The 98,375-nt window shown below is 66.4% G+C and carries 101 protein-coding genes, 1 tRNA gene and 1 pseudogene; 59 read left to right on the top strand and 44 right to left on the bottom strand.

Annotated features, from left to right (window positions below):
• Positions 1-109: 109 nt before the first annotated feature.
• A complete protein-coding gene (locus tag Q0627_RS20775) occupies positions 110-838 on the top strand; it encodes an enoyl-CoA hydratase (protein ID WP_291016198.1) in 729 nt (242 codons plus the stop codon).
• A 24-nt stretch (positions 839-862) separates the two neighbouring features.
• Here Q0627_RS20775 and Q0627_RS20770 read toward each other — a convergent pair whose 3' ends face one another.
• From Q0627_RS20770 to Q0627_RS20755, 4 genes are all read right to left on the bottom strand, one after another.
• A complete protein-coding gene (locus Q0627_RS20770; protein WP_298812495.1) occupies positions 863-1,999 on the bottom strand; it encodes an XdhC family protein in 1,137 nt (378 codons plus the stop codon).
• A 147-nt stretch (positions 2,000-2,146) separates the two neighbouring features.
• The gene (locus Q0627_RS20765; RefSeq protein WP_298812493.1) at positions 2,147-3,481 is read right to left on the bottom strand and encodes a D-arabinono-1,4-lactone oxidase; all 1,335 of its coding nucleotides are present in this window, start codon (positions 3,479-3,481) and stop codon (positions 2,147-2,149) included.
• On the bottom strand, positions 3,478-4,734 hold the full coding sequence (locus Q0627_RS20760) for an alanine racemase (RefSeq protein WP_298812491.1): 1,257 nt from the start codon (positions 4,732-4,734) through the stop codon (positions 3,478-3,480). The genes Q0627_RS20765 and Q0627_RS20760 overlap by 4 nt, the downstream gene beginning before the upstream one ends.
• Positions 4,718-5,338 carry a TetR/AcrR family transcriptional regulator gene (locus Q0627_RS20755; RefSeq protein ID WP_291016194.1) on the bottom strand — a complete coding sequence of 207 codons (621 nt, stop codon included), beginning with the start codon at positions 5,336-5,338 and terminating at the stop codon, positions 4,718-4,720. Before Q0627_RS20755 ends, Q0627_RS20760 begins: the two co-directional genes overlap by 17 nt.
• A 153-nt stretch (positions 5,339-5,491) precedes the next feature.
• On the opposite strand from Q0627_RS20755, the gene Q0627_RS20750 reads away from it, so the two are divergent.
• The 7 genes from Q0627_RS20750 to Q0627_RS20720 all read left to right on the top strand — a co-directional run bounded on the left by Q0627_RS20750 (position 5,492) and on the right by Q0627_RS20720 (position 14,115).
• The gene (locus tag Q0627_RS20750; protein ID WP_291016193.1) at positions 5,492-6,682 is read left to right on the top strand and encodes an MBL fold metallo-hydrolase; all 1,191 of its coding nucleotides are present in this window, start codon (positions 5,492-5,494) and stop codon (positions 6,680-6,682) included.
• 51 nt (positions 6,683-6,733) lie between these two features.
• A complete protein-coding gene (locus Q0627_RS20745; RefSeq protein WP_298812488.1) occupies positions 6,734-9,208 on the top strand; it encodes an HAD-IC family P-type ATPase in 2,475 nt (824 codons plus the stop codon).
• Between the two features lie 61 nt (positions 9,209-9,269).
• Positions 9,270-9,455: an antitoxin gene (locus Q0627_RS20740; RefSeq protein ID WP_298812485.1), complete on the top strand. Its 186-nt coding sequence runs from the start codon at positions 9,270-9,272 to the stop codon at positions 9,453-9,455.
• 124 nt (positions 9,456-9,579) lie between these two features.
• Positions 9,580-10,017, top strand: coding sequence for an SRPBCC family protein (locus tag Q0627_RS20735; protein ID WP_291016190.1), 438 nt, complete (start codon positions 9,580-9,582; stop codon positions 10,015-10,017).
• A gap of 130 nt (positions 10,018-10,147) precedes the next feature.
• Positions 10,148-11,857, top strand: a complete 1,710-nt coding sequence (locus Q0627_RS20730) for a substrate-binding domain-containing protein (protein ID WP_298812480.1) — start codon at positions 10,148-10,150, stop codon at positions 11,855-11,857.
• A 40-nt stretch (positions 11,858-11,897) separates the two neighbouring features.
• On the top strand, positions 11,898-13,529 hold the full coding sequence (locus Q0627_RS20725; RefSeq protein ID WP_298812478.1) for a VWA domain-containing protein: 1,632 nt from the start codon (positions 11,898-11,900) through the stop codon (positions 13,527-13,529).
• A gap of 91 nt (positions 13,530-13,620) precedes the next feature.
• Complete coding sequence (locus tag Q0627_RS20720) at positions 13,621-14,115, top strand: calcium-binding protein (RefSeq protein ID WP_298812476.1); 495 nt, start codon at positions 13,621-13,623, stop codon at positions 14,113-14,115.
• Between the two features lie 73 nt (positions 14,116-14,188).
• On the opposite strand, the gene Q0627_RS20715 is transcribed toward Q0627_RS20720, so the two are convergent.
• Entirely contained in the window at positions 14,189-16,360 is a 2,172-nt protein-coding gene (locus Q0627_RS20715) for a glutamine synthetase III (RefSeq protein WP_298812473.1), read from the bottom strand.
• A 231-nt stretch (positions 16,361-16,591) separates the two neighbouring features.
• On the opposite strand from Q0627_RS20715, the gene Q0627_RS20710 reads away from it, so the two are divergent.
• Positions 16,592-17,038 (top strand): SRPBCC family protein, encoded by a 447-nt coding sequence (locus tag Q0627_RS20710; protein WP_291012103.1) that lies wholly within the window; start codon positions 16,592-16,594, stop codon positions 17,036-17,038.
• Positions 17,039-17,078: 40 nt separating this feature from the next.
• On the opposite strand, the gene Q0627_RS20705 is transcribed toward Q0627_RS20710, so the two are convergent.
• The 4 genes from Q0627_RS20705 to Q0627_RS20690 all read right to left on the bottom strand — a co-directional run bounded on the left by Q0627_RS20705 (position 17,079) and on the right by Q0627_RS20690 (position 21,225).
• Positions 17,079-18,197 (bottom strand): alpha/beta hydrolase fold domain-containing protein, encoded by a 1,119-nt coding sequence (locus Q0627_RS20705; protein ID WP_298812469.1) that lies wholly within the window; start codon positions 18,195-18,197, stop codon positions 17,079-17,081.
• A gap of 92 nt (positions 18,198-18,289) precedes the next feature.
• Positions 18,290-19,453, bottom strand: a complete 1,164-nt coding sequence (locus Q0627_RS20700) for an alpha/beta hydrolase fold domain-containing protein (protein ID WP_298812467.1) — start codon at positions 19,451-19,453, stop codon at positions 18,290-18,292.
• Positions 19,454-19,490: 37 nt separating this feature from the next.
• Entirely contained in the window at positions 19,491-20,783 is a 1,293-nt protein-coding gene (locus tag Q0627_RS20695) for an acyltransferase (RefSeq protein ID WP_291012755.1), read from the bottom strand.
• A gap of 82 nt (positions 20,784-20,865) precedes the next feature.
• Positions 20,866-21,225, bottom strand: a complete 360-nt coding sequence (locus tag Q0627_RS20690) for a metal-sensitive transcriptional regulator (protein ID WP_291012758.1) — start codon at positions 21,223-21,225, stop codon at positions 20,866-20,868.
• Positions 21,226-21,390: 165 nt separating this feature from the next.
• Between Q0627_RS20690 and Q0627_RS20685 the strand changes: the two genes are divergently transcribed.
• Genes Q0627_RS20685 through Q0627_RS20675 form a run of 3 tightly spaced genes read left to right on the top strand, consistent with a single transcriptional unit; the run spans position 21,391 to position 24,083 of the window.
• Positions 21,391-21,612, top strand: coding sequence for a heavy-metal-associated domain-containing protein (locus tag Q0627_RS20685; RefSeq protein ID WP_291012761.1), 222 nt, complete (start codon positions 21,391-21,393; stop codon positions 21,610-21,612).
• The gene (locus tag Q0627_RS20680; RefSeq protein WP_298812464.1) at positions 21,609-21,830 is read left to right on the top strand and encodes a hypothetical protein; all 222 of its coding nucleotides are present in this window, start codon (positions 21,609-21,611) and stop codon (positions 21,828-21,830) included. Before Q0627_RS20685 ends, Q0627_RS20680 begins: the two co-directional genes overlap by 4 nt.
• Before the next feature lie 15 nt (positions 21,831-21,845).
• Entirely contained in the window at positions 21,846-24,083 is a 2,238-nt protein-coding gene (locus tag Q0627_RS20675) for a cation-translocating P-type ATPase (RefSeq protein WP_298812461.1), read from the top strand.
• Positions 24,084-24,114: 31 nt separating this feature from the next.
• On the opposite strand, the gene Q0627_RS20670 is transcribed toward Q0627_RS20675, so the two are convergent.
• The 5 genes from Q0627_RS20670 to Q0627_RS20650 all read right to left on the bottom strand — a co-directional run bounded on the left by Q0627_RS20670 (position 24,115) and on the right by Q0627_RS20650 (position 26,557).
• Positions 24,115-24,570 (bottom strand): hypothetical protein, encoded by a 456-nt coding sequence (locus Q0627_RS20670; RefSeq protein ID WP_298812458.1) that lies wholly within the window; start codon positions 24,568-24,570, stop codon positions 24,115-24,117.
• Between the two features lie 416 nt (positions 24,571-24,986).
• A complete protein-coding gene (locus tag Q0627_RS20665) occupies positions 24,987-25,748 on the bottom strand; it encodes a hypothetical protein (RefSeq protein WP_298812455.1) in 762 nt (253 codons plus the stop codon).
• Positions 25,749-25,851: 103 nt separating this feature from the next.
• Positions 25,852-26,082 carry a hypothetical protein gene (locus Q0627_RS20660; RefSeq protein WP_291012773.1) on the bottom strand — a complete coding sequence of 77 codons (231 nt, stop codon included), beginning with the start codon at positions 26,080-26,082 and terminating at the stop codon, positions 25,852-25,854.
• Between the two features lie 5 nt (positions 26,083-26,087).
• Positions 26,088-26,225 (bottom strand): hypothetical protein, encoded by a 138-nt coding sequence (locus Q0627_RS20655; RefSeq protein ID WP_291012776.1) that lies wholly within the window; start codon positions 26,223-26,225, stop codon positions 26,088-26,090.
• Entirely contained in the window at positions 26,225-26,557 is a 333-nt protein-coding gene (locus tag Q0627_RS20650; RefSeq protein ID WP_298812452.1) for a hypothetical protein, read from the bottom strand. Before Q0627_RS20650 ends, Q0627_RS20655 begins: the two co-directional genes overlap by 1 nt.
• A gap of 196 nt (positions 26,558-26,753) precedes the next feature.
• Between Q0627_RS20650 and Q0627_RS20645 the strand changes: the two genes are divergently transcribed.
• From Q0627_RS20645 to cobF, 3 genes are all read left to right on the top strand, one after another.
• Positions 26,754-26,826, top strand: a tRNA-Arg gene (locus Q0627_RS20645).
• 77 nt (positions 26,827-26,903) lie between these two features.
• Positions 26,904-27,722 (top strand): SDR family NAD(P)-dependent oxidoreductase, encoded by an 819-nt coding sequence (locus Q0627_RS20640; protein WP_291012781.1) that lies wholly within the window; start codon positions 26,904-26,906, stop codon positions 27,720-27,722.
• Positions 27,719-28,501: a precorrin-6A synthase (deacetylating) gene (gene cobF, locus Q0627_RS20635; protein ID WP_298812448.1), complete on the top strand. Its 783-nt coding sequence runs from the start codon at positions 27,719-27,721 to the stop codon at positions 28,499-28,501. Before Q0627_RS20640 ends, cobF begins: the two co-directional genes overlap by 4 nt.
• On the opposite strand, the gene Q0627_RS20630 is transcribed toward cobF, so the two are convergent.
• Entirely contained in the window at positions 28,481-29,254 is a 774-nt protein-coding gene (locus Q0627_RS20630) for a 3'(2'),5'-bisphosphate nucleotidase CysQ (RefSeq protein ID WP_291012785.1), read from the bottom strand. The genes cobF and Q0627_RS20630 overlap by 21 nt on opposite strands.
• 26 nt (positions 29,255-29,280) lie before the next feature.
• On the opposite strand from Q0627_RS20630, the gene Q0627_RS20625 reads away from it, so the two are divergent.
• Positions 29,281-30,192, top strand: a complete 912-nt coding sequence (locus tag Q0627_RS20625) for an Fpg/Nei family DNA glycosylase (protein WP_291012788.1) — start codon at positions 29,281-29,283, stop codon at positions 30,190-30,192.
• Between the two features lie 30 nt (positions 30,193-30,222).
• Positions 30,223-30,966 carry an SDR family oxidoreductase gene (locus tag Q0627_RS20620; RefSeq protein ID WP_298812442.1) on the top strand — a complete coding sequence of 248 codons (744 nt, stop codon included), beginning with the start codon at positions 30,223-30,225 and terminating at the stop codon, positions 30,964-30,966.
• Between the two features lie 58 nt (positions 30,967-31,024).
• Here Q0627_RS20620 and pgi read toward each other — a convergent pair whose 3' ends face one another.
• Both pgi and Q0627_RS20610 read right to left on the bottom strand, forming a co-directional pair.
• Complete coding sequence (pgi, locus tag Q0627_RS20615) at positions 31,025-32,707, bottom strand: glucose-6-phosphate isomerase (RefSeq protein WP_291012793.1); 1,683 nt, start codon at positions 32,705-32,707, stop codon at positions 31,025-31,027.
• Between the two features lie 87 nt (positions 32,708-32,794).
• Positions 32,795-33,145, bottom strand: coding sequence for a chorismate mutase (locus tag Q0627_RS20610; RefSeq protein ID WP_298812436.1), 351 nt, complete (start codon positions 33,143-33,145; stop codon positions 32,795-32,797).
• 138 nt (positions 33,146-33,283) lie between these two features.
• Here Q0627_RS20610 and Q0627_RS20605 point away from each other — a divergent pair, with 138 nt between their 5' ends.
• Positions 33,284-35,743, top strand: coding sequence for a UvrD-helicase domain-containing protein (locus Q0627_RS20605; protein WP_298812433.1), 2,460 nt, complete (start codon positions 33,284-33,286; stop codon positions 35,741-35,743).
• A 59-nt stretch (positions 35,744-35,802) separates the two neighbouring features.
• On the opposite strand, the gene Q0627_RS20600 is transcribed toward Q0627_RS20605, so the two are convergent.
• On the bottom strand, positions 35,803-36,771 hold the full coding sequence (locus tag Q0627_RS20600) for a M23 family metallopeptidase (RefSeq protein ID WP_291017774.1): 969 nt from the start codon (positions 36,769-36,771) through the stop codon (positions 35,803-35,805).
• 642 nt (positions 36,772-37,413) lie between these two features.
• Here Q0627_RS20600 and sucC point away from each other — a divergent pair.
• The 15 genes from sucC to Q0627_RS20525 all read left to right on the top strand — a co-directional run bounded on the left by sucC (position 37,414) and on the right by Q0627_RS20525 (position 49,374).
• Complete coding sequence (sucC, locus tag Q0627_RS20595; protein WP_291017767.1) at positions 37,414-38,577, top strand: ADP-forming succinate--CoA ligase subunit beta; 1,164 nt, start codon at positions 37,414-37,416, stop codon at positions 38,575-38,577.
• A gap of 12 nt (positions 38,578-38,589) precedes the next feature.
• A complete protein-coding gene (gene sucD, locus Q0627_RS20590) occupies positions 38,590-39,492 on the top strand; it encodes a succinate--CoA ligase subunit alpha (RefSeq protein WP_291017769.1) in 903 nt (300 codons plus the stop codon).
• A 363-nt stretch (positions 39,493-39,855) separates the two neighbouring features.
• Positions 39,856-40,137: a DUF4417 domain-containing protein gene (locus tag Q0627_RS20585; protein ID WP_298812429.1), complete on the top strand. Its 282-nt coding sequence runs from the start codon at positions 39,856-39,858 to the stop codon at positions 40,135-40,137.
• Positions 40,134-40,511 (top strand): polymorphic toxin type 50 domain-containing protein, encoded by a 378-nt coding sequence (locus tag Q0627_RS20580; RefSeq protein WP_298812426.1) that lies wholly within the window; start codon positions 40,134-40,136, stop codon positions 40,509-40,511. The genes Q0627_RS20585 and Q0627_RS20580 overlap by 4 nt, the downstream gene beginning before the upstream one ends.
• A complete protein-coding gene (locus Q0627_RS20575) occupies positions 40,508-40,855 on the top strand; it encodes a hypothetical protein (protein ID WP_291010827.1) in 348 nt (115 codons plus the stop codon). The genes Q0627_RS20580 and Q0627_RS20575 overlap by 4 nt, the downstream gene beginning before the upstream one ends.
• 71 nt (positions 40,856-40,926) lie before the next feature.
• Positions 40,927-41,565, top strand: a complete 639-nt coding sequence (locus Q0627_RS20570; protein WP_291010825.1) for a nitroreductase family protein — start codon at positions 40,927-40,929, stop codon at positions 41,563-41,565.
• Positions 41,566-41,637: 72 nt separating this feature from the next.
• Complete coding sequence (locus Q0627_RS20565) at positions 41,638-42,411, top strand: hypothetical protein (protein ID WP_298812420.1); 774 nt, start codon at positions 41,638-41,640, stop codon at positions 42,409-42,411.
• Positions 42,404-42,880 (top strand): RDD family protein, encoded by a 477-nt coding sequence (locus tag Q0627_RS20560; RefSeq protein ID WP_291010821.1) that lies wholly within the window; start codon positions 42,404-42,406, stop codon positions 42,878-42,880. Before Q0627_RS20565 ends, Q0627_RS20560 begins: the two co-directional genes overlap by 8 nt.
• 19 nt (positions 42,881-42,899) lie before the next feature.
• Complete coding sequence (locus Q0627_RS20555) at positions 42,900-43,565, top strand: TetR/AcrR family transcriptional regulator (protein ID WP_291010819.1); 666 nt, start codon at positions 42,900-42,902, stop codon at positions 43,563-43,565.
• Between the two features lie 348 nt (positions 43,566-43,913).
• A complete protein-coding gene (locus Q0627_RS20550) occupies positions 43,914-44,810 on the top strand; it encodes a DUF3558 family protein (protein WP_291010817.1) in 897 nt (298 codons plus the stop codon).
• A complete protein-coding gene (locus tag Q0627_RS20545; RefSeq protein ID WP_298812413.1) occupies positions 44,807-45,346 on the top strand; it encodes a DUF3558 domain-containing protein in 540 nt (179 codons plus the stop codon). The genes Q0627_RS20550 and Q0627_RS20545 overlap by 4 nt, the downstream gene beginning before the upstream one ends.
• A 103-nt stretch (positions 45,347-45,449) precedes the next feature.
• Positions 45,450-46,715 carry a glycosyltransferase family 4 protein gene (locus Q0627_RS20540; RefSeq protein WP_298812410.1) on the top strand — a complete coding sequence of 422 codons (1,266 nt, stop codon included), beginning with the start codon at positions 45,450-45,452 and terminating at the stop codon, positions 46,713-46,715.
• Positions 46,709-47,437: a class I SAM-dependent methyltransferase gene (locus Q0627_RS20535; protein WP_291010809.1), complete on the top strand. Its 729-nt coding sequence runs from the start codon at positions 46,709-46,711 to the stop codon at positions 47,435-47,437. The genes Q0627_RS20540 and Q0627_RS20535 overlap by 7 nt, the downstream gene beginning before the upstream one ends.
• Complete coding sequence (locus Q0627_RS20530; RefSeq protein WP_291010807.1) at positions 47,437-48,495, top strand: prenyltransferase; 1,059 nt, start codon at positions 47,437-47,439, stop codon at positions 48,493-48,495. The genes Q0627_RS20535 and Q0627_RS20530 overlap by 1 nt, the downstream gene beginning before the upstream one ends.
• A gap of 21 nt (positions 48,496-48,516) precedes the next feature.
• Positions 48,517-49,374, top strand: coding sequence for an LLM class F420-dependent oxidoreductase (locus Q0627_RS20525; RefSeq protein WP_291010804.1), 858 nt, complete (start codon positions 48,517-48,519; stop codon positions 49,372-49,374).
• 72 nt (positions 49,375-49,446) lie between these two features.
• On the opposite strand, the gene Q0627_RS20520 is transcribed toward Q0627_RS20525, so the two are convergent.
• Together Q0627_RS20520 and Q0627_RS20515 are read right to left on the bottom strand one after the other, a co-directional pair.
• Complete coding sequence (locus Q0627_RS20520; protein WP_291010801.1) at positions 49,447-50,283, bottom strand: DUF559 domain-containing protein; 837 nt, start codon at positions 50,281-50,283, stop codon at positions 49,447-49,449.
• 131 nt (positions 50,284-50,414) lie between these two features.
• Positions 50,415-51,023 (bottom strand): TetR/AcrR family transcriptional regulator, encoded by a 609-nt coding sequence (locus Q0627_RS20515; RefSeq protein WP_298812397.1) that lies wholly within the window; start codon positions 51,021-51,023, stop codon positions 50,415-50,417.
• 108 nt (positions 51,024-51,131) lie between these two features.
• Between Q0627_RS20515 and Q0627_RS20510 the strand changes: the two genes are divergently transcribed.
• From Q0627_RS20510 to Q0627_RS20500, 3 genes are read left to right on the top strand one after another with little or no spacing between them, the layout of a single operon-like run.
• Positions 51,132-52,511 (top strand): NAD(P)/FAD-dependent oxidoreductase, encoded by a 1,380-nt coding sequence (locus Q0627_RS20510; RefSeq protein WP_298812394.1) that lies wholly within the window; start codon positions 51,132-51,134, stop codon positions 52,509-52,511.
• Entirely contained in the window at positions 52,508-53,467 is a 960-nt protein-coding gene (locus Q0627_RS20505; RefSeq protein ID WP_298812391.1) for an alpha/beta hydrolase, read from the top strand. Before Q0627_RS20510 ends, Q0627_RS20505 begins: the two co-directional genes overlap by 4 nt.
• Positions 53,464-54,237: an enoyl-CoA hydratase/isomerase family protein gene (locus Q0627_RS20500; RefSeq protein ID WP_298812388.1), complete on the top strand. Its 774-nt coding sequence runs from the start codon at positions 53,464-53,466 to the stop codon at positions 54,235-54,237. The genes Q0627_RS20505 and Q0627_RS20500 overlap by 4 nt, the downstream gene beginning before the upstream one ends.
• A 48-nt stretch (positions 54,238-54,285) precedes the next feature.
• Here Q0627_RS20500 and Q0627_RS20495 read toward each other — a convergent pair whose 3' ends face one another.
• On the bottom strand, positions 54,286-54,972 hold the full coding sequence (locus Q0627_RS20495) for a class I SAM-dependent methyltransferase (protein WP_298812386.1): 687 nt from the start codon (positions 54,970-54,972) through the stop codon (positions 54,286-54,288).
• 49 nt (positions 54,973-55,021) lie between these two features.
• Here Q0627_RS20495 and Q0627_RS20490 point away from each other — a divergent pair, with 49 nt between their 5' ends.
• The 4 genes from Q0627_RS20490 to Q0627_RS20475 all read left to right on the top strand — a co-directional run bounded on the left by Q0627_RS20490 (position 55,022) and on the right by Q0627_RS20475 (position 59,015).
• Complete coding sequence (locus Q0627_RS20490) at positions 55,022-55,996, top strand: NADPH:quinone oxidoreductase family protein (protein WP_298812384.1); 975 nt, start codon at positions 55,022-55,024, stop codon at positions 55,994-55,996.
• A gap of 28 nt (positions 55,997-56,024) precedes the next feature.
• Positions 56,025-56,291: a DUF2277 domain-containing protein gene (locus tag Q0627_RS20485; RefSeq protein ID WP_298812381.1), complete on the top strand. Its 267-nt coding sequence runs from the start codon at positions 56,025-56,027 to the stop codon at positions 56,289-56,291.
• 154 nt (positions 56,292-56,445) lie between these two features.
• Positions 56,446-58,212, top strand: a complete 1,767-nt coding sequence (locus tag Q0627_RS20480; protein WP_298812501.1) for an ABC transporter substrate-binding protein/permease — start codon at positions 56,446-56,448, stop codon at positions 58,210-58,212.
• Between the two features lie 50 nt (positions 58,213-58,262).
• Entirely contained in the window at positions 58,263-59,015 is a 753-nt protein-coding gene (locus Q0627_RS20475) for an amino acid ABC transporter ATP-binding protein (protein WP_291016975.1), read from the top strand.
• A gap of 4 nt (positions 59,016-59,019) precedes the next feature.
• Here the strand turns inward: Q0627_RS20475 and Q0627_RS20470 are convergent, their stop codons facing one another.
• Together Q0627_RS20470 and Q0627_RS20465 are read right to left on the bottom strand one after the other, a co-directional pair.
• Positions 59,020-59,472: a peroxiredoxin gene (locus tag Q0627_RS20470; protein WP_291016978.1), complete on the bottom strand. Its 453-nt coding sequence runs from the start codon at positions 59,470-59,472 to the stop codon at positions 59,020-59,022.
• A 51-nt stretch (positions 59,473-59,523) separates the two neighbouring features.
• A complete protein-coding gene (locus Q0627_RS20465; protein ID WP_291016980.1) occupies positions 59,524-60,189 on the bottom strand; it encodes a PaaI family thioesterase in 666 nt (221 codons plus the stop codon).
• A 187-nt stretch (positions 60,190-60,376) separates the two neighbouring features.
• Between Q0627_RS20465 and Q0627_RS20460 the strand changes: the two genes are divergently transcribed.
• The 4 genes from Q0627_RS20460 to Q0627_RS20445 all read left to right on the top strand — a co-directional run bounded on the left by Q0627_RS20460 (position 60,377) and on the right by Q0627_RS20445 (position 65,582).
• The gene (locus tag Q0627_RS20460; protein ID WP_298812372.1) at positions 60,377-61,243 is read left to right on the top strand and encodes a lysophospholipid acyltransferase family protein; all 867 of its coding nucleotides are present in this window, start codon (positions 60,377-60,379) and stop codon (positions 61,241-61,243) included.
• 73 nt (positions 61,244-61,316) lie between these two features.
• Positions 61,317-62,996 carry an AMP-binding protein gene (locus Q0627_RS20455; RefSeq protein WP_291016989.1) on the top strand — a complete coding sequence of 560 codons (1,680 nt, stop codon included), beginning with the start codon at positions 61,317-61,319 and terminating at the stop codon, positions 62,994-62,996.
• A 7-nt stretch (positions 62,997-63,003) separates the two neighbouring features.
• Positions 63,004-64,428, top strand: a complete 1,425-nt coding sequence (locus Q0627_RS20450) for a wax ester/triacylglycerol synthase domain-containing protein (RefSeq protein WP_291016985.1) — start codon at positions 63,004-63,006, stop codon at positions 64,426-64,428.
• A complete protein-coding gene (locus tag Q0627_RS20445; protein ID WP_291016987.1) occupies positions 64,425-65,582 on the top strand; it encodes an alpha/beta hydrolase family protein in 1,158 nt (385 codons plus the stop codon). Before Q0627_RS20450 ends, Q0627_RS20445 begins: the two co-directional genes overlap by 4 nt.
• A 115-nt stretch (positions 65,583-65,697) precedes the next feature.
• On the opposite strand, the gene mscL is transcribed toward Q0627_RS20445, so the two are convergent.
• Together mscL and Q0627_RS20435 are read right to left on the bottom strand one after the other, a co-directional pair.
• Entirely contained in the window at positions 65,698-66,444 is a 747-nt protein-coding gene (gene mscL, locus Q0627_RS20440) for a large conductance mechanosensitive channel protein MscL (protein ID WP_291016992.1), read from the bottom strand.
• 297 nt (positions 66,445-66,741) lie between these two features.
• Positions 66,742-67,404 carry an SAF domain-containing protein gene (locus tag Q0627_RS20435; protein WP_298812367.1) on the bottom strand — a complete coding sequence of 221 codons (663 nt, stop codon included), beginning with the start codon at positions 67,402-67,404 and terminating at the stop codon, positions 66,742-66,744.
• Positions 67,405-67,657: 253 nt separating this feature from the next.
• Between Q0627_RS20435 and Q0627_RS20430 the strand changes: the two genes are divergently transcribed.
• Positions 67,658-68,011: an FmdB family zinc ribbon protein gene (locus Q0627_RS20430; RefSeq protein ID WP_291013133.1), complete on the top strand. Its 354-nt coding sequence runs from the start codon at positions 67,658-67,660 to the stop codon at positions 68,009-68,011.
• A 10-nt stretch (positions 68,012-68,021) separates the two neighbouring features.
• Here Q0627_RS20430 and Q0627_RS20425 read toward each other — a convergent pair whose 3' ends face one another.
• The gene (locus Q0627_RS20425) at positions 68,022-68,606 is read right to left on the bottom strand and encodes a 5-formyltetrahydrofolate cyclo-ligase (protein WP_298812360.1); all 585 of its coding nucleotides are present in this window, start codon (positions 68,604-68,606) and stop codon (positions 68,022-68,024) included.
• A gap of 172 nt (positions 68,607-68,778) precedes the next feature.
• On the opposite strand from Q0627_RS20425, the gene Q0627_RS20420 reads away from it, so the two are divergent.
• The 5 genes from Q0627_RS20420 (at position 68,779) to glpR (ending at position 74,238) form a co-directional block, all read left to right on the top strand.
• Positions 68,779-69,726 (top strand): UTP--glucose-1-phosphate uridylyltransferase, encoded by a 948-nt coding sequence (locus Q0627_RS20420; protein ID WP_291013127.1) that lies wholly within the window; start codon positions 68,779-68,781, stop codon positions 69,724-69,726.
• A 120-nt stretch (positions 69,727-69,846) separates the two neighbouring features.
• Positions 69,847-71,151, top strand: coding sequence for a gephyrin-like molybdotransferase Glp (gene glp, locus Q0627_RS20415; protein ID WP_291013125.1), 1,305 nt, complete (start codon positions 69,847-69,849; stop codon positions 71,149-71,151).
• Positions 71,152-71,346: 195 nt separating this feature from the next.
• Positions 71,347-72,096: a S1 family peptidase gene (locus tag Q0627_RS20410; protein ID WP_298812352.1), complete on the top strand. Its 750-nt coding sequence runs from the start codon at positions 71,347-71,349 to the stop codon at positions 72,094-72,096.
• 62 nt (positions 72,097-72,158) lie between these two features.
• A complete protein-coding gene (locus Q0627_RS20405; RefSeq protein WP_291013120.1) occupies positions 72,159-72,809 on the top strand; it encodes a GNAT family protein in 651 nt (216 codons plus the stop codon).
• Positions 72,810-73,008: 199 nt separating this feature from the next.
• Positions 73,009-74,238, top strand: coding sequence for a gephyrin-like molybdotransferase receptor GlpR (gene glpR / locus Q0627_RS20400; protein WP_298812348.1), 1,230 nt, complete (start codon positions 73,009-73,011; stop codon positions 74,236-74,238).
• Positions 74,239-74,395: 157 nt separating this feature from the next.
• On the opposite strand, the gene Q0627_RS20395 is transcribed toward glpR, so the two are convergent.
• From Q0627_RS20395 to Q0627_RS20385, 3 genes are read right to left on the bottom strand one after another with little or no spacing between them, the layout of a single operon-like run.
• On the bottom strand, positions 74,396-75,307 hold the full coding sequence (locus Q0627_RS20395) for a CoA ester lyase (protein WP_298812345.1): 912 nt from the start codon (positions 75,305-75,307) through the stop codon (positions 74,396-74,398).
• Between the two features lie 29 nt (positions 75,308-75,336).
• A complete protein-coding gene (locus Q0627_RS20390) occupies positions 75,337-76,521 on the bottom strand; it encodes a CaiB/BaiF CoA-transferase family protein (protein WP_298812497.1) in 1,185 nt (394 codons plus the stop codon).
• A 28-nt stretch (positions 76,522-76,549) separates the two neighbouring features.
• On the bottom strand, positions 76,550-77,962 hold the full coding sequence (locus Q0627_RS20385) for an LLM class flavin-dependent oxidoreductase (RefSeq protein WP_298812342.1): 1,413 nt from the start codon (positions 77,960-77,962) through the stop codon (positions 76,550-76,552).
• 127 nt (positions 77,963-78,089) lie between these two features.
• On the opposite strand from Q0627_RS20385, the gene Q0627_RS20380 reads away from it, so the two are divergent.
• Positions 78,090-78,776, top strand: coding sequence for a GntR family transcriptional regulator (locus Q0627_RS20380; RefSeq protein WP_291013108.1), 687 nt, complete (start codon positions 78,090-78,092; stop codon positions 78,774-78,776).
• Positions 78,777-78,926: 150 nt separating this feature from the next.
• Here Q0627_RS20380 and Q0627_RS20375 read toward each other — a convergent pair whose 3' ends face one another.
• Positions 78,927-79,472 (bottom strand): flavin reductase family protein, encoded by a 546-nt coding sequence (locus tag Q0627_RS20375; protein WP_298812338.1) that lies wholly within the window; start codon positions 79,470-79,472, stop codon positions 78,927-78,929.
• A gap of 36 nt (positions 79,473-79,508) precedes the next feature.
• Complete coding sequence (locus Q0627_RS20370) at positions 79,509-80,468, bottom strand: CoA ester lyase (protein ID WP_298812336.1); 960 nt, start codon at positions 80,466-80,468, stop codon at positions 79,509-79,511.
• Between the two features lie 161 nt (positions 80,469-80,629).
• Between Q0627_RS20370 and Q0627_RS20365 the strand changes: the two genes are divergently transcribed.
• Positions 80,630-82,210: an FHA domain-containing protein gene (locus Q0627_RS20365; protein WP_298812334.1), complete on the top strand. Its 1,581-nt coding sequence runs from the start codon at positions 80,630-80,632 to the stop codon at positions 82,208-82,210.
• A gap of 4 nt (positions 82,211-82,214) precedes the next feature.
• Here the strand turns inward: Q0627_RS20365 and Q0627_RS20360 are convergent, their stop codons facing one another.
• The 8 genes and pseudogenes from Q0627_RS20360 to Q0627_RS20325 form a co-directional block, all read right to left on the bottom strand.
• A complete protein-coding gene (locus Q0627_RS20360) occupies positions 82,215-82,985 on the bottom strand; it encodes a YggS family pyridoxal phosphate-dependent enzyme (protein WP_298812332.1) in 771 nt (256 codons plus the stop codon).
• Positions 82,986-83,031: 46 nt separating this feature from the next.
• Positions 83,032-83,640, bottom strand: a complete 609-nt coding sequence (locus tag Q0627_RS20355; protein WP_298812329.1) for a response regulator — start codon at positions 83,638-83,640, stop codon at positions 83,032-83,034.
• Positions 83,637-84,746: a sensor histidine kinase gene (locus Q0627_RS20350; protein ID WP_298812326.1), complete on the bottom strand. Its 1,110-nt coding sequence runs from the start codon at positions 84,744-84,746 to the stop codon at positions 83,637-83,639. Before Q0627_RS20350 ends, Q0627_RS20355 begins: the two co-directional genes overlap by 4 nt.
• Positions 84,747-84,765: 19 nt before the next feature.
• Positions 84,766-85,508: pseudogene (locus Q0627_RS20345) on the bottom strand (ABC transporter permease).
• 63 nt (positions 85,509-85,571) lie between these two features.
• Positions 85,572-86,492 (bottom strand): ABC transporter ATP-binding protein, encoded by a 921-nt coding sequence (locus Q0627_RS20340; RefSeq protein WP_291016961.1) that lies wholly within the window; start codon positions 86,490-86,492, stop codon positions 85,572-85,574.
• A gap of 198 nt (positions 86,493-86,690) precedes the next feature.
• Entirely contained in the window at positions 86,691-87,272 is a 582-nt protein-coding gene (locus Q0627_RS20335; protein WP_298812323.1) for a YdhK family protein, read from the bottom strand.
• Positions 87,273-87,385: 113 nt separating this feature from the next.
• A complete protein-coding gene (locus Q0627_RS20330; RefSeq protein ID WP_298812320.1) occupies positions 87,386-88,018 on the bottom strand; it encodes a TetR/AcrR family transcriptional regulator in 633 nt (210 codons plus the stop codon).
• The gene (locus Q0627_RS20325; RefSeq protein WP_291016953.1) at positions 88,015-88,443 is read right to left on the bottom strand and encodes a cupin domain-containing protein; all 429 of its coding nucleotides are present in this window, start codon (positions 88,441-88,443) and stop codon (positions 88,015-88,017) included. Before Q0627_RS20325 ends, Q0627_RS20330 begins: the two co-directional genes overlap by 4 nt.
• Positions 88,444-88,774: 331 nt before the next feature.
• Here Q0627_RS20325 and Q0627_RS20320 point away from each other — a divergent pair, with 331 nt between their 5' ends.
• The 3 genes from Q0627_RS20320 (at position 88,775) to Q0627_RS20310 (ending at position 93,412) form a co-directional block, all read left to right on the top strand.
• Entirely contained in the window at positions 88,775-90,409 is a 1,635-nt protein-coding gene (locus Q0627_RS20320; RefSeq protein ID WP_298812316.1) for an NAD(P)/FAD-dependent oxidoreductase, read from the top strand.
• A gap of 40 nt (positions 90,410-90,449) precedes the next feature.
• Positions 90,450-91,514, top strand: coding sequence for an alpha/beta fold hydrolase (locus Q0627_RS20315; protein ID WP_291014646.1), 1,065 nt, complete (start codon positions 90,450-90,452; stop codon positions 91,512-91,514).
• 116 nt (positions 91,515-91,630) lie between these two features.
• Positions 91,631-93,412: a sigma-54-dependent Fis family transcriptional regulator gene (locus Q0627_RS20310; protein WP_298812310.1), complete on the top strand. Its 1,782-nt coding sequence runs from the start codon at positions 91,631-91,633 to the stop codon at positions 93,410-93,412.
• A gap of 18 nt (positions 93,413-93,430) precedes the next feature.
• Here the strand turns inward: Q0627_RS20310 and Q0627_RS20305 are convergent, their stop codons facing one another.
• The 3 genes from Q0627_RS20305 to Q0627_RS20295 are packed head-to-tail and all read right to left on the bottom strand — an operon-like array spanning position 93,431 to position 95,029.
• Complete coding sequence (locus Q0627_RS20305; RefSeq protein WP_291015262.1) at positions 93,431-94,018, bottom strand: YdeI family protein; 588 nt, start codon at positions 94,016-94,018, stop codon at positions 93,431-93,433.
• 49 nt (positions 94,019-94,067) lie between these two features.
• Positions 94,068-94,700 carry an AraC family transcriptional regulator gene (locus Q0627_RS20300; RefSeq protein ID WP_291015265.1) on the bottom strand — a complete coding sequence of 211 codons (633 nt, stop codon included), beginning with the start codon at positions 94,698-94,700 and terminating at the stop codon, positions 94,068-94,070.
• Positions 94,586-95,029: a cupin domain-containing protein gene (locus tag Q0627_RS20295; RefSeq protein ID WP_291015268.1), complete on the bottom strand. Its 444-nt coding sequence runs from the start codon at positions 95,027-95,029 to the stop codon at positions 94,586-94,588. Before Q0627_RS20295 ends, Q0627_RS20300 begins: the two co-directional genes overlap by 115 nt.
• 164 nt (positions 95,030-95,193) lie before the next feature.
• Here Q0627_RS20295 and Q0627_RS20290 point away from each other — a divergent pair, with 164 nt between their 5' ends.
• From Q0627_RS20290 to Q0627_RS20275, 4 genes are all read left to right on the top strand, one after another.
• Positions 95,194-95,820 carry an SDR family oxidoreductase gene (locus Q0627_RS20290; RefSeq protein ID WP_291015271.1) on the top strand — a complete coding sequence of 209 codons (627 nt, stop codon included), beginning with the start codon at positions 95,194-95,196 and terminating at the stop codon, positions 95,818-95,820.
• Positions 95,821-95,903: 83 nt separating this feature from the next.
• Positions 95,904-96,038 (top strand): hypothetical protein, encoded by a 135-nt coding sequence (locus Q0627_RS20285; RefSeq protein ID WP_291015273.1) that lies wholly within the window; start codon positions 95,904-95,906, stop codon positions 96,036-96,038.
• Between the two features lie 54 nt (positions 96,039-96,092).
• Positions 96,093-96,386: a hypothetical protein gene (locus tag Q0627_RS20280; RefSeq protein ID WP_298812305.1), complete on the top strand. Its 294-nt coding sequence runs from the start codon at positions 96,093-96,095 to the stop codon at positions 96,384-96,386.
• Between the two features lie 13 nt (positions 96,387-96,399).
• Entirely contained in the window at positions 96,400-96,714 is a 315-nt protein-coding gene (locus Q0627_RS20275; RefSeq protein ID WP_291015277.1) for a CopG family transcriptional regulator, read from the top strand.
• 83 nt (positions 96,715-96,797) lie between these two features.
• On the opposite strand, the gene Q0627_RS20270 is transcribed toward Q0627_RS20275, so the two are convergent.
• Together Q0627_RS20270 and Q0627_RS20265 are read right to left on the bottom strand one after the other, a co-directional pair.
• Positions 96,798-97,670, bottom strand: coding sequence for a nucleotidyl transferase AbiEii/AbiGii toxin family protein (locus Q0627_RS20270; RefSeq protein WP_298812302.1), 873 nt, complete (start codon positions 97,668-97,670; stop codon positions 96,798-96,800).
• Positions 97,667-98,245, bottom strand: a complete 579-nt coding sequence (locus Q0627_RS20265) for a hypothetical protein (RefSeq protein ID WP_298812299.1) — start codon at positions 98,243-98,245, stop codon at positions 97,667-97,669. Before Q0627_RS20265 ends, Q0627_RS20270 begins: the two co-directional genes overlap by 4 nt.
• Positions 98,246-98,375 lie beyond the last annotated feature (130 nt).

The following is a 98,375-nucleotide window of genomic DNA, read 5'->3' as shown; positions in this document are numbered from 1 at the left end:
GCACGTCCGGTGGTGTGAGAGGAGGGCCGGGAAACCCGGCCCTCCTACTCGATTGATCGGCCGGTGCGCCGGTCGGCGAAGGCGACGCTCACCTCGGTAGGCTGCGTGCATGATTCGTAGCAGCCGGACAGATGCCGTGGTGACCATCGAGCTCGATCGCGCCGAAAAGCGCAACGCGCTCAACGAGGAGATGCTGTCGGGCCTGTCCGACGCATTCAGTGCGGCGGTCGACGGGGATGCCCGCGCCATCGTGCTCACCGGACGCGGGCCCGTGTTCAGCGCCGGCGCCGACCTGACCGGGCCCGTCTACGATCTCGGCTTCCTCGACGGCGTGATGACGTTGATGGAGAAGATCGAATCGGTGCCGGTACCGGTGATCGCCGCCGTGAGCGGGGGCGCCATCGGCGCCGGGCTGCAACTGGCGATGGCCGCCGATCTGCGGGTGCTCACACCCGGCACCCTGGTGGCCATTCCGGCCGCCAAACTAGGTGTGTCCGTTGATGAATGGACCATCCGCAGGCTGGTCACGCTGGTGGGTGCCGGACAGGCCCGCAACCTCCTGATCGGCTGCGAGACCCTGTCGGCCGAGCGCGGCCTCGAACTCGGCTTCACCAACCGCATCGGCGATCTGGCCGCCGCGCAGGCATGGGCCGCCGAGATCGCCGAACTGGCCCCGCTGACCCTGCAGCACTACAAGATGGTGCTCAACGCCGAGGCCCGCGAGAAGCCGGCCCCCGAGCGGGTGGAGGCCATGGAACGCTGCTGGATCAGCGAGGACATCGAGGAGGGCCGGGCGGCCCGCGCGGCCAAGCGCAAGCCGGTCTTCAAAGGCCGTTGACCCAGATCCCGGCGCCGGGTCGCTTCACACCTGAACCAGCGGGCCGGGCGTCCGGTGAATGGGGCCGGTCAGCGCGTGCAACGGCCGCCCCGTGGCGTGGGTGCGTTCGGCGATGATCTCGGCGGCGATCGAGACCGCTGCCTCGGCGGGGGTATGGCCGCCCAGGTCCAGGCCGACAGGCGAGTGCAGCGTCGCGAGTTCTGAGTCGGACAGGCCCGCTTCGTGCAGGCGGCGCAGGCGGTCGTCGTGAGTACGGCGCGAGCCGAGCGCGCCGACGAAGCCGAGCGGTACCGCCGAACGCAGGGCCACGGTCAGCGCGGGCACGTCGAACTTGGTGTCGTGGGTCATCACGCATACGGCCGTCGAAGCGCCGATGCGTCCGGCACCGATCTCCCGGCGCAGGTAGCGGTCGGGCCAGTCGACGACCACCTCGTCGGCGGCCGGAAATCGGGCTGCTGTGGCGAACACCGGGCGGGCGTCGACGACGCTCACCCGCATCCCCAACTGCTTGCCCAGGACCGCGAGTTCACGGACGAAGTCGTTGGCGCCCACCAGGATCAGCCGGCGCGGCGGGGCGAAGGTCTGTACCAGCGTGCGGGGCCGGCGGCTCTTTCCGTCACGATCATCGCAGTCGGCAAAGCCGACTATACCGGATCGTCCGGCGGCCAGCAGGTCGTCGATGTCGAGGTCCAGGCCCAGCCACGATCGGGACCTGCCCGGTTTTGGGCCGGCCGTCACCAGATGCCCCGACACCAGATGCCACTGCGGTGTGGCCGAGAGCGTCGTGGCCAGGGATGCGGGAACACCGTCCCGAATCGCATCTCGGAGTCTCGTCAGCATCGCCAGCCGCGACGGTTCGACACGCTCGACGAACACCTCGATCGTGCCGCCGCACAGCAGTCCCACGCCGAGCCCGCCGGACTCGTCGACACCGAACTCCTCGGTCAGAGCTTCGCCGGTTGCCAGCACTTGCTGCGCGGTGTCGACGACGGCGGCGTCCACGCAGCCGCCCGACAACGCCCCGCTCACCGCACCCGATGCGTTGACCAGCATCGCGGTGCCGACGGCACCGGGCGCGGAACCGGTGGCCGACACGATCCGGGCCAGGCTGATCGGGCCTGCGGGCAGGTCGGTGATGAGTTGGTCGAGCATATGACGCATCACTCCATTGTCACCGGCAGGTGACGATGATGCAGCGTGAACCTCTCACGGCCGATATGCGATGGAGAGCTGTCACAAACCCCACCAATACGCCTCGGCGAGGAGATTATTGCGATGCCGGGGGCTATTGGTGGGGTTTGTGACGGCCTATCCCAAGACTTTCTTCAGATACGGGTTGGCAAACACCCGATCCGGGTCGTACCGGTCGCGGACGGCAAGAAACTCCTCGAAACCCGGATACGCCTCCCGGAAGTAGGACGCGTCGCGCGTGTGTAGCTTGCCCCAGTGCGGACGGCCGCCGTAGCCCACCATGATGGCCTCGAAACCGGCGAAGTAGGCGGCCGAGTCGGCGGGGTCGTCGCGGTGATACCGATGCACGGCGATATAGCCGCTGTCGCGGCCGGACGCGGTCGACAGCAGCAGGTCGTCGGCGCCGGCGGCCCGCACCTCGATCGGGAAGCTGACCCGGAAACCCTTGCGGTCGATCATGTTCCGCAGATCCCGCAGTGCTTCGGGAACGGCTTCGAGCGGGATCGCGAATTCGGATTCGCCGAATCGTACGTTGCGCGAGGAGGTGAAGACACCCGTGGACACATCGGTGAAGGTGCGGGCCGACAGCGCGCGCGAGGTCAGCTGGTTGATGGGCTTGACCAGGCGGGGCGCCTTGACGCCCACCTCGCACAGCGCCCGGAACATCTTGTTGCTCAGCAGTTCGTCATCGACGTACCGGCGCACCTTGCCCGGACCGTCGGGGTCGGTGCCGGCGGGTAGCCGGGTGTTGGTCTTGGTGAGGGTCTGGCTGGTGTGCGGGAACCAGTAGAACTCGTAATGGTCTTGTGCGGCAACCTCATCGAGGAACGTGCCGAATGCCTCGTCGGCGGTCCTGGGGCGTTCCTCGGCGCGCAGGCAGAAGGCGTCGACGCACTGCACCGTGACCTCGGCGAGCACGCCCAGCGCGCCGAGGCCGAGGGCGACCGCGCGCAGGTCGTCGTCGCCGGCGGAGACCGTGCGGATCTCACCGGTGCCGGTGACCAGCTTGGCGCCGACGATTTGGGTGGCGATACCGCCGAAACCCAGTCCGGTGCCGTGGGTTCCGGTGGAGATGGCCCCGGAGATGGTCTGCCGGTCGATATCTCCCAGGTTTGCCATCGCAAGTCCGTGCGGCGCAAGCAATCCCGGGATCTCGTGCAGGTGTGTGCCGGCGTACAGGGTGACCTGCTTGCGTGTGGTGTCGACCCCGGACAGGCCGCGCATGTTGCGCAGGTCGAGCCGGATGTCGTCAGTGGCGGCGATCGAGGTGAAACTGTGCCCGGCGCCGACCGGTTTCACGGTGGCCCCGGATTCGGCAGCCCCGGTGACGATCCGGGAGATCTGCAGCGCGTCGGACGGGAGCTCGGTGCGGCTCGGCGCGCAACTGACCGTGCGGCCCCAATTATGCCAGCGGGGAGCGGGCGCCTTTCTCCCAGAAAAGTACTTGCTCACAGAAAACACTTCCCTTCACCACGGTAGGTGGGCAGTCTGTCGACGACGCGGGCGCAGCCGCTCGCGTCTCGGGCGACGAGCACCAACTCGCCGACTCGTTCACAGATCTCACCGGATTTGGTGTGCCGGAACCACACCCGATCACCGACGGCCAGTCCGTCGGCATTGCGCAGCGGTGTCTGCACCTCACCGGCGGCCTCGGTTCCGACATACCGCAACCCGGCCGGCCACACCGGAAGCGGCAGCCGGTCGGCGCCGGGTGGGCCCGAGGCGATCCAGCCGCCGCCCGCGCAGGTGGCGATGCCGGGTGCGGGCAGACGCACCACGTCGAGCCCGAAACCGACAGCGGGAGCGGGCCGGAAATGGGCGTACGAATCGAACAGGTGACCACCGAAAAACCCACTACCCGCGGCGATGTCGGTCACCGACGGGTCGGTGGCGGTCACCTCAAGGGAGCCGGTGCCGCCGCCGTTGACGAACTCGAGTTCGCGGACCTCGCTGATCGCCCCGATCGCCGCGACGCGTCGCTCGACGAGTTCGGCCATCGACCGCTGCTGCAACAGCCGCACCGCCGCGTTGGTGAGCGGTTTGCCGGCCGCGCCGTTGCCCATTCCCGCCACCTGCGCCTCGTACGACATCACCCCGACGAGGGTGAAACCGGCGCGCCGCTCGATGCTTTCGGCGAGAGACCGGGCCTGCGCGGGACTGTGCACGGGGGAGCGGCGCACGCCCAGGTGCACCCGGCCACCGCCCAACCGCAGCGACGCGTCGAGGTCGATCGCCACCCGTACGTCGCCACGCCCGGCGGGTGCCACCAGAGCGTCGACCACATCGAGGTGATCGGTGGAGTCTACGAGCAAGGTGACTCGGGAGCGGGCCACGTCGTCGGCGATGAGGGAGCGCAGCGCGTGCGGACGCACCGACGGATAGCCGAGCAGCACGTCGGTGATGCCGGATTCGGTCGCCAGCCAGATCGCCTCGGCCACGTCGTAGGCCAGCACCCCGGCGAAGCCGTCACGCGCGAGGATCTCCGAGATCACCGTTCGCACCCGGATCGATTTGGACGCGACCCGGATCGGGACACCGCCGGCCCGGCGGCGCAGGTCGGCGACGTTGTGCTCGAACGCGGTCAGGTCGAGCACTGCGACGGGACTGTCGCAGCCCTCCTCGCGCACCGCGGCGTCGATGCTCTGCCAGTATCTGTCGGAGTCGGAGCGCCACCACGCGGTCGTCGTGTCAGTTGTCGGCCACATGGGACATCAGCATCTCGAGCGAACCGTCGACGATGTTGTCGACGGCGGCGGTGTCGGCGGTGGCCAGGTAGACGAGCGTGGCGGCACAGGTGGTGCCCACGAGGAACTGCGCCAGTTGACGGGGCGAGGACAGCCAATGGACGCCCATGTTGTCCGCGGCCTCGATGAGCGACCGCTCGGCGATGGTGTACAAGTGCTCGAACATCTCCTTTGCCGCAGCCGCCAGCGGCGGATGGCTCTGTGCGTACAACGCCAGCGACACGCAGGCGCGCATCCGGCCAGGACCGGATTCGAGTACGGAACGGAACATACCCAAATTGGCCCGAAGGTGGTCATCGAGGCCCGCCCGGCCCAGGACCGGGGCGTCGGCGGGGGGAACCATCGTGGCGACCCAACTGTCGATCGCCATCGGCGCGATGGTGAGCATCACGCGCCGGAGCAGGTCGTCACGGCTGTCGAAGGCGTAGTGGAAACTGGCCAGCGGCATCCCGGCGTGCGAACAGATGGTACGGGTGGTGGCGTTCTCCACGCCGTGTTCGGCGATTACATCGAATGCCGCTTCGACCAGCGCCTTCCGGCGGTCCTCTACGGGCATTCGGGGCATGGGTTCACTCTCGGCGCGGTGTTCGCTCACGGGAACAGGGGCATGCTTACAGCCTGAGTGAGCCTACCAGCGGGCCCCGGACCAGGCAGAGCGGCCGGTTCATCCACGGGTCGAAACAGGGGAGCGCCGGTCCGCGGCGCTAATGTTGGCGGGATGAAAGCGAGCCCTGCACCGAACGCCGCGTCGGCGGTGGCTCGGCGTGCCGCGTCGGCGACCCGCGACGCCGCTGACGGCGCCGCAACGAGACTGGCCGGCGCCGGTGTCCCGGTGCTCCGGGCGCTCGGTGCCGGACGCGAGCAGATCCGCCCGCACGTCGAGGGATCGCCACACCTGCGCCACGGACGTTTCGCCAACGCGGAGCAGCCGAGCCCGCCGGTCGAGACCGACGGTTCGGTGCTGCGGGAGATGTTGCGCCGCCCGGGCAAACCCGTGCGCCCGGTCCGCGTGCTCACCCCGGCGTTCACCGCACCGGGATTCGACGACGACCGCGCCGACCTGGCCGCCACCTGGCTCGGCCATGCGACCGTGCTCGTCGAACTCGACGGCGTGCGGATCCTGACCGACCCGGTGCTGAGCAAGCGATGCTCGCCGAGCGAGTTGGTCGGACCGGCACGGCTGCACCCGGCCCCGGCGTCGGTGGCCACGTTGCCGGCAGTCGACATCGTCCTGATCAGTCATGATCACTACGACCACCTCGACTACGAGACCATCACCGCGATCGCCGCGGCCCGGCCCGAGGTGACGTTCGTGGCACCCGTCGGAGTCGGCGCCCACCTGCTCGCGTGGGGGATCGCGGCCGACCGCATCCGGCAGGCCGACTGGGGGCAGGCGGTGACTTCGACGACGGCGCGAGGGGGATCGCTGACCTTCACGTGCTGTCCGGCCCGGCACTTCTCGGGCCGGTTCCTCGATCGCAACCTCACCCAGTGGGCGAGCTGGGCGGTCCGCGGCCCATCGCACAGCTTCTTCTTCTCCGGTGACACCGGATTCACCGAACGCTTCGCCGACACCGGCGCGTCGTCGGGGCCGTTCGACCTGACACTCATTGCCATCGGTGCCTACGATCCGTTGTGGCCCGACATCCACCTCAATCCGGAGGAGGCGATCGCGGTGCACCGGATGCTGTCCGGATCGTCGGTGGGTGACGCGGTGATGATGCCGATTCACTGGGGCACCTTCAATCTGGCCCGGCACACCTGGGCCGATCCGGTGCGGCGGGTACTGGAGTCGGCGCGGGACAACACCGCGACGGTGCTGATCCCGCCGCCGGGCGGCCGGATCGATCTGGTCGGCAGGACCGGCGACGGACTGACCGATCCCGCGTGGTGGGAACGATCGGCGTGAGCGATCGCCGCGGCACGAGCAGATGCAGGCACGAGCAGGGGTGAGGTATCGATGACGCAGCATACGGTTTCACAGGCAGGGGCGTTCCCCGGGCTGTCGGCCGATGAGGTGGCCGAGCGGGTCGCCGCGGGGCAGGTCAACGCGCTGCCCGACAAATCCGGGCGCACCGTCGCCGAGATCGTCCGCGCCAATGTGTTCACCCGGATCAACGCGATCCTCGGCATCCTGTTCGTGATCGTCGCGATCACCGGGTCGTTCAAGAACGGCCTGTTCGCGCTGATCCTGGTGGCCAACAGCGGCATCGGCATCTTCCAGGAGATCCGCGCCAAGAAGACCCTCGACGCGCTCGCCATCGTCGGGCAGACCCGGCCGGTCGTGCGCCGGTCCGGGGTCGCCGCCGAGATCGACCCCGACGAGGTGGTGCTCGACGACATCATCGAGATCGGTTCGGGCGATCAGGTCGTCGTCGACGGCGAGGTGGTGACCGCCGCGGCGCTGGACGTCGACGAATCGCTGCTGACCGGTGAGGCCGATCCGATCCACAAGAAGCCGGGCGACAAGATCCTGTCAGGCAGTTTCGTGGTCGCCGGGTCCGGGGCGTACCGGGCCACGAAGGTGGGCGCCGACGCCTACGCCGCACAGCTGGCCGCCGAGGCATCCAAGTTCACGCTGGTGTCCTCGGAGTTGCGCGGCGGTATCGACAAGATCCTCAAGGTGATCACCTGGCTGCTGATCCCGGCCGGTGTGCTCACCATCGTCAACCAGCTGTTCTTCAGCGACAACGGCCTCAAACGCGCCCTGCTCGGCATGGTCGCGGCCCTGGTGCCGATGGTGCCCGAGGGCCTCGTGCTGATGACCACCATCGCGTTCGCGGTGGGCGTGGTGCGGTTGGGTGCCCGCAAGTGCCTGGTCAACGAGCTGCCCGCGATCGAGGGGCTGGCCCGGGTCAACGTGGTGTGTGCCGACAAGACCGGCACCCTCACCGAGAACGGGATGCGCCTGGGTGAGGTCCGCGTCGTCGATGACAGCGGCGGCGATTTCGCCGATGTTCTCGCAGCGCTCGCCGCACACGATCCGCGACCCAACGCCAGCGTCGTCGCGATCGGGGAGGCCTATCCGGACGCCCCGGACTGGTCGACGACGGCGATAGCGCCGTTCACCTCCGCCAAGAAGTGGAGCGGCATGTCGTTCGCCGATGCCTCCGGTGCGGCGCAGGGCAACTGGCTGCTCGGCGCGCCGGATGTGCTGCTCGACCCGGACACCGACATCGCGCGTACCGCAACCGAGATCGGCGAGACCGGACTGCGGGTGCTGCTGCTGGGTACCACCGACGTTCCGGTGGACACCGCGGTCCCGGCGGGCGGCGACTCGACCGTGCCGGGCACCCTCACCCCGCGGGCGCTGATCGTCCTCGAGCAGCGGGTGCGCCCCGATGCCCGGGAAACCCTCGAATACTTTGCCGACCAGAAGGTTTCGGTGAAGGTGATCTCCGGCGACAACGCCCGCTCGGTGGGTGCGGTCGCGGCATCGCTCGGGCTCGGTTCCGTCGACACCTCGGTCGATGCCCGCACCCTGCCCGACGATCCGGACGAGCTCGCCGGGATCGTGGAGGACGGCGTCACCTTCGGCCGGGTGCGTCCGGACCAGAAACGGGCGATGGTCAAGGCGCTGCAGAGCCGCGGCGACACCGTCGCGATGACCGGCGACGGCGTCAACGACGTGCTGGCACTCAAGGACGCCGACATCGGTGTGGCGATGGGTTCGGGCAGCTCGGCGTCGCGGTCGGTGGCACAGATCGTGTTGCTGGACAACAAGTTCGCCACCCTGCCCTACGTCGTGGGTGAGGGCCGGCGGGTGATCGGCAACATCGAGCGGGTCTCCAACCTGTTCCTCACCAAGACGGTGTACGCGGTGCTGCTGGCGCTGTTCATCGGTATCGGCGGCGTCATCGGCTGGTTGTTCGACATCGACTCGATCAGTTACCCGTTCCAACCGATCCACATGACCATCTCCAACTGGTTCACGATCGGTGTGCCCGCGTTCATCCTGTCGCTGGCACCCAACAACGAGCGCGCCCGCACGGGATTCGTGCGCCGGGTGCTCAGTCAGGCGGTGCCCAACGGCATCATCGTCGGCCTGTGCACGTTCGTGACGTTCGTGATCGTCAACCCGGGTGGCACCGGACCGCAGCTCGGTGCCGAGGATTCGGTCGACCTGACACCCGATCAGACGCAGGCGGCCACGGCCACCCTGCTGACACTGATCGCGGTCGCCTGGTACGTGCTGGTGGTGGTCGCCCGGCCGTACAACTGGTGGAAGATCGTGCTGCTGTCGGTGTCGGCGGGTGCCTATGTGCTGATCTTCCTGGTCCCGTGGTCGCAGGACATGTTCCTGCTCGACGTCTCCGACACGCAGAAGTTGATGGTGGGCGCGATCTCGGCCGCGGTCGGCATCGTGTGCGTGGAGGTCGTGGCGCGGGTGCTCGCTGCCAGGGCAGCGCCCGGACAACTGCCGACCGGCGACTAGGCTGGTGCAGTATCACAACTTTCGGCGTCAGAACGCCGAATGACCACGACAGGAGCAGACGATGGATCTCGGCGGCATCGTGAACAAGGCCAAGCAGGCGATCGAGAAGAACCCGGACCTGATCGAGAAGGGCGGCGACGCCATCGACAAGGCCACCAAGGGTAAGTACGCAGGTCAGGTCGACAAGGCGCAGGAAGCGGTCCGCAAGGCCGCGGGCGCTCCCGCCAAGGAGTCCAAGCCCGAATAGAGTCGTCGGACTCGTCGGATTCTTCATTGTGGCCGGAGCGGTTGTCGCTCCGGCCACAACGTATTCAACGTATTCACCGCCCGGTCGTGAACATCGGGTGAGCCGGGCGCTAGGCTGCTCAGTCATGGCAAAGGCGAGTAGTTCGATCGGTCTGGAGTTGTCGGTTGACGAGGCATGGGCGGCAGCCTCCGATCTGTCCCGCTTCGACGAGTGGCTCCTGCTGCACGACGGCTGGCGAGGCGACGTCCCCGAGGTACTGAGTGAGAAGGCCAAGGTGACGTCGGTCGTGTCGGTCAAGGGTGCCCGGGTCAAGTTCGACTGGGTCATCGACCGGTACCGCCCGCCCGCCGAGATCCGGCTTTCCGGCAGTGGCAAGGGAGGTATCAAGGCCAAGCTCGACGTCGCGATCACGCCGTCGGGCGAGGGTTCGACGATGACGCTCGGCATCGATCTGGGTGGTCTTGCGCTGATCGGCCCGGCCGGTAAGGCGGCGGCCAAGGCGGTCGAGGGGGACCTGTCGGCGTCCCTTCAGAAGTTTCAGAAAGTTTTTACTGCAAAGTAACGACCGATCGGCGGCTGGGGCGCCATAATCGCATCGCGACAAGGGTGCAGACGTCACGACGATACGGGGGATCGTCGGCGCGGGCCGCAGACCGGACTGATCGGTCTGCAAGGGGGGTGAGCAGAACACGATGGGACGACATAGCGACGACGAGAGCGGCACCGGCAGGCTGCCGGCCGCCCGAGCGGGGCGCCGCCATGACGGCTTGGGTGGCAGCGGTCCGGGTGATGACGGCGTGGGTCATGACGGTTTCGGTTTCGGGGCCAACCGCGACCCCCGTCGCCGCCGCCGGACCTGGGGCGTGCTCGCTGTCGTGCTGGTGGCGATGCTGGTCGGTGCTCTCCTCGTGTGGCGATCGGCGGCCGACTCGTGTGGCGACGGCACGGTGACCGTCGCCGCCGACCCGGCGATAGCCGAGGCGATGGCCGAGATAGCGAAGAAGGCCGGCGACGACTCCTGCTACACCTTCGCGGTCGAATCGGTCTCGGGCAAGGACATCCCCGCCCGGCTCACCGGCGGCGACAAGTCTCCGGACCTGTGGGTCGCCGACTCCTCGTATCAGACGAGCCGGGTCGGTACCCAGGTCCGCCGAACCCTCGCCGTGGTGTCCCCGTCCGTCGCGGCCACGCCCGCGGTGATCGTCGGCCGTACCGTCGAGGACTACGACAGCTGGGTCGACGTGATCACCCTGCCTGACTTGCGTATGAGCAGTCCCGTTGACTCGGCCACCGGCAACGCACCGATCATCGGCGCGGTGGCGGGAGCGCAGAAGGGCAAGATCGCTCCCGAGAAGCTGACCGAGGCGATGAGTGCGATGGCGCTCGCGCAGAACAACGTGCGCAAATCCGACGAGACCGACCAGCAACGCCTCGCCCTGGCCAACACCTCCAACGTGCTCGCGGTGACCACCGAACAGCAGTACCTGAAGTTCTTGCGCGGCAACAGCGGATCGCAACTCACGGCCAAGACACCCGCCGACGGCACCGTGATGCTCGAGTACCCGGTGGTCAACAGCGCGGGGCAGACCCGCCGCGGCGATGCGGAGCAGGCGGGCAAGGTGCTGGCCGAGGCCGTGGCCTCGGAGCAGGGCCGCGACGTGCTCGACGGCGCCGGCTTCCGCGCTCCCGACGGCTCCGGTATCGGTGACAAGGTCGCCCAGCTGAAGATCACCGATCCGAAGGGGGTGGACAAGGCCCTGCGTCAGTGGCAGGTGCTGGCGACCCCGATGCGTTCGCTCGTCGTGCTCGACGGCTCCGGATCGATGCAGGCGACCATCGGGGATTCGACCCGCGCGAACGTGCTCATCGACGCCGCCCTCGAAGGTCTGCGCCTGTTCCCCAACAACGCCGAACTCGGCACGTGGCTGTTCGGTATCGACAAGGGCGGGCCCGGTGTCGACTGGGATGAGCTGGCGCCCATCAAACGCCTGGACACCCCGGGCCATCGCGAGAAGCTGGTGGCCACGGCCACCGATGCGCTGACCAACAGGCTGGGCGGCGGCACCGGCCTCTACGACACCGCGCTGGCCGCCTACATCAAGGTGCAGGATTCCTACGATCCGAGCTACTCCAACAGCGTCATCCTGATGACCGACGGCCGCAACGAGGACGAGAACAGCATCAGCCTCGAACAACTGCTGGCCCGACTCACCGAGCGCCAGGACCCGGCCCGGCCGGTGCTGCTGGTCACGATCGGTATCTCCGAGGACGCCGATACGTCCGCGCTCAAGCAGATCGCGGACGCCACCGGCGCGACCACCCACATCGAGCGCAGTGCCGCCGACGTCAAGGGCGTGTTCTACGAGGCGATCGCAGCACGTATTGCGGCGGTGGCCCGCTGACCGCGGGCTATCCTGACCGAATCGAAAGGTGATGCCTGACATGGGATTCTCCGATGACGAGTTCGGATTCGCGGGCGACGGCAGGCGCCGGCGGCGCCGGATACTGCAGGTGGTGCTGGCGGCGGTACTGGTGATCGTCGCCGTCGCGGGGGTGATCCTGTGGCGTGGCAACGCCGACGGCTGCGGTGACCGGACGTCGGTGCGGGTTGCCGCCGACCCGACGGTCGTCGCGACGGTGCGGTCGCTGACCGCGATCGCCGCCGACACCGGCTGCTTCGACTACGACGTCGACGAGGTCACCGGTGCCGACGTACCCGGTCGGCTGACCAGCGGCGACGACAAATCACCGGAGCTGTGGGTGGCCGACTCGCAGACCCAGGCGCGCCGGGTCATCACCCAGGTGCGCAAGTCGCCGGACTACGTCACCGAGTCGCTGGCGTCGTCGCCGACGGTGGTGGCGGGTACCGGTCTGGGATCGCTCAAGACGTGGATCGACGTGATGAAGCTGCCCGACCTGCGGATGGGCAGTCCGATGGAGACATCCACCGGCGACGCGCCGATCATCGCCGCATTGGCCGAAGTGAAGGCGGGGCGCGCGAAGCAGGACGAGCTGACCCAGGCTCTGTCGATTCTGGCGATCCAGCAGAACAACGCGCGCCCGGCCAACGACAGCGAGGCCACGCGCCTGAACCTGGCCAATGTCGAGGGTATCCCGGTGATCACCACCGAACAGCAGTTCTCCCAGTTCCAGCGGCGTCACCCCGAATCGAAGCTGAAGTCGGCGATACCTGCCGACGGCACGGTGATGCTCGACTACCCGCTGCTCAACACCGCGGGCCGCGGCAGCAAGGACGACGCGGCCGCGGCCGGCAAGGAGCTGGTGGCGGCGGCATCCTCGGTTGACGGACGAAAGGTGTTGCACAACTCGTCCTTCCGTGATCCCGGCGGCAGCGGATTCGGCGCCAAGGTGACCGTGCTCGACGGTGGCGATGCGGCGCTGGTGGATAAGACGCTGCGGCAATGGCAGGTGCTCGGTATCCCGATCCGCACCATCTTCATGATCGACACGTCCGGGTCGATGCGCGCACCGGCGGGCGACTCGACGCGGGCGAAACTGTTGATCGGGGCGGCGACGCAGGGGCTCGGGCTGTTCCCCAACAACACGCAGGGCGGGCTGTGGATCTTCGGGATCAACAAGGGCGGTGCGGGACAGGACTGGAAGGAACTGCTCCCCGTCCGCCGGCTCGACGCCGCGTCGTCGCGGGGAACCCATCGCGACGACTTCGCGGCGGAGATCACCCGCGCCATGACCGACGACCTCGGCGGCGGCACGGGCCTGTACGACAGCATTCTGGCGGCGTACAAGCAAGCCCAGGCGGGTTACGACCCGACGTACTCCAACAGCGTCATCGTGATGACCGACGGTCGCAACGAGGACGCGAACAGTATCGGGCTCGACGAGTTGCTCACCACCCTCGAGCAACTCGCTGATCCGGCGCGACCGGTTCTGGTGCTCACCATCGGCATTTCCGGGGATGCCGACGCCGACGCGCTGAGCAAGATCTCCGAGGCGACCGGTGGTAGCAGCTATATCGCCGAGACCGCGGCCGATATCGAGTCGGTGTTCGTCAACGCGATCGCGGCCCGGGTGAAGGCCGCCGGTCAGGGCTGAGCCGGTGGGTATGTCCGTTTTCTGTGGATTTCCTGGCTATCGGTGGTGTGGGCGTGCGCGGTGGCATGGTGGCACGGCACAATCTGTTGGCATGACTTCATCGAAAATGGCTGAGCGCGGGGCCGTGCTGTGCGTATCCGGGTTGGCGGCGACCGTTGCGATCGTCGGACTGGCGGTAGGTGCCTGCGGCGACGACTCGGATAGTTCGGACAGCACCGCGGCCGCAGGCAGCACCGCGGTCACCACTGCCACGGACTCCACCACCGCGGACTCGGGCTCGGGCGGGTCTTACAAGGACGGCACCTACTCGGCGACCGGCAAATACGTCACTCCGGGCGGAGAGCAGTCCATCGGTGTGACCGTGACGCTCGCGTCCAACAAGGTCACCGCCCTCGAACTCGACCGCAGCCAGACTCATGGCACCTCGGCGACCTTCCAGGAGAAGTTCGCCGGCGGCATCGATGAGCTTGTCATCGGCAAGAACCTCGACGATCTCGACGACATCAAGAAGGTCTCCGGTTCCTCGCTCACCTCGGGCGGATTCAAGAAGGCGATCGCACAGATCAAGGAAGAAGCGGCCGAATAGGCCCATACATCGACGGCGACCGCTGCCACCCCGGGGTGGGCGCGGTCGCCGTCTGCGTGGGGAGTGTCCGCGATCAGAGGATCGTGAGCATCTCGTTGTAGGTCGGGAGTGGCCACATGTCGTCGGCCACAATCGATTCGAGTTTGTCGGCGATGGCCCGTACGCCGGCCATCGACGGGATCAGAGTGTCCAGGGCGTACTTCGCCTCGGCCTCGACATCCTCGCCGCCGAACCCGTCGACGGCCTCCTCGATCGATCCGAGGGCACTGTTGAAGTCCTTGACGTACTTGTTGAGCGTGAGCAGCGTCGGGGTCTCGGTCGTGATGCCGGCGGCGGCGAGTGCGGCGGCGGTACCCGCCAGCTCGCCCAGATAGCGGATCGCGGCGGGCAGGATCATCGTCTTGCCCACCTCCAGGGTTTCCTTGGCCTCCACCAGAATGGTCAGGGCGTACTGCTCGAGAACGACATCCTTGCGGGCCAGCAATTCGCGATTGCTGAGAATGCCGTAATCCGACAGCAGATCCTTGATCTCGGGTTTGTCGTACTGGGCGATCGCGTCGACCGTGGTGCGCAGATTCAGCAGACCGCGACCGGCGGCCTCGTCCTGCCATTCCTGCGAATAGCCGTCGCCGTTGAAGATAACCATGCCGTGTTCGACGATGATCTCTTCGAGAACCTTCTGGACGGCGTCGTGGAACTCGGTGCCCGCCTCGATCTCACGCTCGAGGAAACCGGCGATGTAGTCGACGGATTCGGCGAGCATCGCGTTGATGGCGATCATCGGGTCGGCGATCGACTGATTGGATCCGGGGGCGCGGAACTCGAATCGGTTGCCGGTGAACGCGAACGGGCTCGTCCGGTTGCGATCGCCGGCGTCGGCCTTGAGCGGTGGCAGCGTGTCGACGCCCAGTTCGAGCAGTCCTGATTCCTTGCTGGCCTTGGCGCCGCCCTTGGCGATCTGATCGAAGACGTCCATCAGCTGATCACCGAGGAAGATCGAGATGATGGCCGGCGGAGCCTCGTTGGCGCCGAGCCGGTGATCGTTGGAGGCCGAGGCGATCGAGGCACGCAGCAGTCCGCCGTATTTGTGCACGCCCCGGATGATGGCCGCGCAGAACACCAGGAATTGGGCGTTGCTGTGCGGGGTGTCGCCGGGATTGAGCAGATTTCCCTGATTGTTGTTGCCGAGCGAGAAGTTGACGTGTTTGCCCGAACCGTTGACGCCGGCGAACGGCTTCTCGTGCAGGAGGGCGACCATCCCGTAGCGTTCGGCGACCCGCTTCATGGTGGTCATCATGAGCTGCTGATGGTCGTGGGCGAGGTTGGATTTCTCGAAGACCGGGGCGATCTCGAACTGCCCGGGCGCGACCTCGTTGTGCCTCGTCTTGGCGGGGATGCCCTGCTTGAACAGCTCGCGGTCGAATTCGATCATGAATGCCAGCACCCGCTCGGGAATGGCGCCGAAGTAGTGGTCGTCGAACTCCTGGCCCTTGGAAGGCTTGGCGCCGAACAGGGTTCGGTTGGCGACGGTGAGATCGGGCCGGGCGTAGTAGAAGTGGCGGTCGATCAGGAAGTACTCCTGCTCGGCGCCCGCGTACGACACGACGGTGTCGATGTCGTTGTGCCCGAACAACTTCAGCAGTCGCATGGCCTGCTTGCTCATCGCCTGCTGGCTGCGCAGCAGCGGGGTCTTCTTGTCGAGTGCCTCACCGGTCCACGAGATGAAGATGGTGGGGATGCACAGGGTATTGCCGTTGGGGTTCTCCAGAATGTAGGCCGGGCTGGTCACATCCCAGCCGGTGTAGCCCCGCGCCTCGAACGTGCCGCGAAGGCCGCCGTTGGGGAAGCTCGACGCATCGGGCTCACCCTGCAGCAGCGTCTTGCCCTGGAATTCGGCGAGTGAGGCGCCGGCACCGTCGGGTTCGAGGAAGGAATCGTGCTTTTCCGCGGTGAATCCGGTCAGCGGATAGAAGACGTGCGCGTAGTGCGAGGCGCCCTTCTCGATCGCCCAGTCCTTCATCGCCGATGCGACGAAGTCGGCGAGCGTGGGGTCGAGCGGCTCGCCTTTGTCGATGGTGGCGGCGACGGCCTTGTACACGTTCTTGGGCAGTCGGGCCTTCATCACGGGGAGGGAGAAGACGTTGCGGCCGAAGGTGTCGGCGAGTGGTTCGGTGAATCCCGGCGCCGGGACCGAGTAGTTGGTGATGGCCTCGATGGCCTGACGACGAGAGGTGCTGCCACTCATTCCGAGCTCCTGTGGTGCGGTGGGTGATCCGGCTACCGACGCTATGGCCGTGACGTACCCAGGGCATTTCCCGAGTGTGACGCTGGTGAAAACACGTATCGGACCCCGATGTCCCGTGTGGCGTATCAGATGCCTGATTCAGGTTGGTAAAGAGGGTGGTGTCCGGATGCCGTCACTGCCTCGGCTACCATCACAAGCGCTTGCTTGCCCTGGCCGCTGAAGGAGCCCACAATGACGCAGGTACACCATCAGGCGCAGTTACCGTTCGCGCGGGAACGTGTATTCGCCTACGTCAACGACTACCGGTCGGTACCCGACTGGATGTTCGGGTTGAACAAATTCGACCCGCTGACCGAGCAGACCTCAGGCGTTGGGTCGACGTTCGACGCCTCGATGAAGCTGGGCCCCAAAACGCTGCACACCAAGATCAAGTGCACCGAATGGGTGGAGAACGAGCAGATCACGCTCGAGTCGATCGACGGTTTCAGTGTGTCGATGAGCTGGAGTTTCGCGGACGCCGATGCCGGCACCGAACTTTCTGTGGTGTTCGACTACCAACTGCCGGGCGGGCTGGCCGGCCGGGCACTCGGTGCGGTCATCGAACCCGCCATCTCCGGCGTCATCAAGCACACCGAAGCCGAGCTGCTCAAGGGTGTTACCGGCTCCGACGCAGCGTAGCCGCGCATATTCACAGGGCGCGGATCCTCCTGCACGAGGATCACGACGCCGTGTTCAGCAGCTGGCGACGGATCCTCGGCGTTATCGTCGCGCATTCGGCCAGGCTCGCATTCATCGCCCAATTGTGCGTACCGCCCCAGCGCATGTCGAACCAGATGCGCGCACCGGGCGTCTGTGCGGCTTTGCGCGACAGCGCGAAAGCATCGTGATAGAGAAGGTCGGCCGACCCGCTGTACACGTAGATCGGTGGCAGGCCCTCGAGGCTGCCGAACAGCGGGCTGGCCTGAGGGTCACGGGTGTCGAGATCGCCCGCCCACATCCGTCCCGTGATCCGCAAGAGGCTGACATCGAGGATCGGGTCGACATGAGGGGCGGCGTCGGTCATGGTGACATCCAGCCATGGCGATACCAGCACCAACGATGCGGGAACGGGTGCCCCGCGCTTCACGAGCCCCTGTGTTGCCGCGAGAGTGAGCCCCGCGCCGGCGGAGTCGCCGAGCACACTCACGTTCTCTGCCCCATGTTCCCGGATCTGCTCCGAGAAGTAGTCGGCCATGTTCGGCACCACACCGGCGGCATGACCGAGTGGCACTCCGGGATACAGCGGGATGACGATCGTCGCGCCGGTCTCACGGGCCAGGGAAGAGTAGTAAGTCCAGTACTCCGGCACCGGTGGCAGCAGATAACAGCCGCCGTGCACGGCGATGACGATCTTGTTCGTGGTGCGGGAGGCGACCGGGGACTCGGAGGTAGACCCCACATCCGGTGCCAGCTGCCACACATTCCAGCCGCGGTACACGCTCATCGTCATAACGATGCCGTCGACCTGCGTGCTCGCCGGGTGTCCGGGGTCTTGCTGTTCGATGGCCGTATCGTCGGCGTCGCCGCTGCCGCGTCGCCGCTGCGTCAGCAGCGAGATGATCTGCATCGTGCTCACTCGGTACAGGGTGAGCAGTGAAACCCGTCCGGCGAACCCTGGATTGTCCGACGGCGGCCGCATTCCGGTTTCGGGTGCCGGAATCGGCCGGGACGCCGCGTCCGAATGTGCTGCACCGGGGCGCTTGGTGACAACGCCGACCGCGGTACCGGCGTAGCGGCGCACGAGTGACACGGTCCGGCCGGGCAGCGGTCCGCTGCGGCAGAGCTGTTCGTTGGTCACGCTAATGGTTATACAAGGCGATGTTAGACCGTTCGGTCTATTGTCGAGCGTGTCGCGGATCGGTCTGCGTTCGCAGAGCCTCACGCAGCCGATCATCCGAGGAGCTGTCGGCTGATCATCGGTGCCATGGTCGTGCCCTCGGCCAGCATCGGATTGATCGCCCAGTTGTGAGTGCCACCCCACCGCATATCGAACCAGATACGGGCACCCGGGGTCTGGGCGGCCTTCCTCGACAGCGCGAAAGCGTCCTTGTAGAGCAGGTCGACCGATCCGCTGTACACGTATGTCGGCGGTAGGCCCGCGAGGCTGCCGAACAGTGGACTGACCCGTGGATCGCGGGTGCTGAGGTTGCCCGCCCACATCTTGCCCGTCGTGCGCAGGGTGTCGACATTGAGGAACGGGTCGAAATACGGCGCGGGAGCGGTGTCGGTCATCGTGGCATCCAGCCATGGCGAGACCAGCACCAACGACGCGGGAACGGGTTGCCCACGTCGCACGAGCTCCTGGGTTGCCGCGAGCGTGATAGCCGCGCCGGCCGAGTCGCCGAGCACGCTCACGTTCTCGGCGCCATGTTCGCGGATCTGTGCGGAGAAATAGTCCGCCATGTTCGGTATCACACCGGCGGCGTGGGCGATCAGTGCCCCGGGATACAGCGGGATCTCGACGGTGGCACCGGTTTCCCGGACCAGCGACGCGTAGTAGGCCCAGTGCGCCGGCGTAGGCGGCTCCACATACGCCCCGCCATGTACGGCGATGATCGTCTTCCTCGTGGGGCGAGTGGCGATCGGGGGTGCGGACGCAGGCCCATCCTGCGGTGCCATCTGCCATACGTTCCAGCCGCGGTACTTGGACATCGTCATCACGACGCCCTCGGCATTCGTGGTCGGCGGGCGCCCCGGATCGGAGTCCTGCTCGGGTGTCGGAACGTTCGCACCGGTAGGAATGCCGAGCAATCTCGCCACGATCGTCGAGGCCTGCAATACGCCCACCCTGGACTGGGTCATCAGCGAAACCCGTCCGGCGAACTGGGGATCGGTAGACGGCGGCTGCATTCCGGTTTCCGGCGCGGGCTCGGCAGGTACGGTCGGGGCGGGTGCTGACGGGGTCGGTGTCGGCCGGGGAACGGCGTCCGAATGCGGCGCACCGAGGCACATGGCGACGGCACCGACGGTCGCTGCAAGCGCGGTTCCGACGGCGGCGCGCGTCGTGGGATGTGGTGAGCGTGCGCGCCGGCGGAGCTGATCGTCGTCGGTCACCTCATCGGTTATACCAGCCGACGCCGGACCGCTGGATTCAATGATCGGGCGTGACGCGGGTCCGTCTGCGCGCGCGGGCCTCGCGCAGCCGGCGCTCCCCGGGCAGCGGAATCCGGGGCCTGGCCACGAGATGCCTGCTCACGGGCGTGCGCAGCAGGACGTCGACGAGCAGCAGTGACAACGTCAAGACAGTGACGATCAACACGATCGCGCGAGTCACCGGTGACCCGGGAAACCACTCGAACAGGCCGCGGAGGAACCCGGTGCGGCCGAGGATGTCGAGGATGAGCGGGTGTACGGCGAATACCCCGAACGCGCGCATCGTCGCCCAGGACACCAGCCGCGTCGCGCTGCGTCGGCCGGCCCTGCGCCGGTCGTCCCACACCGTGGCACCGAGCCAGAGCAGGCCGAAACCGCAGACCAGCCACGGCAGGTTCACCGGGTTCCACGGGGAGTTCGCAAGCCACGGCACCTCGTCGGGTGTCGTCGCCCGCCAATAGGCGGTGACACTGAGGGCCGCCGAGCCCAGCGCGCAGGCCACGACTATCCCCGCGTGTGTGCGCAGCCACCGTTCTACGGCTTCGTGATGGTAGGCGGCGACGGCCCCGATCACGATGAACAGTGCGTACATCGGCGCGGTCTTCCACAGGTGCTGCAGGATGTTCGACCAGAAGACGGGAAGCGGCCGCGGTGTGTACTGGTATGCCGAGAACATGCCGACCTGGATCACCGCCCCGACGGCGATCACCCGCCAGGGATGGTCCGCGTAGCGTTCGACGATCTTGGTGATCAGCGGGAAGAGTAGATAGATCTGCATCGAGATCAGCAGGAAGTACAGCTGGTACTTGCCGGTACCGCCGATCAGATCCATACCCAGGTCCGAGAACCAGGTGCGGGTGTGCGGGAACGGGTTGCCGGGGATGAGCAGGTGATCGGTGATCGAGTAGATGATCGTCCACAGCAGATACGGCCACAGGACCAGCCCGAACCGGCGCCGCCAGAACTCGGTGGCGGTCATCGTCTTGCCGCGCATACTCAGCACCAGCACGAACAGCGTCACCACCACGAATCCGTAGCGGGTCAGATGCAGCAGGGTGCCGGCCAGATGTGAGGCCCGGGTCACCGGGGGCCCGTAGTTGATGGCGTTGACGCTGTGCGCGATCACCACGCCGGTGAACAGCGCGACCCGGACCAGGTCGGCGGTGTAGGCGCGCCCGGCGCGGACCTTGGCGCCGACACCGGTTCCCTTCTCGGAACGGTCGTCCGGCCCGGCGTCCCGGGCGGGTTCCGGTCCGGAGGGGGTGGGCTGGGTCTGGGGGGTGGATTGCACGAGAACCTTCGCGTTGCTTATCGGTCGCGATGGATCAGTCTACTGTGCGTTTGCCCCCGCATCGGCCCGGGCGGGATCCGGGTCAGGATTTGACGAGCCGGGCGATCGCCGCGGATGCCTCGCGCAGCTTCTCCTCGGCTTCGGGGCCACCCCGTGCGGCCGCGCTGACCACGCAGTGCCGCAGGTGGTCGTCGAGAAGGGCCAGCGCCACACCTTCCAGTGCGCTGGTCAGTGCGGAGATCTGGGTGAGGATGTCGATGCAGTAGACGTCCTCGTCGACCATGCGATGGATGCCGCGGGCCTGTCCCTCGATGCGTTTGAGGCGGGCGAGGTAGCGGGCTTTGTCGGCGATGTAGCCGTGTGCGGCGCCCGAATGGCAGGTACTGGAGTGACATGCCTCCGGCGCGTGATCGGCGCCGGTGTCCGGCGGTGCGTCGGTCATGGTGGGGTCCTCGCTTCGGGCCTTCTGTGATCTGGGCTACGGGCGTGCCGGCAGACAGCCATCGTAGCCCCCGGAATTAGGGGAATGTCGCCGGCCCGCACCTTGTTCCCATACCCTAGGGGGGTATATCGTGGATGGTCTGAGACAGCAGACGAGGAGATGGCGATGAGCGGCGCGACCACGGCCGAGTACAAGGTGACCGGCATGACCTGTGGGCACTGTGAGATGTCCGTGCGCGAAGAAGTCGGTGAGGTCGCCGGCGTCGGCGCCGTCGAAGTCAGCGCGCAGACCGGCCGACTCGTCGTCACCGGCGACGCGGCCATCGATGACGACGCGGTCCTGGCTGCGGTTGATGAGGCGGGGTATTCGGCGGTGCGTATCCGATGAGCACCGGACGGCGGCTCGCCCTGTTTGCCGTCGCGCTCGTCGCGGTGTTCGCGGTCGCCTACGGCGTTGCGGCGGTTGCCGTTCCCGACAGTGTTGTCCACTCGTGGAACCAACGTGCGCACGATTCCCACGGGGGCGCGGCCGGTCACGGGTCCGGTGACGATTGCCCGTCGACTCCGGTACACCCCACCGTGCCGGACACTGAGTTCGATTCGTAGAGAAAGAGTCTCACGATGAGTGCCACTACCACGGAGGTCGGGTCGAGTTATGAACTCGACATCACCGGGATGACCTGTGCCTCATGCGCCAACCGAATCGAACGCAAACTCAACAAGCTCGACGGTGTGCAGGCCTCCGTCAACTATGCGACGGAGAAGGCGAAGGTGATCGCGCCCGTCGAACTCGACCCGGAGGTGCTGATCGGCACCGTCGAGGACGCGGGTTACGGCGCGACACTGCCCGCGCCGGTGTCGTCCGGCTCCGATTCCGGTGATCCGGCGGACCGTGAGCTGGAGTCGTTGCGGCACAGGCTGATCGGCGCGGTCGTGCTGACCGTGCCGGTGATCGCGATGGCGATGGTCCCGGCGTGGCAGTTCACCAACTGGCAGTGGGCATCGCTGACGCTGGCCGCACCGGTGGTGGTCTGGGGTGCGTGGCCGTTCCATCGGGCCGCGGCGATCAACCTGCGGCACGGCGCCGCCACCATGGACACCCTCATCTCGCTGGGCACGCTGGCCGCGTTCGGCTGGTCATTGTACGCGCTGTTCTTCGGCGATGCCGGCGAACCGGGGATGACGCACGGTTTCGAGTTCTCGCTGCAGCCGTCCGACGGCGCTTCCAACATCTATCTGGAGGCCGCCGCCGGGGTGACGATGTTCATCCTCGCCGGCCGCTATTTCGAGAAGCGGTCCAAACGGCAGGCCGGTGCGGCGCTGCGCGCACTGCTCGAACTCGGAGCCAAGGACGTGGCGGTGCTGCGCGGCGGCATTGAGGTGAAGATCGGTGTCGATGAGCTGTCCGTCGGCGATGAGTTCGTGGTGCGGCCGGGGGAGAAGGTGGCCACCGACGGTGTCGTCGTTTCCGGTGAGTCGGCCCTGGACATGTCGATGCTGACCGGCGAGTCGGTGCCGGTGGAGGCCGGCCCCGGCGATCGGGTGGTCGGTGCGACGGTCAATGCCGGTGGGCGGCTGGTGGTCCGGGCCACTCGCGTCGGCGCCGACACCCAGCTCGCGCAGATGGCGAAGCTGGTGGAGGACGCGCAGACCGGCAAGGCGCCCGTGCAGCGGCTGGCCGACCGCATCTCCGGTGTGTTCGTGCCCATCGTCATCGCGATCGCGGTCGGCACCCTCGGTGCGTGGCTGGGCGCGGGTTTCGGGGTGACGGCAGCGTTCACGGCGGCGGTGTCGGTGCTGGTGATCGCGTGCCCGTGCGCACTGGGCCTGGCCACCCCCACGGCGCTGCTGGTGGGGACCGGCCGCGGCGCCCAACTCGGCATCCTGATCAAGGGGCCGGAGGTGCTGGAATCGACAAGGCAGGTCGACACCATCGTCCTCGACAAGACGGGCACCGTCACCACCGGTGCCATGACCCTGGTCGACGTCGTATGCGAGCCGGGAGTCGGGCGCGCCGAACTGCTGCGGCTGGCCGGTGCTTTGGAGAACGCCTCCGAACATCCGATCGCCGCCGCCATCGCCGCGGGTGCCCGCACCGAGGCCGGTGACCTACCGGTCGTCGTGGGATTCGCCAACCTTGCGGGCCGGGGTGTGCAGGGCGTCGTCGACGGCAAGTCGGTGATCGTCGGCCGGGAGGCGTTACTGGCCGACCGGTCACAGGTGCTGAGCGATGAGGTCGCCGCCGCCAAGGTGGCCGCCGAGCACGGTGGCAAGACCGTCGTCGCCGTCGGCTGGGACGGTGCGGCCCGCGGGATCCTGGTGGTCGCCGACACCGTCAAACCGACCAGCGCACAGGCGATCACCCGGTTCACCGAACTCGGCCTGACCCCGGTCCTGTTGACCGGCGACAACAAGGCCGTCGCCCGGCAGATCGCCACCGAAGTCGGCATCGAACACGTGCATGCCGAGGTATTGCCCGCCGACAAGGCCAAGGTGATCGCCGCCCTGCAGGCCGAGGGCAAGACGGTCGCGATGGTCGGCGACGGCGTCAACGACGCCCCCGCCCTGGCCCAGGCCGACCTCGGCCTCGCGATGGGCACCGGCACCGACGTGGCGATCGCCGCCTCCGACATCACCCTGGTCCGCGGCGACCTCCGCAGCGCCGCCGACGCGATCCGGTTGTCCCGCAAGACCCTTCGCACCATCAAGAGCAACCTGTTCTGGGCCTTCGCCTACAACGTGGCAGCCATCCCCGTCGCCGCCCTCGGCATGCTCAACCCCATGCTCGCCGGCGCCGCCATGGCCTTCTCCAGCGTCTTCGTGGTCGCCAACAGCCTCCGGCTACGCACCTTCCACTGATCGCACCGTAGTAGACATCCGTCTGTGGCCGTCAAGGTTCACTCGGACGAAATGGAGGTCGCGGAAAGGTCGGTCGCCGCGCTTTCCTCAGCTCGCTGACGTACTCGGCGGGTGTCACTACGTCCACGAACGTGCCGATCGATGGTGCGCTTTGGCGGAACGACCTGTCCCTTGTCACGATCACCTTGCGTGACATGTGGTCGTCGCCGGCGTCCATCGCGGTTCGGTACACGCAACCGTCTTCGTGATCAAGTGGAGGGTTGCCCATCGGGACGACGATGTCACCGACAGTGCCGCCGCCAGTGTCGTCCAGAACCTGATACAGGAAGTCTTCGACAAGTCCTTCCGCAGTGGCCTGTGTCCAGCGGCGTCCTGCGCGGTCACGGACTACTTCGAGGGCTTTCGAGATGACGAGTCGGTCGATGTGGGCGCTGGTCCACACTTCGAGTCGCTGATTCGCCGAATCGTAGAATCCTGTGCGGCTCATTGCGATTGCACGTAGGCAGTCGTATCTGACATCGGGGTGGGGTGCGGGCAGACTATTGACGCTGCGTGCGATGGCGTCAAACTCATCCCAACTGAAGGGCTGAGTGATCAGTGTCGCGGCATCAAGCCACACATTGACGTCGAAGACGACGATGCACTCGGGTATGGGGGTCGGCACTGTCCCGGCCTACGACCGGCGGCTCCCGAAACGCCGGCGCTGGGTGTGTACCACGCCGTAGTCGAAGTCTGGATTCGGCACTTCATATTGGCCATAACCCACGACAGGTGCCTCGGCTTCGCCTGTGGGCCCCGTAGATCCGAAGTCTTCCCGAGCTCGGAGCAGATACGAGGACGTCAGCTGCCAACCGCCATCCAGATCGTGGCGCGCGGGCGTCGTCCGCGACACGTCCACTGAACTCATCGATCCCCCTTGCTCTGTCCCGATGTGTAGTCGCTGAGTAAGGCTTCGGCGATCTGCGTCGTGGTGTTCTGGAGCGTGTTGACGATTGCCGTCACATCTCCGGCCGAGCCGACGTGCACCGTTGCTTTACGGCGAACCCAGATGTTCGAGTATAGGCCAACCGGAGGCGCGGTCCACCGGGGTGGCGTCAGGTGAAGGGCATCGGCATCCAGTGTGTGCCCATTCAGACGCGACTGCTCCGGGTGCCGCAACCGAGCGAGGAGCTCATCGTCGCGAACGACGCCCCACTCGACCTGCACCCGCAGGTCGGTGCTGGTGAGGTCGACTAGGTTTGAGCCGTCGACCGGCAGAAGACCTGCCGATGCGATCGCAGTAGCTCCGCTGAGCGCCGATCTTGCGGCGAACGAAGCCCGCTCAGCCTCGTAGTCGTCGTGGTCGAGAGAGGAGACACCGGCGGCCGTGAAGCTGTCCAGGATCACGTCCCTAGGAGCCAGGACTTCGAGCACACCGTCAATCGCGGTCGACAACTCGATCAGATCGAGCCCGCCGAGTCCGGAGTCCAGCGTGAACCCCTGTCTCGTGACAGTGATGCGCAGATCAGGAGATAACACGGCGACGCCGACGATCTCGCCGTCGTCAAGGCTGGCAATGGGTTCGAGGTGTGCCTCGAACCATTCGAGCAGATCTCCTCGACGCCGCGAGTAGGTCAGGATCGGCGGCCAGAGAAATCGGCAACTCGTCACCCACCTGCGATACATACCTCCCGAGGCTACCTGTCTGCCGAACAGCGATCGCAACCTCGGTACGACTCGCATCTGGTCCGAGATCGTCAGTGGTATCCGTCACAATGGGCGCGTCCAGCTACCGCCTGACGTGAGGAAGTGGGGGAGCGATTCCTGCCTCGTCGAGGGCTTCGGCGATCAGCTTGATGCGCTGTTCGTCGGTGGATTCGATTTGCTGGTCGTTGTCGAACTCGGTGACGAAGGCGTCGAGGTCGTCGGACTCCGACGACACCCATTCGCTGAGCGCATCGCCCCTGAGTACGTATCCCTTGCCGAGTACGTCCAGGAACACTTCATGTGACTCGATCATCTTCGTCAGCGAGGTATACAGTGCTTGGGACTGGACTCGAGCCGCTTGAGAAGACTGGGCCGCAGCAGGCCGGCGTTGGTGATCTGATACTCCTGCAGATCGTGTTCGACGGTGTACATGCTCGGCAGGTAGCGCGCGAGCATCAGCCGCCTGGGGTCTCGGCTGCGTACTTCCCATGCCCTCGGTGCCGACGGATCGGTGGGATCGTCGAGGGCGCCTGCGGGTCGGGACCGAACAGGTGGACGGTGTCACGATAAGTCACCGCGACCACGAGTTGGATCGACGTCTTGCCCTTCCGGGCGAGGAAGAGTTCGCGGAGTTTGCCGCGTGTTGGCGTGCTTGTTGCCGTAGCGACGGCGACCTGAAAGCCGCCCTGCCCCTGGGGATCGGGACCGATGTACACCTTCTCCGGAGAGATGCCGCTGGGGACGGTTGCTTCTTTCCAAGTCACGACCTTGTCGGCGGTCAGGCGCACAAGTCATCCCCTCAGCTCAGTGCCGTTCGGTACGGCTGCACTGAAACGAACACTAGCAATCGACGAACCGGCGCGCGGAACTCTCGACGGAAAGCATCAGCGGCGTGGCGCCGGGGTGCGCGCTACACACTCCAGGCGTCGCGTACACTCCATGGGACTGAAACGAACGGCGCATCCAAGCCTTCCGCCAGTGCCCGCTCTCGTAGCTCAGGGGATAGAGCACGGCTCTCCTAAAGCCGGTGTCGCAGGTTCGAATCCTGCCGGGAGCACTCTTTCGCGTTCGTGCCGGCATCCGGTCGGCGCGCCACCATAGGCGTCGGGGCGCACTGAGTGGTTCGGAGTGCAGGTGCGCGAAGTTTCATCGCAGATCGTCCTCGTCACGGGCGCGTCCAGTGGGATCGGTGCGGCGGTGGCCCGGGAGTTCGTCGCCAGAGGGCACACCGTGTACGGGACCAGCCGCAACCCCGATACCGTCGCGAATCCCGTGCCGGGTGTCACGTATGTGCGTTTGGACAACGCCGACTACGCGACCGCTGACGCCGCGGTCGAGCAGATCGGGCGGATCGACATTCTCATCAATAACGCCGGTGAATCGCAGGCCGGGGCAATCGAGGACACCCCGATGGCCGACATCGAGGACCTGTTCGCCAAGAACGTGTTCGGGCCGGTGGCACTCACCAAGGCGGTGCTGCCGGGGATGCGTGAACGCGGCCACGGCACCGTCGTCATGGTGGGGTCGATGCTCGCGAGTTTCCCCGTCGCGTTCCGCTCCACGTATTCGGCGGCCAAGGCGGCACTCAAGGCATTCGCGCTGGCCACCCGCCGTGAGGTGGCGCCGTACGGGATCCGGATGATCAGCTTCGAGCCGGGCACCATCGCCACGGGAATCGGCGGCCGGCGCAGCGTCCACATCGGCGAGAACTCACCGTACGCCGATGAATACGCCACCGTCGCGGCAGCCACGGCGCACAACGAGGAGTCGGGGATCACCGCCGAGGCCACGGCGAAAGCGATTGTCGACGCCGCGCTGGCCGAGCATCCGAAACCGTTCTACGCCAAGGGAAATTCGGCGCCCCTGGTATTTCTCGCCCGTCGGCTCCTGCCGCGTGAGCTGATCCTGGCGGTGACCGCCCGCAAGCACGGGCTGTCCTGGATCCGCTTGTGACGACACCGATCACCATCCGGGTCATCGGTATCGGCCCGGGCGGTCCCGAACATGTCACCTTCGCCGCCGCCGACGCGATGGCCGGCGTCGACGCATTCCTGTTCCTGGACAAGGGGTCAGCCAAACAATCACTACTCGACGCACGCCGCGAGATCCTCGATCGTTATGCGCCGCAAGGCTATCGGCTGATAGAGATCGATGACCCGCCACGCGACCGCAACCCCGCCGACTATGCCGCCGAGGTGCGTCGTTGGCATGCCGCCCGCGCGTCGGCAATCGAGCAGGTGTTGCTCGATGAGATCGGCGAAGGTGGGGTGGCCGCGTTCCTGGTGTGGGGCGACCCGGCGCTCTATGACAGCACGCTGCGGATTGTCGACGACATCGCCGAACGCGGCGTCCTGGCCCCCGAAGTCACCGTGATCCCCGGCGTCACCAGCATCAGCGCGTTGACTGCGGCGCACCGGATTCCGCTCAACCGAATCGGGGAGCCGATCCACATCACCACCGGTCGACTTCTCGCGAGCACCCCGGAGGGCGCCGCGGCCAACCAGGTGGTGATGCTCGACTCATTCCTGGCGTTCCGGGAGACCGCCTACCCCGACGACCACATCTGGTGGGGTGCCTACGTCGGCACCGCCGACGAGATCCTGATCAGCGGGCGCGTCGCCGACGTTGCCGATCAGATAGCCGAAACCCGTGACAGGGCAAGGGATTCGATGGGCTGGTTGATGGATGTGTACCTGCTGCGCAAAGCCGAGTCACCAGATCTCGGCGAGTGAGGCGAGCATGTCTTCGCGGAGTTCGGTGCGGCAGATGACGAAATCGGGCATGTAGGGATAGGGCTGGTTGTAGACGATCGGCGCGCCGTCGAGCCTGCTGCAATGCAATCCGGCGGCCAGCGCCACTCCGACGGGGGCGCAGTTGTCCCACTCGTACTGGCCGCCCGCATGCACGTAGGCGTCGGCCTCGCCGGTGACCACCGCCATCGCCTTGGCACCGGCGGACCCGATCGGGATCGGTTCGAGCTTGAGTTCGCGCGCCACCCACGACACCTCGTACGAGGCGTACCGCGATGTCGCGATCCGACCGCTCAGCGGTCCGTCGGCGGGCTCGACGGTGTCCGAACGGAACAGCCGCCCGCGCGCGGGCAACGACACCGCGGCCTCGGTGACCTTGCCGTTCCCGGTCAGTGCCACATGTACCGCCCAGTCGCCGGTGCCCCCGGCGAACTGCCGGGTACCGTCGAGGGGGTCGATGATCCACACCCGGTCGGCGGTGGCCCGGTCGCCGACGTCGGCGGCCTCCTCCGACAGGATCGCGTCGGTGGGACGATGCCGGGCCAGCACGCTCGCGATCCACGCCTGCGCCATCGTGTCGCCGACGTCGCCGAGATGCCGACCCGACAGCAGACCGCCGTGGCGGACCCCGAGCAGGATCTCACCCGCACCCTCGGCGATCCGGGCGGCCAACTCGGCATCGGAAAGCCCGGACGCGGAAAACCCGGGCCCCGGGACGGAAGGCGCTGAGTGCATCTCCTAACTAGAGCACACTGGTAGCCATGCCCGAACTTCCCGAGGTCGGCGCCATCGCCGCGTTTCTCGACGACCGCATCGCCGGACTGCCCATCCGCCGCGTCGACGTTGCTTCGCTTGCCGTGCTCAAGACCGCCGATCCGCCGTACACGGCGTTGACCGGCCGGACAGTCGTGTCGGCAGGCCGGATAGGCAAGTATCTGCTCATCCGTACCGTCCCAGGCGACGCGGACACCCCAGCAGACCACTCTGCCGACGATCCCGACGAGGTGATCTACCTGGTCATCCACCTGTCCCGGGCGGGCTGGCTGCGCTGGAGCGGGAAACTCTCACAGGTGCCGCCCAAACCGGGCGGCAAAGGCCCGATCGCGCTTCGGGTGCATTGCGGGTTGCCCGGTGAGGGATTCGACGTCACCGAGGCCGGCACCCAGAAACGGCTGGCCGTGTGGGTGGTGCGCGACCCGAAGGATGTGGAGCGGATCGCCACGCTCGGCCCCGACGCACTCGGCCTCGGCCGCGAACGCTTCGGTGAGATCCTGGGCGGCTCGCGGGCACGGATCAAGAATCTGCTCACCGACCAGCGGGTCATTGCCGGCATCGGCAACGCCTACTCGGACGAGATCCTGCATGTGGCCGGACTCTCCCCGTTCGCCACATCGAACACGCTCGATGAGACCAAGGTCGACGGCCTCTACGCGGCGATGCGCTCGGTGCTCACCGACGCCGTCACCCGGCTCGACGAGGCGTCGGTGGCGACGATGAAAGCGGAGAAGCGGACAGGTCTACGCGTGCACGCCCGCACGGGCCTACCGTGCCCGGAATGCGACGACACAGTGAGGGAGGTGGCGTTCGCCGACCGCTCGTTCCAGTATTGCCCGAAGTGCCAGACCGGCGGCAAGATCCTCGCCGACCGCAGGATGTCCCGGCTCCTCAAATGAGTGTTCTTACCAGTCGGTAAGATCACCCGCATGACCACTCGCCAGAAGATCCTCATCACCGGCGCCAGCTCGGGCCTGGGCGAAGGCATGGCCCGCCGGTACGCGGCGCAGGGCCGCTCGCTCGCCCTCGCCGCGCGCCGCATCGACCGTCTCGACGAACTCGCCGACGAGCTACGCCCCGCCGCCGCGCAGGTGGCCGTCGCCGAACTCGACGTCGCCGACACCGACGCCGTGCCGGTCGTTTTCGGCAAGCTCCGCGACGAACTCGGTGGCCTTGACCGTGTCATCGTCAACGCCGGTCTGGGCAAGGGCGCCCCGATGGGTACCGGCAAGGCGCACGCCAACATCGAGACGGTGCAGACGAATCTGATCGGCGCCATCGCGCAGATCGATGCGGCGCTGGAGATCTTCCGTGAACAGAACCATGGCCATCTCGTGCTGATCAGCTCGATCGCCGGCGTGCGCGGCCAGCCGAAGGCGCAGACGGCCTACTCGGCATCGAAGGCGGGCCTGACCGCGATCGGTGAGGGCTTGCAGACCGAGTTTGCCGGCAAACCCATCAAGGTGTCGGTGATCGCCCCCGGCTATATCAACACCGCCATCAACCGCAGCGTCAAGACCAAGTTGAAGGCCGATCTGGACAGCGGCGTGAACGCCTTGGTCAAGGCCATCGACAACGAAAAGCAGTGGGCGCCGGTCCCGACCTGGCCGTGGCTACCGATCGCCGCAGCCCTACGCCACCTCCCCCAGTCGGTCACCCGCCACCTCGGCTGAGCCCGCCCGGGCAAGGGCAATATGCCCTCGCCGACCGCGATATCTCCGGAAAATTTCGTCAGGCTTGGCGGCCGCGGTGGTGGCGGTACCAGCGGACCAGGTTATCGGTGGACGAATCTGCTTGGGGCGCAGGGGGTTCGGGGGCGGTGATCACGTCCAGAAGTTCCTTGGCCGAGGTCTTGCCCAACTCGACACCCCACTGGTCGAACGGGTTGATGCCCCAGATCATGCCCTCGACAAACACCTGATGTTCGTACAGGGCGATCAACTGGCCGATCACCGACGGCGTCAGCTCGGGTGCCAGGATCGACGTCGACGGCCGGTTGCCCGGCATCACCTTGTGTGCCACCACATGTGGGTCGACGCCCTCGGCGGCGATCTCGTCGGCGGTCTTGCCGAAGGCGAGCACCTTGGTCTGCGCGAAGTAGTTGCTCATCAGTAGGTCGTGCATCGACCCGGCGTCGGCGTCGACGATGTCATCGGTGGGCCGTGCGAATCCGATGAAGTCCGACGGCACGACCCGGGTGCCCTGGTGCAGCAGCTGATAGAACGCATGCTGACCGTTGGTGCCCGGCTCGCCCCAGAAGATCTCGCCGGTGTCGGTGGTGACGTGGTGCCCGTGCGCGGTCACCGACTTGCCGTTGGACTCCATCGTGAGCTGCTGAAGATAGGCCGCGAAGCGCGCCATGTCGTTGGAGTACGGCAGCACCACCCGCGACTGCATGTCCCAGAAGTTGGTGTACCACAAGCCGATCAGGCCCAGGATCACCGGCGCGTTCCGTTCCAGCGGCTGGGTGCGGAAATGTTCGTCGACGGCGTGGAAGCCGCTCAGGAACTCGGCGAAGCGATCCTTGCCGACTGCGGCCATCACCGACAGACCGATTGCCGAATCCACCGAGTACCGGCCGCCGACCCAATCCCAGAAGCCGAACATGTTGGCGGTGTCGATACCGAACGCGGACACCTTGTCGGCATTGGTGGATACCGCGACGAAGTGCTTGGCGACGGCGTCGGCCGAGTCGGTGCCGAGTTGTTCCAGCAGCCAGGTGCGTGCCGCAGCGGCGTTGGTGAGTGTCTCCAGCGTGCCGAACGTCTTCGAGGCGATGATGAACAGCGTCGTCTCGGCATCGAGGGTGGCCAGGGTGCCCACCAGGTCGGCAGGGTCGACGTTGGATACGAAATGGCAGCGCGGGCCGTCGACATAATGCCGCAGAGCCTGATACACCATGGCGGGACCGAGGTCTGAGCCGCCGATGCCGATGTTGACGACGTCGGTGATGGCCTTTCCGGTATATCCAGTCCATTCGCCGCTGCGCACCCGGTCGGTGAACTCGCCCATCGCGGTCAGTACCTCATGCACGTCGTGCACTACGTCCTGTCCGTCGACGGTCAGCTGCGCGTCGGCGGGTAGCCGCAGCGCGGTGTGCAGCACAGCCCGATCCTCGGAGGTGTTGATGTGCCTGCCGGTGAACATGTCCTCGCGCAGATCCTCGAGCCCCGCCTCGCGGGCCAGGCTCATCAGCAGCTCGAGAGTCTCGCGCAGCACCCGGTGCTTGGAGTAGTCGATGTGCAGGTCACCCACGTCGACGGTGAGTTCACTACCGCGCTTGGGGTCGACCACGAATACCTCGCGCAGGTGCATGGCGAACACATGCGGCTGGTGCGCGGCGAGCGCCTGCCAGGATTGCGTCGCGGTGATGTCGTCGTTGTCGCTGCTGATGAACCCGGAGACCTCGCTCATGGCAACCACCCTATGTGGTGGGGGACTCGCTCGCGCGGGCGCGGCGCTACTGGCCGGTAGCCCGATCGGTCGACAGGTCCGGGGTGGTCAGCGGCCCAGTGGTCCCCGGCCGAGCCGCAGCAGCAGCATCGCCAGGGTGTGGCCTTCCTGGCCAAGATCGCTGAACCGGTCCAGCACCTTCACTTCGCGTGAATGGACCAGCCGCGGACCGCCCGAGGCCATCCGTGCCGCACCGATCTTCTTGGACACCGCCGACCGTCGTTTGACGGCCGCCAGGATGACCGCGTCCATCCGGTCGATCTCGTGTCGCAACACGTCGATGTCGTCGGGGAGGTCGGTCACCTCGCTGCCCAGTTCGTACGCCGCCGGATCGAACGGGACGCCGGCGGCGGGGGAAGAATCGTCGGCGGGTCCGGTGGCGCTGGGAGTCTCGGTCACGCCGCTGATTTTGCCACGTCCGGCGTGCCTTACACCGCTGGAGTCCGTCATGGCCCTCGCCGGGGCACCGGGGATATTCGTGGGCGGGAACTATGTCCGAAAACGCTTGTCGCAGGCGCCCGGTAGCCTTGATCAACGATGATCACCTCCGCGCGTACACCGGTTTCCGACGACACCTCCGCCCCGGGTGCGGCCCTACTCGACGGGCTCAACCCACAGCAGCGGGCCGCCGTCCTGCACGAGGGTGCGCCGTTGCTGATCGTGGCCGGTGCCGGATCGGGCAAGACGTCGGTGCTGACCCGCCGCATCGCCTACCTGCTGGCCGCGCGCGACGTGACGCCCGGGCAGGTCCTGGCGATCACCTTCACCAACAAGGCCGCAGCCGAGATGCGCGAGCGGGTGATCGAGTTGGTCGGCCCGCGCGCCAAGTTCATGTGGGTGTCGACGTTTCACTCCACCTGTGTGCGAATCCTGCGTGCTCAGTCGTCGCTGCTGGCTCCCATCAATTCCAACTTCTCGATCTACGACGCCGACGACTCCAAACGATTGCTCGGAATGATCATCTCCGACCTGAATCTCGATCCGAAGAAGTTCAGTCCGCGCGGCGTGGGCACGGCGATCTCCAACTTCAAGAACGAGCTGATCTCGCCGGAGGAAGCGGTCGACACCGCCCCCGACGACGAGCCGTCGGCCGCCGAGATCGCCCGGATCTACGGCGAGTATCAGCGCAGGCTGCGCGCGGCCAACGCCTTCGACTTCGATGACCTGATCGGCGAGACGGTGGCGCTGCTGCAGCGGCATCCCGAGGTGGCCGAGTACTACCGTCGCCGCTTCCGGCATGTGCTGGTCGATGAATACCAGGACACCAATCACGCTCAGTATGTATTGATCCGTGAGCTCGTCGGCAGTGACAAAGGGCAGGGGGGCGGCGGTGTCGTGGCGCCCTCGGAACTCTGTGTGGTCGGTGATGCCGACCAGTCGATCTATGCGTTCCGCGGCGCTACGATCCGCAATATCGAGGAATTCGAACGCGACTTTCCCGACGCCGAAACCGTTCTGCTGGAACAGAATTACCGGTCGACGCAGACCATACTCTCGGCGGCCAATGCGGTCATCGCACGCAACACGGGCCGCCGGGAGAAGCGGCTGTGGACCGATTCGGGCGACGGTGAGCTGATCGTCGGCTACGTCGCCGACAGTGACCGGGACGAGGCGGCGTTCATCGGGAAAGAGATCGAATCGCTCACCGACTACTCGATCGGCGGGTCGTCGAGCTATTCGTACGGCGACGTCGCGGTGTTCTACCGCACCAACACCGGCTCCCGTCCGGTCGAAGAAGTCTTTGTGCGCCATGGCATTCCGTACAAGGTGGTCGGCGGTACCCGGTTCTACGAGCGCAAAGAGGTCCGCGACATCGTGGCCTATCTGCGGGTGGTGGCCAACCCGGACGACTCGGTGAGCCTGCGCCGGATCGTCAACACCCCGCGCCGCGGCATCGGTGATCGCGCACAGGCGTGTGTGGCGGTGCATTCGGAGAACCTGGGCATCTCGTTCTACGAGGCGCTGCGGGAGGCCGCCGAGGGTCGGGTGCCGTTGCTCAATACCCGTGCCAACAAACAGATCACCGCGTTCGTCGAGCTGATCGAGTCGCTACGGGCCGAACATCTGGAGGCGTTCGGTACCGACGATCAGGCCACCATCGATGCGACCGCCGAGGGCGGCGACATCGGCGACCTCGTCGACGCGATCGTCGAGCGCACCGGGTATCGCGGTGAACTGGCCGCCTCCAACGATCCCCAGGACGCCGCACGTCTCGACAATCTCGACGAACTCGTCTCCGTGGCAAGGGAATTCAGCCTCGACGCGGCGCAGCTCGCCGAGGAACGCGACGATACCGGCGACGACGATCCCGAGGGGCTGCGCGAGGGGGAACCCGAACCGGGGTCGCTGGCCGCGTTCCTGGAGCGGGTGTCGCTGGTGGCCGACGCCGACCAGATTCCCGACGAGGGAGAAGGTGTCGTGACCCTCATGACGCTGCACACCGCGAAGGGCCTGGAGTTCCCGGTGGTGTTCGTGACGGGCTGGGAGGACGGTCATTTCCCGCACATGCGGGCGCTGGGTGATCCTGCCGAACTCAGCGAGGAGCGGCGTCTGGCGTATGTGGGGATCACGCGTGCCAAGGAGCGCCTGTACGTGACTCGTTCGCTGATGCGCGCTTCCTGGGGGCAGCCGGTGAGCAATCCGGAATCCCGTTTCCTGCAAGAGATCCCGCAGCATCTCCTCGACTGGCGGCGTACTGAGCCCAAGCGGTCGGCGCGGCGTGAGTGGGGATCGTCGGGCGGTGTCTTCGGCGATTCGTCGGGGCGAGCGGGGCGGGGTGGCTCGTCGTCCTGGTCGCCGGATCCGGCCCGTCGTGGCGGCAGTCGCAGCGTGGTGAACTACGAGGTCGGTGACCGCAACAACCACCCCAAGTACGGTCTGGGCAAGGTGATCTCCAAGCAGGGCAGTGGCCCCGCCGAGCGGTTGGTCATCGATTACGGCCCGGGAGTGGGCCGGATGACGTTCATGGCCATCGGGCTGCCCGGCGACAAACTCTGACGGCCGGACGCAGAAAGCGCCTCACCCGGCGGGGTGAGGCGCTTTCGGAACGGATCGGGTCAGCCGGAGTAGCCGGCGAGCCGGACGCCGTGGCGGGCAAGCCAGGGTGCCGGATCGATCTTGGTGTTGCCGTTCTTCCAGACCTCGAAGTGGACGTGGGGTCCGGTGGAGAAGCCCTCACTGCCGACCAGGGCGATGACATCGCCGGCGGTGACGCGCTGCCCGGCGTGCACGAGCACACCCGACGACGACATGTGACCGTACATGGTGATGGTGCCGTCGGCGGCTTCCAGCTGCACCCAGTTGCCGTAGCCCGACGCCGGGCCGGCCTCCTTGATGACACCGTCGGTGGCTGCGTGGATCGGCGTGCCGAGCGGGGCGGCCATGTCGATGCCGCCGTGGAAGCTGCCCCAGCGGTTGGCGTAGGCGGAGGTGAGCTGATACGAGCCCAGCGGCAGCGGCGACTCGAACATCGGGCGCCGGGCCAGGGCCTCGCGCCGGGCCTCCTCGGCGGCCCGTGCCTGGCCGAGCTGGAGCTGGTCGGTGAAGACGCTCAGATCGGCCGACGGTGCGGCGGCTGCGACACCGGGACCCAGGTCGGGCGCCGACGTGGCGGCGACGGCCGGATCGGTGACGTTGGCGGCGGGAGCCGGTGCCGGGGCCTCGGACGACGAGTTGATCTGTGACACGGCTGCGACCGCGGCGCCGGCAGCCACCGCGAACAGTGCCGCGCGGCCGCCCTTGAGTGCGGTGGGTGGCGCGGCCACACGGTGGCGCCCGCGGCTGCGACGGCCTTGGCCGGTATTGGTGCGGAACGGCTTGTCGGCGGTGTCGGTGCGGGGCAGGCGGATCTCGCCGCTGTTGGCCAGACCGTAGGTGTCGAGCCGGGCGCCGGAGACGTCGAGCGGTTCATCCTCGATGAACTCGGCTTCCGGCAGGAGGATGTCCTGGGTGACCTCGGACCTGGTCGGACGATAGTCCTGGTACCCGCGACCGTAACCCCAGCCCTCCCGGGCTTCGAGGTGCATCGCCGCGTGCAGATCCTCGATCGGGATGATCGTGGTCATGGTCTCGTCGAAATCGGGACCGTCGAACACATCGGTGGCCGTGGATCCTGTAGAGGCTGCAGAACCCGTGGAGGCTGCTGCCGTCGGGTCGACTCGGAACCTGCGTCCTGCCAAGTCGTCCACCTTCTCTCTCGTTACCGCTGGCACTACTTGTCGTATAGGTTCGCGGCAGACCGGCCGTGACGACGATACGGCACCTGTTGAGGCTGACTTCACGTGCCCGCGTCTACGTCGATCTGTGATCGTTCCGTGACCTGAGCTATGACGGTAACGAAATGGTGGAGACAAGTCCAACGTTCGGGCAAATTCGTGATCGCCGTGTGACGGCGATCACAATGTGATCTTGCAGACTTTGCCACTGACAAGTGGAAAAGCGAGATAGTCAAGTCTCGATTGTGAATCGGGAGATCCCGGTAACCTGCGGGATGCCTGCGTTGTGACAGTGCGGGCGGCAGTTCCCCGGTCGGCTGAAAGTGCGACCGACCGAGTGATCTGTCGCACAAGGTGCCGGAGTGGTGGATTCCGCGACTAAGGGCAGGTTTAGAGTCCGATATGGCCCGCGTTACACCCACATGCGGGCAAACCTACGAGACGGTGAGCTGAATGGATCTCTTCGAATACCAGGCGAAGGAACTGTTCGCCAAGCACGGGGTACCCACCTCCGCTGGACGTGTGACCGACAACGCCGCCGACGCGCGGGCCATTGCCGAGGAAATCGGCAAGCCCGTGATGGTCAAGGCGCAGGTCAAGGTCGGTGGACGTGGCAAGGCAGGCGGCGTCAAGTACGCCGCCACCCCGGATGACGCGCAGACCCACGCCGACAACATCCTTGGTCTCGACATCAAGGGCCATATCGTCAAGAAGCTGCTGGTCGCCGAGGCCAGTGACATCGCAGAGGAGTACTACATCTCCTTCTTGCTCGATCGCGCCAACCGCACCTACCTGGCCATGTGCTCGGTCGAGGGCGGCATGGAGATCGAAGAGGTCGCCGCGACCAAGCCCGAACGGCTGGCCAAGGTCCCGGTCGACGCCGTCAAGGGCGTCGACATCGCCACCGCCCGCTCCATCGCCGAGCAGGGTCACCTGCCCGCCGAGGTGCTCGACGCCGCCGCGGTCACCATCGCCAAGCTGTGGGAGGTCTTCGTCGCCGAGGACGCCACTCTCGTCGAGGTCAACCCGCTGGTGCGTACGCCCGACGATCAGATCCTCGCCCTCGACGGCAAGGTCACCCTCGACGGCAACGCCGACTTCCGTCAGCCCGGCCATGCCGAGTTCGAGGACAAGGACGCCACCGATCCGCTCGAGCTCAAGGCCAAGCAGCACGACCTGAACTACGTCAAGCTCGACGGCGAGGTCGGCATCATCGGCAACGGCGCGGGCCTGGTCATGTCGACCCTCGACGTCACCGCCTACGCCGGTGAGAACCACGGTGGGGTCAAGCCCGCCAACTTCCTCGACATCGGCGGCGGCGCCTCGGCCGAGGTCATGGCCGCCGGCCTCGACGTCATCCTCGGTGACTCGCAGGTCAAGAGCGTCTTCGTGAACGTCTTCGGCGGCATCACCGCCTGCGACGCGGTCGCCAACGGCATCGTCGGCGCACTGGAGAAGCTCGGCGCCGCCGCCAGCAAGCCGCTGGTCGTGCGCCTGGACGGCAACAAGGTCGAAGAAGGCCGCAAGATCCTCGCCGACGCGAATCACCCGCTGGTGACGCTGGCCGAGACCATGGACGCCGGCGCCGACAAGGCCGCCGAACTGGCGAGCAAGTAAGGAACGCTGGACATGTCGATTTTTCTGAACAAAGACAACAAGGTCATCGTCCAGGGCATCACCGGTGGTGAGGGCACCAAGCACACCGCGCTCATGCTCAAGGCCGGCACCAACATCGTCGGCGGCGTGAACGCACGCAAGGCGGGCACCACCGTCAGCCACGTCGACGCCGACGGCAACGCCGTGGAACTGCCGGTCTTCGGCAGTGTCGCCGAGGCCATTGAGAAGACGGGTGCCGATACGTCGATCGCGTTCGTGCCGCCCGCCTTCTCCAAGGACGCCATCATCGAGGCCATCGACGCCGAGATCGGGCTGCTCGTGGTCATCACCGAGGGCATCCCCGTGCAGGACTCGGCGTACGCGTGGGCGTACAACGTCGAAAAGGGCGGCAAGACCCGCATCATCGGCCCCAACTGCCCCGGCATCATCACCCCGGGCGAGGCTCTGGTGGGCATCACGCCCAACAACATCACCGGTAAGGGGCCGATCGGCCTGGTGTCCAAGTCGGGCACGCTGACCTACCAGATGATGTACGAGCTGCGTGACCTCGGTTTCTCCACCGGCATCGGCATCGGCGGCGACCCAGTCATCGGCACCACCCACATCGATGCCATCGAGGCCTTCGAGAACGATCCCGAGACCAAGCTGATCGTCATGATCGGTGAGATCGGCGGCGACGCCGAGGAGCGGGCCGCGGAGTACATCAAGGCCAACGTCACCAAGCCGGTCGTCGGCTACGTCGCGGGCTTCACTGCGCCGGAAGGCAAGACGATGGGCCACGCCGGCGCCATCGTCTCGGGTAGCTCCGGTACCGCCGCGGCTAAGAAGGAAGCTCTCGAAGCGGCCGGGGTCAAGGTCGGCAAGACGCCGAGCGAGACCGCCCGCCTGGCCCGCGAACTGTTCGAGGCCCTATAGCCCGTTTCGACTGGTCCCAATAGCCCAAGCGATCGGGTCACAAACATGGTCGCCGCAACTCCCGAACGGGAGGCGCGGCGACCATGTCGTTTACGGATGGCTAGGAAATTCTACGCCCCGTGCGAATGATGCGGCGAAGAAGAGAATGTGCCAGCGACAACGTCGGGCGGCGTGAGGATGTGTACAGCTGCTGACGGCCACGGGATGCGGTAGCCGGCGTCGCCGTGCTCCGAGTACTCATCGGGTTCAACGACCCATACGACTTTCAGGTCGCGGCCTGCCGGCACGATCGACGAGACGTTTTCAACGGACGCCTCCTCAAAGGTGTGAAGACTGTCGGCTACTACGAGATCCCCAAGATTCTTGGCACCAATTCGGTCCCCGATCGCCTTCTCTGAGGCGGTGTCGAAGAAGGCAAGGCCGGATAAGGCGGCGTGGGTTCACTTCTACGAGGACGATTACAGGTTTACAAGATTCTGGATCAACCCGGAGCGGTACTTGGACCGTCTTGCTGCCAACGGCGGGGTCATCAGTCCTGACCACTCCCTGTATCGGGTGCTCGATTATCCCAGGGCAGTCGGCGTCGCCGTTCACGTGTTCAAGCCAGACAGCCGTCGGCGGTCGAAGTCGAGGGACGCAGCATGAGCAAGCCGCGGAGCCGCCTCATTTCGAAGCCCGATCACGAGTTCGCGACTGTCAAAGGTTTCACGACGGCGATCCACTTCGGCAAGCAGGCCAAGCATCTCCCTGGCCAGCTCAACTACGACGCGACCAAGTCGACGATCACGATCGGTATCACGAGACTCCAGACCCTCGTTGAGCTGAAGGCTGGGACGGGACGCTGGGAAGGCAGAGCAGGGAACAAGGCGGTCATCGATTTCGGCGAGGTGATCGGAAAGCATCGCGACCCCAAGACCGGAAGGTCGGCTGACACCGATCGAGGCACGGTTCACTATTCCAAGACAGGAGCGCAAGTCGTGCCCGCTGCTCCGAACCCGAGGAAGGGAGTCCATCCATGAGTTGGTTTCATCCTGTCGAGGAGCATCAGGTCGGTGCGATTCTCGGGTACCAGGACGAGTATCCTGGTACCCGCTACCTGATTGCGTTCGCGGACGGTGAGAGTTATGTCTGCGTGTACTTCACGTCGTACGAGAGCGAAAATGGTGGCGAAGTCGGTGTGGAGATGTACGACCCTGAGTATGACGAGTTCTATGTTGTCTCGTTCGACATCGTTGGGGTCATTGCCAATGGCAACTGGCGGTACAACGACACTCTATCCGTCGACTATCGCGACTTCCCGGTGAAGATCACAGACGTTGATACTGGCGCGACAATCTACCCGGAGTCAGCGACCACGCGCTGATCGAGAGGACGGCCCGACTGCTACAGTCGGGCCGGAATCGCCCGGGGGGTATACGACCGAAAGGGACTGGGATGTCCGAACTCTTGCCGCTGAACCCGGACGAACTGCTGACCACCACCCGGTCGGTGCGCAAACGTCTCGACCTGACGCGGCCCGTCCCGATGGAGATCATCCGCGAGGCACTCGAGGTCGCGTTGCAGGCACCCACCGGCAGCAACAGCCAGACGTGGCACTGGATCGTCGTCACCGATCCGGAGACCAAGCGCAAGATCGCCGACCTGTACCGCAAGTCCTTCGAGCCGTACATCGCCGCGCAGAATGCTGCCGCCGAACGCCGGGGCGACGAGACCGGAAAGCGCGTCGCGTCAAGTGCTAGCTACCTCGCCGAGGTCCTGCACGAGGTGCCGGCACTGGTCATCGGTGCGATCTTCGTCGGCAAGGGCGGACTACCCGAAGGCAACCAGGCAGGGCTCTGGGGATCGCTGCTTCCGGGTGCGTGGAGCCTGCAACTGGCGTTGCGGGCGCGCGGGGTGGGATCGGCATGGACGACACTGCATTTGGCGTACGAGCGGGAGGTCGCCGAGATCCTCGGCATCCCCGACACCATCGCCCAGGGTGTGCTGCTGCCGGTGGCCTACTACACCGGTGACGGCTTCAAACCGGCTCCACGCAAACCGCTCGACGACATCCTGCACATCGACCGTTGGTGACCTGTGCGCACGCGCCGACGTACATGTGGCGCATCGAGCCGAAAACGCCGGACACCGTGACATGATGGCGAAGTGACCGATGGTGCGGTGGGGTGGGTGCTGGGCGTGCCCGGTCGTATCGTGTCCACCACGCTCGGTGTCGCCGCAGGTGGTGTCGGTCGGGTCAAGCGGACCACCGGTGCGTTGATCGGTGAGGTCGACCTCACCGGTCTGATCCTCGGAGCGATCGATGTCGACCGGATCGTGCGGACCGTCGACATCGACCGAGCGGTCAAGACCATCGACGTCGACGCGGTGGTCGGCGGGATCGCCATCGACAATGTCGTCGGTCGTATCGACCTGAATGCGGTGCTCGCCGAGGTAGACCTGGGCCGGCTGCTGGAGTCGATCGACCTCGACCGGGTGCTCTCGCGGCTCGACCTCAACGCATTGCTGGCCCGGCTGGACCTCAACACCCTGCTCGCCGGCGTCGACCTGAACACCCTGCTCGGCCGTCTCGACCTCAATGCCGTGCTCGCCGGGGTCGACCTGGATGTCGTACTCGCCGGACTCGACCTCGACGCGCTCCTGCGCAAGGTTGATCTCGACGCACTGCTGGCGGCGCTCGATCTGGACGAACTGATCGGGCGCGTCGATCTCGACGCCGTGCTCGCGGGGGTGGATCTGATCACTATCGCCAACAGCGTCATCGACGGGGTCGACCTGCCCGAGATCATCCGCTCGGCGAGCACCACGGTCACCGGCGACGTGGTGACCGACGTGCGCAGCACCGGTGAGCGTGCCGACGACGCGGTGGCCCAGGCGGTATCCAGATTGCTCCGGCGCAGGTCAGGTACGGATGGGTGAGGGTATTGCGCGCGATCGGCCACCGGCCGAGGCCGAACACGGCGTGCGCGACAGTGACAAGCCCGCGGGTGTTGTGAGCCGCGGTGTCGCGGCGATGGTCGACATCGCCGGCGTGCTGCTGATCCTCGTGATCTGCTATTTCTCGGTGGTGGCCGCGCGGCTGCTCACCTCGGTCCGGAGTTTTGCCTTCCCCCAGCCGGACACCATATTCACCGTCGCGGGATTCATCGTCGTGTCGGTGCTGTATCTGGCGGCATGCTGGGCGGTGTCCGGTCGCACACCCGGATCCGTGCTGATGGGTTTGCGGGTGGTCGACCGCAACGGCAGGAAGCTCTCGCCGGTGATCGCATTGGCGCGGGCGGTGTTCTGTACGTTCTTCGCAGCGGGATTGTTCTGGTCGGCGATCGACGCGCAACGCCGGTCGGCGGCCGACGTGGTCCTGCGAACCAGAGTCGTCTACTCCCGCTAAGACGCACTGTGGCCGACACATGACGACCCAAGATGGGGCACCGACCGGTGCCGAGCGCCCGCTGACCCGGCGTGGCCAGGCGAAGGCCGCCCGCCGGGCCGGGCTGCTGGAAGCGGCGGCCGGACAGTTCGCGGTGAGGGGTTTCGCGGCCGTCCGGCTCGAAGACATCGCGGCCGCGGCCGGGATCAGCGGCCCCGGCATGTACCGGCATTTCTCCTCCAAATCCGAGTTGCTCGATGAGCTCCTGGTCGATATCAGCCGACGCCTGTACGAGGGCGGAGAGCAGGTCGTGGACCGGCACGGCGGAGCGGGCTCAGGGCCGTCCGCGACGCTGCGGGCGCTCATCGAGTTCCACATCGACATGCTGGTCACCAAGCCGGATCTGATCTCGGTGCAGGACCGCGACCTGTCCTCGCTCAGCCAGGAGGCCAACCACGAGGTGCGTTCGCTGCAGCGCAGGTACGTCGAACGGTGGGTGGACGTGCTGGTCGAGGTGGGTCGGGAGGCCGGCGGGCCCGCGCTCGGTCCGGAGCAGGCCCGCGTACGTGTCCACGCCGTGTTCGGGCTGCTCAACTCCTCACCCCGGCTACCCGACTACCCGCGGCCCGCGCTGCGCAGACTGCTGGCATCGATGGCCACCGCCGCGTTGCTCGCCCCCGCCGGACCCGTGAACGAACACCTCTGACCTGCGCGAAACGCGTCTTCTGGTCCGTGAGAAAAATTCTTGTGCGATGTGTGTAACGCCCATCCTGAGGCCATCGATACACCTGACGACGGCAGCGCGGGAAATCCCCCGTTCCCGCAGTCTCCCCGGACGTGCTGCCGTCACATACTCGGTGCCCTCGCGCGAATCCCCCGTGGCGCGAGGGCACCGTCATGTCCGGGGCCGCGTTCGAGGCGTACTCCGGTGGTTGGTCGCGGCTGCACCGTCATGTCCGGGGCCGCGTTCGAGACGACATCGTCCCGTCCCCGCCACAGCCCGGCTTGTGGCTAGAGTGGATGCCGTTAACCGTGTGTGGGACAGAGGAGTCGGATGGCGACACGCGTCGACAGTTGGATCTGGGCGATCCGCCTCACCAAGACCCGTTCGGCTGCGGGCGCCGCTTGCCGGGCCGGACATGTTCGGGTCAACTCGGCCACCGCCAAACCGGCCACCACCGTCGCGATCGGCGACGAGGTCCGGGTCCGTCTCGGTGGCCGCGAACGGATCGTCGAGGTCACCAAACTGATCAGCAAGCGCGTGTCGGCGCCGATGGCCGCCGAATGCTATATCGACAACAGTCCGCCCCCACCGCCGCGAGAAATCGTCGCCAGTGTCCCGCTGCGTGATCGCGGAGCCGGCAGACCCACCAAACGTGAGCGTCGTGACCTCGACAAACTCCGGATGCGATCAAGTTTCCTGGTGGCCGTCGTGGCATTGTCGGCGGCGCTGCTGGCCGGCTGCTCCGGTGACGACGGCGGCGGCACCGGCGATGACCCCGACAACACCCCGACCGCGGCCGCGGGTCCGTTCTTCGGTCCCTGCGGGGGCGTCACCACAGAGGACGTCATCCGGATCACCGGATTCGCAGGCCTGACCCAGACCGTGAACAACACGTCGGCCTGCGAATGGGATGCCAGCGCCGACCGCACCGGAAAGGTCGCGTCGTTCAACTGGTACCGCGGCTCGCCCATCGGACGCGAGGAGGCCAACGTCAAACTCTCCCGGGCCACCGCCAAGAACATCGAGATCAACGGCCACAAGGGTTTCATCGGCTACGACCAGACCCAGGGCATCTGTGAGATCGGAATCGGATTCGGTTCGGACTTCTTCGAATGGTCGGTCAGCGCCGCCGAACGCGGGTCGACGGCCACGACCCTGCCGCCGATCGACACCGTCTGTGAGTCCGCCCGGCAACTGTCCCGGCTGGTCATCGAGCGAGCATCATGAAACGCGCCCGCTACGCCCTCGCGGCGCTCGCCGCCACCCTGCTGCTGCTCACCGGGTGCACGATCGACGGCACGCCCGTCGCCACCGGCCAGGGCGACACCGGCGGCGACAGCAAGGTCGACACGGACCGCTACGACAACCTGCTGCTCGAATGCAACATCCTGTCCGACTCGACGATCGCGAAGGTGGTTGGCGGCGCCGTCGCGCAGGGTACCTTCGTCGGAGCGATCTGCCGGTGGATCGTCACCGGCGCGACCACCACATCGGTGACATTCACCTGGTACGAATCGGGCAGCCTCAACTCAGAGAAGCAGATCGCCAAGAAATTCGGCTACACCACCGAGAACATCAAGATCGCCAGTCAGACGGGCTTCACACAGCGCGACCCCAAGGACTCCGCCAAATGCGGTGTCACCGCCCGGGCCCCGAGCCGCGGAGTGTTCACGTGGTGGACCGAGCCACGTGGCGCGACCCCCGCCGACCCGTGTGCGGCGCCCACCAAACTCATGGAACTGGTCCTGAGCGGCGGGCAGTAACATTTTGCCGGCGGATGGTTCGTCTGGCGACTGGTACAGTCTCGGCTAACTAGAACACGTTCCAGACAGGTGTCCAGGACGAATGGCGAAAGGTGGTTCACTGATGCGCGTGGCCCTGCTGTCCTACCGGAGCAAGCCGCATTGCGGCGGACAGGGTGTCTACGTCCGGCATCTGAGCCGCGAACTGGCCCTGCTCGGCCATCAGGTGGAGATATTCTCCGGCGCCCCGTACCCCGAACTCGACCAGGTGGCCGTCGATGCCGGTGTCACCGTCACCAAGGTGCCCAGCCTCGGCCTGTACGACGAACCGAACCTCTTTCGCACACCCCGCCCGCGGGAGTACCGCGACTGGATCGACGTCATCGAGGTGCTGTCGATGTGGACGGCGAGCTTCGCCGAACCGCTCACGTTCAGCCTGCGCGTGGCCCGGCTGCTCAAGTCCCGCCGCGCCGACTTCGATGTCGTGCACGATAACCAGTGCCTGGGCTACGGCCTGCTCGACATCCAGCGCACCGGATTCCCGCTGATCGCCACGATCCATCACCCGATCACCCGCGACCGGGCGCTCGCCGTCAAGGCAGCCAGGGGGCTCAAGAAGATCTCCGCGTGGCGGTGGCATTCGTTCCTGGCGATGCAGGGCCGGGTAGCCCGGCGCATACCCGAACTCCTGACGGTCTCGCGCAGCAGTGAGGTCGATATCCGCAAGGCCTTCGACGTCGACAAGGGTGCGATCACCACCATCCCGCTCGGCGTCGACACCGACGTGTTCACCGCCGATGCCGCGCCCGAGCGAGTGTCCGGCCGGATCGTGTGCGTGGCCAGCGCCGACGCCCCGCTCAAAGGGGTGTCGTATCTGCTGGAGGCCGTCGCCAAACTCGGTGCCGAACGTGATGTCTCGCTGACGCTGGTGTCCAAACTCGACCCCGACGGCCCGTCGGCCAAGCTGATCGACGACCTGGCCATCGGGGACCGGGTGAACGTCGTCTCCGGCCTGGAAGACACCGAACTCGCCGGGTTGCTCGCCTCGGCGCAGGTGGCGTGCGTGCCGTCGCTGTACGAGGGCTTCTCGCTGCCGGCGGTGGAGGCGATGAGCTGCTCGACGCCGCTGGTGGCCACCCGCGCCGGGGCGATCCCGGAGGTGGTCGGCGATGCGGGTGTGATTGTGCCACCGCGTGATTCGGAGAGATTGGCGCAGGAGATCGGGCGGCTGCTCGACGACGCCGCCCTGCGTGAGCAGGTCGGCGCGGCCGGCCGGGCCCGCGTCGAGGAGTCCTACAGTTGGGCGGCCGTGGCCGCCAAGACCGCCGCACACTACGAGACGGTGCTGGCTCGAACAGGAGCCGGAGTGAAGGGGAAAGACCAGTGCTGACAGTGGATTTCGACCGGCTGAACGTCGGGGAGGGCACCAAGGCCATCGATATCGGCGCAGGCCAGGGGCGGCATTCATACGAGATGTTCCGCCGCGGAGCCGATGTCATCGCCTTCGACATGAGCGAATCCGACATGACCGATGTGGGCGCGATGTTCGACGCGATGATGGCCGAGGGGCAGGTTCCCGCGTCGGCCAAGGCACGTGCCGAAGTCGGTGATGCCCTGCATCTTCCGTACGCGGACAACAGCTTCGACGTTGTGCTGATGTCGGAGATCCTCGAGCACATCCCGTCCGACGACGCCGCGATCGCCGAGATGGTGCGGGTGCTCAAGCCCGGTGGCCTTGCGGCGGTGACGGTTCCGCGGTACTGGCCGGAGAAGGTGTGCTGGGCGCTGTCGACGCCGTATCACGAGGTCGAGGGCGGCCACGTGCGCATCTACAAGGCCTCCGAGCTCGCCGGCAAGCTGGAGAAGGCGGGCCTGGAGGTCACCGGTACCGATCACGCCCATGCCCTCCATTCGCCGTACTGGTGGCTCAAATGTGCTGTGGGCGTTGATAATGACGGTAATCCGCTGGTCAAGGCATATCACAAACTGCTGGTGTGGGACATGATGAGCGCACCGAAGTTGACCAGGGTGGGCGAGCAGCTCCTCAACCCGGTGATCGGCAAGTCGGTGGCGCTGTACCTGCGTAAACCCGGCGCGGCCGAAGCGGCCTGATGGCGATCCCCGCGATCGCGGGAGTCCTCACCGCTCAACAGGTCCTGGCGACGGGCGCGGCAATCGTTGCCATGCAGGAGGATTCGGGTGCGCTGCCGTGGTTCCCCGGCGGTCAGACCGATCCGTGGGATCACATCGAATCGGCGATGGCATTGTCGGTGACGGGTTTTCATGCCGAAGCCGAAGCGGCCTACGACTGGTCGCGCAGGCATCAGCGGGCCGACGGATCCTGGCCCATCCGCACCGTCGCGGGCCGGGTCGAGGACCCCAACATCGACAGCAACTTCTGCGCCTACATCGCCGTCGGGGTGTGGCATCACTACCAGATCACCGGTGACACAAGGTTTCTGAACCGTATGTGGCCGGTTGTGTGGTGGGCGATGGAACTGGTACTGACGTTCCAGCGGCCCGACGGCGCATTTCGCTGGGGCGGTGATCCGTCCGGTGCGAAATTCTCCGAGGCGCAGATCACCGGCAATGCCAGCATCTTTCACGCACTGGATTGCGCCATTCGTATCGCGGCCGAGATGCGCCAGCCCGAAGAGGACTTCGTCGTTGCGCACGCCGCGCTCGGAGCCGCCTTCACCGAACGGATGGACACCGCCTTCGAACCCCCGTCGGAACACTCGATGGATTGGTACTACCCGATCCTCGGCGGTGCGATGCGCGGGGAGCGTGCGCAGCGGCACATCGCCGAGCGCTGGGACGAGTTCGTGGTGCCGGGCAAGGGCGCACGCTGCGTGCATCACCGGCCGTGGGTGACGGGCGCCGAGACCAGCGAGCTGGCACTGGCTCTCGACGCGCTCGGCGACACCGCCGACGCGATCGCGCTCGTCGAGTCCATTCAGCATCTGCGCGATCCCGATGGATCGTACTGGACCGGTCTGGTGTTCTCCGACGGCAAGCGCTGGCCGGTGGAGAAGTCCTGCTGGACGTCGGCGGCCGTGGTGCTGGCCGCTGACGCGATCTCGCGCACCAGCGCTGCCAACGGCATTTTCCGGGATGTGCGGTCACCCCTGGGCGACGCGGGTAGAACGTGTTACAGTTCTAGCCACTAGACACCTGTCCAGGAGGCTTTGATGGAGTTCGGCATCGTACAGTTCACCAGTGACCGCGGGCTCAAACCGCAGATCCTGGCGCCACTGATCGAGGAGGCGGGGTTCGCCTCCTACTACGTGCCCGAGCACGGCCACATCCCCACGCGCCGCGACGCCGCCCACCCGCAGACAGGCGACTCGTCACTACCCGACGACCGGTACATGCGCACCCTGGATCCGTGGACGACCCTGTCCGCCGCGGCAGCGGTGACCGAACGGATCCGGCTGGCCACCGCGGTGGCGCTGCCGGTACAGTCCGACCCCATCACCCTCGCCAAGACCCTTGCGACGCTGGACCATATCTCCGGCGGCCGGGTCACCCTGGGCGTCGGATTCGGCTGGAACCTCGATGAACTGGGCGATCACAACGTGCCTCCGGGTCGTCGTCGCACGATGCTGCGCGAGTACCTGGAGGCGATGCGCGCGCTGTGGACCGACGAGGAGGCCGAATACCACGGCGAGTTCGTCGATTTCGGCACCAGCTGGGCCTGGCCCAAGCCGCCGCAGGGCCTGATCCCCACACTCGTCGGCGCCGCCGGCAACGAGAAGAACTTCAAGTGGATCGCCCGCAGCGCCGACGGCTGGATCACCACCCCCGGCGAGGCCGACATCGAGGGTTCGGTGGCTCTGCTCAAGCAGATCTGGAGCGACGCAGGCCGCGAAGGCACCCCCCAGATCGTGGTCCTGGATTTCCGTCCAGACCCCGAAAAGCTGGCCCGCTGGCAAGAAATCGGAGTAACGGAAGTCCTCTACGGCCTCCCCGACGATTCAGTAGAGAAGGCAAGTGCCTACCTGGCAAAACTGGCCGGCAAACTCGGTATTGCCCCGGCAGTCGTCTGACCCTGGTCAAAAACTGCCCTCCATGGGGCGCGTGATGGATATCTGCATCGCGGGGGTTGTGGAGGGTGGTTTTTATCCGGGTTTGCGACGGTGCTGCCCGCGCGCGATCACGGACTGGATGTCCCGGTAGGTGGAGTCCCAGGTTCGGAATACCTGGCCGTAGGTTACCCGCATCGGTAGGTAGCCTTGCGCCACCAGCTTTCGGTCGCGCGTGCGATCGGACTCGTAGTTGCTTTCGCCCGTGTGGTGATCCCGGCTGTCGAGCTCCAGAACCAGTCTGCCGCCGATCAGCAGGTCCACCCAGCCCACTTCTGGCACATGATGCTGGACTTCGACATGAACCCCCATGCTGCGCAGTCGTAGTCGCGTAGCTGTTTCTGTTCCCGACGCCGCGCGCCGATCGCATCGTTCGATAGCTGCCCGCAGCTTCTCCGGAGCGCCGAGGAACTCGCGGCGAAGCTCATCGTGACTCAGTTTGCCGTGGTGCAGGGCGGAGTCGCACACGATGATGAACTCCTCCTCGCTGAAGCATCGCGCGTAGTACGCAAGTGCGGTGGCGACATCGTCGATCGAACCCCGCGCCGGCGTCGGCCGACCGTGTCGTCGGCATCGGTCATGAGACTGCCGACGCTCATGCCGGGTGACACGCGCATGAACCCGCTTGTCGTGCTCGGGAATCCACAATTGGTGCCACGTCAGCGCCGTGACGCAGGTGACCACCGAATGGTCGGCGACGGCGCTGATGACGCGCGGGTCGGCGTCCGGAAAGGCGTGGAATCCGTGGCGAAGAGGCGTGAGTTGTCCGGCTGCCGAGGCCTGCCGGATCTGCTTCGGCGTGTAGCCCAGAGAATAGAGTTGCCTGCTGGTTGCCACCCCACCGAACCTGCGGTAGATCAAATCTAGGTTCACAGAACCAGTATCAGTCCAAAATCAAACCTACCTCTGATAAATCTCCAGCCTGTGGATGAACACGAACAAGAACCACCCTCCACAGCTCGATCGATGGATATCTGCATCGGTCACTCTGTGGAGGGTGGTTCTTATCCCGGGTCCGAAGCAAGGGCCGGCATGACGTAGTGGTGGATGTGGCGGGACACGTCTGCGGGGTTGTCCGGATTCAGGGTGGTGCTGGGGGTGGTGCCGATGCTGATCATCAGGCGTGCAACCCATTCCGCGGTTTCCGCCGGGTCGTGTCCGGGTGCGATGTCGCCACGGGTGATGGCGGCGTCGACGAAGGGGCGCCAGAACTGGGCCAGACCGGGGATCAGTCCGGCCACACCGGGGCCGATGCAGGCCGCGTACTCCTCGGGTTCGGTCAGCTGTAGCCGGATCAGGACCGGTCCCGGATCGTCGTAGGCGCCTCGGCCCACCCGGACCCCGACGATCATCTGGTCGGCGAAGGAGTCGAGCTTTTCCAGTTCGGCTCGGGCGTTGGTCCAGAATGCGTCGCTGATCGCCACGATGGCTGCGCCGACCATCGACTGTTTGTCGGGGAACTGGCGGTATAGCCACGCTCGGGACATTCCGGCGGCATCGGCCACTTCGGCGACGGTGAGAGCGCGTATTCCTTTGGCGGCCAACAGTTTCTGTGTAGCGGCAACGATCCTGTCCCGGGCGTCGGGTTCGGGCCTGTCGGTTGCCATCTTCATGGATGGGTACTCTACCAGCCGGGGTAGACAAAGTTGCGAAAGTGTCTACACTGGGTCGTGGTGTGATCTGGGCAACTCCAGGGATCTGTTGAGAAGAAGGGTGCGGGTGTGGCGCGAGACCTACCCACGGTGGCGATCATCGGGGCCGGAATCAGTGGCCTGACGGCGGGAAAGCAGCTCAAGGACTACGGGGTTCCGTACGTCTGCTTCGAGTCGTCCGACCGGATCGGTGGCAACTGGGCGTTCGGTAATCCCAACGGGCACAGCAGTGCCTACCGGTCACTGCATATCGACACCTCCAAATACCGGCTCTCGTTCCGGGATTTCCCGATGCCCGACGAGTATCCGGATTTTCCGCACCACACCCAGATCAAGGCCTATCTCGATTCGTATGCCGAGGCTTTCGGGCTCCTGGAGAACATCGAGTTCACCAACGGGATCGTGCACGCCGAACGGCTGCCGGGCGGTGGCTGGGAACTGACCACCCAGCGTGGGGAAACCCGGCGTTTCGATCTACTGGTAGTGGCCAACGGCCATCACTGGGATCCGCGGATGCCCGATTTTCCGGGTGAGTTCAACGGCATTCAGATGCACGTGCACAGCTATATCGATCCGCGTACCCCGTACGAGTTCTTCGACAAACGAATCCTCGTGGTGGGCCTGGGTAACAGTGCGGCAGATGTCTCGGTGGAATTGTCGTCGAAGGCGCTGGGCAACACGCTCACCCTGTCGACGCGGTCGGGTGCGTGGATCGTGCCCAAGTACTACGGCAGCGTGCCCGCCGACAAGCTGTACCGCACATTCCCGCACATTCCGCTGGCGTGGCAGCGCAAGGTCTTGCAGACGATGATCCCGATGGTGGGTCGGCCGGAGGATTTCGGCCTGCCCAAGCCGAATCACAAGTTCTTCGAGGCCCACCCCACCCAGTCGGTGGAATTGCCGTTCCGGCTCGGTGCCGGCGATGTGATACCCAAGCCCAATGTCACCCGGTTGGACGGGGACACAGTGTATTTCGAGGACGGCACGCACGACGACTTCGATATCATCATCTACGCCACCGGATACAACATCACCTTCCCGTTCTTTGACACCGATTTCATCAGCGCCCCCGACAACAAGATCGACCTGTACAAGCGGATGTTCTATCCGGGTATCGACGATCTGATTTTCCACGGTTTCGCGCAGGCCACCCCCACGCTGTTCCCGTTCGTCGAATGCCAGGCGCGGTTGATCGGCGCGTACGCGGTCGGCAGGTACGCGCTGCCGTCGGCGCAGGAGATGCGCGCCGACATCGCCGCCGACGACGAACACGATCGAGGACATATGCAGAAGTCGGCCCGGCACACCCAGCAGCTCGACTACTTCCTGTACGAGCACAAGATGCGCACCACCGAACTGCCCGCCGGATACGAGCGGGCGCGCACACAGGGCCCGCCGAGTTGGGCGCACGTGGCCGATGACCGGATCGCAGTGGGGGAGCAGGCATGAGCGGCACGGCACAGACCACACTGCCGCGCGGAGCGATCTCACTGCGCTTCGATTCGGACGGAACCGAATGCGACGCCTGGTTTTTCGCCGGTTCCGACGACTCCCCGTTCGAGACCGACGGCAACCGCCCGGCGGTGGTGATGGCGCACGGTTTCGCCGGAACCAAGGATTCGGGTCTGGCGCCGTTCGCGCAGCGTTTCGCCGACGCCGGTCTGGCGGTGTTCGCCTTCGACTACCGAGGCTTCGGCTGTTCGGACGGCACTCCGCGCCAACGGGTCTCGATGACCGGTCAGGCCCGCGACTACATCGCGGCGATCGACGCGGCGGCCACCCTGCCCGGCGTCGACCCGCGGCGCATCATTCTGTGGGGCGTCTCGCTCGGTGCCGGCCTCGTACTCAAGGTCGCCCCGCGACGCGGTGACATCGCGGCCGTGATCGCGGTGGTGCCGCTGGTCAGCGGTATCGCCGCGGGCAAACACGCTCGCACACACGTGAGCGGTGCGGGCATGGCGCGCTCGGCGGTGGCCGCGCTCGGCAGCACAGTGGCCGCCAAGATCGGCAGACCGCCGACGATGATGCGGGTCGTCGGCTATCCCGGCGACACCGACGCGGCGCTGAGCGCGCCGGGTTTCTTCGAGAGCTACCGGGCCATCGCCGGACCGAGCTGGCGCAACGAGATCGACGCCGCCATCGGTATGGAGATCGGATCGTTCCGGGTGGGAAAGGAGGCCGGCGAGATCGACGCGCCGGTGCTGTTCCAGATCGCCGACTTCGATTCGGGCGCGCCGCCGGAGGCCGCGGCCAAGGTGGCGTTCACCGCCCGCGCCGAGGTCCGCCACTATCCGTGCGATCACTTCGACGTCTTCGCCGGCAACGACTGGCACGAGGCGACCGTGCAACACGAGATCGCTTTCCTGACAAGACATCTGATCAAAGCCGGGGCGGTCACCGAATGAGCGTGGTCACGATCTCCGATCACGCGAAGGTCCGGACCCTCACCCTCAACAGACCCGAGGCACTGAACGCCTTCAACGAGGCACTGTGTGACGGGCTCACCCGTGCCCTGCTCGACGCCGCCGCCGACCCCGACGTGTCGGTGCTGCTCATCACGGGAGCGGGCCGCGCCTTCAGCGCCGGTGTCGACCTGAACGAATTCACAGTCAGGGCAACCGATCCCGACTCCTTCACCCCCGGTGAGTACGGATTCAGCGGACTTATCGACGCGCTCATCGACTTTCCCAAACCACTGATCTGCGCGGTCAACGGTTTCGGGGTGGGCATCGGCACCACCATCCTGGGTTTCGCCGACCTGGCGTTCATGTCGTCGACGGCACGGCTCAAATGCCCGTTCACCAGCCTCGGTGTGCCGCCCGAGGCATCGTCGTCGTTCCTGCTGCCCACGCTGATCGGCAGACAGAACGCGGCGTGGGTACTGATGAGTTCCGAATGGATCGGCGCCAACGAGGCCAAGTCGATGGGGCTGGTCTTCGCGGTGTGCGAGCCCGACGACCTGCTCGCCCGGGCCACCGGGCATGCCGAACTGCTCGCCTCGCGTTCGCTGACCTCGCTGATGGCGGTGAAGTATACGATGGTCGAGCCGGTGAGACAGCAGATGCGCGATGCGAAAGCCCGTGAGGGAGAACTGTTCACACAGTTGATGGGAGCGGGCGACAATGCCGATGCGCTCAGCCGCTACGGCCGGGAGAAAACGGAAAAGAGTTCCTGAACGGGGCCGGCGAACGTTGTGCCCGCCGGTCGCTCCGCTCGTGGCCGGCTATGGTTTCGGCAGCGGTGCCCCCACCTCGCCGCTGTCGCGGCGCAGCACCCGCAGCGAACCCTCGACGCGGACCTCCGTGAACTGACCGGAAGCCAGTGCCTGGCAATAGATCTCGTATGGGGGGCGACCGCCGTCGGCGGGGTCGGGGAACACGTCGTGGATCAGCAGCGCACCACCGATCCGCACCCACGGGGCCCAGCCGTCGAGGTCGTTCTGGGCGGCCTCCATGCTGTGCCCGCCGTCGATGAACACGAAGTCGGCCGGCTTGCCCCACGCGCGGGAGGCCGTCGTCGACGGGGCGAGCATCCCGATCACGGTCTGCTCCAGGCCGGCGTCGAACATGGTGCGCCGGAAGCGAGCCGACGTGTCGAGGGTGCCGCTGTGCGGGTCCACCAGCGTCGGATCGTGGTACTCCCAGCCCGGCTGATGTTCTTCGGAACCGCGATGATGGTCGACGGTCACCAGCACCGCGCCCGCGTCCTCGGCCGCCGACCCCAGGAACACCGTCGACTTGCCGCAGTAGGTGCCGACCTCGACGCCCACCTTCGTCGAATCAGGTTGTGCCAGATATTCTCCCGCGATCTCGAACAGCGTCTGGGCCTCGTCGAGGGGCATGAAACCGGGAGCGTCGGCGGCTACCGCGAGGCGTTCGGGGGACGGGGCGTGCGCCGGTGAGACGGTCATGCCCCGATCCTAACGGTGCCCTCGATCACAGCGGAGTAGGGTCGCAGAGATGAAGGCCCAACTGCTCACTGAAGAGACCGGCCCCGGCGGGCTCGCGCTGACCGAGATCCCCGACCCCCCCCGGGCCCCGGCCCCCCCCCCGGTCGCCACAAAGCGGTGGGGGGTGTGTTTCCGGGTGCGGCGGCCCCCCGCGGCCAAGCCCGCGCCCCGCCCGCCGCTGCCGTTCATCCCGGGTACCGAGGTGGCCGGGGTCGTCCGGGAAGCACCCGAGGGCGGACAGTACGGGGCGGGTGACAAGGTGCTGGTCACCCCGATGATCGGAGGATTCGCCGAACAGATCCTCGTGGTGCCCGAGATGCTCCTGCCGATGCCCGAGGGCCTGACCTTCGACGAGGGCGCGGCGCTGGGTATCAACTTCCAGACCGCGGTGTTCGCGCTCAAGATGCGGGCGCAGACCGCTCCCGGCGAGGTGGTGGGTGTTCTCGGCGCCGCGGGCGGTATCGGGGTCGCGTCCATCCTGGTGGCCAAGGCGATGGGTGCCAAGGTGGTTGCCATCGTGCACCGCACCGGAGCCGACGAACTGCTGAAAAGCCTTGGCGCCGACCACATCGTGCAGCTCACCGACGGCTGGGGTGAGAAGCTGCGGGAATTCGCACCCGAGGGCGTCGACGTGATGATCGACCCGTCCGGCGGCGACGTATTCGACGAGGCACTGCGGCAGGTGGCCCCCGACGGCCGCTACGTCGTGGTCGGCTTCGCAGCCGGCGGCATCCCCACCGTCAAGCTGAACCGGGTGTTGTTCCGCAATATCGCGATCGTCGGCGCGGCGTGGGGCGAGTACCTGCGCACCCACCCGAACGACAACATCCCGGGCCTCATCCACGACGAGATCACCGAGATGATCGAGGCGGGGCTGCGTCCACCGGTGACGGCCACCTACAGCCTCGCCGACACCGCGCAGGCGTTGACGGATATGGCCGCCGGGAAGATCCTGGGTAAGGCGGTCGTCCAGATCGCGGAGTGAGGCAGCCAGTCGATCCAGGGAGCCGGATATGTGCCGAAATATCACCGAACTGCGGGGTCTGGAACCTCCGGCCACCTCCGACGAGGTGGAGGCCGCCGCACGGCAGTACATCCGGAAGGTGAGCGGGATCCGGCATCCGTCGGCCGCCACCGAGGTCGCGTTCGAAGAGGCCGTCGCGGCAGTGGCGGCGGCCACCCGCGAACTGCTCGGTGTGCTGCCGCAGCGCCGGCAACCGCCCAGTACGGTGCCGCCGCTGCGGCGGCCGGAGGTCATCGCGCGCATGCAAGGCCGGTGACTTTCGGTCACGGTGACGCCAACCCTCCGGATAAGCGCCGAAACCCGGAGCATGGGCACGTCGGCTCGGTAGGGTTCCGATCGTGCCCACCTCACCGATAGCGGCGCCCCCGCGACCACTTCCCGTCCGGCTGTGCGTGATCGCGGCGGTCTCGCTGCTGATCGCGCTTCTCGCGCTGGTCGCAGTGCCGGCGCCGGCGGCCCACGCCGCGCCCGACAACTGCGTCGCGCCCGGCTTGGCGTCGGCGTCGGCGGCACCGGTCAACCTGGCCGCCGCCGACGAGGGCGGCGTCGACAAATACACCACGCCCACGACCACCCCGGTCGATCAGATCGACGTCAGGGCGCTGGAACTGATCACCCCCGGCACCATTTCCGTGGGCACCCTCTCCGACGCCGGGCCGAGCATCTGCGTCAACCGCAAGGGCGTGTTCACCGGCTTCGACAACGAACTGCTCAAGGCCGTCGCCGCCAAGCTCGGCCTCAAGACCACCTTCGCCGGCACCGAATTCGCCGGCCTGCTCTCGCAGGTGGCCAACAACCGGTTCGACGTCGGCTCGTCGTCGATCACCACCACCGACGAACGCCGGCAGACCGTCGACTTCACCAACGGCTACGACTTCGGCTACTTCTCGCTGGTCGCGCCGCCCGACGGCAAGGTGACCAGCTTCTCCGATCTCGGGCCCGGTCAGCGGATCGGCGTGGTGCAGGGCACCGTGCAGGACGACTACGTCGTCAACACCCTCAAGCTCGACCCGGTGAAGTTCCCCGATTACGCCACCGCTTACGCCAACCTCAAGACCGGGCAGATCGACGCCTGGGTGGCGCCGTCGCAGCAGGCCGAGGGCGCGGTGAAGCCCGGCGACGGGGTCAAGATCACCGAGAATACGTTCAGCGTCAACAACTTCGTGGCCTGGGCCGTCGGCAAGAACAAGCCGAAACTGGTGGCTGCGCTCAACTCCGGACTTGATGCGATCATCGCCGACGGTACCTACGCCAAGCTGTACACCGACTGGGTACCCCGCGAACTGCCTGCGGGCTGGACCCCCGGCAGCAAGGCAGCCGCGAAACCCGACCTGCCCGACATCGCCGCCATCGCCCGCGACAACGCCGCAGGCAAGGAGGACGACACCGGCACCCGCAAGGGCACCCTCGCGCAGTTGAGCGACACCTTCTTCAACTGGGACCTCTACAAGGAATCGTTCCCGGACCTGTTCAAGACCGGCCTGCCCAACACACTGCTGCTGGCGCTGGTGTCGGGGGTGCTCGGCACGCTGCTCGGCCTGCTGCTGGCCGTCGCCGGTATCTCCCGCTCGCGGTGGCTGCGCTGGCCCGCCCGCATCTACACCGACATCTTCCGCGGCCTGCCCGCTGTGGTCGTCATCCTGATCGTCGGGCTCGGCATCGGCCCGGTGGTCAGCGACGTCACCGGCAACAATCCGTACTGGCTGGGTGCGGTGGCGCTGGCGCTGCTGGCCGCGGCCTACATCGGTGAGATCTTCCGCTCCGGTATCCAGAGCGTCGAGGCCGGGCAGCTGGAGGCCTCGCGTGCGATCGGCTTCTCCTACGGACAGTCGATGCGGCTGGTGGTGATCCCGCAGGGCGTCCGGCGGGTGCTGCCCGCGTTGATGAACCAGTTCATCAGCCTCATCAAGGACAGCTCGCTGGTGTATTTCCTGGGTCTGCTGGCCAGCCAGCGCGAACTGTTCGCCGTCGGCCGCGACCTCAACGCGCAGACGGGCAACCTGTCGCCGCTGGTCGCCGCGGGTCTGGTGTATCTGCTGCTGACGATCCCGCTGACGCATCTGGTCAACTACATCGATCATCGGCTGCGCACCGGGCGTCCGGCACCCGTCGAGGACGATCCGGAGCCGTTGGTGACCAGCGACGGTCTGGTCCCCGAATCGCCCAAGAAGTTGTAGCCCGGTAGCCGCGAGAACCCGAAAGAGACCGAGAACCCGAAAGAGACACTGTGTCAACCACATCCACAACCACCAAGCAGGCGGTGTCGCTCACCGGCACCGGTCTGCACCTGGCGTTCGGGAACAACAAGGTGCTCAAGGGCGTCGACATCCACGTCGACGCCGGCACCACCACCACGGTGATCGGGCCCTCGGGATCGGGCAAGTCGACGCTCCTGCGCGTCCTGAACCGTCTGCACGAACCCGACAGCGGCGACATCGCCCTCGACGGCCGGTCGGTACTCCAGGACAACCCCGACGACCTGCGCAAACGCATCGGGATGGTGTTTCAGCACTTCAACCTGTTCCCGCACAAGAGCGTCGCCGACAACATCGCACTCGGCCCCCGCAAACTCAAGGGCCTGAACAAGGATGAAGCGCGGGCGGCGGCGCTGCGGCAGCTCGAACTCGTCGGCCTTGCGCACAAGGCCGACGCCCGGCCGGCCAACCTGTCGGGCGGACAGCAGCAGCGGGTGGCCATCGCGCGGGCACTCGCGATGGAGCCGCAGGTGATGTTCTTCGATGAGGCCACCTCGGCACTGGACCCCGAACTGGTCAAGGGCGTGCTGGCGTTGATGGCCGACCTCGCCTCCGGCGGCATGACGATGGTCGTGGTCACCCACGAAATGGGCTATGCCCGAAACGTTTCCGACAACGTCGTGTTCATGGACCAGGGAGTGGTGGTAGAGACCGGCAAGCCGGAACAGATCTTCACCGACGCCGCATCCGAGCGTCTGCGGACATTCCTGTCGCAGGTGCTGTAGCCACTCAGCTCTTGGCCAGCGCCTTGAGTGCGGCGTCGGCGTGTACGTTCATGTTGATCTCGCTGTGTACGGCCGCCACGATCACCCCGTCGGCGCCGATGGCGAAGGTGGCCCGCTGGTTTGGCAGGATGCCGATGCGCCGGCTCACGCCGTATTGCCGGGCCACCGACTTGTCCGCGTCCGACAGCAGCGGGTAGCCCAGACTGAACGTCTTGTCGAAGGTCTTCTGCTTGGTCACATCGTCGGCGCTGATGCCCAGGACGCGTGCGCCCGCCGCGGTGAACTCGCCGACGATGTCGCGGAAGTGGCAGGCCTCCTTGGTGCAGCCGGGGGTTAGCGCCGCGGGATAGAAGAACAGCACCGCCGGGCCCTCGGCCAGCACCGACGAGAGCGTGACGGGGTTGCCGTCCTGGTCGGGCAGGGTGAAGTCGGGCGCGGTGTCGCCGGTCTTGAGCACGATGTCTCCTGGGTGTTCCGGGGGCAGGGCTGTGCGCGTACTCCAGCCACTCTAGTCGGGACGCTGTGCGCTGCCGTCGACGCTGGTGAGCGGGCGTGCATTCGATTCCTTGGGGAGGATGAACACGCCCTCGGCGACGACGGTGTCGCCCTGAGAGTCGGAGATGGAGCCGCGCACGATCTTCTTGCGGCCCGCCCGCTCGGCAACGTGGGCGGTCGCCTTGAGTGGGGTGAACAAGAAAGTCGGCCGCAGGAAGCGCACGGTGATGGTGCCGGTGTAGGCGGCCTGTTCGTCGCGGGCGGCGGCCGAGCCGAGGATCGCGTCGAGCACCATCATCGAAATACCGCCGTGGACGCAGCCGGGCGGTCCCTCATACGGTGCGCCGAGGGTGAATTCGGCGGCCGAGCCGCCCTCGGGCGGGTAGGTGAGGGTGAGTGGAGGCGCGACACCGTTGGACAGCCCGATCACGGCGTTTCCCCAGGCCATGCCGCTGCCGTTGGAGTTGTATCGCACGCCGAACGCACCGTCGATCTGTGTGGTGCGCAGCGTTGCGGCGATATCGGAGATCTGTGTGGTGGCCGCGCGGATGGTGTCGTCGTCGACCTCGGTGCGGATCGCGGCGTCGATCAACTCGCGGACCGCCGCGCCGAGGGGTCCGTACAGGCCGGCGAGGCGGCGGATCTCGTCGTCGGGTAGATCGTGATGTTGAAAGTCCATACGGTAAGCCTATCTATAGCGTCGCGACCCGTAAGCTGGTTGCCGGACCGAGTTGGTGATACTCAGAAAACTGTAACGTGTTCTAATTTAGGATGTAGTGACGGCGAGGTCGGCTGTACCGGAGGCGATCGCAGCAGGTGATCGCCCGGGGGAGCGCCACGACAGGCGCGGAGGAGTGCGAGAGAAGATGACCGACGAACCAACGGCACCGGCCGGCGAGGCCAAGCCGGGCGGGGACAAGGCTCAAGGGGACACGACCGATGGGCTGCGCACCGATCTGGTGGCACGCGACGAGGACTGGGTCAAACGGGTCCTGCCGCTGCTGCGCCTGATCGCCAAGACCTACTTCCGGTCCGAGGTCACCGGAATGGACAAGGTGCCTGATGGTGGCGTGCTCATGGTGTCCAACCACTCGGGCGGAATGATGGCCTTCGATGTGCCGGTCATCGGCGTCGCCTTTGCCGACCAGTTCGGCGAGGACCGGCCCCTGTACACCCTTGCCCACGACCTGGTGTTCACCGGACCGGGTAAGGACATCTTCGGCAAGGTGGGCTTCTTGCCCGCGCACCCCAAGAACGCCGTCCGCGCACTCAAGGAGGGTGCCGCCACGCTGGTGTTCCCCGGCGGGACGTGGGATGCGATGCGGCCCACCTCCGACATGGCCAAGATCGACTTCGGTGGCCGCACCGGCTACGTCAGGACCGCACTCAAGGCCGGCGTGCCGATCGTGCCCATCGTGACGATCGGAGGGCAGGAGACGCAGTGGTTCATCAACCGCGGCGACACCTTGGCCAAGCTGCTTCGCCTGGACAAACTGATCCGTGCCGATTCCGCCCCGTTCATCTTCGGTTTCCCGTTCGGCCTGAGTCTCGGTGCCTCGCTGAACGTCCCGTTGCCGTCCAAGCTGGTCACCGAGGTCCTCGACCCGATCAACATCGCCGACGAATTCGGCGATGATCCCGATATCGACGTCGTCGATGCGGAGATCCGCAAGCGGATGCAGCACGCGCTCGACGGTCTCGCCGCCGATCGGCGGTTCCCCATCATCGGTTGACGGGGCAGGACTGACAGGCCTGGCCCGGGAATACGACATAAGAAAGGTCCGACGAGAGACGATGAGGCGGGGAATGGACATCACCGGTGTGGTGGCAGCGGTCCGCGGCCGGATCATGGCATTGATCTGGGTGGTCCGCGAACTGGTCGGCAGCGGGTTTCTCGCACTGCTGCGGCCCGACAAGTACGCGCGGATGGGGCTGGCCATGTACCGGCACGGCGGTGCGTCACCGGTCAGCGGCATCGGCCTGGCAGCCGCCCGCAACCCGAACGGCATCGCGATCATCGATGAGGCCGGACCGGTCACCTGGGGTGAACTGGACCGGCGGGCCGACGCCCTGGCCGCGGCGCTGGCCGCCATGCCGCGCGCGTCGACCGTCGCGGTCATGTGCCGCAATCATCGCGGCCTCGTCGAGTCGATCGCCGCGGTGTCGCGACTCGGCGCCGACTCGGTGCTGCTCAATACCGGTTTCGCCGCACCACAGCTCGCCGACGTGCTCGAGCGCGAGAACGTCGACGTGCTCATCGCCGACGACGAGTTCGACGGACTCCTCGGTCCGGCCGTGCAGCGGCTGCCCGGATTGCGGGTGGTGCGCGCGTGGATCGAAGATCCGGATGCCGACGTGGCCGGCACGGATTCGCTGGACGGACTGATCGAGGCGCACTGGGGTCACCGCGCAAAGCGTCCGGCCAAGGCGGGTCGCATCGTGCTGCTCACCTCGGGTACCACCGGCACACCGAAGGGAGCGCGCCGCGGCGGCAGCACCGACGTCTCGTCGCTGGCCGCGATGTTCGAGCGCATTCCGTGGCGTGCGGGGGAGTCGACGGTGATCGCCGCACCGGTCTTCCATGCCTGGGGATTCGGCCAGATGGCCATCTCCTCGACCATGACCTGCACGATGATCATGGCCCGCCGGTTCGATCCACAGGGCACGCTCGACCTGGTGCGCAAGCATTCGGCCACGGGCCTGGCGGTTGTGCCTGTGATGCTCGAGCGCATCATCGACCTGCCGGCCGAGGTGCTCGACGCCCGGCCGACGCCGTCGCTGCGGTTCGTCACCGCGAGCGGTTCGCGGATGCGGACCGAGGCGCTGCTGGCGTTCATGGACCGCTACGGCGACATCGTCTACAACAGCTACAACGCCACCGAGGCCGGCCTCATCAGCACCGCGACCCCGGCCGATATGCGCATCGCCCCCGAGACCGCCGGTCGTCCCCTCACCGGGACGAACGTCCGGATTCTCGACGACGACGACCACGTGCTCGGCACCGACGAGATCGGACGGATCGTCGTGGAGAGCAACTCCGGATTCGACGGCTACACCTCCGGCAACACTAAGGCGTTCGCCGGAAACCACATGGTCTCCGGCGACGTCGGCCGCATCGACGGCAACGGACTGTTGTTCGTGGTGGGCCGCGACGACGAGATGATCGTCTCCGGCGGCGAGAACGTGTACCCGCAGGAGGTCGAAGAGGTGCTCGGCGCGTATCCGGGTGTCGGGGAGGTGGCCGTGATCGGTGTCGACGACGAGAAGTTCGGTCAGCGGCTGGCCGCGTACGTGGTGCGCCGGCCCGGTGCCGAACTCGGCGAAGCCGACCTCAAAGAGCACGTCAAGGCGCAACTCGCCGGCTACAAGGTGCCGCGCGAGGTTCATTTCCTCGATGAGCTGCCCCGCAACGCGACCGGCAAGGTGCTCAAGCGCGCACTCGGCGGTGGCCCGGTGGCGGGCGGCCCCGAAGCGAAAGTGGGGTGAGGACATCATGGAACGGCTGAGCGGGCCCGACGCCCTCATGCTGAATATGGAGACACGCACGACGCCGATGCACACGCTCAAGATCGCGGTCATCGACACCTCGCGCCGGGGAAAGCCCGTCACACTGCGTGAACTCGAGGACGTCCTGCCGCGGTATCTGGGCAGGTTCCCGCGGGCCACCCAGCATCTCGAGCGGCTGCCCGCCTATCAGGCCCGGCCGTTCTGGGTGCGCGACAAGGAATTCGACATCCGAAACCACCTCGAAGAGGTCACCCTGCCCGCACCGGGCAGGCGGACGGAACTCGACGCGGTGCTCGCCGGGCTGGCCGTGCGGCAGTTGGACCGGCACCGTCCGCTGTGGGCGCTCACTCTGGTGCACGGGGTCACCGGCGGTCGCCAGGCGGTGGTGGTGCGCATCCATCACGCGGTGGCCGACGGCCTGGCCGCGCTCAACACGTTCAGGGGCGCCACATCGGAGGAGGGCGGGGTCATCGAGCCCGCGCCCATCGACCCCACCTCGGCGCCGGCCGATCGCCGGGTGCTGGGCAGGATGGCGCGTGAGGAATCGCGCCGCCTGATCCGGGCGATGCCGGGAATGGTCGGTGGGTTCGCCCGCGCCGCGCATCTCAAGAGCAGCACGCCGACTCTGCCCAAGCCGCTCGCGGTGCCGCGCAACAGTTTCAACACCCCGAGTGGTGCCGTGCGGGTGTGCGCCAGCGGCGACATCCCGCTGGCCGCGGTGCAGAAGATCGCGACGGCTACCGAGACCACCGTCAACGGCGCCCTGCACGGGGTGATCGCCGGTGCGATGCGCGCCGAACTGCTGTCTCGCGGTGAGGATCCGGGAGCCCAGGTCAGTGTGTTCGGGGTGTGCAAGGACATCACCTCGCCCCGCACCTGGGGAAACGAGATCGCCACTGCCGCAGCGTATCTGCGGGCGGACCTGGAGGATCCGGTGGAGCGGGTCAAGCAGACCGCCACCAGTTGCGGGGAGGCCGTCGCCTATCGACGGCAGGTCGGTTTCGAGCTGACGGAGAAGACGTCGGCCTACACAGGGCGGCTCGGACCGGTGTTCCGGATTCTGGCGGCGCACCGCATGCCGCGGGTCATGAACAACATCACCACCGCGAACATGCCGGGGCCCAAGAAGACCCGCTGGGTCGGTGACATCGAGGTGGTCGACTGGGTGTCGTTCGCGCTGGCGATCGCACCCGCCGACGTGAACCTGACCGCCTACAGCTACGCGGGCCGAATCACGATGGGTCTGGTGTCGACCCCCGAGTCGATGCCTGATCCGCACAGTTTCCTTGAGCGCGTTCATGATTCGCTCAACGAGGTATCCCGGGCGTTGGACCTGCCGGAAAGTCCGCGTCTGGTCTGGCTCGAGTCGGACAGCGGTTCCGACGGTCTGAAGATAGAGGAAAAGCGTTGAAAAGCTGGGAGACCGGGTTCAGCCGGGCCTATATGTTCGCCGAGGTGGTACCCCGGTCGCTGCGCAGCGCCCGGATCGCGCACATCCGCGACACCCGCAGCGGTCGTCCCCGGTCGGGATGGGGACCTCGGGCCGTCGGTGAAACCGTCTTCGATGAGTTCTTCATCGCCATCAACTCGGTGCTGCGCGACATCCCCGCCGACGAGGCGATCACCGCCTACGTGGACCGGTGTGCGGTGATCGCCGACGAGTTCGCCACCCTCGGCGTCCGGGGGGCCAACCAGGATCCCGGACCGCCCGAGATCCTGTCCCGGCAGTCGCGCCGATTCATGGCCACGCCGTACGACCAGATCACGTTCCGGGTCAACGACCCACTGCCGGCGTCCGTCGCGGGGTTCGACCCGGCCGCCGACGACGAGGCATCGGCGCGGGTACTGAGCCACGGCGGTTCGCGGCGCCGCTGGCTGATCTGGGTACACGGCGCCGCCCAGGGCAGGCCCGACGACCTGTTCACCTTCCGGGCCGCGCACCTGCACAACAATCTGGACTTCGAGCTCGTGCTGCCGGTTCTTCCCGCCCACGGGCCGCGCAGCGTGCCGGGCGTGGCGTATCCGGGTTTCGACCCGATCCTCAACGTGCTGATCACGATGCGGGCGGTCGCCGAGATCCGCTCGCTGATCGGCTGGATCGAAACCCACGACCCGATCGACATCACCATCGCCGGCACCTCGCTGGGCGGGCCGATCGCGGCGCTGGTGGCCTCGCTCGATCCGCGGGTGTCGTCGGTGATGGCGACGGTGCCGATGCTCGATATGCACCGCACCCTCACCCACCACATGTCCCGCGGCGGTATCCGCGGCAAGTTGATGGCCGACTTGCTGAGCAGCGAACCCGTGCGGACCGTGTCGGCCGTGATGGATCCGCTCAGCGTCGAACCGTACGCCGAGCCGGACCGGCGAATGGTGATCGCCGCGCTCAACGACCGCATCACCTCGGTCACGGCCGCCCAACGGCTGCATCAGCACTGGGGTGGGCGGGTGCACTGGTACCAGGGCAGCCATGTCGGGTCGGTGTTCTCCGGCGACGTCAAGGCCGTCGCCGACAACTTCCTGCTCGGCAGGCCGTCACAACCGGTCAACCATCCCGCCGGTTAAGGCGTGAGGAGCGAATGCGACGAGCCTCGAAACCTCGCGAGATGACATTGTCGTCTCGCCAGGTTTCGAGGCTCGCGGGGCCTCGCACCTCAACCTGCTGGGAGGGTGCTTCCCATCAGCGGGAGTGTCTGGGCCCATCGTCGCCGGGGAACTCACCTTCGGGGAACTGGCCGGGATAGCTGCCGGGTGCCGGGTAGTTGCCCTGAGCCGGGGGTGGCGTCGGGAAGCCACCGGCGGGCGGCGGAGCGCCGAACTGCGGCGGTCCACCCGGGGCGTTGAAGCCAGGACCACCCGGGGGCGGGCCCTGCGGCGCGGGCGGCGGGGTCGCGAAACGCTGGGTGGCCCCGGTCGGGATCGCGGCGGCGGCGGCTTTCTCGGCCGCTTCCTTCTCTTCTGCGGCCTTCTTCTTGGCGGCGATGGTGCCGTCGGCATCGAGTAGGTCGCGGATCTCGGTGAGCAGCGACACCTCGTCGTCGCCGTCCTCTTCGTCGTCCTTCTTACGCAGCTCGGAGAGCTTGGTGTACGGCATGACGATGAGGAAGTAGACGACCGCGGCGATGATCAGGAAGTTGATGATCGCGGTCAGCAACGCGCCGAAGTCCATAAAGGTCGCTTCGTTGTCGCTGAGAATCTTGAAGCCGAGTGGACAGCTCTGGATCGGTCCGGCGATGGTGCCTTCGGCCGCTTCAGTCGCGGCAGGAGCCGAGTCACAGCTGCCGGTGGGAATGGCGGCGAACAGCGGTTCGATGATGCTGGATGTGAAGGCGGTGACGATCGCGGTGAACGCACCGCCGATGATCACGGCGGTCGCCAGCTCGACCACGTTGCCTCTGAGTATGAATTCCTTGAAGCCTTTGAGCACGGCGTTCCTCTCGTGTGGTCGATACCTGCTCGTCAGTACGTCGATTGTCCAGTACTTCTGGTACTTCACTTCTGGTACTTCCGTGCGACCGGCGAATGTGGTCGTTGCGACCACAGTGACTCCGAGTGCACTCGCGTGAAGCCTATCCAGGATGATAAGCGAGCGGTAGTACTTTCTCCCGGTGTCGGCGCGTGTCGGCGATCTCGAGACGGGTCGATACCGGTATTGGCAGTGATGCAGCCGGCCGTCCGGCCAGGCAGTTCGGGTCAGTGGAGTACTGGTAGGCGAGGTACTGGTTCAGTGGAGAACAAGGGCCAGGGCTGAGTCGAGGCCTACGGCCGCGACCCGGTGGGCCGACCGCTCGTCCATCGCCAGCAGGATCGGTGCCGTCGCGGTGCCCGATCCGGCCAGCGGTCCGGCGGATCGGGAGATGCCTGCGGTAAGTGCGACGATCGCGCCACGCGCCAGGACCACCGAGTCCGGTGACAGGACGTCGACGACGTCGCCCTCGCGCAGGATGGAACCCACCGACGTGTCGGCGGGCCGCACCGGCACGAGTCTGGCGAAGGCGCGTCCGGTCAACTGCCGGGGCAGCCGCGGGGTGAGCACCCGGGCGTCGGTCAGGATCTCGCCGGGGCGGATATGGGACACCACCGTGCGGCCGATCCCGTCCGCGGTCAGCCGCAACGCGCCATCGGGCACCAGGGCGCCGGGTGCCCGGCTCACCGACACGTCCGCGGCGGACAATCGGACACCGGGATGCAGTTCGCGTGCTGCGACCACGACCGCCCGGCCGGCGTCGTCCGCCTGCCCGGACATGCCCACCCCGACGGCCGCCACGATCAGGACGATCGCCGCGACCCTGCGGACGACAACCGAGCGGGCCCACGACGGACGGGCGAGGTGGCGGACACGATCGATGAATCGGGGTGCGAGAAGGTCACGGCGGAACGGCGGCATGCGTCAACGCTAAGCGCGTATCACCGATCGCCCGGACATCGTTCCGAATCTGTGGACAACGTTGTGACCTGGGGAAATCCGGGTTGACAGAACCGTCAGTGGCATGCGTGGGCTCGGACATCCGAGCCCGATCGGCATTCGGAATATCACCCGGGTTGGCACTCGGAATGACACCCGGGTTGGCACTCGGAATGACGGAGTGCCAATTTCGGTTAGACTACGCGTCGGCAGGTTCAGATATCCGGAGGTTGTGGTGCCCACCTATTCATATGCGTGTACGGAATGCGACAACAAGTTCGACGTCGTCCAGTCGTTCTCTGACGATTCCCTGACCGAATGCCCCGAGTGCGCGGGCCGCCTTCGCAAGCTGTTCAACTCCGTCGGCATCGTGTTCAAGGGCAGCGGCTTCTACCGCACGGACTCGCGGTCGGGCTCCTCCGCCTCGGAGAAGGCGTCCAGTTCGGAGTCGTCGAGCAGCGGTTCGTCCGACTCCTCGTCCTCGAAGTCGTCGGATTCGTCGAAGTCGGACTCGACCTCGAGCAGTTCGTCATCAGCCGGTAGCTCGTCGTCCTCGTCCACCAAGAGCACCGCCGGGGCGTCCGCTTAGGAGTCACATTCTAGCGGGGTTCGCAGCGCAGGAATCCGCCGCCGGGCGTCAGCACCCAGTCGACCGGCACGTCGTGCTCGTCGGCCGGCAGATCGTCGATGAGTTCGTCGTCGTACACCACCGCGACCAGCTCCGCGCTCGTGGAGCCGAGTGAACGGTCGTAGTAGCCCGCGCCCCGGCCGAGCCGGACACCGGTGCGGGAGACGGCCATCGCGGGCAGGAACACCACCGATGCCCGCTCGACGGCGTCGGCGCCGAGTCTGCCGCCGCCGGGTTCGTACAGGCCGAACCGAGCCACCGAGAGAGTGTCCGCGGGGTCGTAGCGCGCCCAGTCCAGTGCGTCCGGAGCGCCGGGCGGCACCACCGGGACCAGCACCCTGACCCCCTGCCCGGTCAGCGCGTCGAGCATCGCCCGGGAACCCGGTTCGGTTCCCGACGGCACATAGGCGGCGGCCACCACGTCGTATTCGAGCCTCAGCGGTGCGCAGGTCATCCACTCGGCCAGATCCTTGGCGGCCTGCTCGCGATCGGCCTCCGACCGGCCCCGACGTGCCGCGCGAACAGCCGCACGCATCTCGTCCTTCGTACCGGTCACGACGATCCTTCCTGCCGATATGTGCCCGTGCGGTGCACGCGATGTATCCCGTGCGGTGCACGCGATGTATCCCGTGTGCCGCACGTGGGTACCCGCTGCGTGATGCCTGCGAAGTTGTGACGTACTCGGCGCACACGCGGCACCGGCCTGGGTCACAGCCTAGGGTGGATCCATGGCACCAACGAGCGCACACGCGGATCTGTCCGCCGAATACGAGACGGTCCCCAACACACCTCCGATCCCACGGACCGCGGTGGTCCCGGCTGCGGGTCTGGGCACGCGGTTTCTGCCCGCCACCAAGACGGTGCCCAAGGAGTTGCTGCCGGTCGTCGACACCCCGGGCATCGAACTCGTCGCCGAGGAGGCCAAGTCGGCCGGTGCCGAACGTCTGCTGATCGTCACCTCCCCGGGCAAGGACGGTGTGGTCGCCCACTTCGTCGAGGATCTCGTCCTGGAGAACACTCTGTCCAAGCGTGGCAAGAACGCGATGCTGGCCAAGGTGCGCAAGGCCCCGTCGCTGCTCGAAGTCGCCTCGGTGGTCCAGGACAAACCGCTGGGCCTAGGACATGCCGTCGGGTGCGTCGAGCAATATCTCGACGACGACGAGGACGCGATCGCCGTCCTGCTGCCCGACGACCTGGTCCTGCCGGGCGGTGTCCTCGAGGTGATGGCCCGTACCAGGGCGCGCCGCGGCGGTTCGGTGCTGTGCGCCATCGAGGTTCCCGACGACAAGATCAGCGCCTACGGTGTCTTCGACGTCGAGGAACTGCCCGATGCCAACAATCCGCGCGTCATGCGTCTGAAAGGCATGGTGGAAAAGCCCAGGCGGGAGGATGCGCCGTCCAATCTGGCCGCCGCCGGGCGGTACATCCTCGACCGCAAGATCTTCGACGCACTGCGCCGCATCACGCCAGGAGCCGGTGGTGAGCTGCAACTCACCGACGCCATCGCGCTGCTGATCTCCGAAGGCGAGCCGGTGCATGTGGTGGTGCACCACGGCACCCGTCATGACCTGGGCAATCCGGGCGGATACCTGAAGGCGGCCGTCGATTTTGCCCTCGACCGCGACGACTACGGCCCCGAACTGCGCGAGTGGCTGACCAAACGGCTCTCCGAGTGAGGGCATTCGGGGCGCGCCCGCTTTCCCGTCGGCGCATCTGCCGTCCCACAGGGTAGGTTTTCCCACGGAGGTAGGGCCGGATAACGTTGCACCGGCGGCTCATGAGGTGCGAGAGGTGACATGCGTTCGGTCGAGGATCATCTGACTTTGGTGACCGCTGCGGCGGTGGCGCCGAGGCCGGTGCGGGTGGCGATTTCCGAGGCCCAAGGTCTCATGTGCGCCGAAGAGGTCGTCGTCGAGCGGCCGATGCCGGGGTTCGACCAGGCTGCGATCGACGGCTATGCCGTGCGTGCGGTCGACGTCGCCCTCGCCGGGCAATTGGCGCCCGGAGACCTCGACGACTTCGATCACGGCGGCGCCGAATTCGTCGACCTGGAAGCGGGTGAACCACTGATCGTCGGATTGCCCGTCGTCGGTGACGTGTCGCCCGGGGCGCGGACGCCCACCCGGCTGCAGCCGCGCCAGGCTGTGCGGGTCGAGACGGGCGCCCCGATGCCGACCCTCGCCGACGCGGTGGTGCCGTTGCGCTGGACCGACGGCGGTGAGCAGCGCGTGAAGATCGGGCACGGCGTGGGCAGCGGTGACTACATCCGGCGTGTCGGCGACGACGTGGCCCCCGGCGATGTCGCCGTGCGCGCGGGCGCGATCATCGGGCCCGCACAGGTCGGTCTGCTGGCCGCGGTGGGGCAGGCACGCGTACTCGTTCATCCGCGGCCACGGATGTCGGTCATCTCGATCGGCAACGAACTCGTCGACATCGACAGGGATCCGGGTCCGGGGCAGGTTTTCGACGTCAACAGCTATGCGATCGCCGCCGCCGGCCGCGATGCGGGCGCGGACGTCAACCGGGTCGGCATCGCCGAACGCGACATCTCGCGGATGCGTGAGGTGGTCGAGGCCCAGTTGATCCGGTCGGAGGTCGTGGTCATCACGGGCGCGGTCGGCGGCAGCGCCTCGCGTGCGGTGATCGGGGCGCTCAGTGACCTCGGTGACCTGGAGGTGGCCCGTATCGCCATGCATCCCGGGTCCGTGCAGGGTTTCGGCAGGCTCGGCCGCGACGAGGTGCCCACCTTCCTGCTCCCGGCCAATCCGGTCAGCGCGCTGGTGGCGTTCGAGGTGATCGTGCGGCCGCTCATCCGCATCGCGCTGGGCAAACGTCAGCCGATGCGACGCACCGTGCGGGCCCGCACCATCGGGCCGATCGTGTCGGTCGCGGGCCGCAAGGGTTATCTGCGCGGCCAGCTGATGCGCGACGAACGGTCGGGGGAGTATCTGGTGCAAGTGCTCGGTGCCTCGCCGACCGGCTCCTCGCATCTGCTGGCCGAACTCGCCGACGCCAACTGCCTGATCATCGTCGAACCCGAGGTCGAGGAACTCGGCACCGGCGACGAGGTCGAGGTCGCGTTTCTCGCGCAGCGAGGCTGAGTGCGCGTTCCCGCGCAGCGAGGCTGAGTGCGCGTTCCCGCGCAGCGAGGCTGAGTGCGCGTTCCCGCGCAGCGAGGCTGAGTGCGCGTTCTCGCGCGGGTGGCTGACTGTGCGTTCTCGCACTGCCGGGATGAGTGCGCTAGAGTCGCGGTCGGGTTTCTCACTTCACAACGGTCGTCCCCTGTGGGATAGGCCGTGCCCGACGCCATCCATCTCGATCGGAGATTTATGCCTACCGCCTCGCGGATCCTGGTCGCTCTCGCCGGAGTGCTCGCCGTTCTGATTCCCGCCGGACTCGTGGCATCGCCGGCGCAGGCAGCCCCCGGCTACGCCGTGGGCCCCGGCACCGCGATCGTCGTCGACGGGTCGGCGGCGTGCACGCTGGCGGTCGCCGGATACGACAAGGCAGGCCGGCTGATCGGCCTGACCGCGGGACACTGCGGCAACGTGGGATCCAAGGTGGCCCTGGAGAGCCGCCGGTCCGGCGTCGTGGGCATGATCGTGGTCAAGAACAAGCAGGTCGACTACTCGGTCATCAACTTCAACAAGGCCGCGGTGCGTCCGGTGCGGACGGTCGGCCGGGCCACCGTCACCGGGATCGGGCAGCACCCCGCCGCGGGTCAGCGGGTCTGCAAGTCGGGCCGCACCACCGGCTATTCGTGCGGTCGGGTGATGGAGAACAGCGCCCGCAGCTACGAGACCCTCAACTACGTCTGCGCCGCCCCGGGTGATTCGGGCGGACCGGTGATCGCGAACGGCAAGCTCGTCGGCATCCTCACCGGTGGCGCCGGGGTGGCGATCCCGTTCACCAATGCGGGCCTCATCGTCGAATGCATGCACCCGGCGATCCCGATCTACTCCCCGATGATCGCCACCAAGGTGTCGGTCGTGCTCGACCAGCTCAACTACTACCGCACCTACGGCGCAGGGTTCCGTCCGGTCTGATCGTGTAGATCGCCCGTACGGACCTGTTCCTTGTCCGGCCTTTCCCAGTCGAGGTGGTTGGTGTGCTGAATTGGCTCGGTGGTCCGCATACCAAGGCGTGGCAGTCGACTCTGGGCCCACTGCGGACATCCGCGGGCATGGTGAGCGTGCGGCCCATCCGTCTACGGGACGGCCAGATCTGGAGTGATCTGCGCATCCGCAACGAGAAGTCGCTGGTGCCGTGGGAACCGACCGGAATCGGTAGCTGGGCGCAGCGGCATCATCGCAGCCAGTGGGGGCCGCTGTACGGGGCTCTCAAGTCTGAGGCCAAACGGGGCACCGTCTTGCCGTACGTCATCGAGCTCGACGGGCGGTATGTGGGGCAGCTGACCGTCGGGAACATCCAGCGGGGGGCGGTGCGTAGTGCGTGGATCGGATACTGGATCGACTCCGATCATTTCGGCGGCGGTATCGCCACCGCGGCGGTGGCTCTCGGTGTCGATCATTGCTTCGGCCCGATCGGGCTGCACCGTCTCGATGCGACCGTGCAACCGGCCAACCTGGCATCGCAGGCGGTGCTCACGAAGGTCGGCTTCCGCAATGAGGGCCTGCTCAAGCGCTACATGGATGTCGACTCCAAGTGGCGTGATCACCTGTTGTTCGCGCTGACGGTCGAGGAGCTGCCGGGCACGGCGGTCGAGGCACTGGTCCGCTCAGGCCGCGCGAGTTTCTAGGGCGTGCCTGCCATATCCACTGAGCCGTTGAGACCGTACAAAGGGATGGGAGACACGCCCTAAGCGTTTGCTGAGAACGTCGGGCTGATCCGGTGCAATCCGGCGCGTCTACGCCACGGCGCCGGTGATCGGTCATACATTGTTCACGGTGGCAATGTGACCAGAGTGGCGGTTGCAGTATGAGCGAAGGAGTCATCCGATGCCCAACTCCCTCCTGTGGGTCTGCCTTGTCGCCGTGTGGCTGTTCGTACTGGTGCCGATGGTGATCAACAGAGGCAGGCCGCAGACGCGTATGTCCACGGTGATCGCCACCTCGACGCGCACATTGCATCGCGGTGGCGCACGTGCTCCCGCCGGTCGTAAGAAGCCCGGTGCGCATCCCTCCGATCCGGCACACAAACCTTCGCGCGCCCCATCGCCGACGGCGATCGCGCTGTTGGAGAAGAAGGAAGCCGAACTTCAGGCGGTCCAGGTCGGCGCGGACGTCACCGCCGCCGACGATGCGGAGCCGAGCGAATCTCCGGTTGTCGATGCGTCCCGCGCGGACGATGCCGGTGTGGACGGTGCCGTTGCGGACGGTACCGGTGCGGATGATGTCGGCGCGGACGGTGCCGCCGGTGCCGGAGCGGACGATACTCCCGAAGGCGTGGACAACGAGGTCACCGTGACAACACTGGGCGTCGACCTGAACCCGAAGGATACTGAGGTTCCATCGGATGAGACAGATCGCACCGAGGGCGAATACCATGAGCCGGACGAGGCCCCCGAAACCGATTCGGACGTCACCGGTTCGGACGACACGGATACTGTTGACACCGTATCCGGCGACCTGGACGATCCCGAGCCCGCCGACGATCCGGAAGAAGATCTGATTGATGACGACCTGCTTGCCGAGGCGATGCCGGTTCCCGCGCGGGTTGAGCGAGCCCCGGTGACCACCACCGCGCCGCGCAGGGTCTCGCCGTCGCGATCCAAGGAAAGTCTGGCCGACAAACATTCCGAAGCCCGATACGAGGAGCGTCAGCGGGTTCTTCTCGGGTTGATCGCGGTGCTGTTCGGCTCGATCATCGCCGGGCTCGTGCTCGGCGCGATCGGCTGGGTCTTGTTGTTCCTGGTGACGATCAGCCTCGTGGCGTATCTGGCGTTCCTGCGCCGGGCTGTTGTCCGAGAGCAGCAGGCCAGGGTACAGCGGCAAGCACGTGCGGCCCGCCTGCGGCGCGAGGAGGCACGCCGTCGTGAGCGCGAAGAACAACAGGCGCGACTACGTCCGGTGGTACCCGAACTACCACGCCGTCGCCGCCCGGGAGGCGCTGTCGTCCTCGAGATCGACGACGAGGATCCGGTGTTCGAGCATCTGCCGAGTGGACCGCGCAGCAACCTCTACTACGGCGACGTCTCCGACGACGAATACCGCCGCGCCGTCGGCTGAGGGGCTCTCCCTTGCGACGGGAAGACCGACCACCCCGCCAGCGATGAGGTGTGAGGTCGCCCAGTGACCGAGCCTCGAAACCACGCAAGATGACGTTGTCGTCTCACGTGGTTTCGAGGCTCACGGGAATAGCTGCATTACCCGGCAGTGGAGGTAGCTATTGCCGATCGGCCTGTGCCAGAACGGCTTGCGCGAGTTTGACGTGGGCGGCGTCGACTAGCTGACCGTCGACGCTGGTGGCGCCTAGCCCGCGGGCCTCTGCCTCCCGGTAGGCCTCCAGGTTGCGGCGGGCCCGCGAAACCTCTTCGGGCGTCGGTGAATACACGGCGTTGGCCAGGTCGATCTGCGAGGGATGGATGGCCCATTTGCCGTTGTAACCGAGCGAGGCCGCGTACCGCGCCTGCTGCTCGTAGCCCTCGGCGTCGGCGAAGTCGGGATATGGGGCGTCGATGGCGAGGATGCCGGCGATCCGGGCCGCGGTCAGCACCGTCATCCGTGCGTAGTGCCAGAAGTCTCCCGGATACGGATCGCGCGGAACGAAATTGGTGTCGACGCGGGCGCCCTGCGACACACTCAGGTCGCCGGCACCGAAGATGATCGCGTCCAGGCGTGGGCTGGCGGTGGCGATCGCCTCGGCGTGCGCCACCCCGGCGACGTCCTCGATGAGCACTTCGAGCCGGATCTGTCGCTTGAGATCGAGATCGGTCTCGAGCTGGGTGAGCAGCACGTCGACCCACCAGACATCGCGTGCGGCGGTTACTTTGGGGACGATGATGGTGTCGAGGTTGTTGCCCGCACCGGTGACGACCTCGATGATGTCGCCGTACGCCCAGTGGGTGGTGATGTCGTTGACACGCACCGCCCGGGCTGTGTCGCCCCAGTCATAGTCGTTGAGGGCGTGTACGACCTTGGCGCGGGATTCCTTTCGCTGCGCCGGTGCGCAGGCGTCCTCCAGGTCGAGGAAGACAAGGTCGGCTGCCGACGCCGCCGCCTTGGCGAACATGCGCTCATTGGAGGCGGGCGTGGCGAGCTCGGATCGGCGCCGGATGGGCCGGCTAAAGGTGGTCATCGGTGAATGGCCTTCTGTCGGTTAAAGGGTCAGACGATCTTGCGTTCGTGCAGGTCGGCGATCGCCGCCGCATCCATACCGAGCACTTCGGCCAGAACATCGTCTGTGTGCGCGCCGAGCGCCGGTCCGAGGGTGTCGACGATGCCCGCATTGCCGGAGAACCGGGGCACCGGCGCCTGCACCAGCATGCTGTCGAGGTCGTCGTCGTCGATGCGGACGAAGACCCCGCGCGCCTTCATCTGTTCGTCGTCGATGAGGTCGGTGATGTCGTAGACGGGGGCGGCGGCGATCTCGGCGTCCTCGAACACGGCCATCGCCTCTTCGAGAGTGCGGGCGGCAACCCACCCGGCGACAATCGCATCCACCTCGGTGGCTCTGGCGAGCCGGCGCTGCGGATCGGCGAAGTCGTTGTGTTCCACCAGATCCGCACGCCCGATGGCCCGGAACACCCGCATCGCGATGGTCGGTGCGCTCGCCGAGAGGGCGAGCCACTTGTCGTCGGAGGTGCGATAGGTGTTGCGGGGCGCGGAGATATCCCATTTGTTGCCGGCCCGGCGCGGGATGTCACCGGTCTGGTCGTAGGTGAGCAGTGACTGTTCGACGAGCCGGGCGAGCGGGTCGATCAGGTTGATGTCGATGAGCTGCCCGTCGGCGCCGTGTACGTCGCGATGGTAGAGCGCCATCATCACCGCGTAGGCGGCGTTGAGTGAGGCCACCCCGTCGGCCAGCATGAACGCGGGGAGCGTCGGCGGGCCGTCGGCTTCGCCGGTGAGATGGGCGAATCCGCTCATCGCCTCACCGAGGGTGCCGAATCCGGGCCGCGGTGCCTTGGGGCCTTCGAGGCCGAAGCCGGTGATGTGCAGCATCACCAGCTTCGGATTGACCTGGCGCAGTTGCTCGTAGTCCAGTCCCCATTTGCGCAGGGTCAGCGGCCGGGTGTTGGCCACCACCACATCGCACTCGGCGGCCAACTTACGCAGGAGTCGTTGACCCTCGTCGGTACGCAGGTCGATGGTGACTGACCGTTTGTTGCGACCGACGCTTTTCCACATCAGGCCGACGCCGTTGCGCTGGACGCCCCAGCCGCGGATGGCGTCGCCGCCCTGCGGCTGCTCCACCTTGATGACGTCTGCGCCGAACTCGCCGAGGTAGGTGGCCGCCAGCGGTGCGGCGGCCAGCGTCGCCATGTCCAGCACCCGGATCCCCGCGAGCATGTCGCTGCGGGGCGGGGTGCTCGCGTTCTCAGACACCGACGACCTCGGGGACCGATTCGGCCTCTGCCGGGGTCTCGGCGGCGGGCGTGGTGAAGAGGTTGTCGGGACGTTCCAGGCCCAGGTTCTCGCGCAGGGTGTTGCCGGTGTAGTCGGTACGCATCAGCCCGCGGTCCTGTAGTACCGGCACCACCAGTCGGGTGAAGTCTTCGAATGCGCCCGGGAAATGTGTTGCGGCGATGACGAATCCGTCGCAGGAACGGGAGTTGAACCAGTCGGCCATCTGGTCGGCGATCTGCTCGCCGGTACCCACGAAACGCGGCCCCTGCAGCAATGTCGCACGGTGGTTGGCCAGCACTCGCAGCGTCATCTTCTGATCCCCGAGGTGCCGTTTGACACCCTGGACCAGGCCGCGAATGCCGGAGATCGAGTCGACGAGTTCGTCGGTGATCTCGTCATCGAGGCTGTGGCCGGAGAAGTCGTAGTTGGTGACCTCCGACAGCAGGGCGAGCGAGGCCTGCGGGTGGACGAGTTCGTTGAGGAAGATCGCCTCCTTCTCGCGGGCGATGCTCTCGGTCTCACCGGTGATGACGTACACCATCGGCAGGATACGGACGCTGTTCGGGTCGCGGCCCTCGGCTGCGATCGTCGCCTTCTGGTCGGCGTAGTGTTCCTGCGCGATGGCCTGGCTGGGGTTGCCGGTGAAGATGAGATCAGCCCATTTGCCGGCGAATTGGCGGCCACGACCGGACTGGCCGGCCTGGATGATCACCGGGCGGCCCTGCGGGGTGCGGGGCACGGTCAGCGGTCCCTGGACGGAGAAGAACTCACCCTTGTGGCCGAGCTCATGGACCTTGTCGGGGTCGGCGAACACGCCCTCGGCGCGGTTGTCGACGATCGCGTCGTCCTCCCACGAATCCCACAGCTTGCTGACGACGTCGATGAACTCGTCGGCGCGGTCGTAGCGGCGGTCGTGTTCGGTGTGCGCGTCGACGCTGAAGTTGCGGGCCTCGGCGTCATTGACGGAGGTGACGACGTTCCAGGCGGCGCGGCCGCGGCTGAGGTGGTCGAGGGTCGCGAAGGTGCGCGCCACGTGGAACGGCTCGTAGTAGGTGGTGGAGTAGGTGGCACCCAGCCCGAGGTGGTCGGTGGCGGCGGCCATCGCGCCGAGGATGGCCGTGAGGTCGAGCTTGATGGGGCGGGCACCGCGCAGGATCGCCTCATCGGGGGAGTTGCCGTAGATCGCGGGCATCGCGAGGCGGTCATCGAAGAACATCAGGTCGAACTTGCCGTCCTCGAGAGTGCGGGCGATGCGCTGGTAGTAGCGCAGGTCGAGGTAGTCGGCGGCTGAGCTGGGGTAACGCCACGAGCCGGAGAACACCGACACGTTGGATGCCTGCATGAACGCGACGAGTGTGAGCTTGTCGGTACGTGATTCGGTCATTGGTATGCCTCTCAAGATGAAACGTATCACTCAATAACTGATATATTTATAGACGTGACGGCGGTCCGTCAAGGCGTGGCGGCGGACTCGGCGATACTGGGGTATCTGCGGATGAGAGGTGTGTCGGGTGAGTGAGGCAGTGCAGGGGCCCTGGGTGGTCGGCGAGGTCGACGCGGACCCCGTGGACCGGCGTACCGGCCGCGAACGCGTCGGTGAGGTTCTGCGCGAACGGATCCTGGCCGGCGAACTGGCCCCGGGCGAGCGCATCGACCTCGACAAATACGCCGCCGAGTTCGGTACCAGCCGCACGCCCGTCCGCGAGGCCTGCCTGGCACTTGCGCAGGACGGACTGGTGAAGGTCGTCCAGCGCAGCGGGGTCACCGTCATCGGTGTCTCACCTGAGTCCACCATCGAGAATTTCCAGCTGATGGCAGCGCTGTCCGGGGTGGCCGCGCAATGGGCGGCGGGCAAGATCTCCGAACGGGACCTGTTGCGCGTCAAAGAACTCCAGCGTGAGATCCGGGTCGCCTCCCAGTCCGGCGAGGACATCACCACCCTCAACTGGCTCTTTCACGCCGCCATCAACCGCGCCTGCGGATCACCGCGCCTGATCGGCATGCTCTCGGATGCAGGCAGGATGATCCCGCGCCGCTTCTTCGCCCTGTTCCCCGAACGCGTACCCTGCTCCCTCGATGACCACGAGGACCTCGTGCGCGCCCTCTCGGCCCGCGACGGAGTCGCCGCCCGCCGCATCGCCGAAGGCCACTTCGACATCGCCGCCAAGCTTTTGGCCGATCACCTCGGCCGCCGCTGATCTGCCGACAGCGGCTACCCCGCACCGGTTGAGGTGCGAGCGCCGCGAGGCTCAAAACCCGGTGATACGACATTGTCCGCTCGAAAGGGTTTCGAGGCTCGTCGCTGGGTGACCTTGCACCTCGTAGCTGGCGAGGTGGGCGGCTTCCTGTCAGATGCGGCCGCCGGTTGGGTCGAGTTTGCTGTGATCGCCGAGGCCGTGCCAGGTGCGGGCGTGGTAGACCAGTGGATCTGCCGACTTACCTTCGGCCGCACCGACTTCCAGCGCCTCTACAGCGATGATGGTGGCATCTCCGGCGTCCATCGAGGAGACCGTCTTCCCGCGGATCCAGGCGCGGGTGCCGTGATAGCGGGGTTCGCCGGTGGGCAGTCGCGACCACGACGAGGTATCGGCGAACCGGTCGACGCCATGTGTCGCTGCGAGTTTTGCGATCTCCACATCGTCGGCGTCGAGAAGATGCACGACAACGGTCTGCGCCGCACGAATCGTCGGCGCGCTCGAGGATCGTCCCGACACCGAGAACATGAGGATCGGGGGAGCGACGTCGACCGACGACACCGACGTGACGGTCATCGCGACCGGACCGTCACCGGCGTCCGCGGTCACGACGGCGACACCGGCGGGGTGTTCGCGGAAGATATCCGCGAACACCTCGGCGGTGACGGTGGAATCAGTCAAGGGCTGCGCTGACGACATGCAGACACATTAATGCCCTACTGATATATCAGCAAGCTACTGCGGCGGAGTCCACACATCGGTCCGCGACATCCCCGCAGCCCGGCCCTTCGCCGAGACGACCAGTGCCATCTTGCAGGAGGCCTCGTCGATCATCTCGTCGCCCAGCATCGCCGCGCCGCGCGCGCCGCCTGCGGCGGAGGTGCACCAGTCGTAGGCGTCGAGGATGTTCTCGGCGTGGTCGTAGTCGGCCTGCCGGGGGGAGAAGATGTCGTTGACGATGTCGATCTGCGTCGGATGCAGCGCCCACTTGCCGTCGAACCCGAGGGCGGCGGAGCGTCCGGCGACGCGGCGCAGGCCGTCGAGATCCTTGATGGCCAGGTACGGGCCGTCGATCACCTGCAGGTCGTTGGCGCGGGCGGCCATCAGCAGGGACATCAGGATGTGGTGATAGGCATCACCGGTGTCGTAGCCGTCGGGCTGCTCGCCCACGACCAGCGACTTCATCTGGATTGACGCCATGAAGTCGGCCGGACCGAAGATCAGCGTCTCGTTGCGCGGGCTGGCCGCGGCGATCTCGTTGACCGCCAGCAGGCCGCGTGCGTTCTCGATCTGGATCTCGAAACCGATGCGGCCCACCTCAAGACCCTCGGCCTTTTCGATCTGGGTGACCAGCATGTCCAGTGCCTGCACCTGCGCCACCGATTGTGTCTTCGGCAGCATCAGGCAGTCGAGGTTCGCCCCGGCGCCGCTCACGACGTCGACGACGTCGCGGTAGGTCCACTCGGTGGTCCAGTCGTTGATGCGCACCACGCGGGTGGTGTCGCCGAAACCGCCCTCGTTTAGTGCCTTGACGATGTTGACGCGGCCGTCGGCCTTGGCGGCCGGCGCACAGGCGTCCTCCAGATCGAGGAACAGGGCGTCGGGATTGAGCGTACGCGCCTTGTCGATGAACTTCTGGCTGGAACCGGGTACTGCGAGCGTCGAGCGGCGGGGGCGATAGGCGGCGTTGGCCATGCGAAGACTCCTCACGTTGAAATATCACCCCAAGTCTGACATATCAAAACTTGCGCGTCGCAAACCTCTTCCTGCTTATCCGATATCGCGACATCCGATCGGCGGGAAACAGTTCGCGACGCGGGAACGGCCCGGTGCCCTCGCCGGGATACAGTGGGGAAATGTCTGGCGAATTACCGAAGGTGACGCTGGTTCCGGGCGATGGGGTTGTCATCCGGACACCGGCGTTCTTCTGTGTCGTGGCGGCAGCGGTACCCGCGGAGGTGCTCGACGCGATCGCCGATATCGAGTCCGCCGTCGAAACACCCGAAGGCGTCACCCGTCGCGGCAGGCACCTGGCGCGCGCCATCGCCCAGCTGGTGGCCAGCGCTGATGACGAGGTCGACATCGCCTTCGCCGCCACCGACCGGGTCGGCATCGCCGCCTTTCTGAACGGGCGGGTGTTCGCCGAAGCCGACGGGCAGCGCATCGAACCCGGACCGGGCGAGCCGTTCGACCGGGCGTTACCGTGGTCGCACGAGGGTTTTGGAATGTACCTGGCCGGTGCCAAGCCGGCTGAACCCGGCCGGGAGCAGTTCGACCTGGTGCGGGGAATCGTGCCGGCCGCGGGTGCGCTGCTGCACGTGCCGGTGGGCCTGCGCAGTACGCAGATCGTTCCCGACACCGGTCAGCAGGCGCGTCTGCGCAGCGCGGCGGCCGGGTCCGAACCGGCCCCCGAATTCAAGTCCGCCGCCGACACGCCCAGGCCTGCGGCGCAATCGGGTCCGTCGACCGGTGATCTGCCCGCCACCGCACCCCTGCCCGCCACCGAAACCCCTTCTCCCGCGGAGACTCCATCACACACAGAAGCCCCTCCGGCGGATGCGCCCGCCGCTGACACGCCGGTCCACACCGCGCCGTGGTCACCGGCAGACCTCGGCGGCACCGAGCCGTGGTCACCGGAAGCTCTGGGCGGCACCGAGCCGTGGTCACCGGAAGATCTGGCTGCCACCGAACCGTTGCCCGGGGATGCACCGGCTGTCGCCGGACCGAGAAGCAGCGAACCGGGGGACGCTGAACCGGGGGACGCTGAACCGGGGGACACCGAACCGTTGGGTGCCAAGCACACGCCACCGGCGAGACCTGCTCCCGCAGGTCCAGGACGGGCAGCGCCCACGAGATTCGATGAGGCGTACATTGCGCAGCCGGGCCCGCCTGAGCCGCGGGTACAACGGTCCGGTCCGTCTTCCGGCGGTGTCGACGCAGTAACCGATGTCGCGCATTCTCGCCCGATGGCCTACGGAATACGTTGTCCCCAAGGTCATCTCAATCATCCCGAGGCGCGCTGGTGTGCCGAGTGCAGGCAGCCGCTCGCGCTGGGCCCCGGGGTGCTGGTCAAGGGGGAGCGGCCTCCGCTGGGCCGGCTGATCCTCGATCAGGGCCCTGAGATCCTCCTCGACGAAACCCTGGTGCTGGGCCGGCTCACCGGGTCGGGTCCGGGCGCGCAACCGCAGGGCGCGCCCAGGTTGGTCCAGGTCCGGGACGATTCTGGATTGCTGTCACGTAAGCATGTGGAGTTCCGGCTCGTCGAGTGGACGGTTCAGATCCTGGATCTGCATTCGGCCAACGGCACGTACGTCTCGACGCCCAACACGGTGGAGGTCAGGCTCGCACCGGGGCGTCCGCACATTCTCATTCCGGGTTCGCGTATCCGGGCCGGCGGCCGGACCGTAATGTTCGAATCCGCCTATGTGAAAGCCTGATCAATCAGTCCTGCGGTCGGGTAGGAGGCCAGTATTTGCTGTCGGGGGTGTTGCGGGCACCGAATATCGCCTGGCCCACGCGGACGCAGGTGGCGCCCTCTTCGATGGCCAGTTCGTAGTCACCGGACATGCCCATCGACAGTTCGCCGGTCCCGATGAGGTCGGGGGATTCCTCTCTCATCCGGTCGCGGAGCGTGCGCAGGGTCCGGAAGCATTCCCGCACCCGGTCGGTGTCGGAGGTGAACAGGGCCAGCGTCATCAGACCCTGTACCCTCAACGTCTCGTACCGGGGTAGCTCCCGCAGGAAACCTGCCAATTCCTCGGGTGGCAGACCGAACTTCGATTCCTCCGCCGAGGTGTTGACCTGCACGTACACCTCAAGGGTGCGGCCCAGGTCGGTCAGTCGCCGGTCCAGTGCCTGCGCAACCCGCAGATTGTCCAGGGCCTGGAACTCGGTGGCGAACGACGCCACATCCTTGGCCTTATTGGTCTGCAGATGCCCGATGACCGCCCAATCGACGCCCAACCTCGCCAGGCTCTCGGATTTGCGTTTGGCTTCTTGAACCTTGTTCTCGCCCAACCGATGACATCCAGCGGCGATCGCCAGGCACAGCCGGTCCTCGGGCACCGTCTTGCTGACCGGCAGCAGCCGGACCTCGTCGGCCGAGCGGCCCGCTCGTTCGGCGGCCGCAGCGATGTTGGCCTGCACGGCGGCGAGATTGGCGGCGAACTCGGCGGTGGTGGACGCGAACGGGTGCGGTGCGGGAACGGACATGGATCAACGTTAGCGCCCGTCCCTGATCCGGCTGAGGTCGCGGCGGTCAGATCCAGCCGCGTTCGCGCGCGACGCGTGCGGCTTCGGCGCGGGTGGCCGTGTTCGTCTTGCCGATGGCCGCCGACAGGTGGTTACGGACGGTACCTGCCGACAGATGCACCTGTGCGGCGATCTGCGCGACCGGCGCACCCGACAACGCCGCCCGCAACACCTCGCATTCGCGCGCGGTGAGCGGATTGTCGCCGCTGGTGAGACTTTCGGTGGCCAGCGTCGGATCGATCACGCGCAGCCCGGCGTGCACGCGCCGCACCGCGTCGGCGAGTTCGGCTGCCGGGGTGTCCTTGACGACGAAACCGGTCACACCGGCGTCGACGGCACGACGCAGGTAGCCGGGCCGCCCGAACGTGGTGACGATCAGTGACCGCACCTGTGGCGCGGCCTCCCGAAGCGCGGCGGCGGCCTCGATACCGTCGGCGCCCGGCATTTCGATATCGAGCAGGCACACGTCCGCCGACGACGCGAGCGCGGCCGCCACCACCTCGTCGCCCCGCCCGACCTGTGCCACCACCTCAAGGTCGGATTCCAGGTCGAGCAGGGCGGCCAGTGCGCCCCGCACCAGCGCCTGGTCGTCGGCGAGCAGTAGCCGGATCGTCATGGTTCGATCTCCGCTCGCGGAGTCGTTCCGTCCGTACCGGATTCGAGGGTCAGTTGCCCGCCCGCCGATTCCACGCGCTCGCACAGACCGTCGAGGCCGTTGCCGTACGCGGCATCATGCATTCCGGAACCGTTGTCGCGCACCATGATCGATTGCGGAGTCAGTTCGATCTCGCAGCGCGTCGCACCGCTGTGACGCACCACGTTGGTGACCGCCTCGCGCAGTACCCACGTGAATACGTCGGGAATACCGTCGGGTACCGATTCGGGGACCTCGGCGTCGATACCGGCCGCGCGCAGGGCCGTCGTCACCGCGGCCAGCGTCGTCGGAAGATCAGGTGTGCGCATCTGGCCGACGGTGGTGCGTACCTCCGAAAGTGACTGCCGGGCAATGGTGTTGATATCGGAGAGTTCGACACGCGCACGCTCGGGGTCGCGGTCGAGAAGTTTGCCCGCCAATTCCGATTTCACCGTGATGACGGTCAGCGAATGGCCGAGGATGTCATGGACATCGCGGGCCAGACGTTCACGTTCGGCCACCACCGCCAGGCGTTCGTTGAGGGCGCGCTGCGCTTCGGCGGCCTCCTCCCGTTCCGTTTCGCGGGACCGCAGAAAGCGGATGCCCAGCATCGTGAACGCGACGACCGTCATGATTATCGCGATATTCGTGTCCGACCCCCACGACGCCCAGGTGGGGATCAGCAGCGTCGCCGCCAGCAGCGCGGTGATGACGACGACCGCCCAGCCGAGCGGAAACGTGAACGCCGCCACCGCCATCAGGAACGGTCCCGTGCCGAGCGCGTTCTCGTGGATCGTCGGGGTGAGGGCGGCGGTGATCGCGGTGAGCACGACCAGGGCGATCAGACCCTCCCGTGAACGACCGGGTGGTCCGGACAACACATGTACCGAGGTGACGAGGTAGACGCCGGCGAATGCAGCCAGCAGGACGAAGCCGATCACCTTGGCGGTGACGGACACATCCGCCGAGACCAGCGAGGCCATCGGATAGCCGAGAAAGACCAGCCAGATGGCGATGAACGCCCAGCGCAGATCACGCCAGGGCGCCCACCGGCCGGTATTGCGTTGTCGTGTTCTGCCTGTGGTCATCGCTTGTCGAGCGTATCGGTCACTGGCGGCGCGTGCTGCGGGTGTAGTAGAACGTGGCGGTCGCGGTGAAGACCGCGGCCCACACGATCACGTTCACGATGGCCACGGTCAGGGAGATGTGTTCGTCGTAGGCGGTCATGCCGTGATCGAGCGGGTAGCGGGCGATGCTGACGACACCGAACATCGGGGTGAACTGCGAGATGGTGAGCATGGTGCCCTGCAGCGGCACGAAGACATTCCCCGCGAACGCCAGGAGCGCGATGCCGCCACCCATCACCTGCATCGCACCGTCGGACCGGAACAGCGCGCCGACCGTCAGTCCGAACGCCGCGAACACGGCTGAACCGAGCCAGCCCAACGCCAGACATGCGATCCACACCCGGCCGGGGCGTCGGCGCCGGTGGCCAGGCCCGCAACGGCCAGCACGAGCATCGGGAGCGTGCCCATCGACAGTGCCACAATCACTTTGGTCGCCACATAGCCGGTGGGTCGCAGCCGGGTCATCATCAGGGTGCGCGTCCAGCCCGACTCCTGTTCCAGCGCCACAGACGCCGCGTTCGACGCGGCGGCGATGATCGCCCCGTACACGGCCATACCGATCAGCACATAGAACGCGACGTTTCCGGATCCGACTGTGTCGGAGGACTTCTGGGTGGCACCGAACACCAGATACAGCACCGCGGGCATGATGACCGCGAAGATCAGTGCGCGGCGGTTGCGCAGTACGCGGCGAAGATCGGTGCGCAGGAACGTCGCCGACATTCCGAGAGGGAGCGTGGTGGTCATGTGGAAATCCTTCTACGTTGTGGCTCAGTGGGTTTCAGGTCACGATCGGGTCCCGGAGGTGCCTGCGGTGAGGGTGAGGAACGCGTCTTCGAGGTTGTGGCTCGCGATCTCCACCTCCCGTGCGCCGGTGGTGGTGAGCAGGGACCGAGCCAGCACATCGGAATCAGGAGCGGCGAGATAAGTTCTGCCACCGCGGTATTCGATGATCTCCACGCCCGGTAGCCGCCCGGTGAGTCGGGCGATCTCGTCGTCGTCGACGATCGCGGACACCACCCGGCGTCCGGCCATGGTGCGAATGTCGGCGGTGGGTCCGTCGGCGACGATCCGGCCCCCCGCGATCAGCACGATCCGGTCGGCGAAGGTGTCGGCCTCCTCCAGGTAGTGCGTCGCGAACAGGACGGTGCGCCCGGCGGCGGCGTCGGTGCGCATCGTCGCCCAGAAGGCGCGGCGGGCGTCGACGTCCATGCCGGCGGTCGGTTCGTCGAGAATCAGCAGGTCGGGGTCGGGGAGGGTGGCCAGGGCGAATTTGATCCGCTGCTGCTCGCCGCCCGAGCAGCGGGACACCTTGCGTCCGGCGAGGCCGGTGAGGCCGGTCGCATGCAGCACGGTGCCCACATCGTCGAGGCGTCCGTGCAACGAGGCCACGATCTCGACGGTCTCGGCGACCGTGAAATCGGGGTGCAACCCGCCGTTCTGCAGCACCGCCGCGATGCGCCCGTTCGCAGTGGCCTCGCGCGGGGATGTGCCGTAGATCCGGACGGTGCCCGAATCCGGTGTGGTCAGGCCCAGCACCATGTCGAGGGTGGTGGTCTTGCCAGCGCCGTTGGGGCCGAGGAAGGCGACCACCTCGCCGGGAGCGATGGTCAGTCCGATGCCGTCGACCGCGGTGATCGTGGCATCGCCGGGTCCTCGAAAGCTCTTGCGCAGGTCGGTCAGTGCGATTGCCGGTGTGTTGATCATGTCCACAACGTTGCCCGGATCCGGTGTTGCGGACGTAGAACGGATGTCAGGAATTGGGCATGACATCTGTCATGGTCACAAACCCCACCGCTGGGCGTCGGCATGACAATAATTGCGATGCCACCGCTCAGCGGTGGGGTTTGTGACGGCGCCGTCCCGGGCGCTGACGCCGGTTTCGGTGCCGGACTGCCAGGCGATCTAGGACGCCGGGCGGATCTCGCTTTCGACGACCCACTTGTGGTTGGTCATCGTCATGGCGCCGGCTTCGAAATCGACCATGTACACGGTTTCGTCGGTGGAGTGGTCGATGGTGGCTTTGGCGCCCTTCATGCCGGTCATATGGTCGGCGAGGAGGGTGACCTCGGTGCCGTCGGCGAGGCGTTTGTCGCCGGCGTCCTTGAGTTCTTCCTGCACCACCCAGCGATGATCGGTGACGCGGGCACCGCCGGTCGTGGGGGTATAGCTCACCGAATACGTGTAGGTGTCGAAGGCCCCGACGACCGTTGCCTTGGTGCCCTTCATGCCGGTCATGTGATCGGCGGTCAGCGTCACCTCGGTGCCCATCGCGTACGTCGGGTTGGTGGCGCCCTGGATACCCGCGGGCGCCGGACCGCCGTCGGCCGGGTGACCCGTCCCCGAATGATCGACGGCCGACGTACTGCCGTGGTCGTGCATGCCGGTGGTACTTGACGCGGCATCGTCGTCGCCGGAACAGCCGGTCAGCATCAGCGCGCCGCCGATCACTCCCGCGGCCAGGGCGCCTGCCAGACGCTTGTACATGCGATCTCCCGTCATCGTCGTCCCGCCCCACGCTATACCCCTAAGGGGTATATGGCCACCGTCGGTTGACGGTGGCGGTCCACCGACATGGGCGCACAATTGCGGTCCGCCCACTACCGGCGCGAATGGTCCATTGAGCGTGCGGCCGGCGACAGGTCGGCGCCGAGGTCGGCCAGCACCGCTCGGGTCGCGGCGGCGCACGCACGACCGGCGTCGGCCAGGGTGAGTCCGTACTGGTCGGCGAGGGTGACCCCGGCGTCGGCGCTGGCCAACAACGAGATCACGGCGACCGCGTCGCCGCACTCTTGTTCACCGCCGCCGACACCGGCCACGACGTCCTGGATGGCCTGCAATCGGGCCGCGCGGCGCCGTCGTCGAACGTCGGTACCGACCCGACTGCGCACCAGCGCCCGCAACAGCGGTAGGTGGTCTTCCGCAGCTCGGTAGACCTCGCGCACCATCTCGACGAGTTCGGCCGGCGTCGTCGGCAGCGCGACGGGAACGGGAAACATCCGTGCCTCCAACGCCTCGGCGACCGCCGCGTGCTGCGCATCGGCGTCGGGGAAGTGATGGTGCACCGTTCGCACCGAGAGGCCGGCTGCGCGCGCCGCTGCCGAGGGTGACAGATCGGTGGTGCCGGGGTCGGCGAGCTGCTCGATGAACGCTTCGACGATGCGGCGCCGGGTCTCCTCTTGCTGGGCTTGACGGTGCGGGCTGTCGTAGGTGCGGGTCCGCGTGCCTGTCATCCGGGAAGAACCACGTCGAGTCCATTGCGCCCGGCGACTTTCAGCACCCGCCCGATGTCTGGCGGAAGCGTGGTGATCTCGGCGTCCATCTCCTCGAAGAACTGCCGCGCAGCACCCGGCCCGGTGATGGTGAGGAAGCGGGTCTCGGCGCTGCCGAGCCGGTAGGAGTGGACTTGGTTGGGCGGGACTGTGACAGTGGCGCCGGCGGAGGCGGTGCTCCACGAGCCGTCGTCGAACAGCTCCAGCGTGCCCTCGAGCACGAAGTAGATCTCTTCCCAGGGGTGACGGTGGGGCGGTGGTCCGGCCTGCGCGGGGCCGCTGGTCTCGAAGATCTCGATGCCTCCGTAGCCGGGGGTGAGCGGACGAAGCGTCTCGCCGAGAACGGAGAGCCCGCCGGCGCCGGCGGGAGTGATGGCGATGGTCATGGCTGCTGCTCCTGAAATGGTTGCGTCCAATTGTATTGGTTACATCATACTGCAACTATATTTCGAATCAAGAGGACGCCGACGTTCGCGAGCAGTGGCTCCGGTGACCTCAAGAGCGAGCAAGACCGCATCTCGACCGTGGTCGAATCCGGCGAGTGAACGACGACCAGCCGCGTATCGGGTGTGGGGATGACCAAGACGAAATTGTGTCAGCACTGACACATTCATGAGTGATGCAGCGCACAACACTGATCATCTGTGAGCCACCGCATCATCTGATTCGCGGCCACTGACACGAACGCACACCCTCACCACGACGGGAATGATCGCCATGACGCTGACCGCAGATGCCCCTTCGGCTACTACGACCCTCGACGCTCTCGTCATCGGGGCCGGGGTCGCCGGGCTCTACCAGGTGTACCAACTCCGCGAACTCGGCCTGAACGTGCACGGCTACGAGGCCGGCGGCGACGTCGGCGGAACCTGGTACTGGAACCGCTACCCCGGTGCGCGGTTCGACTCCGAGGCCTACATCTACCAGTACCTGTTCAACGAAGAGCTGTACAAGGGCTGGTCCTGGAGCGAGAAGTTCCCCGGGCAGCCGGAGATCGAGCAGTGGCTGCACTACGTGACCGACCAGCTCGAACTCCGCGACGACTACACCTTCAACACCCGGATCCAGAGCGCCGTCTTCAACGAGGACACCGGCCGCTGGCTGGTTGCCACCGACACCGGCGAAACCATCGACACCCGGCTGCTCATCACCTGTGCCGGCATGCTGTCAGCACCGCGTACCGATGTCTTCGACGGCCAGGAGAGCTTCGGCGGCCAGATAGTCTTCACCTCGCGCTGGCCGAAAGAAGGCGTCGAAGTCAAGGGCAAGAGCGTCGCGGTGATCGGCACCGGCGCCACCGGGATCCAGGTGATCCAGACGATTGCCCCGGAGGTCGGCCACATGAAGGTCTTCATCCGCACACCGCAGTACTCGATTCCGATGAAGAACCCGAAATACGGTCCCGTAGAACATGAGTGGTACCACAACCGGTTTGCGGAGATCCGCGACACCGTCCCGCACACCTTCACCGGTTTCGAATATGACTTCGAACACGCCTGGGCCGATCTCACCCCGGAGCAGCGGCACGAGCACATCAACCAGATCTGGGAGGACGGCTCGCTCAAGCTCTGGCTCGCCTCCTTCGCCGAACTGTTCTCCGAACAGGAGGCCAGTGACGTGATCTCACAGTTCGTCCGGGAGAAGATCGAGGCCCGCCTCCAGGATCCGGAACTCATCGACGCACTGGTCCCGCAACCCGGCGACTACGGCTTCGGCACCCACCGTGTTCCGCTCGAACGCGGCTACTACGAGGCCTTCCACCAGGACAATGTGGAGGCCGTCAACGTCCGGAACAATCCCATCACACGGATCACCTCGACCGGTATCGAACTCGAAGACGGCAGCCACCACGAGGTGGACGTCATTGTCATGGCAACAGGCTTCGACGCCGGCACGGGTTCTCTCACCCGGATCGATCTCCGCGGCCGCGGTGGACGTTCACTCGCCGAAGAATGGGGCAAGGACATCCGTTCGACGATGGGCATCATGATCGAGGGCTTCCCCAACCTGCTGAACACCGGAATCCCGCTGGCGCCGTCCGCGGCTCTGTGCAATATGACCACCTGCCTCCAACAGCAGACCGAGTGGATCACCGACGTCGTCAAGCACATGCAGTCCAACGGCCTGCAGATCATCGAGCCGACAGTCGAGGGCGAGCAGAGCTGGGTCGATCACCACGACGAGATCGCCAACGCCACCCTCGTCCCGAAGTCCCACTCCTGGTACACCGGCGCAAATGTCCCCGGCAAACCCACCGGCAGGCTGCTCTCCTACATCGGCGGCGTCGGCGCCTACCGTGAGGAGTGCGAGAAGGAGGCCGCCGCAGGCTACCCCCGATTCCGGTTCTCCTGATCCGCGCGGCTCCCGACGATCCTTGTGAAAGGCAACCACCATGGCCATTGAGAACGGCTACTACAGTCACGACCATCACGGAGACTACGAACTGATCAGCGTCGGCGAACTCCAGCTGGAGGAAGGCGGGACGATTCCCGACTGCCGGCTCGCCGTCGCCACCTTCGGCACGCTGAACGAGGCCAGGGACAACGCGATCCTGATCCCGACCTGGTTCTCGGGGACGCACCAGGTGTGGCGCGACGTCTACATCGGCACGGACCACGCGCTGAACCCTGACAAGTACTTCATCATCTGCGTCGACCAGATCGGCAGTGGATTGTCGACGTCCCCGCACAACGCCGACGGCCCGAACGCGAGCATCGCGATGTCGAAGTTCCCGGATATCCGGATCGGCGACAACGTCGTCGCACAGGAGCGGCTGCTCCGCGAGCACTTCGGCATCGACAAGCTGGCCCTGGTGGTCGGCGGATCTATGGGTGCGCAGCAGACCTACGAGTGGGCGGTTCGGTTCCCGGACAAGGTGCTGCGGGCGGCGCCGATAGCCGGGACCGCCCAGAACACCCCGGACGATTACCTGATCGCCGAGGTCATCCGCGAGCAGATCATGTCAGATCCGGCGTGGAAGGGCGGCGAGTACAGCTCGAACGACGAGGTGGTCGACGGCCTGACCCGCATGTCACACATCTGGGCGATCAAGGGATTCTCCACCGAGTTCTGGAAGCAGGAGGTCTGGCGGGCGCTGGACTTCGAGTCCAAGGAGGCCTTCCTGGCAGGGTTCCTGGAGCCGTACTTCACCGCGATGGATCCCAACGACCTACTGACTCAGGCCTGGGCGTGGCAGCGGGGCGATGTCGCACGGCACACCGGAGGCGATCTGGCGGCGGCGCTGAGCCGGATCACCGCCAAGGTCTTCGTCCTACCGATCGACCTGGATCAGCTGTTCCCGCCTGCAGACTGCGAGGCCGAGGCGAGGCTGATCCCGAACGCTGAATTCCGGATCGTGAACGATGTGCTGGGGCATCTCGGACTGTTCGGTGTCGCTCCGACGTACATGGTGCAAATCGACCGTCACTTGCAGGAATTGCTGGACGCAGAGGTATAGGAGTGGGCCTGGCGAGGCGGATAGGTTCTGCACCGAGTCCCCTCGCCGGCCCGCTTCGGTGATGAACACTTGACCGTGATGACGGCAGCGTAGTCGCCGTCAGGCAGAGGATTTCGATGACCACGATCCGGAACAGTGGCGCAGGACGTCACTTCACCGAGCGCGGGGCCCCCGATGGAATGGCCGGCGCCCCCGGGTCCGCCCGCCTGCCCACGTACATCCACCAGTCGTGGGATCGTTCCCGGAACGCCGGGCTGGCGCCCGATCACGTCCTCTCCGACCTGCACTACGTTCCGGACCTCGACTTGCAGCGCCGCCTCGTGCAATGCGCGGTCCCGGTTCTCGACCGTTTGCACGGCGATATGTCGAGTATTCCGCTCGCCATCGCCCTCACCGATGAGAATGCCCGGGTCATCCTTCGCCGGGACACGGACCGGTCGTTGGCCGGGCGTCTCGACGAGGCGTGTTTCGCTCCGGGTTTCGACTATTCGGAGGCCACGGTCGGCACCAACGGCGTCGGCACGGCGGTCGAGGCACGGATGCCGGTGTACATCGACGGCACACAACATTTCAACGAGGAACTCCACGAGTTCACCTGTGCGGGCACACCGATCCACGATCCGGTCAGTGGGAAGCTGGAGGGGATTCTCGACATCAGTTGCCTGGCCCGGGATGCGAATCCGATGATGCGGCAACTCACGATCACTGCCGCCCGCGACATCGAGGCAGCTCTGCGCTCCAGTGGTTCCGCGAAACAGCTCGCGGTGCTCAACTCGTTCATCGACGCCTGCCGCAGACGGTCCGGTGCTGTGTACTCACTGAGCTGCGGAATCTTCATGTCGAGCGGTTCGCAGTTCCTCGATCCGATCGACGAGGCATTCCTGCGGGAGGAGGCACGGTGCATGCTGGTCCCCGGCAGGATCAACCAATTCACGCTGATCCTGCCTTCCGGGCAGTCGATAGCCATCCGCCGTACCCTCGTCGACGACGCCGGTGAACCGGCCGGTGTGGTGCTGGAGGTCGATCTGATCAAGCGGGAAGCCTCGGTCCGGCGTCGGGGATACCAGGTGCCGACGCTTCCCGGTGCGGTCGGCGGCTCACCGCAGTGGGAACGCTGCCGCACCGAGCTCTCCAGGGCCGCGGCGACCAGCACCAACACCCTGCTGGTGGGTGAGCGGGGCGCGGGCCGCGTCACCTTGGCGCGCGGCGCTCATCTGCACAAGAATCCGCAAGCGCGGTGCGCGGTGGTGGACTGTTCCTCCCCCGACGCCGTCCATGATGCCGAGGCCGCGCTGGCGACCAGCGCGACGACGATCGTGCTGCGCCGGATCGATGCCCTGACTCCCGGTGACGACGCCGAGATCGCGCGGGCGATCACCGACGACCAACATTCCTACCCCGCCCGGTGGATCGTGGCGACGACGCACTGTGCCAGCGATTATGCGAGCGACGATCCGGTGCTCACCTCGATGCTGATCCCGCTGTTCCAACGGACCGTCGAGGTCCCCGCCCTGCGTCACCACCCGGAGGACATCGCGACGATCCTGCGCTTGCACGCCGCCCAATTGGCACCGAATCGCGACCTGGAGTTCAGCGACGGAATGCTTCACGCGCTCAAGAAATACACCTGGCCCGGTAATGTCAGCGATCTGGTCGCCACCTTGAAGAAGGTCCTGTGCATGAAACCCGCCGGAGTGGTCACCGAGGCGGATCTGCCGCCCTATATCCATTCCGCGGCCCCCAAACGCACGATAACGACTCTCGAATCGGCTGAGCGCGACGCGATTATCGAGACGCTCCGACGGTTCGACGGGAACAGGGTCAAGGCCGCGGAATCCCTGGGAATCTCCCGGTCGACGCTGTATCGGCGGATCAACACATACGCGATTCATCTCTGAAGGCTGTCGCGGCGTCACTCACTGGGGGTGTGGCGTTTCGCCGCGTGCGAGCATCGCGACCAATCGGTCGATCCTGTTCCGTCGGGTCTGCGCTGTGCGCGCGGTGGACACGCGGAGCAGGACCGCATAGCGGTTCTGGGCGCTGAGAGTGTCGAACATAGCTTGCGCGCTTGGGGTTTCGGCAAGCACAGCGGCGAGATCGTCGGGCATCTGGATGGTCGCCTGCCCGGCGTAAGCCGCATCCCAGCGGCCGTCGGCCTTGGCGCTGTCGATCTCGGCGAAACCGCGAGGACGCATCCGCCCTTCCTCGATGAGGCGGGCCACAATACCGACGTTCCGCGCCGACCAGAGGCTGCGCCGACGCCTCGGCGTGAACCGCTGCCGGTACGTCGCCGAGTCGATTCCCTTGAGCTGTCCGTCGATCCATCCGCTGCACAGGGCCTCGTCGAGCGCCTGGCCGTAGCTGAGCGATGTCGGTGTGGTGGTGCCCTTTTTCGCCAGCATCAACCAGATCCCGTCGGACGAATCCTCATTCTCATCGAGCCACGCCCGCCACGCCGCAGCATCACGCACCACGACGGGCTCGATCTCGTCCGCACTTGTCATGTACGGAGCCTATCCACCGAGCGGGGCATGATTGTCGCAGACTGATACCTCACTTCGCCGGCGGAGACGTCCGGAGCTGACTCACGGCGCCGTGAGTGCGGTACCGGGCAGGCGAGACTCCGTGCACGCGTTTGAATGCGGCGCTCAGGGCGAACGGGCTCGCGTAACCGACGCGGCCGCTCACCGCTTCGAGAGTGAGATCAGTTCCGGCGACGAGATCGGCGGCCAGTGCCATCCGCCAGTTCGTGAGATAGGTCAGTGGCGGTTCACCTACCTTTTCGGTGAACCGCCGGGCGAAAGCCGCGCGCGAGACTCGGGCGTGGGTCGCCAAGGACTGGACCGTCCACGGTTCCTGCGGGTGCTCATGGATGAGCCGGAGGGCGGGGCCTGCCACCGGATCGTCCTCAGCTGCGAGCCATCCCTGAGTATGATTGTCGCCCAGCGCTTCCCGGAGGCAGGAGACCAGCAGTAGATCCAGCAGACGGTCGAGTACTGCTTCCTGGCCGGGCCGGTCGTTCACCAGTTCGGCGGCGAGTAGGCCGATCAGTGGTGACTCGAAATCCGAGATCACCACGTTGTCCGGAAGTTGAGTGAGAAGCCTTGCGCCGACCGATGTCTCGCCGGCGTAGGTCCCGATGAGCATGACGGTGGCGTCCGGGGTGTCGGCGGGAACGTTGCCCATGTCCGGACCCCGAGGTTCATCTCTCCGCGCAGTATGCGCCCGTGGGGATCGACGCACTCCTGACCGGGCAGGATCCGCACGTCGGTGGGCGTCTGCGGCGAGTCCGCGAACACGCACGGCCGGTGACCGCGCGTCAGCATGACGTCACCGGGGTTGAGCGAATGTGTCGCGGTGCCGTCGGCAACCGACACCGCCCCCGACGTGACCACGACGATCGACAACGGCGCTTCGTCCTCCACACTGATCGACCAGTGGCCGGCGAAGACAGCCTTCAGCAGGAACGCCCGTTCGGCACGGGGGCCGTCGAGCAACGCGCCGAGTACATCCATGACCCCTACCGTCACACAGGTCGGAGAGTGAAACAAGCTCTATCCGTCCGAAGCGGGGTGAAGCGGCGTTCGAGACGATTACGTATGTATTCGAGCTGATGGACCATGGAGAGTCTCATATCGCTGCGATTGACTGGGTTCACCAGCCAATCGAAGGAGACATCATGAAGATCGTGGTTTTCGGCGCAACCGGCACCATCGGACGCCAGGTCGTCGAACAGGCACTACAGCGGGGTCACGACGTGACCGCGTTCGTCCGTGACCCGGCAAAGGTTCAGTGCAGTGATGTTCGTGCGGTACAGGGCGATGTGCACGACGCGGCAGCGGTCCGCACCGCGGTGCAGGGGCAGGACGCGGTGATCGTCGCGCTCGGCGCGGGACGCAAGGGCGGGGTCCGCGGCCCGGGAACCCGCACCATCATCGCGGCGATGAAAGCCGCGGGCGTCGACCGCCTCATCGTGCAGTCGACACTCGGGGTCGGCGACAGCCGCCCCAACCTGACCTTCATGTGGAAGTACCTGATGTTCGGGCTGCTCCTGCGGCCGGCATACGCGGATCACGTTGAGCAGGAACGGTATGTCCGCGAGAGCGGCCTGGACTGGACGATCGTCCGCCCCGCCGCCTTCACCGACGGTCCGCGCACCGGCACGTACCGTCACGGCTTCGGACCCCACGACACGACGGTGAGCGTCAAGATCTCCCGCGCCGATGTGGCCGAATTCGTTCTGAAACAACTCGACAACTCGGAGTATCTGCATCAGACGCCCGGCCTGGCGTACGCGAAAGGATAAGGGTGACAGCGACGAATCGCGTCGACGCGGGCGATGAACAAAAGGCGGTCAGCCTTTCGTGAAAAGTCAGCACGCTCTCTGCTGTGCAAATCGAGTACGAGGAACTCGCCGACAGCTACGAGGCGGAACCGCCTACCCGCGATGAGATCGACGGCCCGATCGTTGTCGACCCTTCTCGCCTGCGCACAGGTGGCCCCGCCAACGGTAACGCCGTCTGACAGCCCGAATAAATGGTGTTACACTTTTATCTGTAATGGTACTACCCTTAATTGGTGCGGATCGAGATCACACCGAGCGCCCGGCAGCACGGCATCACCGATGATGAGATTCGCTCCGTCGTCTCGTTCCCAGTCGCACGGCAGGCGATCCCGGCCCGCCGCCCCTTGGCCGAGCTGTTCCTCTACGTCGGGGCGGTCGACGAACATCAGCCGCACATCGAGGTCATCGCCGACCACACCGACACCACCGAAGCTGTGGTTTTCCACGCGATGCTGCTGCGGCCGACCACCTACAACAGTCACCTGACTGACGTGTTCACACCCCGCTACGCCCGCCAACGATCTTGACCAGGAGGACACCATGGCCCACCGCCGACTCACCGACGCCGAGTACGCCGAAATGGCTGAGGACTACGCGACTAACCCACTGACCGCGGATGAAGTCGTCGGCCCTCTCGAAGTCAACCTCGACCATCCTGATGTCGCCGCGGCAGTCCTGCGTGCCGGTCGCCCGGCCGGTGGCGGCCCCGCGCAGGGCCGCACCCCGACGACCTCCGTGCGGCTGCCCGTCGACATCAAGACGCGCCTGGACGAGAGGGCTGCGACCGAAGACGTCAAGCCCGCCGAGATCATCCGGCGGGCCCTCGTGGAGTACCTTGACCGGCACCCAGCCTGAGATTGTCGCTGACGCGCTTGTGCGGTTCGTTGGATCTTTGGGGTTGGCGATCCGTGTAGATCGCGTGCCTGCCGGACGAGGTCTCAACTCCATCGAAGACCGGAGCAGTCCCACTTCTTCCCGGCGACTTGTCGCATCACTACTGGATCACCGAACTCGATCACCCAGGCGATGACGGTCGGGAAGTCCTTGGCGACTGGGTGCTTGGTCTTCCGTAACCAGTTGCTCCACTTCGTGTCTGTTCCAGCTGGGAACCCGTCCAAGATACTGTTGAGCGGGCCGAGCGTTGCCTGACGGTGGCCGGCTACTGCCGTCATTGCGGTCAGCAGTGCATCACCGTCTAGGTCGTGACTGTGGGCGAGCATCCAGATATCCCCGAAGTCGCGCCAGCGGGTCGAGGCAGTTCCTCGCTGAACTGCCGTCACCAGCTTCTCCGCGATGACCATTGGGATCGGGTATCCGCGCAGATGAATCGAGGCGGCAGTGGATAGGGTTCGGGGAACTTCGATCTCTTGTGGCCCGGGTTCGATAGGGTCGCCCACATTGATGTCGATATGCGGGCGCGCCTCGGCGGTGTGCAACTTAGCGCTGACGGTCACGCGAACCCCGGCGTATTCATCCTCGTCTCTGATCGCTACCGCCGTGATCGAGTCCAGATCGAAGATCACGCCATCGTCTGCCGGAGTGCTCAGAATTTCTCGGATGACACGAGCCATATGCTCGGGATCGTTGTCGAGGTCGAGAGCGGCAACGTCGACGTCGCGCGTCGGTCTGCGGTTGTCGAACGCAGCGAGGAGGACTCCGCCTTTGAGGACGAACTGGTTACGGTAGTTGCTCGCAGCGAGTCTGACGAGAATCCCATCGAGCACATGCAACTCGATCTCGGCCTGGGTTGCCCGCCCGCTCTCCCGAGCCTGTGCCCTCAATGCGTTGTAAATCTTGATCGGAGTGCTCACAGCAGGATCTCCAACGTGCGGGAGAGCGCAGGACTGGCGCGGGGAAAGTCCCGGGCCATTTTCAGCAGTTCAGAAGGTTGACCACCGCTGCGGAGCCAGTTCTTCAGTGCCGTGAGGGCCATTTCTCCACCCTCCCGGTGTCTCATGCGGAAGCTGTCGATGATGCTGCGTGGCGCTGAGTACAGGCCGATGGATCGGCCCGGCCCCAGTTCGATCTGGTCCCGTCCGATATCGAACGTTTTCGGGTCGAAGTGGTGCCACGTGATCGGGACGGAAAGGCTGCGCGGTGCCCAGGTTCCTCGAGGGATGGCGATGTCGTACTCGAAGGGGATGTCATCGACCAGGCCGTGGTGCGACAGGGCACTGGCCAGCGCCAACGTAGCCCGGGGCGCACGAATCGCGATCTCGATCAGGTCCGGGTCGCCAGGGCCCTGTCCAGCAGCATCAGCCCATTGGTAGAGGCCGCGTGACAGTCGCGTGATTTCACCCGTACTGAGCAGGTTTCGGAACTTCCGCTCGTTCATGTGTTTACGAGCTTCCGAGTAGGTGAACGGGTTTCGTTCGATGGTCGCCATCGTCGGCCTCCTCACTGAATATACGAAAGTCTCTACAGGTATGACCTAAGTGTAGAGGTATTCCTACGCTCCTGGCTAGTACTACAGCCGGACTTAGCGATTTCATGTTTGTGACCTGCGGTTTTGGTGG

Origin of the sequence: uncultured Gordonia sp., assembly GCF_937858515.1 — a bacterium.
Lineage (GTDB): Bacteria > Actinomycetota > Actinomycetes > Mycobacteriales > Mycobacteriaceae > Gordonia.
This window is presented reverse-complemented; position numbering and strand designations above follow the sequence as displayed.

What these genes read in the sequence shown, in the direction of transcription:
- Q0627_RS20395 (WP_298812345.1), bottom strand. Translation starts at nt 75,307, where the DNA reads ATGACCACCTTTAGCCGGCCCATCCGGCGCCGATCCGAGCTCGCCACG.
- Q0627_RS20460 (WP_298812372.1), top strand. Translation starts at nt 60,377, where the DNA reads ATGACCGACGAACCAACGGCACCGGCCGGCGAGGCCAAGCCGGGCGGG.
- Q0627_RS20690 (WP_291012758.1), bottom strand. Translation starts at nt 21,225, where the DNA reads ATGACCGACGCACCGCCGGACACCGGCGCCGATCACGCGCCGGAGGCA.
- Q0627_RS20580 (WP_298812426.1), top strand. Translation starts at nt 40,134, where the DNA reads ATGAGCAAGCCGCGGAGCCGCCTCATTTCGAAGCCCGATCACGAGTTC.
- Q0627_RS20305 (WP_291015262.1), bottom strand. Translation starts at nt 94,018, where the DNA reads ATGACAAGTGCGGACGAGATCGAGCCCGTCGTGGTGCGTGATGCTGCG.
- Q0627_RS20550 (WP_291010817.1), top strand. Translation starts at nt 43,914, where the DNA reads ATGGCGACACGCGTCGACAGTTGGATCTGGGCGATCCGCCTCACCAAG.
- Q0627_RS20675 (WP_298812461.1), top strand. Translation starts at nt 21,846, where the DNA reads ATGAGTGCCACTACCACGGAGGTCGGGTCGAGTTATGAACTCGACATC.
- Q0627_RS20655 (WP_291012776.1), bottom strand. Translation starts at nt 26,225, where the DNA reads ATGCTCGCGCGCTACCTGCCGAGCATGTACACCGTCGAACACGATCTG.
- Q0627_RS20750 (WP_291016193.1), top strand. Translation starts at nt 5,492, where the DNA reads ATGAAAGCGAGCCCTGCACCGAACGCCGCGTCGGCGGTGGCTCGGCGT.
- Q0627_RS20680 (WP_298812464.1), top strand. Translation starts at nt 21,609, where the DNA reads ATGAGCACCGGACGGCGGCTCGCCCTGTTTGCCGTCGCGCTCGTCGCG.
- Q0627_RS20465 (WP_291016980.1), bottom strand. Translation starts at nt 60,189, where the DNA reads ATGGACTTTCAACATCACGATCTACCCGACGACGAGATCCGCCGCCTC.
- Q0627_RS20320 (WP_298812316.1), top strand. Translation starts at nt 88,775, where the DNA reads ATGACGCTGACCGCAGATGCCCCTTCGGCTACTACGACCCTCGACGCT.
- Q0627_RS20450 (WP_291016985.1), top strand. Translation starts at nt 63,004, where the DNA reads ATGGAACGGCTGAGCGGGCCCGACGCCCTCATGCTGAATATGGAGACA.
- Q0627_RS20555 (WP_291010819.1), top strand. Translation starts at nt 42,900, where the DNA reads ATGACGACCCAAGATGGGGCACCGACCGGTGCCGAGCGCCCGCTGACC.
- Q0627_RS20725 (WP_298812478.1), top strand. Translation starts at nt 11,898, where the DNA reads ATGGGATTCTCCGATGACGAGTTCGGATTCGCGGGCGACGGCAGGCGC.
- Q0627_RS20685 (WP_291012761.1), top strand. Translation starts at nt 21,391, where the DNA reads ATGAGCGGCGCGACCACGGCCGAGTACAAGGTGACCGGCATGACCTGT.
- Q0627_RS20605 (WP_298812433.1), top strand. Translation starts at nt 33,284, where the DNA reads ATGATCACCTCCGCGCGTACACCGGTTTCCGACGACACCTCCGCCCCG.
- Q0627_RS20420 (WP_291013127.1), top strand. Translation starts at nt 68,779, where the DNA reads ATGGCACCAACGAGCGCACACGCGGATCTGTCCGCCGAATACGAGACG.
- Q0627_RS20325 (WP_291016953.1), bottom strand. Translation starts at nt 88,443, where the DNA reads ATGACCATCGCCATCACTCCCGCCGGCGCCGGCGGGCTCTCCGTTCTC.
- Q0627_RS20600 (WP_291017774.1), bottom strand. Translation starts at nt 36,771, where the DNA reads ATGCACCTCGAAGCCCGGGAGGGCTGGGGTTACGGTCGCGGGTACCAG.
- Q0627_RS20530 (WP_291010807.1), top strand. Translation starts at nt 47,437, where the DNA reads ATGGCGATCCCCGCGATCGCGGGAGTCCTCACCGCTCAACAGGTCCTG.
- Q0627_RS20375 (WP_298812338.1), bottom strand. Translation starts at nt 79,472, where the DNA reads ATGTCGTCAGCGCAGCCCTTGACTGATTCCACCGTCACCGCCGAGGTG.
- Q0627_RS20455 (WP_291016989.1), top strand. Translation starts at nt 61,317, where the DNA reads ATGGACATCACCGGTGTGGTGGCAGCGGTCCGCGGCCGGATCATGGCA.
- Q0627_RS20735 (WP_291016190.1), top strand. Translation starts at nt 9,580, where the DNA reads ATGGCAAAGGCGAGTAGTTCGATCGGTCTGGAGTTGTCGGTTGACGAG.
- Q0627_RS20760 (WP_298812491.1), bottom strand. Translation starts at nt 4,734, where the DNA reads ATGTGGCCGACAACTGACACGACGACCGCGTGGTGGCGCTCCGACTCC.
- Q0627_RS20625 (WP_291012788.1), top strand. Translation starts at nt 29,281, where the DNA reads ATGCCCGAACTTCCCGAGGTCGGCGCCATCGCCGCGTTTCTCGACGAC.
- glp (WP_291013125.1), top strand. Translation starts at nt 69,847, where the DNA reads ATGCGTTCGGTCGAGGATCATCTGACTTTGGTGACCGCTGCGGCGGTG.
- Q0627_RS20775 (WP_291016198.1), top strand. Translation starts at nt 110, where the DNA reads ATGATTCGTAGCAGCCGGACAGATGCCGTGGTGACCATCGAGCTCGAT.
- Q0627_RS20570 (WP_291010825.1), top strand. Translation starts at nt 40,927, where the DNA reads ATGTCCGAACTCTTGCCGCTGAACCCGGACGAACTGCTGACCACCACC.
- Q0627_RS20390 (WP_298812497.1), bottom strand. Translation starts at nt 76,521, where the DNA reads ATGCTCGCGGGGATCCGGGTGCTGGACATGGCGACGCTGGCCGCCGCA.
- Q0627_RS20330 (WP_298812320.1), bottom strand. Translation starts at nt 88,018, where the DNA reads ATGACAGGCACGCGGACCCGCACCTACGACAGCCCGCACCGTCAAGCC.
- Q0627_RS20660 (WP_291012773.1), bottom strand. Translation starts at nt 26,082, where the DNA reads ATGATCGAGTCACATGAAGTGTTCCTGGACGTACTCGGCAAGGGATAC.
- Q0627_RS20720 (WP_298812476.1), top strand. Translation starts at nt 13,621, where the DNA reads ATGACTTCATCGAAAATGGCTGAGCGCGGGGCCGTGCTGTGCGTATCC.
- Q0627_RS20335 (WP_298812323.1), bottom strand. Translation starts at nt 87,272, where the DNA reads ATGTACAAGCGTCTGGCAGGCGCCCTGGCCGCGGGAGTGATCGGCGGC.
- Q0627_RS20770 (WP_298812495.1), bottom strand. Translation starts at nt 1,999, where the DNA reads ATGCGTCATATGCTCGACCAACTCATCACCGACCTGCCCGCAGGCCCG.
- sucD (WP_291017769.1), top strand. Translation starts at nt 38,590, where the DNA reads ATGTCGATTTTTCTGAACAAAGACAACAAGGTCATCGTCCAGGGCATC.
- Q0627_RS20355 (WP_298812329.1), bottom strand. Translation starts at nt 83,640, where the DNA reads ATGACGATCCGGCTACTGCTCGCCGACGACCAGGCGCTGGTGCGGGGC.
- Q0627_RS20540 (WP_298812410.1), top strand. Translation starts at nt 45,450, where the DNA reads ATGCGCGTGGCCCTGCTGTCCTACCGGAGCAAGCCGCATTGCGGCGGA.
- Q0627_RS20435 (WP_298812367.1), bottom strand. Translation starts at nt 67,404, where the DNA reads ATGCCGCCGTTCCGCCGTGACCTTCTCGCACCCCGATTCATCGATCGT.
- Q0627_RS20560 (WP_291010821.1), top strand. Translation starts at nt 42,404, where the DNA reads ATGGGTGAGGGTATTGCGCGCGATCGGCCACCGGCCGAGGCCGAACAC.
- sucC (WP_291017767.1), top strand. Translation starts at nt 37,414, where the DNA reads ATGGATCTCTTCGAATACCAGGCGAAGGAACTGTTCGCCAAGCACGGG.
- Q0627_RS20670 (WP_298812458.1), bottom strand. Translation starts at nt 24,570, where the DNA reads ATGAGCCGCACAGGATTCTACGATTCGGCGAATCAGCGACTCGAAGTG.
- Q0627_RS20275 (WP_291015277.1), top strand. Translation starts at nt 96,400, where the DNA reads ATGGCCCACCGCCGACTCACCGACGCCGAGTACGCCGAAATGGCTGAG.
- Q0627_RS20485 (WP_298812381.1), top strand. Translation starts at nt 56,025, where the DNA reads ATGTGCCGAAATATCACCGAACTGCGGGGTCTGGAACCTCCGGCCACC.
- pgi (WP_291012793.1), bottom strand. Translation starts at nt 32,707, where the DNA reads ATGAGCGAGGTCTCCGGGTTCATCAGCAGCGACAACGACGACATCACC.
- Q0627_RS20730 (WP_298812480.1), top strand. Translation starts at nt 10,148, where the DNA reads ATGGGACGACATAGCGACGACGAGAGCGGCACCGGCAGGCTGCCGGCC.
- Q0627_RS20340 (WP_291016961.1), bottom strand. Translation starts at nt 86,492, where the DNA reads ATGATCAACACACCGGCAATCGCACTGACCGACCTGCGCAAGAGCTTT.
- Q0627_RS20665 (WP_298812455.1), bottom strand. Translation starts at nt 25,748, where the DNA reads ATGTATCGCAGGTGGGTGACGAGTTGCCGATTTCTCTGGCCGCCGATC.
- Q0627_RS20715 (WP_298812473.1), bottom strand. Translation starts at nt 16,360, where the DNA reads ATGAGTGGCAGCACCTCTCGTCGTCAGGCCATCGAGGCCATCACCAAC.
- Q0627_RS20525 (WP_291010804.1), top strand. Translation starts at nt 48,517, where the DNA reads ATGGAGTTCGGCATCGTACAGTTCACCAGTGACCGCGGGCTCAAACCG.
- Q0627_RS20495 (WP_298812386.1), bottom strand. Translation starts at nt 54,972, where the DNA reads ATGACCGTCTCACCGGCGCACGCCCCGTCCCCCGAACGCCTCGCGGTA.
- Q0627_RS20515 (WP_298812397.1), bottom strand. Translation starts at nt 51,023, where the DNA reads ATGAAGATGGCAACCGACAGGCCCGAACCCGACGCCCGGGACAGGATC.
- Q0627_RS20300 (WP_291015265.1), bottom strand. Translation starts at nt 94,700, where the DNA reads ATGGGCAACGTTCCCGCCGACACCCCGGACGCCACCGTCATGCTCATC.
- Q0627_RS20575 (WP_291010827.1), top strand. Translation starts at nt 40,508, where the DNA reads ATGAGTTGGTTTCATCCTGTCGAGGAGCATCAGGTCGGTGCGATTCTC.
- Q0627_RS20265 (WP_298812299.1), bottom strand. Translation starts at nt 98,245, where the DNA reads ATGGCGACCATCGAACGAAACCCGTTCACCTACTCGGAAGCTCGTAAA.
- Q0627_RS20620 (WP_298812442.1), top strand. Translation starts at nt 30,223, where the DNA reads ATGACCACTCGCCAGAAGATCCTCATCACCGGCGCCAGCTCGGGCCTG.
- Q0627_RS20710 (WP_291012103.1), top strand. Translation starts at nt 16,592, where the DNA reads ATGACGCAGGTACACCATCAGGCGCAGTTACCGTTCGCGCGGGAACGT.
- Q0627_RS20500 (WP_298812388.1), top strand. Translation starts at nt 53,464, where the DNA reads ATGAGCGTGGTCACGATCTCCGATCACGCGAAGGTCCGGACCCTCACC.
- Q0627_RS20295 (WP_291015268.1), bottom strand. Translation starts at nt 95,029, where the DNA reads ATGGATGTACTCGGCGCGTTGCTCGACGGCCCCCGTGCCGAACGGGCG.
- Q0627_RS20385 (WP_298812342.1), bottom strand. Translation starts at nt 77,962, where the DNA reads ATGACCGAATCACGTACCGACAAGCTCACACTCGTCGCGTTCATGCAG.
- Q0627_RS20360 (WP_298812332.1), bottom strand. Translation starts at nt 82,985, where the DNA reads ATGTCCGTTCCCGCACCGCACCCGTTCGCGTCCACCACCGCCGAGTTC.
- Q0627_RS20630 (WP_291012785.1), bottom strand. Translation starts at nt 29,254, where the DNA reads ATGCACTCAGCGCCTTCCGTCCCGGGGCCCGGGTTTTCCGCGTCCGGG.
- Q0627_RS20370 (WP_298812336.1), bottom strand. Translation starts at nt 80,468, where the DNA reads ATGGCCAACGCCGCCTATCGCCCCCGCCGCTCGACGCTCGCAGTACCC.
- Q0627_RS20490 (WP_298812384.1), top strand. Translation starts at nt 55,022, where the DNA reads ATGAAGGCCCAACTGCTCACTGAAGAGACCGGCCCCGGCGGGCTCGCG.
- Q0627_RS20365 (WP_298812334.1), top strand. Translation starts at nt 80,630, where the DNA reads ATGTCTGGCGAATTACCGAAGGTGACGCTGGTTCCGGGCGATGGGGTT.
- Q0627_RS20350 (WP_298812326.1), bottom strand. Translation starts at nt 84,746, where the DNA reads ATGACCACAGGCAGAACACGACAACGCAATACCGGCCGGTGGGCGCCC.
- glpR (WP_298812348.1), top strand. Translation starts at nt 73,009, where the DNA reads ATGCCCAACTCCCTCCTGTGGGTCTGCCTTGTCGCCGTGTGGCTGTTC.
- Q0627_RS20505 (WP_298812391.1), top strand. Translation starts at nt 52,508, where the DNA reads ATGAGCGGCACGGCACAGACCACACTGCCGCGCGGAGCGATCTCACTG.
- Q0627_RS20315 (WP_291014646.1), top strand. Translation starts at nt 90,450, where the DNA reads ATGGCCATTGAGAACGGCTACTACAGTCACGACCATCACGGAGACTAC.
- Q0627_RS20755 (WP_291016194.1), bottom strand. Translation starts at nt 5,338, where the DNA reads ATGCCCCGAATGCCCGTAGAGGACCGCCGGAAGGCGCTGGTCGAAGCG.
- Q0627_RS20745 (WP_298812488.1), top strand. Translation starts at nt 6,734, where the DNA reads ATGACGCAGCATACGGTTTCACAGGCAGGGGCGTTCCCCGGGCTGTCG.
- Q0627_RS20545 (WP_298812413.1), top strand. Translation starts at nt 44,807, where the DNA reads ATGAAACGCGCCCGCTACGCCCTCGCGGCGCTCGCCGCCACCCTGCTG.
- Q0627_RS20290 (WP_291015271.1), top strand. Translation starts at nt 95,194, where the DNA reads ATGAAGATCGTGGTTTTCGGCGCAACCGGCACCATCGGACGCCAGGTC.
- Q0627_RS20310 (WP_298812310.1), top strand. Translation starts at nt 91,631, where the DNA reads ATGACCACGATCCGGAACAGTGGCGCAGGACGTCACTTCACCGAGCGC.
- Q0627_RS20740 (WP_298812485.1), top strand. Translation starts at nt 9,270, where the DNA reads ATGGATCTCGGCGGCATCGTGAACAAGGCCAAGCAGGCGATCGAGAAG.